Origin of the sequence: Bacillus sp. 007/AIA-02/001 (assembly GCF_004634455.1) — a bacterium.
Lineage (GTDB): Bacteria > Bacillota > Bacilli > Bacillales > Bacillaceae_G > Bacillus_A > Bacillus_A cereus.
The window spans coordinates 1-115343 of sequence record NZ_SEIY01000012.1; the positions used below are offsets into that span (position 1 = coordinate 1).

Genomic DNA, 115343 nt, shown 5'->3' on the forward strand with positions numbered 1-115343 from the left:
AAGAATTAAAACAAAACTAAAAGGATTGTCCCCTGTGCAATACAGAGTTCAATCCTTAGTAGCTGCTTAATATATTTGTCTAATTTTTTGGGTTCAGTTCAGTAATGGTGGTCTTTTTTAAATTGGTAAGATTGTACTAGGTTGAGCAAAAAAATGGAACCGAAAAAGTTATTTCTAATGAGGATAGCCTTCTTATGATGAAGTTTCATTCGGTGAATCTGCAAGCAAACATAAAAGAAGGAAAAAATTACGATTTTACTTTACGTGGATATAGAGTACCTATACTTTCATGGTTTCCAAATTTAGATGGTGCCGAACCACAAAATTAGCACTATTCTTTAATAAAAAATCCTACTCATTTTTTAATGAGTAGGATTTTTTATTAAAGAGCTATTTCGTATTAATTTGTGCCATCATTTAATATGCTATTTTTAAATGTTTTCCAAATTTGATAACTTATTATCTGAATTTCTAAATTCTACAAAGCACTATCAATTAAACAATTATTAAATATATCTTCTATCTAAAACATCGTATTATCATTAGCTGCTTCACTTGGAATCTCTTGAATTACATCCCAGTGTTCGACAATCTTTCCATCCTTGATACGAAATATATCCACTATAGCAACTCCCTTATCTTGAGAATTAGTACGAGAATGTACATGAAGAGCAACTGTATCCCCTTCAGCTACTACACGTTTAATCTCTGCAGAGGAATTAGGATTTTTAACAAAATCCTCCTTAAAGAAATCCATGAAGGCTTTTCGTCCATCAGCAACAAAAGGATTATGTTGCTTATAATCTTCGCTAACATATTTAGGGATAATATCGATATTATGTTTGTTAAAAACTTCATTATAGAAATCAACTATCATCTTTTTATTCTTTTCATTTTCTTTTACTTCTTTTGATACAGAAGCGACATTTTCGCTCTTTATTGAGTTCCCTTTGTTATTACCGGTGGAAGCTTGATATACCAAAGTCGAAACTACTCCTAAAATAAATACAGAAATAATTGTTATGATTAAATTTTTCTCTAATTTCATATATACCTACCTCTTCTACTTAAATAAGTTTTCTTCTATAAAAAGCTTGAAGAAGGAGAAACCTTCCCCAAAATGTAATGTCAGGGATAATGTTAGGAATTTCATTTATCCTAACCTCCCCCTATACAAGGCATATTAGAAACGATTAACTCTAACTTAATACCTCATTAACAGTTGCACTGTCCACAATTTGAATAAACTTCTTAACCTTATCGTTCTCATCAAACTTATAAAGATGACAAAAATCTGCTACAAATGACTTCCCTGTAGCTTTATATGTTCCACTATATTTTCCATAAACGATAACAGTATTGTTATTAAAAGCATAAATTTCATCTTTAGCGCTATAGTCATCCCATTCCGTGCCAAGACGTTCATGTACGTTTTTCACTACTTCATCTGGACCTATATAAGTACCTGCATATGGAAACCCAGCAGCTTCTGTCCAAGATACATTTTCACTTAAATACGTTTTGAACGCATCCAATTTCCCTTCGCCAGTTAACACATACGTTTCATGTAATAGTTTTTGATATTTATTCATATCATTAACCCCAAGGCATTTCTTTTGTTACAACTTTTGCACTTAATTCTAATACACCTTTATTTGCATAGCCTGGATATGCTGCTTCAAGTTTTGCCACAAAATCTTTTGAAGTTCCACTTTCCTCAGAAGCTTGAACCGCCGTTCTTAGATAATCTATTGTCGCAGTAAGTGCTTGATTATTTAGGGATTTTTCGATTGATCCATGGCTAGGCACAATTATGTCAGCATGTAATGCTTGTAATACTTTCAAGTTCTCAATCCATGCCTCCATATCCGCTTTTGAGCTAGTATCCGCTAAGAATACATGTATTTCGTTAAATACATCGATACCACCAATTAATACTTTTAGTTCTTTATTAAATAGGCTAGTCCTGTAATGATCTAAGCCTACTAGTTCAAATGTTAACCCCTGAAAATCAATCGCTTTTTCTTTAAATACTTGAGGTAATACCACGTTACTTGGTGCATTTTCTCCAAGGACGTCTTTCCAAACTTTTAATTTCCCTAAGACAGAATGAACGATATGTTCAACAGTAGACTCTGTTGCATACGCTATAGCTTCTGGGTAAACGGCTTTAATGCTCTCTAATCCAAAGTAGTAGTCTGGATCCCCATGAATAATAAAGATTTTATCTAAAGATAAGTTGTTTTTTTTCAAATACTCTACAATTTCTTTCGAATCAGACTGCGTAAATTTTGAGTTTATTAAAAATGCATGTCCTGCTTTCTCAACTAATGTTGCTGTGACCATAAAGCTTTTTTCGTCCGAACTAAACACCGTTAATTTCACATCTTTTTGATTTGTATCGATTGTTTTAAACATAGTATGTTATTCTCCTTTTGTTAAAGTTATTAACTAATTATCATATTTTTATCTTGTTCCGATAAAATCTCCCACTCCCATTTATCTGAAAGTGTAATAGTACTGGCGAATATTCCGGAGATGAATGTCAGGTGGCCTAAGATAACATGTTTGCTACTGTATCCTAAATTTTCTTAATATAAATTTTTAAAACGCGCTTCAATTTTATCCGGTGTCATTACGCCACCACCAATAGGAATAATTTGATTATCCTTTTGTAAAAGTAATGAAGGATAGCTATTAACACCAAGCTGTCGAACTTTATTGAAATCATTTTGGACATCTATTATTGTTTCTTGAGCGTTTAAACGTTCTAATACTTGTTCAGGGTCCAAACCATGCTCGATTGCAATCTTGCGATATGTTTCAGGATCACTCAGACTTTGTCCCTCATAATAAAACGCTTTTTGCATAGCCGAAGTGAATTCTAATAAACGGTCTGGCGCTAATGAGCGTAAAGCTGAAAAGCCAATTGCAGCATCGTTCGAATTCATTTTAAAAGTCCCTTCCTCCACCAATTTTTGATAGGAAGGACCAAATTCAGCACCTGTAAGTTGATTAATTCTTTTATTTCCTTCTTCTATATATGAGAAGTTTTTTATTGGTAAATTATCTAAAAATAACCCTCCACATAAAACCGTTAATGGTACTTCAGTGTGGTTTTTGTAAAATCCTTTAATACTTTCTGAAAAACCATAGCACCATCCACAATATGCATCCCATACGTAAATAAGATTATCTTGTTTCGTCTCCATTTAAATCTCCTACCTTTTTTTATTATCCAGCTCAACTAAATTTTTGGTTTATATAGGTACATCTTTTTATACCTTGTTCTTTTTTAGATACCTTACTATATTTCCCCAAAACTAATATTTCCAAAGAAAGATCCACCAAGGTTTTTAACAAAAGATAACATTGCACCTTATTGCCCCGTAACAGAAAATACTAAAGCTTGGAATATGCATTGATTTGAATGTGTTAGTAACTTTCTACACCGGGTGGCAACGTATGGACCACCATCCTTAATTAAATATATAAATCATATTTTTAGCAGATATTAGTTGTAACTAAATTAATTACATCTTTATGTAACTATTTTAGTTACAACTAATATAGAAGTCAATTCTTTTTTTCGAAAACATTAAATTTCTACATTATAACGAAATTCTGTGTTAACTTGTAAAAAAAAAAGAGGAGCCATCTCCTCTTCATAAATAAACACTATTTAATTTGTTCCTTATACTCATGGTTAACAACTACATACCACTTTCCTGTATCAAATTTTTCTTTATTAATCACGTAAACTTTACTTTCTCTCATTACCTCCCCTGGTTTTAATCCCTTAGTAATAGTAGAGGTCTCGGCTTTTTCAACCGCATAACTACTAGCTGCCAACACATCACTTTGGTAAGCATTATCATTTTCATCCACTAAATCCACTGATGGTAAAACGGCTAATTTCATCGGTTCGTTTGTGATATTTTTCCCTTCTGCTTCTACAACAATAAAGACATGTCCATCTTCAGGCTTTTGGAATCCTATACTTTCTTTACCAACCTTATCTCTTTCTACAACTCTTTTTACAGTTACATCAAATTTAGGTGTATGAAAATCCTTGTTTACAGCATACTCTTTTTCTTTTATTTTTGATTTCTCTTTTGTTTGTTCTGTATTTTTCTGCTTTGTATTCTCTTTCGTTTTCGCCTCATCAGTTGTTTCCACTTTCTTTTCTTCTTGTTTAGAATTGGTTTCTTTAGATTCTGAAGAAGTTTTGTCGGATGTATTACCGCAACCAGATAAATTGAATACTAAAGCGCCACCTAAAATACATGTAGTAAATTTTTTCAACATCTCTTTTATCCCCCAATAACACGATATGTAAATTCCTTACTTATCATAGCAAAAAACAAGATCTTAAATTGTTGCATCTTGTCTAATGATTAAGAATAATCAATTTCTTTTACGTAAAATAAGAAGACCACGAATAAGTAACCTCGTAAAATGAGTAAAAAAACTAGCAGCTTACAGAAAATCCCTCTAAAATGATTGTTATATATACTCGGAAATGTAGAATGGGATTAAAGACAAAAAACACATTTAGGAGGTTATCATGACATTTGATGAACTGAAAAAAAAACAAACCAACAACCCAATGGATTGAGAATGATGAAGGTGGGGAATTTTTCACTGAAGAAAATATAAGTGCAACAAATAAAGTTCTTGATACTTACATAAATAATTTAGAGCAATTGGGAAAAAATCCAACTGAAGTTGAAATAATGCATGTTGTTAAAGAGGTTGTTCTTAACATAAATGAATTAAATGACGAACATGACTATTTTATCGAAACAATGGAAAGAGAAGATCTCTATGAATTTATCGATACAGCAGCAAGAATAGCTGGTCTAGAATCCGAAGAAGATATAACAGAAGAATGGCGAGAATGGTAAAAAGTTGCCCCTCTAATAATTAGAGGGGCAACTTTTTTCATATACCAATTGAATGAATGATTTGATGTCCGCACAGAATTCATACATTGCAACATAATATTAAGAGGATTCAATTATAAATACTAGCACACCCATCCTGACAAAAAAGACCACCAAAAGGCAGTCCCTCAAAACTCAATCCTATTCCCAATCCCGCACTCCACCGCTTTCTCATACAAATACTTTGCAACAATAATATCTACTACTGCCAAACCAACTGATTTGAAAATAGTAATCTCTTCATTATTTTCGCGTCCAGCTTTTTCTCCACTTATAATTTGACCAAGTTCAGCGTGAATGGCGTTTGCTTTGAATAGACCTTCTTTTATCGGAACTTGAAGGTCTCCTGTTTCGTCTAGTGCTGCTTCTTTTGATTCGACTACTACTTTGTTTGCTCCCGCGATGGCATGGGATGGTAGTTCTTGCATGTTCGGTTTGAATGAGCCGACGGCGTTTATGTGGACGCCTTTTTGTAGTTTTTCTGAGAAGACTGGTGTGGATGCGTTCGTAGTTGTGACGATGATGTCTGCTTCGCTTATTGCTTCATTTGCATTTGTGTGAACATATGCAGGTTTGTTGAATCTCTCTTGTATATATTCCGCAAATGCATACGCCTTTTCTTCTGTGCGATTGTATAAGATGACTTTTTCGATATCTCTAACCGCAAATATTGCTTCAGCAATTCCTTTCGCTTGTTCACCCGTGCCGATAATGCATAAAGTTTTTGCGTTATGACGAGCTAAATATTTTGTCGCTACTCCTGATAAGGCGCCTGTTCGAATCATCGTTAAGTAGGATCCTTCTAAAAGTGCGAGCGGTTCTCCCGTTTGAAAGTCTGATAGCATCACAATCCCGTTTATCGTTTTCTTTCCTACCTTTTTGTTCTCGGGGACTACTGTTACTACTTTTAAGCCAAGTGCCTCAAGCCCTTCCGCTACTGAAGGCATAATTAATGCCGTATTTCGCTCGTTCGCAAATGGTAATGAGCCCCTTATTGGTGTAATCGTTCTTTCTGCGGAAAATTCTTTTAAAGCAAGCGCCGCGTATTCAATAACTTCATTCATATTTACTAAGTTTCTTTGTTCGTTCGCGCTTATGACTAACATATCTTTCCACCCCCTCCTTCTATCCTAACAAAAATCCACGGTTCAAATCATCTCTCGGGTCTACAACGAACTGATGAAATCCTGTAATAAAGGCATGCCCCGTTACTTTTGGAACGACAGCTTCATATGTATCTACTGCGGTTACCGACAATACTTCCCCCTCGAATTTCCCGTCAGTAATGCATTCATGGACGAAAATTTCTCCCTTTTGTAAAGCATCTTTTTCAAAAAGAGTTGCGATTCTTGCGGAAGTTCCTGTACCGCAAGGAGAACGATCTACTTGCCCATCAGCAAAGATTGTTACATTTCGTAAAGTTGCGTCTTCTCCTTTCGGTTCATCTGAGAAAATAACGCCGTATATCCCTTTTACTCCTTCTTCAAGTGGATGCTTCACTTCCATTTTGCTCTCAATGTAGTGCTTAATTTTACCGCCCCACTTTTGAATAGCAGATAAGTCTTTGAAATCGACTTTCAAGCCAAATTCTTTACAGTCTACTACTGCATAAAAAGCTCCGCCAAACGCGATATCTACTTGAAATTCATAGTCATCTATTTTAATAGGAACGTCTTTCTTATATACAAAAGAAGGAACATTTTCAAATGATACGGACTCTACTTCGCTCCCGTTATATGTTGCATACGCAATGACTTCCCCAGCAGGGCTATCAATAATGAACTGTTGTTTCTCACCTGTCACTTCAAACATGCCTGTTTCAATTCCGACTGTAATAACAGCAATAATGCCATGACCACACATCGTACTCCATCCTTCGTTGTGCATAAATAATACGCCAAAATCAGCGTGAGCACTCGCAGGCGGAGTAATGATACAACCGTACATGCCGTGATGTCCTCTCGGTTCATACATAAGAACTTCGCGAAGATGATCCAAATGTTCCATGCAGTACGCACGTCTTTCTAGCTGCGTGTCTCCTTTTATTTCCGGCACGCCACCTGTAATAATTCGAAGCGGTTCCCCAGCTACGTGAGCATCAATTGTTGTGTACACTTTACTAACCTTCATTTCTATCTCTCCCCTATATGTTGATACTCTTTTTATTGCAAATATCATGCCAACGCATAGGATATAAATTTGTATACATTGTTTAAAAAAGCATACATTACTGTCTATTTTTTTATACACTGTCCAGAGGCTATGTTATGGAGCCCCTTGATACAACCAGTCTTATTATTTTCACTGGAAAGTTACTTCCACCCCCAACATATACTGTTCAAAAGCAAAAAGGAAGTGATCCCATGTATTACGGAACAAAGGGCTGGTACGTAGCTGAACTAAAAAAATTAGGCGTACGCTATCATGAAGGACGAAAACTAGAAAGTTACCGCGGACACATATTACGCAATTTATTAATCGCACAACAAGAGAAATTAAAAGAACAGTAACATTCTAATGTAACGATATCGGCGATTCTCGGAATATATCAGCGATTCAACACAATATATCGGCTATTTTTTAAATTTATCGGCGATTCGACATGCAATATCGACTTACCGACAAATTTCGCTAATTCATCTACCTAAACCACCAACCAATTACACATCAATACAAACAAAAAAGGTCACCCAAACGGGTGACCTTTCTTTCTTATTCACAAACAAGAATCTGTCTAGTAAATGATCCTTTTCTTGTAATACAGCGATCTGTAATTTCGAATCCTGCTTCATGGATCATGTCGTCCATTGTTTCCATCGTGACAACGACTACTTTTTTCGCGATGCGGCGTGCACTTGAGAGAATTGATAGTTGATCTTCTGGTGTGGCATGCGTAAATAAGTCGTACGGCATATCGATAATGGCAACGTCGTAGTTCTCAGTAATTTCCTCGATCGGCCCTTTTGTTACTGTTCCTTCAAATCCGAAATGTGCGATGTTTTTTCTCGTTCCAAGAACTACAAGTGGATTTATATCTCTACCAACGATGTTAATCCCCATAGAAAGTGCTTCTACTACTACTGTTCCAATACCGCAGCACGGGTCAATTGCTCGTACTCCCTCTGGATTTGGTACAGCGATATTTGCAACTGATCTCGCAACACGTGTGCTAAGAGATGTCGAATAACTATGCGGTTTTTTTATGTGATGATACCAAACTGGTTCGCTTTCTACATAGTGCCCGAAGTACCAGCGTCCTCCAAGAGGAACAATCCCGAATACACGCTCTGGATTACGAACATCCGCTTCTCCTTCAATATGCATGCCGAGGTCTCTTTCAATAAGACGTCTTTCTCCATATTCAATTTTATTCTCTCCAACAAGGTCATTGATTTTAACGAAGATGACTTTGAACGTCGCTCCCGCCAAATCAATTTGTTCCACTTGTTTTAAAATGCTTTCTAAGTCGTCCCCTTCATACATAACTTCAATTCGCTCTTTAATAAACGCACTTCTACTCGGGTCAATTTTGACATCACTTTTTAAAATATTAACGTGGGACTCCATTCCAAAGAACGAGCGCATTTCCAAGTAACATAAAGCACGCTCCTCCTCACGAAATGCATACGTATATATACAGGCAGGTGTTTTACTATGATTATTCAATCTATTATCATCCTCTATCGTTTAAAATTGTTATGATTACAATTACTCAAATACTTTTCTTTTGTATATAAAATTAAATGATATCATATGCCGGAAATAAAGAGAAACGTTAATAAATAAAAGAGACTGCCAATGGCAATCTCTTATTATTTATTAACGGAAAGAAGACACGTTGTTACCCATTTCTTCATAGTAATCTAAAATACCTTGATAAATAGCTTCCGCTGCACTTTGTCTCTGCGCTGGTGTAGCTATTTTATCTGCATCACTTTTATTATCTACAAATGCTAATTCTGCTAATACAGCTGGCATTGTATTTTCTCTAATTACATATAAATCGCCTTTTTTCACACCACGATCTTTTGTTCCCAGTGCATCTACAAGACGCTCTTGAATTTTTTCTGCTAGTAAACGACTTTCTGATACGTTAGGATTTGTTCCTCTTGCTGTCGCTGATTCATAGTAGAACGTTTCTGTACCTTGTCCATTTTTCTCTTCCGTGCCATTACCATGAATACTTACAAAAATATCCCCATTATTTTTTTGAGCAAATTCTACACGTTTCTTTAAAGAATCAGAAGCACTTGTTCCTGGACGTGTATCATCTGTACGAGTGAATAACACAGTAAATGGTGTCTTTTTCTCAAATATTTTCTGTAATCGTAGTGATACATCTAATACAGTTTCACTTTCTTTCTCATAATAACCTGGATTACCTGAATCCGCTCCCCCATGACCTGGATCAATGATAATCGCTTTTCCTTCTAAGAAGTTACCTTGCTTCACTGGATTTAATTGATTTTTATTAACCCATTGGAAACCAGCGCCCATGCGGATACGAATCCAGCTGCCGTTCTCTTCAATAACAGTTACTTGTTGTGCGTTATGTGTTCCCATTATTTTTGAAGAAGAAGAAGCTTCTGCATAAGTAGTGAATCCTTCATTAATAACTTCTGTTTTCTCTACTAAAGGTGTCCATTTATCACCTTTACTTGTTGCAATTTTGATCCATCCATCTCGTTCTTCTTTAATTTCAACCATTTGTGGATTATGCTGATTTGCACTAATCCCAGAACTTAATGATGGTGCGTGATATGTAATGAATTTTCTATCTATGTACATTTTCTTTGTTTCTACTGGACGATCACTATTCTTGCTAAATTTATCTGTTTGCGCAGTAAGTTGAGCTGCTTGTTCACGCGTAATAGAATCATTCGGTTTCCAGCCATCCTCTGTACCTAAAGAAAGTTTTAATTCTACTAAAATATTAACTTCTTCTTTACCCCAATGATTCTCTAAATCAGCAAATTTTGTAGGAACTGGTCCTGTTACTTTGCTTTTCAGATTATATGCTCTTACAAGCATAGCTGCCATTTCAGCACGAGTTACTTTTCCTTCAGGATCAAATACTCCTGGTTCTCGCCCTTTAATAATATTCTCTTTTTCCATGGCTGCAATAAATGAAGCTGCCCAACTATTTTTTGCATCATTATAAGACGGCTTTGCATTTGGATCTATTTTAGCACCAATTGCTGTTGCGATAATCTTTGCTGCCTGAGCGCGTGTTAAATTTCCGTATGGCATAAAGTTACCATCTGGCATACCGTTAATTACATTTCTCTCTACTAAATAATAAATTGCGTCTTTTGACCACGCACTATCTGAAACATCAGGAAATTTCTTCGTTTCTGCTAAACTACTAATTGGATGTGCTAGTAAATTTGCTGCTAATAAACCTGCGGCTATTGCTTTGTACTTCATGAAAAATAAATCTCCTCTCAAAACTTCATATTCATTCATTTTTTTAATCAAGCTAACTAAAAAATATTAACTATTAATTAATTCCTTTCATAGTGTATAACATTATATATCTATAGTAAATACGTTTCCGGCCGTATAACAAAAATCGCATATATATAACTTATAATGAATGTATATAAAAAACTTTAATCAGCCCTCACTAATCGGGCTTTTACGGGCAGCCCGCCCCCATCTAACTTTTTTGCTTTCGCTGAATTTTGAGGTAGGGGTCTTACTGCCCGGCAAATAGCGGGATAAAAAAGCGATTAGGACATGTCTCCTAATCGCTTTGCCAAATAAAAAGCTGATTAAAAATAATATCTTTAATCAGCTCTCTATTATCTATGAAATTATTCTTCAATTAAATTAGACATTACATATGCATACACTAATGCTTCTGTATGCGCAATAGAACTTTCATGCGTACGTTCAAATGCGTGGGAAGAATCAATACCCGCTCCAATTAACGCATGTTTCACATCAAATCCCGCGCGAATCGCAGCTGATGCATCAGATCCGTAGTACGGATAAATATCTACTTTATATTCAATATGATTCGTTTTCGCAAGCTCTACTAAATGTTTGCGCAGTGCATAATGATACGGGCCGCTAGAGTCTTTTGCACAAATAGATACTGTATATTCATCAGATGCTTGTCCATCACCTAACGCTCCCATATCAACTGCTAAGTATTCAACAGTTTCTTCTGGAATGTTAGAGTTACCACCGTATCCAATCTCTTCATTATTAGAAATTAAGAAATGCGTCGTATATGGTAATGTTATGTTTTCATCTTGTAATCTTTTAATTAATTTTAATAAAATTGCAACACTTACTTTGTCATCTAAATGACGTGATTTTATGTATCCACTCTCTGTAATTTGAACGCGCGGATCAAATGAAACGAAGTCTCCTACTTCAATTCCTAATTCGCGTACTTCATCAGCTGAAAATACGCGCTCATCAATACGAACTTCAATATTTTTCTCATCGCGTTTTGCTTCACCTGCATCTTTATATACATGTACAGATGTTTGATGCATTAAAATTGTTCCTGTATACGTCTTGCCACTTGATGTTTCAATTTCGCAATATTCCCCTTCTACGGAGTTCCAGCGAAATCCACCAATCATAGAAAGACTCAGGCGACCGTCAGGCTTAATTTCTTTTACCATCGCACCTAACGTATCAACGTGTGCCGTTAATAAGCGGTGCTGTGCATCATTTTTCCCTTTTACCGTTAAAATAAGAGCTCCCTTATTATTACGTTTCGTTTCTACGTTCCACTCACTGACATAGTTTTCAATGAAATTAATAATTTTTGCTGTATTTCCAGATGGACTTGGAATAGAGACAAGCTCCTTAATCAGTTCCATCGTTTCTTTCGCATGATGTGCCATTGTCGTTTCCTCCTCTTTTTCTCTACTATTCAGTATACAAAATTCACCAGAAAACCTCTACTTATATAGCTTAATTTTCTAAATTGTAGTAAAATTCTTTTTAGTATATAAAAGGAGTTATAAAATATGAATATATCAAAAAAATATATACACATTGCACTCATTTGGTTTTTAGCATCATTATTTTGTTTACAAATCTCTTATGCCATTCACACTACTACTTCTATTACAATCGGCTGGATATTAACAGCTATCTTCTTCATTATTAGCTTCATTGCAACAAAAAAGCATAGCGTTACTCATTAACGCTATGCTTTTCCTATAAAACTATTCTTCTGAAATGTCTAATAAATAAATACCTCTTTCAAATCCACCGCGCTCTACTTCTTTTTTCTTACGAAGGCGTTCTACATCTTCAATCGATGCACCTTCTGCACGTGCTAATGAAATGATAACTTCTAGCGCATCCGCAAGAGAATCTAGCGCATGTTCGCGTTCTTTCATAGAAGCAAATTCACGAATTTCTTCCGTTCCAATTTTCGCTAAAGCCTGTATGTATGCTTGCCCTGTTAATTTTTGTGCTGTATACGTTTTTCCAGACATTAAAATCTTCTCTGGAACACGATCTCTTACTAACTTGTTATATGCTGACATCATTCATCCTCCTATATTTAATAACATCCGAGCTCTGCTTTATAGAAAAACCATTTTTTCTTCACGCACGCACTTAACATATCAATTCCTGATCCATGTGCTCTTACATGTGGAAAGAAATAGTGCTCTAAGTCTTCGTCCTTACCATATAGAGTTTGATACTCATCTGAAATCGCTTCTTTTTTCACATCTTTTTCTTTCGTCACCCCGTCAGAAAATGCAACACTTGGATGTCCCTCAAAAAACAACGCAGTCCGAACTGCCAAAGATGGTGTACTATGCAAAGCAGAATATGTAAGCAAAATAATAGTAATAACACCGATCATTTTCTTCATGTATTACTCCTTAAAAAAAGTGCTAACACAATTATACTAAAATGTGTTAGCACTTTCTCCCCTTTATCCCGAATTAACGAGCTAATAATCAGTGAGGAATGGACAAAATCCTCACTTCACTTTATTCCCCTTTAAATGCTGGTAAACGTTTCTCTAAAAACGCAGCAATTCCTTCTTTATGATCCGCTGTTTGTCTCATTGCATATTGACCACGCTTTTCTAATTGCAATGTTTGCTCTAAATTAGAGCGATTTACTTCACATAAAATTTGCTTCGTTTGAATCATTGCTTTAATCGGTTTTTGTGACCATTCATTAATTTTTTGTTTCACAGCCGTTTGGAAATCTTCGCCGATTACTTCATCAATTAAGCCGATATCAAGCGCTTCTGTCGCTGATAACTTCTTACCTTCCCAAATAATTTGCTTCGTCATATTTTCACCGACACGCTTTTGAAGGAAGAAATGACCGCCTCCATCTGGAATTAAAGCGATTCCAATAAAGTTCATTGCAATAACAGATGATATATCCGCCATTACATAATCAGCTGTTAACGCAATACTTAACCCAAGACCTGCAGTCGGTCCATGAATTGCACTAATAACAAGCTTTGGCATCGTATATAATGTCACGACAACTTCAGAAATGGTATTCATAATGCCATCAAACTTACTTTCATCATTACTTGAAAGCATCGATTTAATATCCCCACCCGCAGAAAAACCACGGCCGTTCCCGCATAACACAACGATATGCGCAGAACTTTCCGCTACTTCTTTCAACTTTTGTAATAACTCTTTTAAGGTCGGCTCATCCAACGCATTTAACACCTCTGGGCGATTGACCATAACCGTTGCAACGTGGCCTTCATATTTCACAACGACAGATTCTGTTTTACTTGTTATTTCCATTATATATACCCCTCTTTTCTCCATAAAGATTATACTTATATAATTATAGAAAACCACTAAAAAATCCTTCTTTTTTCTCAATTTTCTGTCTAATAATCTCGCAATTTGTACATTTACCGTATAAAACATACAATTCCGTTGAAAAATATAGAAATTAAAGTCGGTTTATCCATGCTTTTCATCTATTTACCATTACAATGAAATGGTGTATTCTTAAGTTTGATAAAAAACAAATATTGAAATTCATTCGCCTTACTATGTAAAAAAGGCTTTATACCCATCTTTTGGGTGTTGTAATAAAGGAATGAAGAACTGGAGGAACATATGGTTAATAAGTTGAAACAAACGGATAACTACTTCCCACATTTCCTATTGCTATTCATTGTGTTTCAACCAATTTTAGATTTATTAACATCTTTTTCAATCTATATACTACACATGAGCGCAACAGTTGGAGTTGTAGTCCGTTTCGCCTTTATGCTTCTTGCATTAGGGTACCTACTTCTTCATCACAAACAACAAGATGCGAAAAAGTACATCCTCTATTTGTGCTTACTCGGGATCGCACTCGCAATCGGTCTTGTAAATAATATGATGGTTAAATCTCCAGTTTCATTTGGAGAAGAAGTTAAATTCATCTTAAAGAGCGTATATCCAATTGTGCTACTGTTTGGATATATTATCGCCTTTAAAGAGCTAAAAAATAAAGAGTATGTATTCCATAAAATCATTACATATTTCTTATATGCAACTTTAATTTTAAGCATTACAATGATTGTCGCAATGCAAACTGGAACGGATTTCCCAAGCTATCCTCACTCAAAAATCGGTTCAAGAGGTTGGTTCTTCGCTGGAAATGATTTAAGTTCTCTTTTCGCCATTATGTTCCCAATCATTGTCTTATATTCGATTCATAAAACAACTTCTTTCTCGAAAATATATTACTGGATTCCAACAATACTTGCGATGTATGCAAGTATTATGGTCGGAACGAAAGTCGGATATGGCGCAATTGTTATTACATTAGGCGTAGCACTTTTCTTCTCATTCATTGAATATATGATAAATCGTAAAAAAGAAGGAAAAGGATTCACACATATTGTAAATACCGTTGTTGTCGCAGTTATACTAGGAGGTTTAATTGCTCTTACACCGCATACTCCTATCGCAAAAAATATGGGCATTCACATGCAAATATACGAATACAAAAAATCAGTACAAGAAGAGAAAGATCGAAAAGAAGGAAAAGTAATTAAAGCAGATCCAGAAGATGCAAAAAAACATGCAAAAGGTGAACTTACAGATTCTGAAGTAAAAAGTTTAATTTACAGTGATCGCGACAAATTCTTAAAAACATACAAACAATACTATAAAGACGCACCGCTTTCACAAAAACTATTCGGAATGGGTTACGCTGGTAACTACACAGATAAAATTAAATTAATTGAAATGGACTTCCATGACCTATTTTTCGCCTTTGGAATTGTCGGTTTCCTTATTTACTTAATACCTCTTCTATACTTTGGTATTAAATTATTTATCCGCATGATCACAAACTTTAAGAAAATCATGAAAGTAAAGTATATGCTATTAGCGAGCACACTCGTTCTATCACTTGGCATTGGCTTTATGTCTGGCCACGTATTAACAGCACCAGCCGTTAGTATTTTCTTCGTTGTTATACTCGCTTATATCATTGTTGATTTTGAAATTGAATAAAAAGAAGGTGCTACGAAATATTAGTAGCACCTTCTTTTTTATTTAATTAATGTTTTACGTATTCTAAGCTTTCTTTTGCAATATACGCTTCTGTTACAGTAGGATTATCTGAAATAACTTTAACCCACGCTTTTCCGTTTATTATCTCTTCACCAGTAACTGTGACAACTACATTTGTATTTAAACGATACAGTCGCTCATTTGATATACTAGGATTCTTTTTCACTTCCACGTTATTCATCACACGTGCAAGTTTGTACTTGTTGTATTCTTTTTTACCTAAATAAGAATCAAAACGGTTCATATGCCCCGCTACTTTTTTACCCCAGTTCGCATCAGATGCATATTTCGCATTTAAACCAGCAGCTTTATCACCTGTATATGTTGCTGTATAACGCCAATGTCCTGGATTTAAATATCCTTCATTCATGTATAATTTTGCTGCATGTTCAATACAATCTTCTTTTGAATTGAATGCTTCTCCGTTACCATACGGACTATCGTCTGTTGCTTTTAAACCAAATAAATTATTTTTGTCTTTTGCAAGAGCGCTTGTTCCATAATAACTTTCATGAATTGCTAATGAATATAAGAATAGTGCATTTACATTATACTTGCTTTCTACTTCTTTAAATTTCTTTCCTAAACCAATTAATGGAGAGTCTGGCTTAATCGATTTCACATAACTATCTAGTTGTTCAGCTGTATAATCTGTTTTCGAACGTAATGATAAATAATTGAAATATTGATAGAAAGTTTCGTCTCCAAATGTCTTTCCATCTACACTATACATTTGCTGTCCTTGCTTCATAAAAGAAGGTGCCACACCATATCTAAATTCTGTATATCCAGGTGAACTTGTATTATATGTATAATATTTATGGTATAAATATCCATCTGATTTCACATAATAAGACGACTGTTTCATTTCATTTGTAGGAATTAAAGTGATTTCATTCTTCTTCACATAACCTGTCAAACCAGAAAGTTGGACTTTCACACGATCTTCGCCAACTTCTAACACTTTCAATTCTGTTCCATACTGAATATACGTATATACTGTTGACAAATTCTCATCATAAATATTAATGATGTTTTGCCCAGTTATTCTTTTCGCACTTGCAAAACCATCTTTAATCCATAAAAATTCGTTCTCGTATTTTACCGCATTCATACCTTTATTTTGAGCAGCCGTAACCGCTTCTTTATACGTATTATAGCGCTCTACTTCTTGCTCTGTTCCGTTTTCTCTTACATTTGTCACAACATATTTCTTAGTTTCTACAGGATTGCTATTTCCGTTTTTTTCAATCGTCTGAAGCATGCGATCCAACATAGCTGAAGCCATCCCTCTTGTAGCTGATAAATGTGGTCTAAATGTATTATCTTCTGGATACCCTTTAATAATTTGAGTAGCCACCATAACTTGTACATGCTCTTTATAGTTAATACTATCTTTATCAGTAAAGGTAAGCGGACTTACAGCTACTTTAATATTTTTATAGTCTAACGCTCGCTTTACCATTATCGACATTTCTTCACGTGTAATCACATCATTTGGTGAGAATGTCTCGTTCGTACGACCATTAATAATTTTCGCTCCATATGCTCTACTTACACCATCATATAAACCGTAAGTCTTCGGCACATCCTCGAAATTCGAATCAGCTTTCGGTAAATTTAAAGCCCTTGCTATGAATGTAGCAAACTCTGCTCTTGTTACTAATTTATCAGGCGCATATACATTGTCTCCATACCCCATTAAAACTCCTTTAGTAATAAGTGAGCGCATATTCGTCTCAAACATATGTCCTGTAATATCATCATTTGCCGCATAACTTGAAATAGGAGTTAAAAGTAATGATCCCGTTAATGCCACTGCTGTTATACCTTTTGAAAAAGTCTTCAAGGTTATCCTCCTCGTAATCTACGAATTTATTATCACAAATTTGATTATATAATAATCACAATCATTTTAGCATAATAAATAGGAATTAAAATAAAACGTTTTTTAATTAGAATTTTCATTAAATTCAAAACAAAACAAAAGACACTTTACTTTTTTAATAAAGTGCCTTTTTCCATATGATCAATGAGTTTCTTTGTTGCCTGTTTGCCTTGCAACCGAAGCTCATCTATTGTCAATTGTAACTCTTGCTGCACAGTTCCTTGTTGCATTAATTGCTTTTTCGCAATTTCATATAAATACTCAGCACTCCATTCGCCATCCACACTTCCTATAACTGGCTGATTCACTTGACTTAAAAACGAATCAATTTTCGGATCGTATGAAATCCCGACCATTGGAGTTTTGGCTACAGCAGAAAAAACTAGTGCATGAAGACGCATACCAATTAGTAATGAACATTGTGATAAAATGAATATTTTCTCGTCGATATCCATTTTATATGGAAGCATATACGTCTCTTCTCCCATTAAGTCTACTACTTCACGTGAAGCTTTTTGATCAAATGGCTCATGCATTGGAACAAATAGAATTTGGTATCCTTCTTGCTTTAATTTTTTTAATGCCGCAGCTAATTTTTTTATATAATCTTCTTTTGCATTCCAATAACGCACACTAACCGCAATTACTTTTCCATGTATCGAATGCTTTTGCAACCAATCCGATTGTTTTGTCCGTTTCCATGTTAAAACAGGGTCTGGAACAATTTCAATATCGTTTTTTATGCCAAGTTCTTTTAAATATAAAAACGAATCCTCATCTCGAACTGATACATAGGAAGCTTTTGACAAGTTCCATTTTACTAATAGACGATTATATCCTTTTGTAATTGGACCTATTCCTTGTGAATAAATATAATACGGCTTTTTTAATAATCGAGCGAGTCCCATAATACCCGTATAATATAGAATACTCTTCGTACTTGTCTGATCTTGAAGAAGGCTCCCGCCACCGCTAATAACTCCATCACTGTTTTTTATCGCATGATAAACAGCTTTTATATCCCAGCGATCTACCGATTCTACACCATACATTTCCTTTGTATATTTAGAATCATTTGATAGTACTACTAGTTCTATATCCGGGTTCTCTTTACTTAACGATTCAATAATTGATTGTAGAATCGCCTCGTCTCCAACATTATAAAAACCATAATATCCTGATAAGACTAAACGCACCCTAAATCTCCTCCAAAACTAGGTAACCGTTTATTTCATCTAACATAAACTAGTACCCATTCCTTACCTAAACACTTGATACCCTACATAGTTTCCTCTTTATCAGTTCATATGAATTATAATAAAAAATTAAATTTCTATATTTATCTTTTCAAAAATGGTATTTTGTTTATTGATATCCATTTTAATTTCAAAGCACATACACCATACAAAATGGTTGTAATACTTAATGCTATACCACTGAATAATAACGTCATAATTCTTGAAGTTGTAACATCTATCACATTACATAATTCATACAATCCTAGTCCCAAAATACATGCTATTGCTAGCACACCGAAAAAGCTTTTTAAATGAATAGAATAGGCAATATAGCTTCGAATATACAAATGATTTACAATACAAATCAATACGTAAGTAATTAATGTACTATACGCCGCTCCATCTATGCCAAACTTCTGCACGAACATCATGTTTAGCATGACTTTCACACAACTCGCACCAATAACAATCCATGCAGCTTGTGCAGAACGGTTAATGCCCTGTAAAACACCTATTGATAATACCATAACCGCAGTAAAATACGAACTGCCAATCATAACTGTTAACATACTACTGCCTTTTACGTCTGTGAACAATCCGACATTTAACGGTACGGTTAATGCCATCAACCATATTGTTAACGGTGCTGTCAAAACATGCGCTAGTCGATTTGTATTTTGAATTGTTATTTTCGCCAAATTTATATCTCTTTTGGCCAATGCGGAAGTTAAGAGTGGTATTAACGGAAATACAATTGCACTTGCAAAAATAACAATTATTTGTGTGAATGCAAAACCGCGACTGTATATTCCAAATTGTTCTTGAATTTCTGTTGATGATCCTTGTAATACATGCGGTATTGTAAGCGAGTCTACTAAATTTAAAAGTGGCATTGATAAAGCTCCGATAGCGATTGGGATCGATACCCGCAATATCTTTTTGCCGTTTTCTCTTAAATCTCGGAGCGAATAGGAATTGCTTTTATTGTAGTATGGACTTCTATTATATTTTATACGCAAATATATAAGCGAACTAATGACTCCAAGAAAAGAGCCAACCATCGCCCCACTAGTAATAACAGTATTACTCTTATCCCATGATACTAGTATGTAAGCAATTATTAACATAAAAAACACACGTACAAATTGCTCAATGACCTGTGATACCCCTGTTGGTTTCATATCACCGAAACCTTGAAAATACCCTCTATACACCGCCATGTATGGCGCAATGAGTAATGCTAATGAAGTAATAAGCAACGGCATTCTAGTTTCTTGTCCACCGAGCATATTCGCAATTTCAATAGAAAATAATACAATGACTAAACAGCCGAAAACGCCAAATGCTATCCCAATAATTGACGCTGATTTAAATAATTTCGCAATTTCCTTTTGCTTATTTTTTTCGTTCAACTCTGCAATTAGTTTCGAAATTGCAAGTGGAACTCCGGCTACCGATAATGTAAGAGCAATCATATATACAGGAAAAACAAGGCGAAAAATACCGAGCACTTCATCTCCTGCAATATTTTGTAATGGAATTTGAAAAAAACTACCAAGCAATTTTGACAAAAAAGTTGTAATGGTTAAAATTGCTGCTCCTTTTACAAATGTTTTATTCATATTTTTTCTCTTTTCTTTTATACATATACTCTCAAACATATTGTTTTAAGCGATAGGGATTCATTTTATCCCATTGGTTATCATAACAAATTTATTATAGGTTGAATACTTGGTTTTTTTTTCAAAATAGAAAAGCGAACCCATTTAAGCCTGTCTCTTCACAATATTTTTCTAATTCCTTCCATTATATATGTACACACTATAAGCGTTTCTGTTACGCCAAAAGAGCCCTTCCTCTCTGTCACTGCGATACATATTACTAAAAACATTATAAAAACATCCCACAACTCTACATTATAATTTATGTAAAATTGTGAGATATTCTAATTACTATCTAAACACTTAAGATTTTCAATTGCTCTTTCTGTTCATCGCTTGCCATTACTGCGATTGTTTTTTCAATACTCGGATGTACTTGCTCAAGCTTTACACTTGCTCCTACTTTATTTGATTGCTCAACAAAATTTAATAATGCCATAGCTCCTGATACATCCATATAACGCACATCTTTCATACGTAAAACAACCGGTGACTTCACATCTTGTAAAGTAGAGAAAATACGATCTACTGATAGGAAAGAGAGCGGCCCTTGAATTGTGTACGTTTCTTCTTTTTCTTTTACGATAGAAGTTTTACGCTCTTTACATTTCACCATATATATGATGAACGAAAGAATAATACCGAAGGCAACAGCAATCATTAAATCGAACTTCACCGTTACAATCATCGTTACGAGCATAACAACGACATCACCTTTAGGAGCGACATGCATCTTTTTCATGCTTCCCCAATCGAACATTCCAATACCAGTTAAAATTAAAATACCTGATAATACAGCAAGTGGAATATATTGTACGACCGAACCAAGACCCATAATAAAAATAAATAAGATAACACTATGCATACATGCCGAAAGTGCCGTTTTACCGCCACTTCTTATATTCACGATAGACCTTACAGTCGCACCTGCACCTGCTAATCCGCCAAACAATCCGCTCATCATATTACCGATACCTTGTCCAACGAGCTCTTTATTACTTTTATGACGTGTACCTGTCACATTATCCATTACGACCGATGTTAACAACGAGTCAATCGATCCTAATAAAGCAATACTAAGCGCTGGTAAAATAAGTGCTGCTATTCCTGTTCCACTTAAAGATGGAATATGAAGCGTAGGTATCGCTTCTGGAATGGTTCCAATCTTTTCAATTACTTTATTTAGTGAAAGATTTCCGATAATCGGTAACTTTACTGTAAGTCCTTCGAGTAGAGAAGAAAATAAAGGAAGCAAAGCTGTCACACCGACTAGTGCTACTAAACTAGACGGAATCGCCTTAATCCATTTGCCAGAAACAATCATTACAATAATCGTTAACACAACAAGTAAAAAACTATTTTGTACGTGCTTTATTTCGCCTAAAATAATGATTAATGCAATACCATTCATAAATCCTGAAACGACAGGATACGGAATATATCGAACGTAAGAACCGAGCTTACATACACCGAATAAAATTTGAAATAACCCTGCCATCATAAAGGCAATAAAACTTGCCTCTAACCCGTGCGTCGCAATAACTCCTGTTGCAATAACGGTAATTGGTCCAGTTGGCCCTGTTACTTGCCCAGGTGTCCCGCCAAATAACGCTGCGAATAAACCTGCAAAAATCGCACCATACAATCCAACAAGCGCTCCCTCAGACGTTCCTGTCGCGGCAATACCAAATGCAATCGCAAGTGGTAACGCAACAATCGCAACAGTAAATCCTGCTAAACATTCCTTTGCTATTTTTTGAAACATAAAAAAACCACCTTTGTATAAAGTCCATGTTCCATTGTACACCTAAAAAGATACATTCGTTAGCTCACTTTTTACATTCTCGTGACGTAAACGTATTCAACGAAAAGTTTTCCCCTTATCTTTGGAAACAATTGCAACTATGCTATAATGAACAAATTAAATCTTTTACTATATACTTGGAGGCACTATGCTAACTTTTGAAGAAAAATTATCGATTATTGAATCTTTCCCAGAACTAGAAAGAAAGAACGTATCATTAAAACGTGTAAACTTCCACTTTGAAGAAAGTCGTTTAGATAAAAAGAACGTTGTATTTCATTTACACCCAAATGGAAATGGATTTGTATATGCAAGCGGTATTAAAGGTTATAAAACAGATGATAAAGGCATGGTTAACATCCGTGAGTTTTCAGCAGAGGAGTTACGTTCAGTAATTGAGAAATCAATTGACCTTCTATCACAAGAAGAGGTAGTAGCACCTGTAGAACCTGCGAAAGAAGAAGAATGGCAGAACGAAGATGGTCATATTCTTACTCTTATTTCAGAGGATGACATGTGGAACGTGTACGCTGGTGTAAACTTAGACGGTACATTCAACTCTTATCCAGAAGCTGCGGAATACCTTGATGAAGAAGGCTTTTCACGCAAATAAAAATAGAAACCTATTTCATTCAACGACTTTTATAGTAATCAAAGAAGACACTTAAGGTGTCTTTTTTTGTTATATAAACTCCTTTCTCACACTATCTCTACTAATTTTCATAAAATGATTCAGAGGAGGTTTATATGAATACGACTGCTAAATTAATAAATTGGAAAGAACATGGCGATATGATTATTCTAGAATGTGAATTAAATGGAAAACGCTTCGAGATATCAACATATAAACAAAGAATATATAATGCACACCTTTTATCAGATGACGTTTATATTCGTTTAGACTCATCTGATAATATAATTGGAATAAATATTTATAAAAAGTAAGAAAAGCCCCCTATTCCGTAGGCGGGCTTTATCTTTATTACACAACATCAGAGTATACTCTCTTTTTTTCATACAGTTTATGTAATTATACATATTCATCAAAAAATACACTAAATGAATATTACATGTAGTAAAATATAACTTGTGGGCACGTTCTATAAAGCAGATTCTTTTAAAAGGCGTAACATATCAATTATTATAGGGGATGTGGCGTCACTTCAATATTGATCTCAAATCTCTTGTCTTTTGTGAACTAACAATCTAGTGTATATAGACGATTCTGCTTTATAGTATGTGTTTACACTCATAACAAAGGGGTAATGGTAATACGGATAGATTCGTATGAAATGAAATGGTTCAAGTCGGAGAGAGGCACCTTAAGGTGTCTTTTCTTTTTGGACATTACATCCATTTTGTTTTTCCACCTTATTTCAAATGCGCTAATTAACCTTCAACAAGAAGAAATGAGAATTAACAAAGATATTGTTTCTTCTGTTTAATATAGAAAAATGAAGGGTACCCCATAGATATGGGGTATCCTTCATTTTTTATTTTTTCGCACCTTTCAATGACTCCCTCAGCACAAATTTCTGCAACTTTCCGCTCGCATTACGAGGGAGTTCATCTACAAATAAATAATGACGCGGACGTTTATAATCTGCTAGTTCATCACTTTCTTTGCAATACGTTTCTAAATCAGCTTCTGTTATTGTTTCATCTTTCTTCACAATAACTGCCACAACACGCTCTCCCCATAATTCGTCTGGCTCACCAAGTACCGCCACATCTAATATACCAGGATGACTATGAAGGAAATCTTCAATTTCACGAGGATAAATATTTACGCCACCGCTAATTACCATATCATCAACGCGATCAGCAACGAATAAATAACCGTCTTTATCAAAATAGCCTAGATCACCCGAATGATACCATCCTTTATACATCGATTTTTTATTCGCTTCTTCACGATTATGATAGCCAGCCATCATAGTTGGGCCGCGCAAAATAATTTCTCCCACTTCATAAGGAGGTAATACATCCTCTGGTTCTGCCGGTGCATCCTCGTTCGGTTTCACAATACGAACTTCATGGCTAAAGCATGGCGTGCCTGCTGAACCAGCTTTCGTAATTTGATCCTCCTCTACGAGAAACGCAACAACTGGCCCCATTTCTGTCATTCCGTATATTTGAACAAGATCAATATAAAGACGTTCTTTACATTCTTTTACTAACGCCGGTGCCATTGCTGCTCCGCCGTATATACCAATCTTCATCGAAGTTAAATCATACTGAGCTAAATCTTTTTGCAACAACATATTCCACATTGTCGGCGCTGCAAAGAACGTCGTAATCTTTTCTTCTTGAATCGTATGTAATACTGTTTCTGTATCAAAATGATGCAAAATAACATTCTTTCCGCCAACTTGAATGCGTGGTATGATTCCAGCGTTTAATTCACCACAGTGATATAAAGGCGCAACGACAAGCCCTACACTATCTCTATTATATTTAAGGAAATACGTACAAATCATACTATGCTCAGTCATTTCGCGATGACGATGTAATACGCCTTTCGGATGACCTGTCGTACCGCTCGTATAAAGCATTGAACAATAATCCATTTCATCAATTTCGATATTTACTTTCTCAGAAGATGCTGCATTCACTTTTTCATGGTAGGAACTTGCATAGGAAGGTTTATCGTTTTCTATAGACCAAAAAGATGTATTTGGAAAATCTCTTTCAATTATAGCAACAGTTGACTCAACTGCTTTTTCAAAGACAACGACTTTCGAGGATGCGTCCTGAAGAATATAAGATACTTCTTTCGCCTTTAAGCGGAAATTAATCGGGTTAAAGATCGCTCCGATTTTCGCACAGGCTAAGTAAACGTTTACAAATTCACGGCAATTATATAAGTAAACAGATACCGTATCTCCCTTTCTTACTCCGTCTTCTAATAGAGCGTGCGCTGTTTTATTTATTTGTTCATCCCACTGTTTATACGTCCAGCGAATATTCTTTTCAGGTTCCACTAACGCCTCTTTATTCGGATACTTACCAACTGATAAATCAAAAATTCTCCCTATCGTCATGTACATGCCAACAATTTCCCCCTTTTCTCTTTCATAAATCTATCATTTCGTCCATAAGTAGACATTGTCCTTTAATGATTTGACTAATTTTTCTGATTATTATCGACATAGTTTTACATACGGTACCACTAGACGGTAAATGAAATTATATCAGCGATTTTCCAGATATATCGACCGTAACTTGAAATATATCGGCGATTTTCAAAATATATCAGCGCAACTCGAATTATATCAGCGATTTTTCGAATATATCGACTTACCGACAAAAACTGACAAGATATAATCGGACCGCCCGTTACTGCAGGATAAAAAAGAGGTTGTTCCGACTCGGAACAACCTCTTTCTTCTTATGCAAATAGCTCTTCTAAAATTTTCAGTTTATCTTCTGTATATTTCACAAAGCCATCGTTATATGATTTTGGATCTTTCGGATTTGCGAAGTGCGTAATTGCTCCTGTCTTCGGATGAACAAATTTACTTGATGCACCACAACCAAGTCCGATAATTGATTGTACTTCTTCCATAATGACAATGTTGTAAATACTTTCTTGCGTCGGCATTGCATAACCAACGTTCTCTAAGTTACCTAAAATATTCTTTTGACGATATAGGTAATATGGTACGTAATTATGCTTTTGCGTCCACTCTTCTGCTTCGTGCATCATCGCTGTAATTTCTTCGCGACCTGCTACTTTATATTTACGTTTGTTTTGCGTCATTTCAGAAGCACGTTTGAATGATAACGTATGAACTGTTAATGATTCTGGCATTAACTTTTCTGTTTCATCTAACGTATGTTTGAAGATATCTAACCCTTCACCAGGAAGACCAATAATTAAGTCCATATTAATATTGTTCATTCCCATTTCACGAGCTAAATGGTATTTCTCAATTGTTTCTTCTACAGTATGATGACGTCCAATTGCTTTTAGTGTCTCTTGATGGTATGACTGCGGATTAATACTAATACGGTCAATATTCCATTTATTTAAAACTTCTAGCTTTGCTGGCGTGATCGTATCTGGGCGACCTGCCTCAACTGTTACTTCACGCACATTTTTCACATCTGGGAACGCTTCATACATTTCTTCATACAGCATATCCATCTCTTCTGCTGTAATACTTGTAGGTGTACCGCCGCCGTAATAAATCGTCGTAACTTTTACACCTTTTTCTTTTAAAAACTTACCAATTTCACGAACTTCATAATGTAAACCACCCAAGAACGAATCAACAGAGCCTTGGCGTCCATTAATCGCATAAGCCGGGAATGTACAATATGCACATTTCGTTGGGCAGAACGGAATACCGATATAAATACTTACTTCTTCTTTCAAACGGTATAAATCCGGAACAACTGCTAATTGGCAATCAACAATGCGCTGAAGAAGTTCAATTTTCTCTTCATGAATTAAATAACTTTCACGAAGCTCTTGATGCGCTTCTTCTTTTGACATACCATTTTGAAGCATTTTATGAAGAAGTTTCGTCGGACGTACTCCCGTTAAAATACCCCAGCTTTGTTCAATACCAGTTAACTGCTGAAGAACAGAAAGATATACATAAGAAACAACATGCTTCACTTGCTTCATACGCTCTTTTTCATCTGTGAAAGCAGATAAATCTTTCGAGAATGTTTCTTCATACACATTTCCTGTGCTAACATCCGTTAATCGAGCGGATGCTTTCACATTATCCTCAATGTGTATATCAACGATAAGATTTGCTTCCTCTTGTTCAAATCCAATCGTACTATCTTCAAAAAATAAGCCGCCAATATTTTGTAGCGGACGTAAAAAACGATCATCTTGTAACGTTTTAATTGAAATTAACAACATTATCACCTTTTCATTTGCAAACTCTCTTTAGTTTACTTGAAGGGCGTTTACAGGTCAATACAGAAGGTTTTACCTGTTTCTCTTACATTTTTTCAAATAATTCTTTTTATGAATATCGCTCCTGTATATAGACATCATCATTTTCTCTTGTTAAAATTTATTAGTACTAAAATCGATACATAGTGAAAATACAATATAAAAAGGAGGAATGTTAACACTAGATTCCATAATCTAATGTGTTAAAAAAAATATGAAAAAGAAATTTTATAGTATTTTAACTCTCTCTCTTGCATTACAAACTGTTCTTGCACCTACTTATTCATTTGCAGAGAGTGCTGAAAAATCCGCTGAAGTATATACGGAAGATCAAGTTTTTAAAAGTATTAAAGAGCATGTTAATGAGCATAGTACTCATGAAGAAGATATCGAGGTTACTAGCCAATTCCTACTATACACTTCAAAAAAACATTCATTATATACCGCGAATGATTTAAAAAACAAATCGAATATCGAGATTACAGAACAAGTCGTAACGGCGACAAAGAAAAAAGGAAATGCTTATTACATAACGACGCCAACTGGCGCTGGATGGATAGATAACAATGATAATAGCTTAGAAGTTCAAGAGATTCATAAACTATCTAATCAAAAATTAATCGTAAAAGAAGAAGCTTCCATACATGCCCTTCCGTTCCAATCATTTAAAGAAGAAGGGAAACTACAGCCACAAGTCATAACTCCTACTGAACAAGCTGGAAATTGGTTTAAAGTCCAAATAAATGAAACAGCAAAATGGATTTATGCACCTTCTGCTACATTTGAAGGTACAAAAGCTTCATTATTAAAAAACAGTCGTACTGCTAAAAATAGTTTATTGAGATCGCCAGAAGCTCTACAAACAAACAATATTTATGGCGTTACATTTAAAGAAATGATTGTCCCAAAAGGAAATGACGATATTCGCCCTGGCTACCCGATGGTACCTAAATATATTACGATTCACGAAACAGCTAATACAGCGAAGGGTGCCAATGCTCTAAATCATGCAAAATTCTTAGATAATCAAGCACGCGGAACAGCTGATCGCGCCGCATCTTGGCATTTCACAGTAGATGATAAAGAGATTTACCAACATCTTCCAGTAAATGAAGTTGGATGGCATGCTGGAAATAAAACTGGAAACTATGAATCTATCGGAATTGAAATTGCCGTTAATCAAGATGGAAACTATGAAAAAGCGGTAGAAAATGCCCGTAAATTGGCAGCTTATTTAATGAACGACTTAAATATTTCTCTAGATAAGGTCCAAAAACACCAATTTTGGTCAGGAAAAAACTGCCCTGCGTTTATGATTCAACGCGGACAATGGGATGCTTTCTTAAAAGGAACTGAAACATACTATAAGGAAAATCAAAAAAATCCCGTAACTGATGACATTACAGGTGGATGGTATGAACAAGACATTCGTCAATTAGCAGCTAGAGGCATTATGCAAGGAGAAGGGAACGGCAAGTACTTCCCAGAACGTCTTGTAACGCGTGCTGAATTTGCTACACTAATTACTCGTGCTTTACAATTACCAAGTGGAAATGCTAATTTCACAGACTTAGAACAAGTACACCCATCGTTAAGAGACGGTATTAATCGTGCAGCAAGCGCAGGTATAATCCGCGGACGTGGTGATAATACATTTGATCCAAATACTACAATTACACGCGAAGAAGCTGTTATTATGATCGATCGTTCTCTAAAACACGCTGGTATTTTTGCAAAACAAGTTGAACTACCATTCGTAGACCAAAACTTAATTTACGCTAAAGAAGAAGTACAAAGAGTGTATGGATACGGAATTGTAAAAGGTAATGAATTTAATCAATTCGTACCAAAAGGACCATCACAACGTGCACACGCAGCTGCATTTATAAACAGAATGCTTAGCGTAATTGAAGCTTAACATATTTATCATTCCATATAGATATTTTCATTTTATCTGTATTCACTTAAAAGGCATCAGAGATTATATATCTCTGATGCCTTTTATACATCTTTTAGCTATTTTTAGCCATGAATCTTAAACGTATTCCTAATAGCAGAAGCATAAAACCGATGAATGGAACGTAATTCGTATTGTGTCCTGTAGCTGGAAGTTGTTGATTATTAGAAGAACCTTGTCCTTTTTCTGGTAAATTAGGTTTTTCTACTCCCTCACCTGGTTTTTCTGTTCCTTCACCCGGCTTTTCTGTTCCTTCACCTGGCTTCTCTGTTCCTTCACCTGGCTTTTCTGTTCCTTCACCTGGTTTTTCTGTTCCTTCACCTGGTTTTTCTGTTCCTTCACCTGGCTTTTCTGTTCCTTCACCTGGCTTTTCTGTTCCTTCACCTGGCTTTTCTGTTCCTTCACCCGGCTTCTCTGTTCCTTCACCCGGCTTCTCTGTTCCTTCACCCGGCTTCTCTGTTCCTTCACCTGGTTTTTCCGGACCTTTTTCTGTATCTTTTTCATTTGTAATTTGAAGCTTTACAACTTCAATTTTTTCATTAGAAATCGTAAATTTCATTTCCTTATCGGATAAAGTATATCCTTCTGGCGCTTGGATTTCTTTTAAAGTGTAATCTCCTGGTTCTAACTTCTTAGAAGTCGCTTTACCGCTCTTGTTTGTTGTTAATGTGTCGATTTTTGTTCCGTCTTTCCAAATTTCAAACACTGCGCCTGCTAATATTTTATTTGTATTATTAGCGTCTACCTTTGTAATTTCTAATTGACCTGTAATTTCTTCTTTCACTTTTTCATTCATAACTTCTTGTTTTACTACTTCATTTGCTACAACGTTTACTTCTACTGTTACTTCTAACGCCTTATAACCTTCTGGCGCTTTTGTTTCCTCTAACGTGTACTTTCCTGGCACTAAGTTTTCGAATTTCACAACACCTTCTTTATTCGTTGTTTTCGCTTCTCCAACTACTTGACCAGCTTCGTTCTTTAATTTAAATTCTGCACCTGCTAGAACTGTTTCACTCTCTGCATCCTTTTTGATTACTTGTAAGCTTCCTAGTTCTTTCGCATTTTCTATTTGTACTTCTACTACTTTGTTTGCTTCCACAACGACTTCAATTTCTTCTTTTAACAATTTATATCCTTGTGGTGCTTTCGTTTCTTTTAATGTATACTTTCCTGGTTCTAATTTCTGTGAAACTACTTTACCAGTTTTATCTGTTCGTAACGTATCTACTTTTTTACCATCTTTATACACTTCGAATTCTGCATCTGATAATACTTTCGTTTTATCTTCCGCATCTACTTTCACGATTTCAAATTGACCTGTTACTTTTTCGGGGATCTTTTTATTCACCACATCTACAGTCACTACTTTATTAGCCTCTACATCAACAGAAACTGAACTAGATGATAATTCATATCCTTTCGGTGCTTCTACTTCTTTTAATGTATAGCTTCCAACTGGAAGTTGTTTCGATAAGGCTTCACCTTTATCATCTGTAACAATTGTTTCCACAACTTTCCCATCTTTATCGATAACATCAAATTTTGCACCTGGTAGAAGTTGACCAGATTCACTATCTTTTTTCAATAATTTAAATTGGCCATTCTCTACTTTTCTCGTATTCTTCATAACAAGTTCAATTACGTTTGTATTATCAATTGTTACTTTGACTGGTGTATCAACTTTTATATATCCTTCTGGTGCATTTATTTCTTTTACAAAATAGTCACCAAGTGGTAAATCTTTAACTTCCGCAATACCCTTTTCGTTTGTTGTAACAGTAGCCACAACGTTATTATCTTTGTCTATAACATCAAATTTTGCGTCTTTTAAAACAATGTTTTCATCGTTTTCATCAACTTTTTTAATTTGTAAATGTCCTTTTTCAGTTGCTGGCTTATTCCACTTTGGCCAGTTAAATTTAAAGTTATGAACCTCAAAACCATCTCTTTGGTGTAATCCTCCAACATAGGCTTGTCCATTAATAGAACCACCTTTTGTTTCTACAACTGCATTAGGTGCAAACACACTACCTACTACACCATAACCTTTAGTTGTTATCTTTGTAGCATTAGGGAACACCCAAATGACTTTACTAGCTAACTCAGTGAAGAAGGAATTAGGGTCATATGCTTGAGAGGTATTAACTAATGTGAACCCGCCCTTATCTGTCGTATCATACAGGATTGCACCGCCACCAAAATTAACTTCTTCTGCATCTGAGTGAATAACAATAAAATCTTTGTTACTTACATTTGGAAGATAAACATCCTTTACATTGAATGGTTCTTGCCCTTCTAATCCTGAAGAGACATAAATATTAGGATTCTTTACATCTTCACCGATTCCAAAGGTCATACCCGATTTTGGTTTATCAGTATGTAATTGGCCCGCATCCTCAATTACGCTATCAACGCCTTTTCTAAATTCTTTAAACTTAGCATCAATCTCCGCTTGCTCTTTATAAGAGATACGGTCATATGATGTTTTCATTGCGCCATCTGGGTCACCGTCTTTTGTCATCGCCACTGTTCCATCTTGAATAATTACTTGTCCTGCTCCCGCTTTCGTAAATTGACCGCCTAGTAATAATGATGGATATCCTTCATCTACCCAAGTTGCTCCAGCTAAGTTATTTGCTCCAGTTGCAGCCGCTACGACTGTATAACTTGATGCGTTCATATTTTTCTGAACAGCCATCGCACCTTCAATATCCGCACTCGTTGCACTATGATCTCCAAAAATGATGGCGTTGTAATAAGATACATCACCTAAACCTTTTAATTCTGTTGTAGCTGCCTCTGCTTTAAATGGTAAATGGATTAAAAAATTCATACATATTAGTAATACAACTATTAAACTACTACTTAACTTTTTAATTTTTTGATTAAATGATTTCCTCAAGAAATTCATTCCCCCTTTTAAACTTCCTAAAACCACAAAAAGAAGTACATATCATATGTACCAAACCTTACTCACATTAACTTAAAATAATCCATTTAAATAAAACAAAGAAACACTACAACTACTTAATAAGATTGCTACAATTCATTTTTGAAATAATACGTGAACTAAACTGTCATGCGGAAATACTTTTACGTATGGGAGCCCAATAAAATTAATCTGAAGAATATTTCATGTGGTGTAACTGTTTTGGCAACATCATCCACTTTACATTAGTTTTCTAAAGGATTCAAGTGAATTGTATAGATTTCATACACAATTCATATTTTAAAACGCTTTCACTGTTTTTAATAAGATAAACAAAAAAACGTAGCCAAAAAGCTACGTTTTTCTGTCATCGTTTCGGTGTATTTTTATGATTCTTCAAAAACGGAAGCGGGAATTGCTTACGGAAATGCTCTTTAATCATATACTCTACACCGTTTTCGCTATTTGAACGTGTAATCCAATCTGCTGCTTGCTTTAATTCTACAGGCGAGTTCCCCATCGCTACCCCAAGTCCCACGTTTTCAATAACCTCTAAATCTTCCATACTATCTCCAATCGCAACCATTTCATTTAGCGAAATATTTAAATGCTCTCCAAGCAATTGTAATCCACGTAATTTTGATACATTTTGCGGTAAAATTTCTATTCGTTTTGAATCACATTCAACATACTCTACATCTTGGAACGCTTTTCTTAATGTATTTAGCCCGCGTTCTTTTTCACCTTTAGTTTGGAAAAGAACATCAATTTTTGGCGCCGCTACCGGATGGTCACGAAGCGCGTCACCTAACGAATCTACAAATTGAACTGGATAAAATAACGGATCTGCGCTTGATAATACAGTGCGCGCAATTAAGTTTGGTGTATTTCTCTCACGATTTCCTATTGAAAACCGTTCATGAGAAATACGTACGTTACAATCAAAGTGCTCTAACACTTGCACAATGTTAAAAGTCTTCTCTTCAGATAATCTTCTTTGAACGTACGGCTTATCTAACGTTGCTGAAACGAAAGCACCACCATGTGTCACTAATATGGAATCTAATTTTAACGCCTTTGCTACTTTATGAGCGGATTGAAAATTACGACTCGTAAATAACGTAACGTATACATCTTTTCTTTTCACAAATTCAATTGTTTCTCTTAATCCTTTTGCAATTTTTCCATTGTTGTATAGTAGTGTCCCATCTATATTAAGAGCTAGTAAGCGATAAATCATGTCGCACTCCCCCTCTTCGCTGTTGTACTCTATCCATAATTTATGAAATACACCCGATAAATAGAACGAGTTAGAATTACTACTGAAAATTTGGTTTACTATATACATATACACTTAGTAAAGGAGATAGTACAATGCAGGCACCTCCTTCTTTTTATGAAGGCGATACGTTAGAAGTCGCAAAAAAATTACTCGGACAAAAACTTGTTCATATTGTAGACGGAATAAAGCGAAGCGGAATCATTGTAGAAGTAGAAGCATATAAAGGCCCCGATGATAAGGCCGCACATAGTTACGGAGGCAGACGAACGGACCGCACAGAAGTTATGTTTGGTGCACCAGGGCATGCTTACGTATATTTAATTTACGGTATGTATCATTGCTTTAACGTTATTACAGCACCAGCGGGCACCCCGCAAGGTGTTCTCATTCGAGCCCTTGAGCCGGTAGATGGAATAGAAGAAATAAAACTAGCGCGCTACAATAAGACCGAAATTACAAAAGCGCAGTACAAAAATTTAACGAACGGTCCTGGCAAACTATGCCGTGCCCTCGGAATTACTTTAGAAGAACGCGGTGTATCGTTACAAAGTGATACGTTACATATTGAATTAGTTCCAAAAGAAGAACACATATCATCACAATATAAAATAACAGCAGGACCTCGTATTAATATCGACTATGCAGAAGAAGCTGTACATTATCCGTGGCGTTTTTATTATGAGGGACATCCGTTTGTTTCAAAGAAGTAAGCATATGTTAAAGGGAGAGATTATGAGAGGCAAACCTGAACTAAAAATAGAATCAGAAAAAGTATATAAAACGAAGAAAAACCCAAATGGAATGTTTGTAGCAAGAATACTACAAATTCCGAAAGAAGAAGATAAACTAGACTTTGTCCTTATTTTACAAAATAAAAAAACGAAAAATATTATTTATAACAAAGTTTTAGTAACAACAGATAACGACTATTATTCTTTCCGACTCGCTCGTGGGAATATTAAATGGTCATCCTTATATACTGTTACAGTATGGGATGGGCTTGGACATCAATTAGTAGAAGTATCAGCCTTAACTGGTAAAGAGAACTATTCTATTTCTGATGAGCATTGTTCCGCATATCGGGAGTAACTCAAAATAAAAGAGAAGCCGAATCGGCTTCCCTTTTACTCTGCACCTTCCGCAGTTGCAATATTATCCTCTAAGTTTTCTCTTGATAATTCAGCCGCCATAAAATCTGCTGTTTCTGGAAGTGCTAAATGCATATGAGCTTTTTGACAAATTTGGATCGTGCAGTTTTCTACAACATAGTCGAAAACATGTCCGCCTCCGCTTCTTTCATCATCAATGTAATGTAAGTGGAATCCAGCTACCCCAATACCTTGTGCGTAATCTGGTGTCCAAAATCCAGCAAGCGTACCTTCTGTATTTTCAAACGAAAAGATTGGTTGCGATTTCGTCACTTCAACGAGTGGTGTATACGGTTTTTCTTGTCTTGGAACAGTTCTCGTTCTTACTTCACGGAACGTACCGTCCATTCGAATAGCGTAAAATAAGTTTTTACTTGGCATTAATTCATGTAATAACGCTTCAACTTCTTCACGATTCATCGGACGCTCTACCGTATAACTCATTTCTTTTTCAAAAAACGTTACAGTCGCAAACGGTGTTGTTTCTTCTGGCTCTACTTTTTCTGCTGAACCGTCTGAACGTAAATGATAAAATTCGTTATCAAATGCAATCATTTCACCATCTAATTGATCAAATGTGCCGATGCCGAAATCACCACGTTCTTTCAATTCCTCAAAGCTAATCACACCATCATATATACCATCTAATAGCGCAAGCATTGTAGATGTTTGATATACTTCATTACTCGTTTTCGTTCTTTTTGCATCAATATCGATTAATTGCGCAACAGTCATCTCAAATCTGCCTCCATTAGTTTAATTGGTTTGGTAATAATTTTTCGCTTAATTTAATGTTATCACGGTAGTCAATTGGAATATCAATAATGACAGGACCGTCTGCTGCTAATGCTTCTTTTAATACACCTTCTAATTCATCAGGCGTGTTAACACGAAGACCTAACGCCCCGAAACTTTCCGCATATTTAACAAGATCAACATCGCCAAACTCTGTAGCTGATGTTCTGCCGTATTTCATCATTTGTTGGAATGCAACCATATCATATGTGCCGTCTCTCCAAACAAGATGGACGATTGGAGAATTTAAACGTACCGCCGTTTCTAACTCCATCGCTGAGAATAAGAAACCACCGTCACCTGATACGGAAACTACTTTTTTACCTGGTTCTACTAAAGTCGCTGCGATTGCCCAAGGAAGTGCAACACCTAACGTTTGCATGCCGTTACTAAATAATAATCTACGTGGTTCATAAGAACGGAAACATCTCGCCATCCAAATAGAATGGGAACCGATGTCACATGTAACAGTTGTATCGTCACTAATTAAAGAACGAAGTGTACGAATCACTTGAAGTGGATGCGTAACACCTTCTGCAGGACGATTTGGAACTTCTGCTTGTTCTGATAATTTTGCGCGTAATCGTTCTAATACCGCTTCTGATTTCGTACTTAACACAAGTTTCGGTAACTTTTCTGCGATGCTATTTACCGTTAAGGCAATATCACCAATTAATTCACGCTCTGGTTGGTAATCATGATCGATATCTGCTTGATGGTCGTCAAGATGAATAATCGTTCTGTCGCCAAGTTTATTCCAGAACTTTGGATCATACTCGATTGGATCATAACCGATAGAAATAACAAGGTCTGCTTCTTCTAGTAAAATATCACCTGGTTGGTTACGGAATAATCCAACGCGGCCGAAGAAATGATCTTCTAACTCACGTGAAATCGCACCAGCTGCTTGATATGTTTCAACGACAGGAAGTTCTGTATCCGCAATTAATTTACGAACAGCTTTCGTCACTTCATTTGTGCTCGCTCTCATACCGAGTAAAATAACTGGTAATTTCGCTGATTTTATTTTTTCTACTACATATGTAATATCATTTGTGGGAGCGATTCCAAGCTGTGGCTTAGAAAGCGCACCGATAGACTCTACAGTTGTTTCCGCAGTCATAACGTCTTGCGGAAGACTTACTAAAGTAGCTCCCGGATTTGTGGAAGTCGCACTTCGAAATGCATTACTAAGTGCTTCTGGCACATTATCAGGATGCTCTACTTCTACGCTATATTTTGTGATTGGTTCGAATAGTGCAGCATTATCCATAGATTGATGCGTACGTTTTAATCGATCCGTACGCGGTACTGCACCAGCTAAAGCAACAACGGGATCACTCTCCGCATTCGCAGTAACAAGACCTGTCGCTAAATTTGATGTCCCTGGTCCTGAAGTTACAAGACATACGCCCGGTTTCCCTGTTAATCTACCAATAGCAGCTGCCATAAATGCTGCATTTTGTTCATGACGACAAACGATTAACTCTGGTCCTCTTTCTTGCAATACATCAAATACAGAGTCAATCTTTGCTCCTGGAATACCGAAAACATGTGTAACACCTTGTTTAATTAAACAATCAACAACAAGATCTGCTCCTTTTGTTTTTGTCTTCACGTCGTTTACTTTTACACCTGTACTCAAACTAATCATTCCTTTGTTTCATAATTTGTGTAATAAAGATTTTTAATTTCACCTAGTTAATTAATGTGGTGAAGTATCATTTATCATTATATTACAAATGCATTATTTTTCCAACAATATGAATTCGATATTATTTTGACAAGATTTAAAGAATGCGCTTACAACCTTTTGTTTATCTTAAAATAACATTTTTATATCTCTTCTAAAAATGTACAAAAATACTTCCACCTATTCACATTATTAACAAATTTATAGTACCTTGCAAAGAATAATAGCAAGTGATATATTTGTAAATAATGGAATAACCATTATTTGGAATGTTATTTACAATTAGTATATCGCCTTTCAAAAAGTAAATATAGATTGTGTGTGCTGTTTAGAAAAAAGATAGGATTTTCAGCCATAATTCATCATTTTATAAAGGAAAGTGATTGTTATGAACAAAAGTGAATTTTTAGAGCAACTTAGTTCTTCCCTACAGAATATGCCTAATTTAGAAAAGGAGGATATTATCTCGGAGTACGAAACTCATTTTATTAGTGGTAAACAAGATGGAATATCTGAAGAGGAAATTTCTAAAAAACTAGGAAACCCTAAAACTATCGCTAAAGAACTTAATATTTCATATGTAATCAGTAAAGCTGACAAGAAACGCAGCCTAAAAAACATTATGACAGCACTGTTTTCTGTTATGAGCTTAAGTCTTTTAAACTTTATATTTATCATTATCGCCTTTTTCGTATTACTCTTTCTATTACCGCTTCTTCTAGCACTTATAATTGCTACACCGTTATTAATTATTTCACCTATATTATTAATAGGGTTAGGATTCTTTAAAGGGTTTCATCAAATCAGTTATTCCGATGTTTACAATGTATTCATAGCCTTTTGCATCGGCTTACTAATATCCGTCATATGTTATCAAATGATAAAACATCTATACGTAGCTTTAGTTAGGTATTTGAAATGGAATGTAGCTATTTTGCAACGACACTAATGCAAAAGGAGATTAAGATGAAAAATTATATTTTATACCCATTCATGTTACTTACAATGTTATTTCTATCAGCTTGTTCAAACAGTGTACAGCCTAAGGAAAAAAATGATGTACAATCTATCAAAGATGTTGCTATTAAAGTTCCAGAAAATATATTTAGTTCCTCAAAGAAAAATGAAACTATTAGTGAAGACGAAATGAAACAAAATATAAAAAATTATATAGATTATAGTTGGGAGTTAGCTGAAAATATAATTCCTCTCGCTTCAACAAATTCTGATAAGAATTTCACTGAATCTGACCGAGAAAAATTACAAAAACTAATAGAGTTAGCGAAGCAAAATGATGCAAACTTCCATAATTTTATTAGTAACAATACAATCCCTGATGATTACAAAAAGCCTTCAAAAGAAATATATGAATTTATTTCATCGTCTACAGCACTTTCAGTAGAACTAGATCAAGAGTTAGACAAACTCGCCCAAGATGGTAACTTATTCAAGGCGAATTTTTCTTTTACGAAACGCCTTGAGAAAATAAATGGGAGGAAACAAAAAGAGATTGAAAAGTTTTTGAACGAAAAAAATATTAAAATTTCAATTAACAGCAATAAAAAAAATTAACCGATGTGTTACATATCCCTTTCAAAATAATCAATAAGAAATGGCTATTTTGAAAGAGAGTTTTTGTGATATAACTATTAAATTCCCTAAACAAAAAAGACGCTCCCCTAGGAGCGTCTTCCACTATTACGCTTGTTGTTGCGCGCTATATAATTCTTCAAGTGGCTTCATGATAATTTTGTTAACGTCACCGATTACAACGTTTAGGCGTTGCTCAGTTTCCATTAATTTTGTAATTTTAGCATCTTGTTGAATGCGAGCTACAACTTCTTGTGCTTGTTGGTTGTCTTCTTCAGTGATTTCTTGGCCTTGCATCATTTTTTGTTGTAGGCTAAGTTGCATTGTACGGAACTCATCGAATAAGTTCTTTGAAGCTGTGTCAGCTTGAACTGCTGCGTAGCTCTCTTTTAAAGTTTTGAAGTCATCGTTTTCAGCGATTGCTTTTTGTAATTCATATGCAACATCATGAATGTTCTTTGTCATTTTATTTTTCCTCCTTTAGAAGGCTAGCGCTTTTCATACGCACTGCCTTTTCAGTGCATTTACATACGCACCTCTTCTTACCATATCAAACTATGCAAGAGATGTGAAGAAATTTCACTTTTATTTCTATGTACTCACCTTATTATCTAAGAAACAATAGTAACAATCCTTGTACGAGCCCGATCATTCCGCCTAATAACGCTCCTAAATACGTAATCATTTTTAATTCGTTTTTCGTAATAGACAGAACTAAGTCTTCTAATCTTTCTGTTGAGAATGTAGACACTTCTTGCTGGACAATTTCCGCAAGGTGTAGATTGTTTAGTATACTCTCTACGTTTTCTGTTCCCCACTTTAAGCCTTTCGTTACTACACTTGGAACCACTTTTTCAATAATTGTTTCTCGAACTGGTTCACATACTTGCTGAACAGATTGATTTAAAAACTTACTCACTGTTTCCTCTACTTTAACTGCTGACAGCACGGAGCTTACAATCATTTCTTTCTCTACAAATGCTTCTAATTCTTTTACATCTCTTCCTTTTAACTTTTCCCACTCTTTTTGCAGTACGTCAGTTAAAAGCTGCTTTGTAGCATCTTGCCCTAAAAACTTAATAACTTCTGGCTGCACACGATCCACAACACTTACATTTCCTAAAAACATCCCAACTAAGTTAAGTAGCGTTCCACGAGAAGCAAAGAAATCATCAATCATTTTTGAAAGACGCGCTTTCCCTTCTTCACTTTCAAAAAAGCTAATTCCTCGCTCTAAAATAAACGCCGAGGCATTCGGAATCGCATTCTCTATCTTTTCATGTACAGAATGAGGTAAAGCCTGTTCCCATGTATATGTATAATACTCTGCTAAAAATGCATGAATTTTTTCTGTAATCACATGTTCGATTTTTCGAGTCGCTTCTTCTTCTACATGTGCTACATTCCATTTTTCTAACATATATCGCAGTGATTGTTCATTCGTAATTACTTTATCCACTTCCACTTGCGCCCAGTGAATTAAACCTTTTTGAAACTCTTCATTTGTTAGCTTTTTTCCGATTCCTTCTGGTGTTAACAAATGTTCTACAACCATTTTTCCTAATTGAACAGCAAGTTCATCACGCCGCTTCGGAATTAACCCTGGTGTAAATGGAACTTGAAACTTTCCGATATAAATAGGACGATGAGGACGAAATAACATTTTTATCGCTAAATGATTCGTATATCCTCCAATAATTGCTCCGAGTCCTGTCGTCGTTAACATATTTAACCATATATTCATTACAATCAACCTTTCACTTCTCCAAAACTATAGCATATCATCATACGGACAAAAGTATAATGGTATAAAAACGTATTTGCAATATATAGCTTCGCCTATTATGCAAATAGTAGTAAAGGAGTGATTTCGTTGGTTCTCGGCCTTTTAACTTCTAAACTTCATTATGAGCAAACGTATTACACCGAAATCGCTAAACGCGCTCGGCTTTATCATAATGTCGTTGCCCAGTTTACGCCATTTTGTATTGATCCTAAAACAGACCTTGTTTCTGGTCTTATTTACGATACAGATACAGGAAAATGGAAAAAGCAAACATTCCCTATTCCTTCTTATATATATGATCGTTATTCTTTTCAAGAGGAAACAGACTTTGAAAAAGTAAAATCAATTATTCACTCTTTGCACAATCGTCCTTCCACTACCTTTTTAAATAACACACTTATTAATTCAAGTGAACTACATGATTTATTTCTCACTAATAAAAAACTGTCTCCTTATATACCAAAATTTGAAATTGCGACGATACAAAACATTTTCAAACTGTTGTTAAAAACTAAAGATATTATTATACGCCCCACTAATATACATTCTAAAGATAACTTATATCGAGTCGCTTACAAAAATAAAACGTTTCAGATCGATACAGTAAATGAAAAATACCATACTTCTATTCCACTCAAACGCACAGACGAATTTATATCTTGGTGTAAATCTAACATACGTTCATCACGTTACATAGCGCACACTATGCTACAACCACCAAATCAATTAACATATCCACTGCACATTCGAACCATTTTGCAAAAAAACAAAGAACAAACTTGGAATGTTATCGGTCAATTTATACAAAAAAGCTCATTTCCTAATCAGCTTTTACCCTCAACAACGGACGATGATTCATTACATTCATTTTCAAAAATTAAATACGTACTATCTAGTACAGGTGTGCAACTATTACACGACGCTTTACACGACATTATAAATGAAGTATTCCAAACACTAGATCAGTCTTATTCTTCGTTATTTGAACTAGAACTTTCCACAATTATGGATCAAAAAGGTGCAATCTGGCTTATGTATGTCAACACGATCCCTCCTTACGAACAATACATTCGTCATAGTGATTCATTAGCTGAAAAGATATTTCACGGACCACTTAAATTCAGTCGCTTTACACCATAATGAAAGGAGGTAAACCTATTTTGAAAGAACATATATATACATTAAACATTTCAGATGAACATCCAAATAGTATTACTTTACCTTACGTTTTTTCTATTACGCCACCTATTACATCCCTCTCCTTCGGCATACGTCATATAGCAAGTGAAGAAGTAAAAATTCATTATTCCTTTACTCGCGAAATTATTATTGGAAAACATATTGCCGATAAACTTTTACTACCTCAATCAACTACTATTCATGCATTCACACAAAACCAAACAATTATTTTCGGACCATTAATCGGCATTTTCACAACTGGCTTTAACGATGATTCTTCTAATCCTTTAGGAAATCGTTCAATTGCTCTCAGTGAGTTGTTAACACCACCATTCTCATTACGACCGTTCGTATTCGTCTTTGGCGTTCAACATATAAACTGGGAAGAAGAAACGATTGAAGGATATTTCTTTCGAGAGAAACAATGGATAAAGAAAAAGGTCCCTTTACCAAACGTCATTTACGATCGATTACCGAATCGACAAGCGGAAAATTATAAACCAATTGTCAGAGCAAAAAGAAAGTTAGAACAAGACTACTCCATTCCATGGTTTAACCCAGGTTTTTTCAACAAATGGGAAGTTCATCAACTTCTTATGAAAGACGAATCAATTAGACCCTTATTACCAAACACAGAAGCATTTCAGCATTTTGAACAAGTAGAACGGTTTCTTGGCACGTATAAATCTGTGTACATGAAACCAATACACGGGAGCTTCGGTAGAAATATTCATCAAATATTTTATTCTCAAACAGAGAATTGCTACTACTGTCGTTATCGCGAAAATGAAGAAAATAAACTAAGAAAGTATCAATCATTAGAAACTCTTCTAAACCACGTATTAAAAGGACATGATTTAAAAAAGTTTATCGTACAGCAAGGTATTTCGTTACTTCGCTTTGATGGTCAACCTGTTGATTTCCGCATTCATACAAATAAAAATCATTTCGGTAATTGGATAGTTAGTGCAATCGTCGCCAAAATCGCCGGCAAAGGCAGTTTAACAACTCATGTAAATAGCGGCGGTGATACAAAGTTGCTACAAGAGCTTTTTCCAGATTCAACGAAGCAAGTTCAAATTGAAAATAAATTAAAACAAACAGCTCTGCAAATAAGTTATGCACTCGACGAGCAAGTAACTGGAAACATCGGTGAGATTGGTTTCGATATCGGTTTAGACACAAAGGAAAATCCGTGGTTATTTGAAGCCAACTCTAAACCTGGGCGAACTGTATTCCAAGATGCCAAATTAAAAGAACAAAGTGAACTGACACGCCAGTTATTTTACGAATATGCCATCTACTTAACTGAACATTCTTTACGTGATACAAAAGAAAAAATGTCCCAAATAAAATCCGGGACTTCATCAAACACCGAATGTATCCCTTCTCCTATGATTCACTCACAAATGCAAAAACAAAAACTTCCACCTAGATAATAAGGTGGAAGTTTTCTATTTACACAAGTTTTACTACAACCTCAGTTTCCACATTACATACTCCGCAATAAAAAATATGATTGCAATATTCATTTGAATTATTATGCGTTAAACCATCTACTGCACTTAATAATTCTTGATCCATATAGGCACTATAATCGTCTATATAATCTACAGACTTCCCATAATCTTGGAGTATACTTTGGCAATTTTGACAAGAATATGTTTGTGATTCTAATGCGTTGCAAAGCGGGCAAATCCCCATCATGATTCCTCCATACTTTATCGTTTAAAGCCTCTCTTTTTTAGAGTGAAGAGAGCAACCTATCCAGACATAGGAGTGCCCACTCCATCCCTACTTAAAAATAGAACTATAAAGTTGCTACCGATTTCATTTTTATTTCAATAAATCATAAATAAGAAGCTAATAATTAGCCTACAAGTAGCAGGCTACAATGAGAAAATTATATTTAATATCCTCCTTAGTTTGGCCTGTTTTCTTAAAAATACAACGATTACTCTTATTTCATAATTTACGAAATCAATAAGTTTTTTTGACAAAATTTACAAATTATTATTTTGTATATCTTTCTAGGTAACATCCATACTATGAGTACAAACTTAATTACCGATGGATTAGCGCCAATCGGGGCGATAATCTGGTTCAACTCCAGCTAGTCCAACCAAAAAAACTTTTATAACTCTAAGGAGGATATATTCCTATGGCAAACCAAAATTCTTCAAATCAATTAGTAGTACCAGGTGCAACAGCTGCAATCGATCAAATGAAGTACGAAATCGCTCAAGAATTTGGTGTACAATTAGGAGCAGATTCTACGGCTCGCGCTAACGGTTCAGTTGGTGGAGAAATCACAAAACGTCTAGTTGCAATGGCTGAGCAAAGCCTTGGCGGATTCCACAAATAAATATATATGGCAAAAAGGTCTCAAGGCATATGCCTTGAGACCTTCCTTAATTTATTGCAACATTTGTAAAAACTTCTTCGTACGTTCTTCTTTTGGATTTGTAAATACTTCTTCTGGTGTACCTTGTTCGACAACGACACCGCCATCCATGAAAATAACGCGGTTTGCAATTTGATGTGCAAAGCGCATTTCGTGCGTTACAATTACCATCGTCATGCCTTCTTTAGCAAGTTCTTTCATTACTTTCAGAACTTCTTGAACGAGTTCAGGATCAAGCGCTGATGTCGGCTCATCAAATAGTAACACTTCCGGCTCCATCGCAAGCGCACGCGCAATTCCAACGCGCTGTTGTTGTCCGCCTGATAATTGGAACGGATATAAATCCACTTTATCTGCTAAACCAACTTTTTCAAGGAAATAGTGTGCTTTTTTCTTTGCTTCTTCTTTCCCCATCTTTTTCACTGTAACGAGCCCTTCCATTACATTTTGAAGTGCTGTTAAATGCGGGAATAAATTATGGTGCTGGAATACCATACCTGTTTGCGTACGAAGATTAACAATATCTTTCTTCGTTACTTTTTGAGAGAAGTTAAGCTCTTTATTACCGATACGAATATTACCAGCGTTTGGCGTTTCTAATACATTGAGACAACGTAAGAATGTCGTTTTACCAGATCCAGACGGCCCAATAATAACAACAACCTCGCCCTTCTCAACTGTTAAATCTATATGCTTTAGTACGGTATTATCTCCGAAACTTTTTTGTAAGTGCTGAATTGAAATCATAAAAACAAAAACTCCTTTTGTAAAAGGATTATTTTAATGTGTAGCGTTCTGAACGCTTTTCTAACATCTGTTGTACGATTGATAATAAGAAACAAATAACCCAATAAATAAGACCTGCTTCAAAATAAACAATTAAAAACTCGTAGTTCATCGCCGCAATTTCCTGCGCTTTTCGGAACATTTCTGTTACTAAAATTAACGATGCTAACGAAGTATCTTTCACTAAGCTAATAAATGTATTCGAAAGCGGCGGGATTGATACGCGCGTTGCTTGTGGTAAAATAACACGTTTTAATGCTTGTGGATATGTCATCCCAATTGTATAAGCTGCTTCCCACTGCCCTTTCGGAATGGAAAGGATAGAAGCACGAATAATTTCAGATGCATATGCACCGACATTTAATGAAAATCCAACAACTGCTGCTGTATATGGCTCAACTTCAATATTAAGAGTTGGAAGTCCATAGAAAATAATAAATAATTGTACAAGAAGTGGCGTTCCGCGAATGATAGATACATAGATACGAGCAATCCATTGTAAAATACGACTACCAGAAATACGTGCGAGCGCTGTTAACGTTGCCAGTATAATCCCGATAATAAATGTAATAAGCGTTAATGGAATTGTTGTAAAAACAGCTTCCTTCAGCATAGGCATGAAGGAAGTCTGCATAATATCTATCCAAGTAGACAATCGATCTGAAACTAATGCACTACTTAGATACATTTTCACCGAACCATTTTTTCGTTATTTTGTCATACGTACCGTCTTTTTTCATATCTTCTAACGCTTTATCTACTTCTTGTACAAGCTTAGTGCTACCTTTACGGAATAAGAATCCACTTTCTGAAGCTTCTTTTTCAGTATCTACAATTTTAATTTTTGCATCTTTTTTCGTTTCTAAATAATTTAATACTGATAACTTATCATTAATTGTAAAATCAACGCGTCCTGAAGCTAATAATTCTGCCGCTTGGCTAAATCCTTCTACACCAATAATTTCCGCACCGTTTTTCTTAGCAATATCTGCATAGTTACTCGTTAAAGATTGTGCTCCTTTTAAACCTTTTACATCAGCAAATGTAGCAGGCTTATCTTTATCTTTTGCAATAACTAATGCCGCTGAAGATGAAACGTACGGTTTAGAGAAATCATATTTCTTTTGACGGTCTTCACGAATACCAACTTCGTTTGCAACCATATCGAAACGTTTTGCATCTAAACCAGCAAGTAAGCTATCCCATTGTGTTTCTTTAAATACAGGTTTTACACCTAAACGTTTTGCAACTTCTTCTGATAGTTCAACGTCAAATCCAGTTAATTTATTGCTTGAATCATGGAATGTGAACGGTGCGTATGTACCTTCTGTTCCAATTACAAGTTCACCGCTTTGTTTTATCTTTTGTAACGCGTCTTGACTAGCTGTATCTTTTTTCTCTTCTTTACCGCAGCCGGCTACAATCCCGATCGCTAATGTAGTTACTGCAAGCACTGAAAATAATTTCTTCATGATAGTAATCCTCCAAGTATTCTGATAGGAATTTAAAAACTATATTGATTGTATGCAATCTTGAACAATTTTTCAATGAAAATGTTCTTATTTAGTTTATCCTTTTTCTTCATAATCAAACAAAAGGGAAAAATAATGCTACATACAAAAAATAAGTAACATTTTTTAATATAGCATTTATTGTACGAAAGGTAAAATAATACTTCTTATTTAACTGCCCTGATTCACTAAAAAAAGAACTTGTGAAAATCACAAGTTCTCCACCTTACCTATTAAGCGCTCTGGTTCCCTTCCATTTGCGTTTTGTACATATCATAATAACGCCCGCGCTTTTTCATTAGCTCATCATGAGACCCTTTTTCTAAAATGGTTCCTCTATCAAGCACAATAATTTGATCTGCGCTTTTAATTGTTGAAAGTCGGTGAGCGATAATAAATGTCGTTCTTCCTTTTTTCACAACTTCTAGCGCTTGTTGAATCATCGCCTCTGTTTCTGTATCGATACTAGATGTCGCTTCATCTAAAATTAAAATGGCTGGGTCAAAAGCGAGCGCCCTAGCAAACGATATAAGCTGACGTTCTCCGGTTGAAAGAGTACTTCCTTTCTCCGTAATTTCTTCATTTATATTGTTCGCAAATCTTTCAGCACCAACATCACGCAATGCTTTTACGATGCGCTCTTTTGAAATTTTTTCATTTTCTAAACTTACATTAGATGCTACTGTTCCGCTAAATAAAAACGGATCTTGCAGTACAATTCCCATATGTTCACGAGTTGCTTGTTTCGGCATCTCTTTTACATCATGACCATCAATCGTAAGCTTTCCTTTTTCAAACTCGTAAAACTGAAAGAGTACGTTCATAATAGAACTTTTTCCTGATCCAGTATGACCGACAAGTGCCACGGTCTCCCCTTGTTTCGCTTCAAAAGAAATATTTTTTAACACTTCATCTTTCCCATTATAAGAAAACGATACATTATCAAACTTCACATTTCCTTGTAAGCGAGGCATACGCTCTTCTTCTACTGCTTCTCCTTTTTCCTCTAACAATTCAAAAACACGCTCTGAGGCAACACGCGATTGTTCTAAGTTAGCAAGCTGATTCACCATATTTGTAATCGGTGAGAACAATCGTGTTAAATAATCAACGAACGCATACAGTATCCCTAGAGAAATGACGCCTGTAGCACTTAATGAAGCGCCACCGAAATACCAAATCACACCTGTGAAAGCGATATTTCTTAATACGGATACTAAATTATGAGAAGTTGCTGCATTTAAATTCAAAATTTTATTTTGATACTTAAAATAATCGCCATTTAATTCTTCAAACTCTTTTTTCGTTTCACGCTCTTGACGGAACGCTTGAATAATTGGCATCCCTTGAATGGATTCATTTACTGTTCCGTTAATATCAGATAAACGAGAGCGCATTTTATGATTGTATACAGACGCGTATTTTCTATAAAGAATTGCCCAAACGATTAATATCGGGATAATGAGTAAACATATCGTTGCCAATTTTACATCGAGTAAAAATAATGCCGCAAATATCCCTATAATATAGATGATACTAGAGACGAATGTCGCAAGTACCGTTACATATAAATCACGAATGGCTTCCGTATCATTCGTGACACGCGATACAATTTTCCCTGCTGGTAAATGATCGAAATAACGAATCGGCAACGTTTGAATATGAGAAAACACATCTTCCCTCATAATTTGAATAATTTTGTTCGCTGCCTTTTGCAAGAAGAACTGCTTTCCGTATGCAAATAATGATACGACTACTAATAAAGCAAAATAGCCACCACCAAGTAATAATAGACGGTTTATTTCTGGCTTATAAAATGCAAATACTTCTTCCTTTGTTAATGCTTTCGCTTTATAAACTTGCACCGCCTTACCATTTTGAACGGTAATCATATCCCCTTTTACAGTACGTGATCCTTCTACATTTACTTTATTCGGTACAAAATAATATTGAAAACCGACTTGCATCACGCGTACTTCTTTTCCTTTTTTCTCGCCTTGTTCAAAGCGATCACTTCGCTTATAAAAAGCCCCATTATACGAAACAGCATCTTCACTCTGTTCTGTTTCATACCAAGGTTTCTCTATCCCGACGATATGATCGTCAATCATCGTTTTAGCGACGAAAGGACCAGCAAGCTCTGCGATGACGAAAATAAATAACATTAACATCGCAGCAAAAATCGTCCCTTTCACTTTCATCGCGTATTGAAACAATCGTTTTGAAACGCTCATATTTTCACCCCACTATCCGCACTTTCACTTTCACCTTGTTGTCTTTCAAACTGTTCGGCATACCAGCCTCCCTTTTGGATAAGCTGAGCATGCGTACCTTCTTCTATAACTGCGCCTTCATCCATAACGAGAATCCAATCCGCATGTTGCACTGCTGATAAACGATGCGTCGTAATAATCGTCGTCTTTCCGCTTCTTTCCGTTCTTATATTTTCAATGATCGCTGCTTCCGTACGAGCATCTACAGCTGATAAAGAATCGTCCAAAATTAAAATTTCTGGATTTTGAATAACAGCTCTTGCAATCGAGATCCTTTGTTTTTGCCCTCCTGATAAAGAAACACCTTTCTCTCCAACGAGCGTTTCTAACCCTTCTGGTAAAAACTCTAAATCCTTTTTAAACGCAGCAATTTCAATTGCTTTCTCTAGTTCTTCTTCAGTCGCTTCCCTATTTCCGAATAAAATATTTTCTCGCGCTGTTTTTGAGAACAAAATATGCTCCTGCGGTACATAACCAATCCAGCCGAGTACATTTTCATTCGTCATTTTATCTAATGTCACATCAGAAACTGCAATATCTCCATCTCCAAGTGGATATTGACGAAGAAGCTGACGTACAAGCGTCGTTTTCCCGCTTCCTGTTTTTCCGACAACCCCAAGCGTCTCCCCTTGTTTTAAGGTAAACGAAACCTTTTTTAAATTTGTTTCAGTTGATGAAGGATATGAAAAGGTAACGTCATCAAACTGAATATAATCCGGCTCTTGCACAAGCTTTGGATGTTTCGGATCCTTTACATCTGGTTCATACGCTAACGTTTCATTCACACGGTCAAGCGAAGCATTTCCTCTTTGCATAACATTAATTAATTCACCAATTGCAAACATCGGCCAAATCATCATCCCTAAATACACGTTAAATGAAACAAGTTCACCAAGTGTTACCTTTGATTGAAATACAAGATATGCCCCGTACACTAAACCGATTAAATAACTAAGGCCAACAAGCATTTTCACAGTTGGTTGGAATAATGCGTCAATTCTCGCTACTTTCATATTTTTTTCGTAGACGTCATCTCCTAAGTGATGAAATCTTTCCTCATCTGCATTCTCTTGTACGTATGCACGAATAACACGCACACCAGCGATTGATTCAAGCACTTTATCGTTCATATCACCAAACGCATCTTGCGCAACGGTAAATCTTTCATGCAATTTCTTTCCATATATATTCATCGCATACGCCATAATTGGAAGCGGAATAAGCGCTGCAAATGTAAGCTCCCAACTAATTGTAAATCCCATCATAAAAACGATCGTAAGCATGTATAAACTAGAATCCACAAGCGTTAATATACCAAAACCAGCTGTCATAGCGATTGCTTTTAAATCATTCGTTGCCCTCGCCATTAAGTCGCCAGTACGATTTTTTTGATAAAAAGTCGGCGTCATCTTAAGTAAATGCCCCATAAATTTAGAGCGCATCGTTTTCTCAAGTACAAATGCACCTCCAAACAATTGATGTTGCCATACGAAAGTAAGACCATACCCAACGATTGTAACCCCTATTAAAATAAGAATAGATTGCATAATTGCTTCGTTCGATAACGTTCCTGTTTTTATATTATCTATCGTAACCCCTAACACTTTCGGGGGAATAACTTCAACTATATTCACAATTAAAAGAGCTCCAATGGCAATACTATATCTCTTCCAGTGCTCCCTAAAAAACCATTTTAACTTTAGTAATACTGATAACAATGTAACCTCTCCCTTCTCGTTCTCGTTTACCTCTCATTTCTTTATCCACTATCCAGACCCATCACATTTACATTTCGTAACCCATACAATCTCATCACATTTTTCCACCTTCCAAAGTTTTTTATCGGAACTAAACAAGGGAAAATAAACAAAAAAAAGCATACCGCCGCTTGACGATATGCACAGGAATGCATAAAAAGCGTACGTTACGATATACGCAACGTACGCTTTTTATAAGACAAAGATGCCCTATATATCCGTACGGGTTGCGTAATGATATGAATGTTTTCTGCCATTTAACAGAGCTAAGCCCATTACATTTACGATTACAATCATTACGCACACCCCCTTCATTTATTTTCCATTTATAATCTTACAACTTTATTGAGTATTCTGTCAATTATTTTTTCACAAACCGCATGAAAATATACGCTACATCATTCTGAAATAAAGGAATGTTCTGTAAGAAAGGGTATACAAAATAAAAAAAGAATAAGAAATCGTTTTCACAAACATTTCATTTGAAAAATGTTATCAAACCCCCTACAATCACCTTATACTCACTCTTACAAGTTGCTATTTTAGGAGGACTAATCATGACAACTAGCAATACGTACAAATTTTATTTAAATGGAGAATGGAGAGAAAGCTCTTCAGGAGAAACAATCGAAATTCCATCTCCATACTTACACGAAGTAATTGGACAAGTACAAGCAATTACTCGCGGAGAAGTGGATGAAGCAATTGCATCTGCAAAAGAAGCTCAAAAATCATGGGCTGAAGCTTCCCTACAAGATCGCGCAAAATACTTATATAAATGGGCTGATGAGCTCGTAAATATGCAGGATGAAATTGCCGATATCATTATGAAAGAAGTCGGTAAAGGATATAAAGATGCGAAGAAAGAAGTTGTTCGTACAGCTGACTTCATTCGTTACACGATCGAAGAAGCTTTACATATGCACGGAGAAAGCATGATGGGCGATAGCTTCCCGGGCGGTACAAAATCTAAACTTGCGATTATCCAACGCGCACCACTTGGTGTTGTATTAGCAATCGCACCATTTAACTACCCAGTAAACTTATCTGCTGCAAAACTTGCACCAGCATTAATTATGGGTAACGCTGTTATTTTCAAACCAGCAACTCAAGGTGCAATTAGTGGTATTAAAATGGTTGAAGCACTTCACAAAGCTGGCCTTCCAAAAGGTCTTGTAAACGTAGCTACAGGACGCGGTTCTGTAATTGGTGACTACTTAGTAGAGCACGAAGGCATCAATATGGTATCGTTCACAGGTGGTACAAACACAGGTAAACATTTAGCGAAAAAAGCTTCAATGATTCCACTTGTATTAGAACTTGGTGGTAAAGATCCTGGTATCGTTCGTGAAGATGCTGACTTACAAGATGCTGCAAACCATATCGTAAGCGGTGCATTCTCTTACTCTGGTCAACGTTGTACAGCTATTAAACGTGTACTTGTACACGAAAACGTAGCGGACGAGCTTGTTAGCTTATTAAAAGCGCAAGTAGCTGAACTATCAGTTGGATCTCCAGAACAAGACAGCACAATCGTTCCATTAATTGACGACAAGTCTGCTGACTTCGTTCAAGGTTTAGTTGACGACGCTGTAGAAAAAGGTGCTACAATCGTTATCGGTAACAAACGTGAGCGTAACTTAATTTACCCAACATTAATCGATCACGTAACAGAAGAGATGAAAGTTGCTTGGGAAGAGCCATTCGGCCCAATCCTTCCAATCATCCGTGTTTCTTCAGATGAACAAGCAATTGAAATTGCTAACAAATCAGAGTTCGGTCTGCAAGCAAGTGTCTTCACTAAAGACATTAACAAAGCATTTGCAATTGCTAACAAAATCGAAACTGGTTCTGTACAAATTAACGGACGCACAGAGCGCGGCCCTGACCACTTCCCATTCATCGGTGTAAAAGGTTCAGGTATGGGCGCACAAGGTATTCGTAAGAGCCTTGAGTCTATGACACGTGAAAAAGTAACTGTATTAAACTTAGTTTAATCTTATAAAAAGAAGCTGATCTATTTTTAGATCAGCTTCTTTTCTATATAAATACTTCCGAAAAACGGAGTATTTCGTTCTACTTCCGATTTGGTTTTCCAAATCGAACTAAAACATGCCATAATAATTTTAATTCCTGAAGCACTTCTTCATAAGTTCCACGATCACTCCAAGATAATGGATTGCGTTTCAAATCCACTACAGCAGAGCCAATTATATTTGCATCGATGCAATGATTCCGTGCAATGCGTCTTGCTAAAGATGGCATTTTTGAACCTCTAAAATCCATCGGAACTTCGTCTACCGCAAGTACAAAACCGATGTGCCAATACAAATCAATCGCATACTTCAGGCAAATTTCTTCTAAAACTCTTCCTACATCCGTACCCTTAAATGAAGGATCTGCAACAAGCACCTCTACGTCTTCTTTAAGAGAAATCTCTCCATGAATTTGCGCTTCGATATAATGATTAAGATTACGGGCTGGCTCTTTGCTTACTAAATCTATAAACGGCCTTTTCAGGTTAGCCAGTAAATGATTAATTAATATTGTTGGAGTCAAATTCCCTTCACCAATTGCAAAATCTCTTACAAATGTCTCTTCCAAAAGAGCAGCTAAAATCATATCAAACTCCTCATAAGTCCCCTTTTCTTTCGGATCTTGATGCGAATCTAAATACGTATATGTAGAGCGCGAAGAAACTTTTGGAGATAAGAGAAAATAACATGAACCAAAACGCGGAGCCGGCCCATCTGGATGTAACATTAAATTTAGCGCTCCATATTTTGGCCGTTGATCATTCGTTACGCCTTCTAATTGATATGCTCCTCCAAATATTCTCTTTTCCCAAAGGTCACGTTCACCACCAGGGTAAGCAGATACGCTTCCATTAGATAGCAATGTTTCAAACTGACTTTTATATACTCCTTGCTCAAACAGTGCTTCAGCAACACTTTTCATATTCGAATCTAGTCTGTCTGGATGAAAGTGTAAAGCAATCCTTGCATGAGATTTTAAATTAGCGACAGCTTCTTCAAATATTTCATCTGTAATATTAGACATTTTAAGTATATGATTAATCGTTGCTTTAGCCCCACGTTTTTCGTTCTCTGCATATTTTGAAATATACTCTAAAGCAAATAATTGAGATCTTAATAATTCCATAATCCAATCTCCCCTTTAATTGAACTGCCCTTAAACACTTCAATTAAAAGCTTATTCTTTCCTTCTTATGAAACGAACCTCATTTATTTAAAAAAGTAATTCACTAAATCTTAATTATGTATACACGCATTTTTCATAGGCAAATGTACACATTCTACAGAAATTTGATACCCTAGCCATCGCTCAGCAATATGTTCAAATGATAAAACAGATCCCGTTGTAAAAAAGCGATGCTTCAGATTCAGATTGTCAGACAAAATTCCTTTATGCTGTAAAATGGTACTTAACTCTATCGCTGTTTCTTCTGCAGAACTAATAATCGTTATGTCTTCTCCTAGTTCCTTTTTTATATAGGACTCTAAAAGTGGATAATGCGTACATCCAAGAATTAACGTATCTATATCTTCTTTCGTTAATGGAAGTAAAGCTTGTTTCACTTGCTGCGTGACATATGCTGTATCTTCTAATTGATTTTCTACAACTGTGGCTAAAGTCGGGCAAGCATAGCTATGCACTTCCAAATATGTATCCAGCTCGTGTAATGCTTTTTCATACATATTAGATTTTATCGTACCTACAGTTCCAATTACCCCGATTTCCCCTTTCTTTGTAACTTTAATTGCCGCTCTTGCTCCTGGATGTATAACGCCAATAACTGGAATGGAAAGTGCTTCTTGTAGCGCATTCAATGCAGCAGCTGCAGCAGTATTACATGCTACGACTAGCGCTTTTAATGGAAACTGTTTGAGGAACTCAACCATTTCAAATACGAAAGATTGCACCTCCTCTACACTTCTTGGCCCATACGGACAACGCTTATTATCACCAATATAATAAATGCTTTCTTTAGGCAATTGTCTTATAATTTCGCTCGCAACTGTTAATCCCCCAACACCCGAATCTAGCACACCTATTACTGAATGTTTATGACATACAGACATATACTTCATCCCCTTTTCAATCATCTAGCGCTAATAACATGTATTATATTACGAAAATTCAAATATCACATAACAATCCCTCTTACTTTTAATCACAAACTGTTCTCTATAATCTGATTATTACTATATCCATTGACGTATAAAAATTCATTTGTTACTCTTAAATACGTTAATTTAATATTTAAATCCTCATTCGTATCTCGGTGAGGTAGAGGTTGCAGTCATTAAGAGTATCATTTCAGGAGATGTAGTGGCATTGATGAAGGAATGAGAAAGGAATGGTTGCCGAAGTAAGTCGTGTCCACCATGCACGCTTGCTGGGTCTGCATTTAATAAGTGCAGAACTGTCACAAACGTTTCGTTTGTGGAGAGCTATCGAGAGGTATGTCGTGGGTTTCTTATAAGATAGAAAGCATGTAGCGGCAGATTACGTGCTTTTTTTGTTTTGTTTGGGACTTCTCTTCCTGACTCAGGAAGACATACATATCTCCTCGCTTGACTTGGTTATACTAACTTTGGAGGTATTTTTCTATGCAACAAAAAAAATGGGGCTTTTGGGTACTAACAGCTTTCGTTGTCGGTAACATGGTTGGCGCTGGTATTTTCATGGTACCAAGTACGTTGGCACAAACAGCAAGCCCACTCGGTGTCACTTTAGCTTGGTTAACTACAGGGTTTGGTGTTTTAATGCTAGCTCTTGTTTTCGGTAATTTAGCAATTCGTCGTCCTGATTTAACGACAGGGCCACAAAGTCATGCATATGCTTTATTCTCAACACCAAAAAAGAAAAAAATGGCTGGCTTCAGTATGGTATGGGGATATTGGGTTGCAAACTGGGCAAGTAACGTTGCCATCATTACATCATTTGCGGGATATTTATCACTCTTCTTCCCAATTATGAAAGATACGCGACTACTATTTTCAATCGGCTCGTTTAACGTAGAAGTCGGAAAACTAATTACATTTACGATTTGTTCCATCTTACTTTGGGGAACTCATATTATATTAACAAACGGTGTAAGCGGAGCTGGAAAACTAAACTTCTTAGCAACAACAACGAAAGTAACTGGATTCCTTTTATTCATCGTCGTTACGTTATTTGCATTCGAAGCTTCTAAGTTTGGACAATGGTACACACCGATGATTGATAAATCAGGTGCATCACATGGTCTTCTTTCACAAGTAAATTTAGCTGCTCTTACAACGCTTTGGGCGTTTATCGGAATTGAATCAGCCGTTCTTTTATCAAACCGTGCTGTTTCTCCAAAAACGGTAAAACGTGCAACAGTTGCGGGATTACTTATTACAGTTGCGATTTACTTAGGAATTACAATTTTAACAATGGGTGTACTTCACGTTGATAAATTACAAGCTTCTGAACGTCCATTAGCAGATGCACTAAACGCTGCAATGGGTCACGGCGGCGGGAAACTGATGGCATTACTTGCTCTTACTTCCCTGTTCGGTTCTATCTTAGGCTGGATTTTATTAAGCTCAGAAGTACCATATCAAGCAGCAAAAGAAGGTTTCTTCCCTTCCTTCTTCACGAAAACAAATAAAAAAGGAAGTCCAATTTACTCATTACGATTAACAAACATTATGTCGCAAGTATTCCTATTCTCAACATTATCAGGAACCATTGCGGAAGCTTATACATTCGTTATTACCGTATCAACACTGGCCTACCTCATTCCATATCTCGTTTCACCAATCTTCCAGTTAAAACTAGTCGCAACTGGTGAAACATATAAAAATGAAATGCGGGCAAGAATTACAGATGGCATAGTCGCAGTTATCGCACTTTGCTACGCACTATGGGTTATTAAAACTGGCGCATCCGATATAAAAACGTTCCTTCTCGGAATTGGTTTATTCGTAATTGGATTTGCTTTCTATCCATTAATGAATCGTGATCAGAAAAAAAATAACAAAAAGAAAAACGGGCAAGTTGCATAACGCAATTTGCTCGTTTTTTCTTTTGTAAAACATATATAATAGAACAAAGAGGTGAAAAACATGTCAATCGAATCGCTATGGAGCAGTCGCTTCCAACAACATATTCAAAATATCATTACATACTTTGCACGTATGATTAACGGTTTACTATATAGCTTTATCTTTATTTCATGCGTTGGTGCATATTATTATGCTCAGTTTCTAAAAGCATCTCCTTCTAAAGGAATATCTTTAATAATTATAACGATTGTACTTACATTCATTATAACGAGATGCCCTATCCGTACATTTATTCAAAAACCTGATGCTGTCTATTTACTAGCACTAGAAGAGAAACTAACATCTTATTTCAAAAAATCTCTTCTATACAATTACATCATTCAGCTTTTCCCATTGTTATTTACGTTCCTTATTCTCGTTCCACTTGCTATGCAATCATTACAATTAACTGTACCTTTTTTATGTACAATCTTTATCGTGTTAATGATTACGAAAGCCTGGAACATGTACATACATTGGATATGGCGTGATAGTCACGAAAAAAATATATGGCTGATCATTCGTATTACTTGTAACGCCCTAATCATTTACATGCTGTTTTATTCCGCAAATGTTCTCATATTGGGCGGACTACTCTTACTACTTGCTTTCCTACTTCTATATACGAAAAAACAGCCTACAAAACGAATACCGTGGGATTACATAATTGAGCAAGAAGAAAAAATGAACGTTCGTTTTTATCAATTTGCTAGCATTTTCACCGATGTTCCGCAACTGAATAAACAAGTAAATAAAAGAAAATGGCTTACAAATTGGATTGAACCTTTATTACATAAAAAACGAGCAACTTTCTTCTACTTACATACACTAGCATTTTTACGTGGAAATGATTATTTCGGTATATATATTCGCTTAGGATTGATCGGTGCTTTCGCCTTATATTTCATACCAAATATATACGTAAAAGGTGCTATCACTTACATCGTTCTATATATGATCTCTATGCAGCTTCGTTCACTATGGAAATATTTTTCGGGAAATATTATTGCAGCATTATATCCAATCCATACTGAAGAAAGAATGAAACAATTTCTTAGCTTAATCTTTATATTGCTAAGTATTCAACTCATTGTATTTTCGAGTGTTATACTCATTGCTACAGGTCAATTTTTACATAGCCTTATCATTATGATTGTCGGGTTACTCTGGATCAAATTTATTATTGTACCAAAAACGAAGCAACGCGTTTCTTCGTTTTAACGAAAAGAAATATCTTAAACGCCAAGGAGAAAATAAATTATCCTTGGCTTTTTTATTTTGCTTCCTCAAACAAGAATCACTGAAACAACCGATATTTATGATTTTTACATACAAAAACGATAATACATGTTTACGACCTAATAAAAAGGGTATCTATTAATTAACAGAGTAAAGGAGGGGCCTATATTGTGAATAAAAAAACGGAACAATTGAAGCATCACGTTACTGACAATCAATGCAAACATGCTTTAACAACAAATCAAGGGGTAAAAATAGCTGAAGATGAATTTTCTTTAAAGATGGGCTTAAGAGGCCCAACCTTAATGGAGGATTTTCACTTTCGTGAGAAAATGACCCATTTTGATCACGAACGAATTCCCGAAAGGATTGTTCATGCACGCGGGGTTGGCGCTCATGGTTATTTTCAGCTTTATGAATCTTTAGAAACATATACGAAAGCAGATTTTCTTACTAATCCTTCAAAGAAAACACCTGTATTTGTACGGTTCTCAACCGTTCAAGGTTCTAAAGGATCCAACGACACAGTAAGAGATGTACGCGGATTCGCCACAAAATTTTATACAGATGAAGGAAACTATGATTTAGTGGGTAATAATATGCCGGTATTCTTTATCCAAGATGCTATTAAATTTCCTGATTTTGTCCATGCAGTTAAACCAGAACCACATAATGATATTCCTCAAGGAGCTAGCGCTCATGATACCTTTTGGGACTTTGTTGCGCATAATCCTGAGTCCACTCATATGGTCATGTGGCAAATGAGCGATCGAGCTATTCCGCGTAGTTTACGAATGATGGAAGGTTTTGGAGTTCACACATTTCGACTCATTAACGCAGAAGGAAAAGCCCATTTCGTAAAGTTTCACTGGAAACCTACCCTCGGGGTTCATTCATTAGTATGGGATGAAGCTCAAAAGATTGCCGGGAAAAATCCTGATTTTCATCGTCAAGATTTATACGAAGCAATTGAAAAAGGGGATTATCCTGAATGGGAGCTTGGATTACAGCTAATTCCAGAAGAAGATGAACATAAATTTGATTTTGATATTTTAGATCCAACGAAATTATGGCCAGAAGAAGAAGTTCCCGTAAAATTAGTTGGTAAAATGACACTGAACAAAAATGTTGATAACTTCTTTGCTGAAACAGAGCAGGTAGCTTTTCACCCTGGTCATGTCGTACCAGGTATTGATTTTTCAAATGACCCTCTTCTGCAAGGAAGATTATTCTCCTATACAGATACACAATTATCTCGTTTAGGGGGCCCTAATTTCCATCAAATTCCTATTAATCAGCCTGTATGTCCTTTTCATAATAATCAACGTGATGGTATGCATCAAATGCAGATTCATCGCGGTCAAACAAGCTATCATCCTAATGGATTAAATAACAATCAACCTGCAACCGTCCAAGCCGAACAAGGAGGATATGAACATTATCAAGAAAAGATTGATGGGCATAAAATTAGAGGTCGCAGTAAAAGCTTTCTTAACTTTTATTCTCAGGCTAAACTTTTCTACAATAGTATGAGCCCTATTGAAAAGCAGCACATAAAAGCAGCTTTTTGCTTTGAAGTTGGGAAGTGTAAATCAGACATGGTGAAGGCAAATGTAATTGCTCTCTTAAACCACGTCGATCGTCAATTAGCACAAGAAGTCGCTAACATTATTGGAGCTCCTTTACCTAAGGAAAATCACGAAGTAAATTCAGATGCAAAATCACCTGCACTAAGTATGTCCAATACTATTTTTAAATCTGATTCCAAAAATGTTGCAATTCTATTAAATGGTGACCCAAGCGTCTCACTTCTGTCCGAATGGATTCAAGCTTTTGTACAACACCGAATTAACTATAGTATCATAGATAATAAAATTTATCAGTTCAATGATTCCATTAAAGTAACTGACACTTATACAACAACAGACTCCTCCCTTTTTGATGCAGTATTAGTGTTTAGTAGTGAGTCTGTCATTCAACCCCCTGTTTTAGAATTTGCAGAAACTACTTTTAAACATTTTAAACCGATAGCTCATGTCCTTAGTAATCCTCATGCTTTGGACCATAGTAAGATTAAACTGGATGGAGCAGGAGTTTACAACTTAACAAATACTTCAATTGAATCATTTATAGAAGGCATTGCCCAAGGAAGATTCTGGAGCCGATAATATAATATAAGGAGCGGATTAGAATGAGTAAAAAAATTGCTATTTTAATAACGGATTATTTCGAGGATACAGAATACACAGAGCCAGTAGAAGCTTTTAAACAAAAGGGATATGAATTCACAACTATTGAAATGGAAAAAGGGAAAACGGTACACGGTAAGCAAGGAAAAAGTGAAGTCGTGATTGATAAAAGTATTGATGATGTTTCTCCAGAGAACTTTGATGCCCTCTTCATACCGGGTGGATTTTCTCCAGATATACTTCGTGCCGATGAACGTTTTGTTCGCTTTAGTAAAGCATTTATGGATGCGGAAAAACCTGTTTTTGCTATTTGTCACGGACCTCAGCTACTCATCACTGCACAAACACTTGAAGGACGCGATGTAACTGGATATAAATCTATTGAAGTCGATTTGAAAAATGCCGGCGGGAACTTTCATGACAAAGAGGTTGTCGTATGTCAAAATCAGCTAGTAACAAGTAGACAGCCAGAGGACATCCCAGCGTTTATTGAAGAATCGTTGCGTATATTAGGATAACTAATTTGGTTAACTAACCTTGTATTTACATGAAAATAATGAATCAGTGGGGTTTTATTCATCCCCCACTGATTCATTAGCCCTCATCAACTGGTCGTTTACAGGAAATCCGACCACCACAAATAGCAAGATAAATAAAAAGAGGGGAATCCAAAAGTTCAGTTTTAATAATCTTTTGGATTCCCCCCTTTTCTCGCCCAAAAATTCCTTATCACTTTTCATAGGCATTTCTCATATAGTGAAAATGACTATATAATTCCTATCCATAAGTTAAATAATGATTTCGCACATATATAAATACAAAAGATGGGAGCCCTATTTATGAATAACAATCCACCTTCAACGCCCCCAAATCCAACGGAAACGAATAATAATGAAGTGAGCTTACAAACGTTACGCATCATTGGGCTTATTGTACTGATTAGTGGCTACATATTAGTAGCGCTTTCTGAAGTAGGCACATTAAAAAATCTTTTACTACAGCCTAGTACTACTCCAAATTTAGCTGAAGTTGATCCGTTCTAAAAATTATATAAAAAGCGAGTCCCAGTATAACTGGTTCGCTTTTATATAGTTTCATCCAATTTGAGAAACATTTCTCTCATCCTCATACTGCTCTTTCCCTATCGCCTTCATAAATAGTAAAATACTGCTCATACCAACGATAAAGTACAGAGCACTCATGCCCCAAGATGCAATAAATGAACCTAGCATAACACCTAATGCCCCGTTCATTTTTGCAACTTGAAAGACCATTCCGTTAATCGCCATATATGAACCTCTCGCCTCATTTGGCACCATATCTGCCATAATAGATTGACGCACTGGCACATACATCATCTCGCCTACCGTTTGGAAAAGCCCTGCAATTAATAAAATCCATAAGCTATTGCTCGTTCCGAGTATTGCAAATCCAATCGTGTAAATAAATAAGCCTACATATAAGATTTTCAAATCGTTGAAGCTTTTCAGCATTTTAATAAGAAGTGCTGAACATAACACAACTAAAATTGTATTCTCTGCAGAAATCCAGCTCAACATGCGAATCCCTGTTAAATCAAACGTAAAACCATTCCCGAATAAAAAGTGCACCGTTTCAAATTCCTTCTGCAAGCGAACACCTAAATAATTATTAATTTGAAACTCTAAAGACAATGTACATATACTTGCTGCACAAAAAATTAAAAAAGCTCTATCTTTCATTACAACTTTATAACTATCCGCCATATCTTTTAATACATTTTTCTTCTCTACTGTTTTTCTAGCCACATACACCTCTTCCATATATACTGCCATTACATATAGAGTAATAATCGCAACAAGAGTTAATACGATAAACAATTGTAATCTATAGTTTTCAAATAGTAATCCACCAAATATCGCTCCAATTGCAATGGATAAGTTAATAGCCCAGTAATTAATGCTGTACATCACTTTTCGATTTTCAGATGTACTCACATCAATTAACATCGCCTCTGTCGCAGGATTCATAAGTCCAGACCCTAAACTATTCACTAACATAAACACAAATGTTAGCCATGGTGAGTCAACGTAATCCGAATTCGCAACTCCCATACAAGCAATGGAAATGACTTGTATACTTTGACCGATAATCATAACCTTTTTACGCCCAAGCCGGTCTCCAACATATCCACCGTATAAACCAATTACTAATGAAGCTATGACATTAATAAGTAGTAACGCACCAGCAATCGCACTACCTAACTTTATGGAAAAATAAATCGCCATAAATGGAAAAATCATCGTAGACACAGTACGTGTTAAAAACGATGTTATAATTCTAATTTTTATATTTCGATGCATACTCCAAAATCCCATTGTTTCCCCTCCTTATGCTTACTTATTTTACTTTGAAAAAAAGGAAGAAAAAGGTTAGAATATTCTAAAGAGTTTCCCCTTTTATGATAGAAGGAAGTGTATATATGAAAATTATGGACTATTACATTAGACTAAGACTACATGCACAAGATCAACAACATATGCGAAATAGCTTACAAGAATTAGCGGATGTTTTATATTGCAGTACGAAAAACGTAAAGATTTTATTAAAGAAAATGAGCGAGGAGCAATTAATTAGCTGGACTCCAGGGCGAGGCCGCGGAAATAAAACGGAAATTCTATTTATACATAATTTCGTAGAAGCGATTGAGTCCTATACAGATGAACTGTTAGCGCAAGAAAAATTAAAAGATATCTTTCTTCTTTTAAAAGAACCCCTCCCCCTCGCACTTCAAAAAAAGATAGAAAATAAACTACATCATCATTTTGGATACGAACCTTCAAATGATATGTACGACGTATTAAAGATTCCTATATCGAGAAAGATATTCCCATTAGATCCGGCTTTTGTGGCTGTAACTACAGAGAGTCATCTTACGAGTCAAATTTTTGATACATTAGTTGTCTATAACGATGTTACTGAAAAAATGGAGCCTCACATTGCGCATACGTGGGAATTAAGTGAAGATGGACTTACGTGGACTTTTTATTTACGAAAGGATGTATATTTTCATAACGAAACAGTTTTAACTTCTAAAGATGTACAATTTTCATTTGAAAGACTAAAGCAAGTTCAATCCCCTTTCGAATGGTTAACAGAAGAAATTGTTGAAATTGAAACACCATCACCACTGCAAATTCGATTCCATTTAGCAAAACCAAATTTATTTTTCTTACACTATGTAAGTTCAATGCAGCTCGCAATTTTACCGCGTGATACGAGTATTCAAAATCATCATTATATAGGTACTGGACCTTTCAAACTTGCTCATTACTCTGAAGATAATATCGTACTCGAAGCGTTCACCCATTATTTTAAAGAGCGCGCGTTATTAGACCGTATTGAATTTTGGGGTATTCCTGACCATGTGCAAATAGATGCTGATTATGAACTACCAAACGAAGAGGAAAATGAAAGGCATGATATACAAATAGAAGAAATAGGTTGTATTTATGCTAGCTTCAACTTTACAAAACCTGGTCCTCATCACGACATTTACTTTCGAAAAGCTTGGAGAGAACTATATGATGTTGAAATGATACTTCGTAACATAGAGGGTAGACGGACAATTGCTGCATCAAGCTTTTTCCCTGATAGAAGCCGCCTTGCAACAAGAAGATCCTACTCTTTAGAAAAGGCAAAAGAGTATTTGAAAAAGAGTACATATAATGGAGAAACGATACATATTTACTTCTTCGCATTTAAAGATAGTGCAAATGATGCATATTTCTTAAAAGAACGATGTGAAAGTTTAGGTATACAAGTAGAGCTTCACCCATTTCCCGTTTCAGATTATATGAATCGCTCTATTGATAAACATGCTGATATTATTTTCATGGGAGAAGTATTTGCTGCCAATCATGAAATTGCATTCTTAAATGTATTTAAAAATAAAAGTTGCTTCGTAAATCGGTTCATGGACCCGCACTACGAAAAACAAATTAACTGTTTACTAGATACATTTTTACTAGAAGAAAATAAAGAAAAGCGCTATGAACTCATGTATGAGATTGAAGAGTTTTTACAAGCAGAACACATCATTTTATTTAACTATCACGTTCTAAAAAGAAAAACATACCCTTCTTCTTTAAAAAACGTAACAATTGATTCATTCGGTTGGGCAAATTTTGCGAAGTTATGGATACAGCCATCCATGTCTTAAAATATGAGTCATTATAAAAGGAGAAGGTACTACATCCTTAGTAGTACCTTCTTCACATACTATTATTTAATTACTCCATCTAAGTGATCTTTCAATTTCCCTAAATACTTCTCTATATCCGGATTCTTCACCACATCATAACAAGCAAAACTCTTTAACGGACTCATACCGAGAAACTTCTGCACGCGGTGTAAATGACTAAGCGCTGATTCTAAACTTTCTCCTTCAAAGAACTTCGTCTTATCTCCAAATGCTTTTTTAGGTGCATTCCAAGTTGTAGAGAACATATACTCTTTCTCTTTTAATAAACCACCTGTTCCATATTCATCTGCACCTTTAAAGAACAAACCGTATTCATATACTTCATCCATATACGTTTTAAATAAGCCTGGTACACTAAACCAGTAAATTGGCGTTTGATAAATCACAACATCGGCCCATAAAAACTTATCTTGTTCTTCTTTAATATTGTAACCATCTTGAATCGTTGTTGTTTTCACATGATGATTCTCGCCTAATACAGTAACCATATAATCTACTAACGTTTTATTTAATCGTCCTTCCTTTGTACCGTATTTTTCATGTCCATTTATAATAAATATATTTTTCATCGCTTTCCTCTCCCCTATATGATCTACTCTTCAGCTATTAAGCCGAGTTGCTGCTGTAGTGTAAGATTATCTTCTAAATGCCAATCTTCTGTTATCTTTCCGTCTTTCACATGTAAAATATCAATTGCAAAAAAATTAATTTTCTTACCATTATGCGTTCCTGTAAAAGAAAGACGGGCTGTTACTTTATCACCAACAACTAATAAGTCTTCAATCTCACAATGTATATCAGGCACAACTTTACGAAAATTTTGCGCTGCAAACTTTAATCCTTCAATGCCTTGTGGTCGCCCTTTCGGCAATGTATTATCGAAGAAATCTTTAGTAACAGTCTGCGGAATAAGTTCCTCCTTACCTGTATCCCAAAATGCATAAAAACGCTGCGCCGCATGAACCATTTCTGTCGCTTCTTTTTTACTTAGTGAGGGATCAATTGTCATTGCTTTTGGCTTTGGCATTTCTTTTAATAACTGAACTTCAGTTTTTTGTTCCACACCACATGCTACAAGCACAATACAAATAACAAACAAACTAAGAAATCCAAATAACTTTTTTATCCCCATGGAAATCACCACCTCCTTATATAAATCCTTTTTGTTTCGTATTGCTATTGTATACGCACTAACTTCCTTTATGGAAGTAGTGATATTTTTTTCATATAGTTACCAAAAGTATAGTTTTGTGATACTATAAAGCAAATTCATCCAAAAAAAATTTTATGGAGGCTAGTTCCATGAACGATATAAATCCAGTTGAATTAACGAAAGGTTTACCGGGCATACCTTGTCCTATCGCTAAAACGCTTGATGTAATTAGTACAAAATGGACGTTTTTAATCATTCGTGATCTTCTTATCGAAGGAACATTACGCTTTAGTGATTTACAAAAATCAATGGATGGTATTAGTCCAAAAACATTATCGCTTCGACTAAAAGAATTAGAGTCTCAAGGCATTATAACGAGAAAAGTATATCCAGAAGTTCCGCCTCGTGTAGAGTACACATTAACGGATAAAGGAAAGCAATTAGAGGGGATTTTTATTGAATTAAAACGGTTTGGGTTAAGTTTATAAAATGAAACTTTAATCAGGATAAAACAAAAACCCCTTACCGTCGTAAGGGGTTTTATTACTTCGCAAAACTTTCAGCCAACTGTTTCTCTCTCCACATAAATGTAATGCCGAGACCAACTATTAAAACAACGCCTGAAAATGCATATGGATAATGAATATTCATATCAAATAATATTCCGCCCATCGCTGGTCCTGCGATATTTCCTAAACTCGTATAAGTCGAGTTCATACCAGCGACGAATCCTTGCTCTTTTCCGGCTGCTTTTGATAAAAATGTCGTTAAAGCTGGACGAAGTAAATCAAATGCTAAGAAAATGAAGCAAGTAACGAGAAGTACAATCCAATAATTAAAGACTACAGTTGAGACGAATGCTAATACTGCACCTACAATTAAACATATTTGAATTAACACTTTCTCACCGAACATGTCTACCAATTTGCCAAACATAAATACTTGCACAACTACCCCAAAGATTGAACTAATTGTAATAATTGCTGCGATATCTTTCGGCGAGAAGCCAAATTTATGATCAGAGAATAAGCTAAACACTGTTTCATACGCTGATAATCCGAATGCGAGTACAAATACGATAATAAATGCAATTGCATACATTGGATGTAATGATTTCTTTAAATCACCAATAAAACTTGATTCCTTCGTATTAGAAGAAATCTCTGCAAGTTCTTCTTTCGTTAACGGTTCTTTTAAAATAAAGATCGAAATCACACATGCTATAAAAGCAATTACTGCTGCAACGAAAAACGGCACACGTATACCGTATTCTGCAATAAATCCGCCGATTCCAGGACCTATAATGAATCCAGTACTAATAGCCGCAGATAAGTATCCCATCGCCTTTGGACGTTCCTGAATAGATGTAATATCCGCAACATACGCCGTAACACCAGGCATAATAAAAGCAGCACTAATTCCGCCTAATACCCTTGCTACATAAAGCATCCATACATCTTTTCCTAATCCAAAAAGAAGCTCTGAAACACCAAAAATAAATAATCCAATGATTATCATTTTCTTTCTACCGTAAAGATCAACCCACCGGCCTGTAATAGGTGAAGTAATGAGCTGTGCCATTGCAAACACTGCAACGAGATATCCCATCGTCTTCCCTGTTAAATGCATATCATTCATAAAGGACGGCATAACCGGAATGATTAATCCAATCCCTAAAAAAGCGATAAATATATTACTCAAAAGAATGACCAATACCATCTTTTGTTCTTTTATCGGTTTCTTCACTTTTTAACACCTCTTCCCGTAAGTTCCTCTCAAAAAATAATGCCCAAGAAGCTTTTTCTTTATCCTTCTATTTGTGGGCTAGTCATGAGTAGAGATGCCCCCCTACTCGTTAGAATTTCACACTATCCTTCCACACATACATACGCATTAGATGAATGACTATCATTCAGTTTTCCTCAAAAATGAACCTACCTTTTCAGACAGGTTCATCTCACTATTTCTTTATATGTAGTGCATGTGTTAAAAAATCTAGTACTTCTGCCTTTTGCAAATCGACTTGCTCATCATCTTTATGATCATATAAATACACTTGTTCCGCTGCTGATTCAACTAGAGCGATAAATAACTTCGCTGTTCGCTCTGCGTGAACCGAATCACGAATTTCACCAGCTTCTTTTGCCTCATTTAAAAATTCACTTAGCCACATATAAAGGGGCTCATACACAGCTTCCCATTCTTTTATATGTTCTGTAGATGCAAGACCAGCATACATTAAAGCCTGTATTTCACGATATTCAGCTATAAAGTGAAACACCGCATCTATTACTTGCGTCACTTTACTTGAGAAAGGCGCATCGTTTTGCACTTTTTCTTTCACTGCAAGTATCATCTTTTCAACCATCACTTCTGCTATTGCAGGCATAACAGATAACTTAGAAGGAAAATATAAATAGAAAGTTCCTTGCGCAATGCCAGCTAATTTCACGATATCAGAAATCTTCGTTTTTTCGACGCCCTTTTCCTGAAACACTTCAATAGCTGCATAGACAATTTTCTCTTTTTTATTCATCATCTAAACCCTTTCACACGCATATTGAATGACTGTCACTCATTTTATAAGATAATCGATTGTACTGTCAATGATAGTGAACTCTAAGAGGAAATCATTTTTTTATAATAAAATCTCCTAATAAACAATTAGGAGATAAAAATACAATATATCTTTAAGAAAGTGCCTTTAATCCTGTCACTCCACATACAATAAGAAACACACTAATGATACGCGCTTTACTTTTCGACTCACCAAACAAGAACATGTTTAACAAAACTGCACCTGCTGTTCCGATACCAATCCAAACCGCATAGGCGACACTTACTTGTAAAAATAAGAAGGAAGTATACAAAAATGCGAAGGATGTAGCAAACCCACCTATATAAATCGCACCATTGGCTAATGTCTTATCTTTACTATACATTTTAAGTCCTATCACACCGACTATTTCACTAATTGCAGCACAACATACGAAAAACCAACCCATTTTTTAAGCAGCTCCTTCCACAGTTTCTTCTTTATTGTCAGCTAACTTTAAACCGATAACGCCGGCTACTACCATAAGAATGAAGAATAGTTTGCCTGCGCTGAAACTTCCACCGAAAAGAAATACATCCATTAAGAAAGTACCTACCGTACCAGCTCCAGCGAAAATAGCATATACAGTTCCTGTTGCAAGATGTTCACACGCTTTAGAAAGGAAGTGAAAATCAACAGCGATAACTCCTAAAATAATAATCCAATGCCACCAAGTATTAGCCGTATTAAAACCAAACACCCAAAAAATTTCAAAGATACATGTTAATATGACATATAACCAAGCTCTATTTTTCATACCTCTCACCTCTTATGACTGACTATCAGTCATTTTTGTTTTAAAAAAATATACTCTTTCATCAATACTATATAAAAACAACTATCATCCTCATTTACCATTGTATTTGTTCCATTTCTAAGCTAAATGCATCCTGTCACATAAAAAATGACTGAATGTCATTCATATGTATTGTACATGAACATTTTAAAAATTGTCAATGCCGAAAGTTTATTTAAAATTTCTTTCATCCGATTTGTATATTTCTCAATAATCTGTCAATACTGCTAGTAACATAATATTTTCTCCACTCCCCCTTGGAGAGATCCCTTGAATGGAGCAGTTAGCTTTTGCTAGCTGCTCTTTTTTATTTGCCAACACACTATGAGATCAAATCCATGTTTATCCTATAACTAAGGAGCGGATTTTGTTTTCTATTTATTTTCCAAAGAGGCCTTGTATGCAATAATTTTATTCTCAAGCATCTCCTCTGTAACCTCTAAGTTTTCTCTTTGAATCTGAATAGATTTCCTATGATCTTCTAGGAGCTGTAAACGAGCTTCTGTTGTATGCGCCCCTTCTGTATATAATCTAGCGTATTCTCTTATTTTCGCTATTGGCATTTGCGTTTGTTTTAATTTCATTACAAACTGCAACCACTTTATATGTGACTCTTCGTAAAGTCGATTTCCATTTGTATCACGATTTGCAATCAATATATTTTCCTTTTCATAATAACGTAGTGTATGTGTGCTCAATCCTAATAATTTTGCTACCTCACTAATTGTATACATACTAAACTCCCTCCACATGCTTATCCTTATATATTTTATGAACGTATCAAATTTATAAAAAACATTTGACTTAGAGTATACTCTAACAAATACAATCTAACCATAAATAAATTTGAATTTAGGGGGATTTTATATGAAATACACTGTTATTACTGGTGCAAGTTCCGGAATTGGTTATGAAGCAGCTTTAGCATTTGCATCTCGCGGGAAAAATTTAGTACTTGTAGCTCGAAGACAAGAAGAATTAGATGGATTAAAATTGAAAATTAACGAAATGCATCCAGAGTTAGATGTTGTCATTCGACGAACTGATTTATCTGTTATTGAAGATGTTTATAAACTTTATGAAAGCCTACAAGCTTTTCAAATTGAAACGTGGATTAATAACGCAGGTTTTGGTAATTTCGCCTCAATTGCCGAACAAAATTTAAATAAAATCGAGACGATGTTGCATGTCAATATAGAAGCACTAACAATACTCTCTTCTCTTTTCGTTCGAGATTATTCAATGGTTGACGGAACACAGCTTATTAACGTTTCATCGGGCGGCGGATACACGATTGTTGCTGATGCTGTTACGTATTGCGCTACAAAATTTTATGTAAGTGCCTTTACAGAAGGGCTGTCTCACGAACTGAAAGAACAAGGCGCAAAACTGCAAGCAAAGGTTTTAGCACCTGGGGCAACTGAAACAGAATTTGCAAAACGTTCATTTGGTATTGATGAGTTCGAATACGATAATGTTGTACCGAAATTCCACACTGCAAAACAAATGGCACAATTTATGCTCGACCTTTATGATAATGATAAAGTTGTAGGAATTGTCGACGGTTTAACGTATAACTATGAACTTAAAGATCCACTTTATAATTTTGCCGTAAGACAAACGAATTCAAATTCTTAATAACCTGTCCATTTCTTATGTAAATATATGTTCCCACTATATCTGTAAATAATAGTGGGAACTTTTTCTCTATAAATTTTTTATCCAACATACCGAACCATCGCCACTTCATCACAATAATCCATCTTTGGACAATGTCTACAATCAATCCATACTTTCTCTGGCAACGCTTCTTTATTTATAAAATCAAATCCACACTTTTGAAAAAATACTGTTTCATATGTTAAGGAAATTACTCTTCTTACATTTATTTTCGTAGCTTCCTCCATTACATGATTTACGAGCATACGTCCTATCCCTTTCCCTGCATATGTATGCGAAACTACTAACGATCGTATTTCTGCAAGATCTTCTCCTAACACATGCAATCCAGCAACTCCAACAATTCTCTCGTCTTCTTTCATAACATATAAACATTGCAAATATTGATAAAGAGACAAAAGAGAACGTGGTAAAACAACTCCCTCTTTTGCATAAACCTCAATAAGACTATAAATTTCTTTCACATCACTGGTCACCGCATTACAGATTTTCATATTACATCCCCTTGCCCCTCAATATTAATATTTATAACTTTAAATGAATTTTAATTCATAATTTCATATAATAATACAGCTCTCTTTTCTCCTCGTCAATCACTTTATACAAACAAAAAACCAAGCAATCTAATCGATGCTCGGTTCCTCATCTCGTATCGGCAATACCGTCGAATATTTAATTTCACGAAGTGCTAAACTTGTCTGTATCCTTGTAATACCAAGCTTATTCAGTTTTCTAATAAACTGCTCTAGTTCTTTACGATCACGATTTGCAACCTTTAATAAATAATCGTACTCTCCTGTTAAACAGTGACATTCTAACACTTCCGGCATCGATTCTAATTCTTTCTCCAACACTTCTAACTTGTCAAATTGATGAATATTCGTACTCATAAAAATAAAGCATAATAAATCAAACCCAAGCTTTTCTTGATTTAAAATCGCAACTTGCTTATCGATGAAACCTTCCCCATCTAACCTTTTTATTCTGGCATGCATCGCAGCCGGTGATAAATTAACGCGACGTGCCAGCTCTGCATTACTTACTTGTGAATCCTTCTGCAATATATCTAAAATTTGTACATCCAAATCATCCAACACTTTAATAACAGACGACTCCATTACAATTCCTCCTTTTTTCTTACCGATGATTATTCGAAAAAACAACTTATAATTTATATAAAACTGAATATCTTTCTGTAAATATCATTTTAAACTAAAGATTTTATCGAGTTTTCACCATTATACAAAATAATATATTACACAATAAAGAAAAATGCTAAAATTATTTACAATTCGTATTGATTACAAAAAAGGGGATTTTATCATGCCTTATTTTTACGTCTTTTTACTATTACTAACGAGCTTATTATGGGGAGGAAATTTCGTCGTTGGAAAATCACTCGTCGATCATGCATCACCGATGACACTGACAAGTTTAAGGTGGCTGATTGCGATTGTTTGTTTATTACCAATGGTATGGCTTAAAGAAAAGAAAATCCTTCCACCACGTACCGCAATAATTCCGTTAATATTAATGGGAATTTCAGGAGTCGCTCTTTTTAACATCTTTCAATTTTTAGCATTAGAAAAAACATCCGCTACGAATGTAGGGCTTATTTCTACATTGAATGCAATTTCAATCGCATTATTTTCAGTATTATTTCTAAAAGAAAAAGTAAATACACTTCAAATCCTATCCATGATTCTTTCATTCTTCGGGGTCATCCTCGTCCTATTAAAAGGTGATTTCTCGCTTTTATTTTCACTACATTTTAATAGCGGTGATTTATGGATGATTGCAGCAGTTTGTATTTGGGGAATCTATTCTGTTTGTAGTAAATGGGCAACAAAAACAACTACACCACTTATGGCAACGTTGTACTCTGGTATTTTCGGCGTTATTTTATTACTACCGTTTAACATAGGTAGCTTCACTGTTTCAAATATAAATACTTCTTTCATCACATCACTTTTATATACTGGGCTTATTTCGACAGTTCTTTGTATGGTATTTTGGAATATTGGCGTACAAAAATTAGGCGCAACTACATCAGGTATTTTTCTAAACTTCAATCCAATTTTCACAGCCATTTTAGCATTCATATTTCTCGGAGAAGAATTAACGTGGATACAAATTTTAGGGACAGTTGTCGTTGTAACAGGATGTTATTTATTTTCTCATTTCAAAACTGTTGCCGTTCAGCCAACTAGACCTTTAATACGAAAACATTCTTAATGAAAAAACATCGTCATCTGGGTTGGCGATGTTTTTATTTACTCTTCATTTCTCTTATATACTGCTTTTCCTCTTCTGGCGATAAACGTTCCGTCGCCTTGCCAGTATCTCCACCTTGAAGGCTCCATAAAAAGTTATGCTCCTCAACAGTTTGAGAAAAATCTCCTTTTTCCCACCTATTTATAATAGAAAATAACTTCATTTTATATTGAAAACCTGTACTATTTTCAATATCTCTTTTTACATTAGAAATTTCCTTTTTTGCCATCTCTACAAATCCCCATTTTTCAGAGGATTTTACCTTTTGGTGCACCATTTTATGCATAGTAGAAATAATTTCACCTTCACTAATTTGCGGAGCTTCTTCTGCAGCTTTTTTCTCTTTTTCGTTTGCCGCTCGCTCGGTTTGAATATTTTTATTTTCTTTTTCCACATATGCAAGCAATTTCTTTCCGCCAACTATAGACGAGAAAATTACTATAATTGTAATGCATATACCTACGATCCATTTAAAAAGCATTATCTCTTCATCGCTTCCCTAACAATATGACTATCTACATATTGCTTAAACTTCACGATTTTTCCGTTCTCAAGTTGCCATACATGAACAAATTCTGCTTCAAATGATTTTCCTGTTTCTTTATAAACTCCAGAATACATACCTTCAGCAATAATTACATCTTTTCCGTTTACTTCATGATATGTATTTACACTTGCTTTATAATCATCCCATTCTGATCCTAAACGGCTAAATACATTTTCCATTATAGCTTCTATGCCTTTATATGTTCCGCCGTACGGAAAACCTTCTGCCTCTGTCCATTCCACTTTTTCAGAGAGGGCTTCTGCTAAATGCTTTGCATTCGAAGAAGCTGATCCTTCATACGTGCTTTTAATAATTTCTAAATTTGATTTAGGCATATTACTTCCTCCCGTTTATTTATTTTTACACAAAACGTAACCATTACAGTTACATCTTGTGTAAAAAAACACTTAAATTGTTTTACTCTTAATCTATTAGATGTAATCATTATAGTTACAATGATTCTTCAAGTCAACATTTATAAATAAAATTTACTTCGTTTTCATTACTTTCTCTTTTAAGAAACGATCTACATATCCTTCTGCTTTTACTACGAATAAATACACACCCATTGATAATAATGCAAGATCTAATTCATATCCTGGATTCTTTCCATCTCCTAATAAACCTGCTGCTCCATTTACCTTTACGATAGCTCCAGCTAAAATAAGAGCGAATAACAATCCTACATATCGTACACCTAAACCGATAATTAATAATATACCACCAACTAATTCAACTGTTGCTACGCCGTATGCAAGGCCACCTGGTAAACCGATGCTTGTAAACCACCCTGCTACATTATCGATACCTGATTGAAACTTTGCTAAACCATGTGCAAAGAACGTAACTCCTAACACGATACGAATAATTAAATTCCCAATATATTGATTCATTTTGAACTCTCCTTTTTGTTTTGTTATGGTGAACTTTTATTTACAAGTCAAAACAATACGGTATTTTATTTCATTCGTCAAATACTTTTTTAAATAAAACAAAAAACATTATCCGTTTTACGGATAATGTTTTCTTACAAAATAGCGCTAATTCAAGCTTTTATTCTATCGCATAGAAAAAGTTGAAACATTTTTCCAGCGCCAATATAAGGCAGCAAAGAAACGTCCTCTTCCACAACCATTCCAACAACATTCACTTTCTCATCTACAGGTAAATCATATGTGGCAACTTGTATCTCCCCTGCATATCTACCGTACAATTCATTATCAATTGTAATGCTCCCTTTCTTTCTTACAATTGTATGCATCGGCTTTATCACCACTCTATTTCCTTCCCTTGATTCTACAGATCGAATAACATCACGAGACGGATCTAGTCTATTTGTATGCACTTGCTCTACCACTTTTAATACTTCTTTATCAGTTATAAATGATTTGTAACGCAATGGAATAATCCCTCTACTTGCACTAGCTACTTCTTGCATACTTTCTAAACTTGCGCTTATATCTCCAATCAATACTTTATCAACACCACAATCTTGTACAAGTTCTAAGTACGCTTCAAGCGGGCGCATATTGCGATGTTTTTCTAACGTTGGTAACCCTTCATATAACGGACCACGTTTTTCCGCATCTCCTGGAATAAATGCCATTGTCTTTATTCCGCACTTCTGTAAATATTGATTTTGTTTTTGTAAGAAGGACTTTGCTAGTCCTGTCTCTGGACGTGGGTAAAAATTATGCCATGCTTCTACATTCTCTACTCTTATATGTTCTGCAAGTAATTCTTTCCAAAATGAATTTGTAATCGTACTCGCATTTAAAGCTACTTTCATCTTATGAGATACGCTTGCAATTTCTTTTGGCGTAATGCCGTAATCCATTCTTAAACCGGTAATGCCCCAGTCCAATAGCTCTTCCACATTTTCATATGTTAGCCCTAAATGTTGTAAAGATTTTGGAGAAACATCAACCATTAGCTCCATTTCATGTGCAAAAGCTTGTTTCCCTAATATTTGAATTAACTCTTTATACGTATTTGGATCATCTTCTGGAATGTGCAGTGATGTAAAAATAGATGTAAACCCATGTTCCTTCGCTACTTTTAGCCACTCTTCTTGTTTCTCTACTCGTTCTTTTGAAAGATAAATGGAAACTCCGATCATATAAATCTCCCTCTCTATTAATAGAAAAAGAGAAAGGAATCCCTTTCTCTATATGTTTTCTGCCATTTCTTCTTTAAATCCGAAGAAGTACGTAAAGATAAATCCGAAAGCATATGCAATTACTAAACCTAAGAAATATAGTAAATATTTATTGTCAGCAATTAACGGAATTAAAGATAGCCCTGATACGCCAATTCCAAGAGAAGCTGTTTGCATAACTGCTTGGAATGCACCACCGACAGCCGCTCCTAAACAAGCAGTAATAAACGGTTTCCCAAGTGGTAATGTAACCCCGTATAATAGCGGCTCACCAATTCCTAAAAAGCCAACTGGCAATCCACCTTTAATTACATTTCGAAGTCGTTTGTTTTTTGTTTTCACATAAATCGCAATTGCTGCGCCCACTTGGCCAGCACCAGCCATTGCTAGTACTGGTAATAAAGGTGTTACGTGTGTTTGATTAATAAATTCCATATGAATTGGTGTTAAACCGTGATGCAATCCGACCATAACGAGAGGTAAAAATGTTCCCGCAAGTACTGCGCCAGCAAATGCTCCGCCAATATTTAAAATCGCATTAATTCCGCTCGTAATACCATCTGATAAGAAACCTGCTAATGGCTGAATGGCTAACATTGTTACAATACTTACAACTAATACAGTAATGAGTGGTGTCACGATAATATCAACTGCATTCGGCACTGCTTTTCGAACTTGTCTTTCCACTACAACCATAAGCCATGCTGCAAAAATAACTGCGAATAATCCGCCCCGTCCGGGCACCAATGCTTCACCAAACAATTTTACGTTTGCCATCGCCGGGTTGAAAATTAAAATGCCAGCAATTGCCCCAAGAACCGGTGTCCCGCCGAACTCTTTCGCTGTATTCCAACCAACTAAAATTCCTAAGAATGTAAAGATACCGCCGCCAATGAGTAGTAACATTTGTAACCACGTTGCATTTGGATCAGCACCAGCGTTTTTCGCAAAGTTAGCAACCCCGTTTATAATTCCTGACGCAACAAGTCCTGGAATTAACGGAATGAAAATACTTCCTATTTTTCGTAAAAAGTTTTTCACCGGTGTATTATTTTTCTTCTTAATCTCTGATTTCATCTCTTGCCCAATATCTTCAAGGTGATGATCTGCTATCTCACCAATTCGTAGTCCTGTTAAGCCTTCCATTTCAGCTGCTACTTTATTTACTGTTCCTGGACCAACGACAACTTGAAGCGTCTCATCTTCTATAACACCCATAACGCCTTCAACTTTTTTCAAAAGTTCCATATTTACTTTACTTTCATCATGAAGCGTTAATCGTAGTCTCGTCATACAATGAGCAATACTACGAATATTTTTTATTCCTCCAAGTTGCTCCGAAATTTCCTTGGCCATTCTCTCTTCTTTCTTCATAATAGAATCCCCTCCCTATTATTTTATAGTGCTTTCTTCACAAACCCTTTAGCGTATTTTAGTTTCTCCAGTGCTTCCCCATATTCACACTGCAACAACACCATAACAATGGCAGCTTTTACGTTACGTTCTGCCTTTTCATAATACTCTGCCGCTACTTCATAACTAGCGCCTGTTGCTTCCACAATAATTCGTTTTGACCGTTCTACTAACTTTTCATTTGTGGATTGAACATCTACCATTAAGTTTTTATATACTTTTCCTACACCAATCATCGAAGCTGTTGAAATCATATTCAACACTAATTTTTGTGCTGTACCAGCTTTTAAACGCGTTGATCCTGTTAATATTTCTGCACCTGTCTCTACTTCCACATTTAACTTTGCATATTTACTTATTTCAGCATTTTTATTACAAGAAATACTCGCTGTACTCGCTCCTACACTCTGTGCGTATTTCAAGCCGCCAATTACGTAAGGAGTTCTGCCACTTGCAGCAATTCCAATCACTGTATCTTTCTCATTTAATCCAATACTTTTTAAATCTTCTTCTGCTAACTCTTCGCGATCTTCGGCACCTTCCACCGCTTTAGTAAACGCTTTCAATCCACCTGCTATAAATCCTTGCACCATTTTATCATCCGTGCCAAATGTCGGCGGACATTCCACTGCATCTAGAATACCTAAACGACCACTCGTACCAGCACCAATGTAAATTAAACGTCCCTCTTCTTCAAAAGATTTAATAACAGTCTGTACAACCTTTTCAATTTGTTCTATCTCTTTTTCAACTGCTAACGCAACAGTTCGATCTTCTTCATTCATACTTTGCAACACTTCTTTTATGCTCATCTCATCCAAATTCATTGTTTTCTCATTACGATGTTCTGTCGATAAATTTTCTAACATATTGCCACCCTCTTTGAAATTATATTTCACACTTTTATTATAACTTTAAGAAACTAAAAATCAATTACTCTTTCTTATTTTATGAAATAAAATTTCACGACATGACATATTTTTGTCAAAGATCATAAAGTGAAACTTTAATCATTGTGGGTTTTGTTCATCCCCACTGATTATTAGCCCGCACCAATCGGGCATTTACGGGCAGTTGATCCCCACCTAACTTTCTTTGCTTCCGCTGAATTTTGAAGTGAGGGTCTTACTGCACGGCAAATAGGGGGATAAAAAAAGATGAGTCTCCTCATCTTTTCTTCTACTTTAACTTCCGTAACCGCAACGCTTCTTCTCGCGTCTCCATAAATTGATTCAATACTTTATTACCAATTCGATTGAAAGTAATCACATATAAAGCATCGATCATATTCAATTGCGTCATTCTCGAAGCAATACTCGCAATACGATGATCTTGTTCTACATCTGGCATACAAAGGCGAATATCCGCTTCTTTATATAACGGTGATGATTGATCTAGTTTCGTAATTCCAATAACAGTTGCACCTTGTCTCTTTGCATACTGCGCCATTTCAAGCACATCTTTCGTTCGACCAGATGTTGAAATCGCAACAAATATATCGCCTTCTTTTAAATTCGTCACAAGCGGCAACATCATATGAAAATCAGATAGCATCATCGCTGTAAATCCGAGCCTTGTAAATTTATAAGCTCCGTCCATCGCCGGAGTAGCTGATCCGCCTACTCCATAAAAGATAATTTTATCGGCATTTACAATACGATCTGCAGCTTTTTCAAGTTCTTTTTTATCTATCGCCGTCACGCTCGCCTCAATTGCAGCTTTATTCACATAAGTAACTTTATTAAATAAATCATACGGTCCATCTTCTGTATTCATCACTGAAAAATCGTTAATATTATAATCAGCAATCGTTAATTCACGAACGAGTGCTATCTTAAATGCTTTAAAACTTCCGATTCCAATCGATTTACAAAAGCGAACGACACTCGCTTCACTTGCGCCTGCATTCGTTGACACTTCTTTCGTCGTTAAATTCGGTACAATCTCTGCATTCTCCATTATGTACATGGCAACCTTCTTCTCAGCTGGTGAAAATTGATCCATATTACTTTCAATTTTAAATAGTAATGTTGAAGCTTTCACTATTTAACCTCCACTTCTTACGGTTGCGTTCACTTATTTTCTCTTGCTTCAATAAGGTAAAAACCATCATCGCCAGGAGGATGAAACACATTTACAATGCGATTCCCTTTTTGATAAACAGTTCTTTCCCCTTCTGTCCACTTCTTTTCCCAACCGTTCATCCAAATCGCAACATCAGGTAAAAAAGCAGTATATTTCAGCTTCTGACCGTACTCACCATCTGCTTCTTCCGAAAAAATAGAAACCGGAAAATCTTTCACTTTTGATTCTTTCCATGCAGTAAATGGTATACATACTGCAATAAGTACGATTACACCAATAACCTTCTCCTTCGTAATCTTCACACTTCCCTCTCCTTGTCATATCACATACATAGATTTTACCATAATTACAAACCCTTCATGCTATATGATCATTGCTTTTGGGAATAAAAAAAGAGCTTACCTACATCAGATAAGCCCTTCCTCTCTATACAAAATATTTCTTCAAAAGTGGCGGTGTAATAATCGTCGTCAATATAACAACAATAACAATCGCTGTGAAATTTTCTTTCGCTAATAAATTCGCCGTAAGTCCATTTGCAGCGATGATAAGCGCTACTTCACCACGTGATACCATCCCCGCGCCAATACTAATAGAAGATTGGAGATTAAATCCTGTCAGTCTCGCTCCTAAACCTGATCCGATTAACTTTGTGAAAATTGCAATGAGAGTCATAATAATAATGAACCAAAGCTGGCTTCCAATGCCTTGAAATGTAATTTCCATTCCGATACTTACGAAGAATACTGGAACAAATATTGCATAAGCAATCGGTTCAATTTTATGTTCCACCTCATGCTTATACTCTGTTTGAGAAATAGCAATTCCTGCTGCAAATGCTCCAATAATGCCTGCAATTCCCATCATTTCACTGTAATAAGAAAAAGAGAAGCAAATAATAAGAGCCGCGCTAATTAACGCTTCTGTTACACGAAGCGGTACAAGCATTTTCATAATCCAAGGAACGACTTTCCAAGCAATAAAAACAATACTTACAAAGAAAATAATTTTCTTTACAATGACAAGTGTTATATTCACATCTTGTGTTCCTAAAAAACTCATTACAAATGCCAATAAAATAACGACAATGACATCATCAAATACGGCAGCACCTAAAATTGTTGTACTTTCTCTCGTATTCATTTTTCCTAGATCACGTAGCGTCTGGACCGTAATACTAACCGATGTTGCGCAAAGTAATAACCCTAAAAAAATGGCATGGGACTGTATTAATCCAAACAGCAATCCTGTTACATAACCACCGATGAAAGGAAAAATAATTCCACCAGCCGCTACTGCAAATGACGATTTCAAATTCCGATTTAACTCTTCTAAATCCGTTTCAAGTCCCGCCATAAACATAAGCAACAAAACACCAATCTCACTCAGTTCATCAATCAGTTCAGAACTATTAATAATACCGAGTACAGCCGGACCGATAATAATACCGACAATTAACTTACCAAGTACAGAAGGCTGACCAAGTCTTACACTAATGTCACCAGCTAATTTCGTACAAAGTAAAATGACGACAAGTTCAAAATAAAATAACATAGCATCTGCTCCTACTTTAACTTTAATCAGTGGGTCGTTAACCCCCGTCCATTTCTGCAAGTAGTTTCCCCTATTGATCCGCATTTTATTTGTCATATTTTTATTTGACAAAATATTCTGAATTATATTAAGATTAATCCAGCAATTTTAAAAACTATATACCATAACTGCACCTCCACTTCCTTACTTACTCTTTTTTAATGGGCTCATACTATAGTCGCAGTTATGGAAATGAAAAAACGGGGGGAGAGTCCAAAGTGAAGTCATTATTACGAAAAAAAGCGCTTAGTACTGAATCACCAAAGCAGCTAGCTAGAACATTAACTGCACTCGATTTAACGTTTTTAGGAATCGGCGCCGTAATTGGGACAGGGATCTTTGTATTAACAGGTATTGTTGCAGCAAAACATTCTGGTCCTGGTATTATGCTATCATTCCTTATTGCTGCATTTACTTGTGCTTGTGTAGCCTTTTGTTACGCTGAATTTGCTTCTTCTATTCCTGTCTCAGGAAGTGTGTATACTTACGCATATATGACAGTCGGAGAAGTCGTCGCCTTCATCGTCGGATGGTGTTTAATGCTCGAATATTTACTTGCCGTTGCAGCAGTAGCTGTCGGTTGGTCTGGTTATTTACAATCATTACTACAAGGTTTCAATATACACCTGCCCGCCATAATCGCCTCGGCCCCTGGCGTAGGAAAAGGTGGCCTCATCGATTTACCCGCTGTCTGTATTTTACTTCTTATTACTGGTCTTTTAAGTTTCGGTATACGCGAAAGCGCTCGCATTAATAATATTATGGTTCTTATCAAGCTAGCAGTTATTATCGCTTTTATCGTAGCAGGCGCAAAATATGTAAAACCTGAAAACTGGACACCGTTCATTCCATTCGGATACGACGGTATTATTACTGGCGCTGCCACTGTGTTTTTCGCCTTTTTAGGTTTTGATGCAATCGCAACCGCTGCAGAAGAAACGAAAAAACCGCAGCGTGATTTACCAATTGGTATTATCGGTTCTCTTCTTATTTGTACTGTTTTATATATGATTGTATCTTTCGTTTTAACAGGTATGGTTCCTTATACGCAATTAGACGTTTCTGATCCAGTTGCATTTGCATTGCATTTCGTTGGTGAGGATACAATTGCAGGACTACTCGCTGTTGGAGCGATGACTGGAATGACAACCGTCCTCTTAGTCGTTATGTATGGACAAGTTCGCGTTTCGTATGCAATGAGCCGTGACGGTCTACTTCCAAAAGCGTTAGCACGTGTAAATAAAAGAGTAAAAATCCCTTTATTAAATACGTGGATTACTGGCGTTGTTGCTGCTTTATTAGCAGGCCTTTTAGACTTACATTTGCTAGCGAATTTAGTAAACATCGGCACGTTAACAGCCTTTACATTCGTTTGCTGCGCAGTACTTATTTTACGAAAAACACACCCTGACTTAAAACGCGGATTCCGCACACCTTTCGTACCTGTACTACCAGTTGTCGCGATTCTTTGCTGCTTATATTTAATGATCAATTTGTCTAAAACAACATGGATTAGCTTTGCAGTTTGGCTTATAGTCGGCTTATGCTTCTATTTCTTCTACTCTAGAAAGCATAGTCATTTAGCTATTGAAAAAACAAATGATGAACAGAAAAAAGCATAACAAAATAGCTCGCCGATAAAACGGCGAGCTATCTTTCTGTACTATTATATTTTTTCGTTAACGATTGTAAAATGAAAAATATGCCGATGCAAGCTGTAAACCATGCCCAATTTCCTATTGTTGTCGAGTATTTGATCATTCCAATACCCACAAGCACTAAGAAAATAATCACCTGATATATGAGCTTCCACTTTTGCATATATTCCCTCCTTTACTTCGTCCCCTTCTTTTTCTTCTTCCAGGCATTCAAACTATCAAAGAAGAAGTTAATAAATAACGTTCCTAATCCTGCTAATAAAAACGTCATTAAGAATAAAACCCAAATACTTTTATCTTTTAATAAATAATATCCTACAAGGAGCACAACCGCGATCCATACATATTCAAGAATTCTTTTTAGCTTTTTCTGTTCCAAATTATTCGCTCCTTCTTTCTATGCTACTTTTAGTATAACAAAAAAGAAGCCTATCATGATCAGCTTCTTTTCTTCTCTCTTATTTGTTCATACTTTTTTCAACAAGTGAAATCGCATACTCTAATGTACGATTCATCGTTTCTACCTGTTCATCTTTTACTTGCACATCTTGTAATACAGCTTCTGCAACTGTAATTTTTTGTTGTAATGATTTCACTGAACCATCTGTTACATTTACAGCTTGCGCTTTCTTCACTACTGCTTTTGCAGATTCAATATTGATTTGTAATTTTTCTTTCGTTGTTTTTGGTTGTTCTTCTGCCACTTTTGATTGTACGAATGTTACATTAGCTGATTTTAATTCGTTATATGTTTGAATAATTTGTTCCCCAGTACTTCCTACATTTTCAAATGCTTGCTTTGCAATGTTATAGCTTTTTTCTAGTTCTTGAAATGCTTCCTTTGAATATTGACCTGGCTTATTACCAAATTCATACGTACCCGCTAACACTTCTTTTACTTTTCCAAGCTCTTCAAATAACGCAGTTACTTGCTCTAACTTCGTACGGTTAAAAAACTCATTGTACGCTGCTAATACTTCTGAAGAACTTAACGCTTTACTATATAATTTCGCAAGCGCGATTTGTCCATTTAACGGAATACCACCATTTCCGTTACTATCAGGATCCGCTCCAAATGCAAATGGTACGTTCGGATGATACACTTTCCCAGTAGCTGGCTGACTATTTACTTTTTTACCATCTACGTAAATTGCCACTTCGCTTCCGTTATACGTTCCTGTTAAATGATACGTTTTGTTCGCTTCTAATTGAACTCCAACACGTTTATAGCTACCTCCAATGTGAGCCCATAATTCAACATATCCACTTCCTGTAGACTCAAATCCAATTCCGCCGCTCTCTGTATTTTGCAAGATGCCTTGTCCGCGAATTTCATTCATTGAAAATACAGTTTCTAACGTAAACGTATTTGCTACTTTTTCTTTTTGTGCTGCTGAAAATGGAAGATATCCAAATGTATTTGCTTTTCCGTTTAACTTCATAACATTCTTCTTCAATGCTTTATCATATTCAATAGTCACATTGCCCTTCACATCACCTTTTGTACCAAATGGTGAATTGTCTTTAAATGTACCATCTGCAAAGTTTACATCGAAAACATCAGCTTTTGGTACTTTCACATTCGGGTCAATATTATCTTTTTTCGTAGTAATTTCCGCAGTTAACGGCTGCGCGGTTTCATTGCCAAATGAATCAATCGCAACTACTTCAAGTGTATATGCTTTCCCGCCATCTAATCCCGCAAGTGTAAATGTAAGATCTTTTGGCACTGGATCACGATAAAACTCTGAGAATGCTAACAATTTATTCTTTATTTCTCCAGTCTGCTTATCTTTAGCTTGTACACGATAAGAATGAACAAGAAGATTGTCCAATGCTTGCGGGAATGTTACTGTTGCCGCATTTTCTGTTACATTTGATATAGCAAGCTTTGCATCTTTAGCAAAGTAAGGCTTTTCTTTATCACGATCTTCTACATGTGTAAATGTTTCTTTCTTTGCTGGTAATTTAATTTTCCAAGGCTCGCCTGTCCAAGAATTCGTATGGAAATCACGGCGATTAATCGTCACTTCTTCTTCATCTACTTCTACTAATAAACCTTGGCTTAACGTACTAGCTCCTGGCGGGATATTCCCTTGTACTTTACCACCTTCAACTTCCATATAACTTACTGAAGATGTACCAACTGATGTAAAGTCTTTTTGATGTATCGATCTCGGATCATCTAACGGATAATGTGAATGACCTGAAAACGTAATAACTTGTGGGTATTCTTTTAATACTGCATTAATTTTCGTGCTATCTTGTGTTCCCCATTCCTGACTACCGTACACTGTATCTTTAATATGTTGATGTAAAAATACAAAAATCGGTTTTTCTGGATCATCTTTTTGTGCTTTTGCCATTTCTTCTTTTAACCAATTAATTTGCTTGTCCGAATAATAACCATGTGTTGTTCCATTCTCTGGAGACATAACAAGGAAGTGATAACCTTTGACCACTTTATGATAATAAATTGATTCCATACCTGTTTTTTCTAAAAATCTCTTTTGCGCTCCAGCTTCTGATAAGCCATTCCAATAATCATGATTCCCTAGAGAATTCATTCGTACCGCATCTTTATTTGCATTTTCATTATATACTTGCATGAAACGATCATACTGTTGTACCGATCCTGAATCAGTAAAGTCTCCCACAATTACGAACGCATCTTGCTTCGGTGCTAATGCATTAAACTGTTCAATCGCTCTTTTCCAGCGAAACGTATCATCCGTTCCACTATTTTTAATATGTACATCACTTACAACTGGAAAAACTATCTTCTTCTCACTTGATGCCTTTTCTTGCTTTTTCTCTTCTGCTTTAACTGATGTGCTCCATGGAAATGATACGAATGCTAATACAAAAACCATTAATAATCCAATAAGGCCTTTTACTTTTCGTAAATCAGTTCTGTCCACGTAAATCCTCCTCATATAATGAATTAATTACAATGGTTATTGTATCGAACACATATTAACTTCGTTTAAAGTGAAAATGAAATTTATTTAACTTTTGTAAATATACAGTCATTTTTCTGTAACATCCAACATTACTTGTATTATCTTATACAAGTACCTTGTGTCTAACAGACTCTTATTCATTATTATGATTTGGAAGCCTATTAAACAAACTTTCCTGAAATTTTTCGCCCCTTTATTAACACAACTATCGTTTTCCAACATTTAATAGTAATAAAAAGAAAGTATGAAGGGAGGAGCTACTAATGGCTTGTAAAAAAAATATCGGCTGTTATGCCCCTTTATCTATCATCTGCCCTCCCTATGATCCACCTAATCCACCAGAACCACCAGGCTGTGAATTAATTACAAATGAATTTGCCGGTAATTTTCTTATAACAAAAGAAATTCCACCACCTTCTGAAAATCCTACATTAATCTTATGGGAAGGAGATGGTGTAGTTAAAATATCTGGTACCATTTCTGTGTATAATAGTACTAGTAGTACTGCAGGAATTACCGTTCAAATTATCGGAAAGGTGACAAATACTTTTACAGTCTATCCTGGCAACACAATGTCATATACAGGTCAATCCTTACAATCTGTGGCTATCATTGATATTCCAAATAACCCAACCCGATATATGGAAGGAAAATATTGTTGTCAATTCTCATTTTGCTTATAAATTTCTTCACCCCCTTAACTTACAAACTATATAAAAAAGCATACCACTTGGTATGCTTTTGCTTATGAAATTGGATAACGTACTGTCAGACATAATTGTCCTTGGCTTACTCCCGTTCCTGTTGTTACAATTTGAATTGTAGTAAAGTATCTTACTGTAAATGATCCACTGCTTTGTGGTTGTACAGTAATTGTATTCACCACTGTCGCTCCTACTAAAAAATTCACCGTAATTGGAGCTGTACCTACATCATATTTCACATAACCTGATGCATATAAATCTTGCGTAATATTATTCGTATACACTGTTTCAGTTACCGCACCAGTAGCAGCCCAATCTATACATACCTGATCTTGAACAAGTGTTTTACTGGAACAGCATGATAAGTTAGAATTGTACATCTTAGCCCTCTCCTTTTCTATTATGAAAGTGGATAACGTGTAGTTATACAAAACTCCCCTTGATATGTTCCAGCTGTTGCAGCAGGTAAAGTTACTTCAATTGTTACGAAACGACGGTACGTAAAAGCTATACTTGTTCCTGGGTTTAATGTTTGTGTATCAATTGTAGCGCCTGCTGCATCTAAAACTGTCAGTGTGATCGGAGCCGGTCCGACGTCATATCGAACAAACCCTGTTCCAATCATATTTTGATTAATATTATTGTTGTACAGTACATTCGTAATAGCAGTCGCCACTACAGTTCCTGACCACGGACTACACACTTTATCTTGCACATAATTTTTATCTGGACAACAAGTTAACGCTGACCCTGAGCACTCACAAGACATAGTTGTTTCCCCTCTCTCTTTTATATTCCCTATATGTGTATGTCCCCCAGAGTCTTTTGCCTGTACTATTCATCTATTTTCAAAAAATATTCAAATGACTAGATAGATTCCGTTTTGTTTCTTTTTTTCATATATTTATAGACAAAGATACTAGCAACAATAAGAATAACGCCTCCTAATATCGGTAGCATATATTGTCCAACAACATCCGCTGCTTTTTCCCAATGTGGACCTAATTTCATTCCAAAATAAACATACAAAGTCGTTAACGGGAACATTGCTACAAATGTATAAATACTAAATTTCCATATGTTCATTTTTGCCATACCACATGGAACAGAAATAAGCGTTCGAACCCCTGGTACAAAGCGTCCAACAAATGCTACAACTGGTCCATATTTCTCAAAGAAATCATCTGCTTTTTGAATTTGTTCTTCTTTAATAAAGAAGTATTTTCCGTATTTTATTAATAGCGGACGACCACCGTAATAACCGAGTGCATATAACGTTAAAGGTCCTGTCGTTCCACCAAGTGTCCCTGCTAATACAGCCAACCAAAAATTCATATCTCCCTCGTATACCCAATACCCAACCATAGGCAACACTACTTCTGCCGGAATAAATTCAAACGTTAATGCTAACACAACTCCAAAATAAGAAAACTGCTTTAAAAACTCGATTATATCTAAAATAATTTGCTCCATATTTTTAACTCCTATCCTACGTTTACGTTATGCTTTTCTTGTAATTGAACTGGCGCCATTTTTACAATTCGGTTCAAAATAAATAACACAACTCCAATATCATCTAAAATACCGATAAACGGTAGGAAGTCTGGAATTAAATCGAGCGGCATCGCTACATACCCAACTAAAAAAGCAACAGATAAAATTTTCTTCTTTATTGAAACCTCTTTTGAAGTAAAAAAGTCAAATAGGAATGGAACGAAACGACGGACATGAAATACAACTCTTAATCTACTAATAAGTTTTTTCATTTTTATTTCTCCTCTCTTTGTATACGAAAAGGACCCTACCAAATATGGTAAGGGTCCTCAAAAAGACAGAAAGGGGCCTTTACCATTGCTGGTAAAGGTCTCACTAACAACGAAACGTTGCCAATAAAGCCGAGGGTTTCTCCCTGTAATGACGACTTTATTGTAATAAGTTACTCCCCTTTATACACAATTTTATACACTCACATTAAAATATTTCAGAGGGCTTGTCAATATATTTTATATCCCAATCCCTTCCGTAAAAAACAAAAACGTATAGGAAATTTCTTACTATCTCATAATATACATAACCATTTTTGAACGAAAGGAGATGTTTCATTTGCATACCGTCTGGAAAGGTGCACTTTCACTTGGACTATTAAATATAGGAATTAAACTATACAGTGCCGTAGAAGAAAACGATATAAAATTTTTAAGCCTCCATAAAGAATGTTTAACACCTATTAAATATAAAAAATTTGCTCCTGATTGTACGGATGAAGAAATTGATGATACAGATATTGTAAAAGCCTATGAATATGCACCTCATAAATATATTATTATGGATGAAAAAGAATTAGCTGAATTACAACAAGCTCATGAACCACGATCCATTCGTATTATATCTTTTGTCCAAAATAACGAAATCGATTCTGTTCTTTATGATCGCTCTTATTTTATAGGACCTACCCCAGGACATGAAAAATCGTATTTATTATTAAAAGAAGCTCTTGAACGTACAAATAAACTTGGGCTTATTCATATTTCTATTAGAAAAAAACAACATTTAGCTATTATCCGTAACTTTGAAGATGGACTAATGTTACAAACCATCCACTACCCTAATGAAATTCGCGCTATAACAAATACACCTAACTTACCAAGTAACGAAAATTATCCTATACAAAAACAAGAACTCACCGCAGCAATTAATTTAATCCACCACCTTACAAATCCTTTTGAACAAGAAATGTATACAGATGAATATAAAGAAGCCCTTACCGAATTAATCGAGAATAAAATTGAACAACAGGAAAAAACTGAAACAATCTCTCCAACTCCGAACATCATTAATATTATGGAGACATTACAGGCAAGCATTGAACAAGCAAAAATAAAAAGAGACAATAAAACAGAAAAAGAGGCCAAATAAAATTGACCTCTTTTTCTTTAAAGCGGATTACATTTCGGCATTTCAAGTCCAGACGATTGAGCTAGTTTTAATAAGTAGTAACATTCCTCTCTTGCCATATGATCTGCCATTCTAGCCGATAATACACTTAATACTTCATTCGATAACTCGAGCTCTTCCACTTCATGTAAAAAATGCGAAAATAATTTCAATTCAAGTGAAACATCTTTCGTAAACTTCTTTAATGCTGGAAAATGATGAAGCTCCGTTCGTAAATACCCTGTCATTTCAACTGCCTTTAAGTAAAATTGTTCAAAATGCTTCGTAAATTCTTCGCTTTTCTCTTTTAATCTTTTTTCAACAAGATCTAATCCACCAGAAATAGAGCCTGCGTGACCAGCCGCATCCGTTAACCAAACGAGATGATAATGTAATTCATGAAAAACAGGCGGAACTTCCCCTTTCTTCAAAAACTCTAAAACTGCTATATACTCTTCCACTTCGTTTACCATATGATTAATAAAAGTTGGCGTAAAATGAATCGTAATTTTCCCTTCCAACTGCTTCTGTATAATATTTAATTTAAACGCCCGAATCTCCTTAGCGGCTTGTTCTGCCTCTTTTGAAAATGCCATCAGATTCACATTCCGAACTTTATTTAACAAATTCGTAAATGTTTCAACAAAGTAAGTAGCTTTTTTTATATCCTCTTTTTCCTTCGGAGCTAATGCATCCAGTAAAAATTGTGCATGATCAGTAAGTACTTTTAACCAAAATTGATGCTCAAACAACGCACTTTCTTCATAATTTCTCTCCACTAAATCCCCTCCGTCTATTCATCCTTCTCTATCACTTGAAGTTTATATCCATCCGGGTCTTGTACCACAATACTCTTCTCACTTTTGTTTTCTGTGTATGCGATTTTATAAAATACTAACCTCTTCTTTACATTCTCTATGTTAGAAATTGAAAACGTTAGAACATCAACTGAGTCCGTAACACTCTTCTCACGCCCGCCCAAACTGCGCTTCATAATAAAACTAATTCTCGTTGAGTCAGCATCATACCAAACCCCTGTTACATCTAATTGAGGTCTTTCTAAACTAGGTTTAATTCCTAAAATCCCTTCGTAAAAATACAAAGTTTCCTTTAAGTTTTTCACTTCCAATACAATGAATTGTTTCACATTCTCCACATTCATTCCCCCCGTACCTATTACTTTTTTATATGTGTCATAAATGCCTATTATGTCTGAATACAATACGTAGTAATGAACACTTAAGGAGGTTTATTCGTGAATAAATATATGAGATCATTCGTGCCCTATCATAGTCCTCTCGATCCCTGTCCTCCTATTGGAAAAAAATATTATTCTACTCCTCCTAATTTATTTTTAGGCTTTCAACCGCCAAACTTACCACAATTCACACCAAAAGAAGCACTACAAAAAGGGACTTTATGGCCTGTTTTTTATGACTATTATGAAAATCCTTATAAAAAAGGGCGGTGACTACTGTCGTGAATCAATCGCTACCAGAAGAATACTATAAACTTTTACTGGAGCTTCAAGAACTGGACTTTGTACTAGTTGAACTCACTCTTTATTTAGATACACATCCAGATGACACCGCTGCGATTAATCAATTTAATGACTTTTCCTATAAACGGAGAGTATTAAAACAAAAGATGGAAGAAAAATACGGACCACTCCAACAGTTTGGAAACAGCTATTCTAATGCCCCTTGGGAATGGAGCAAAGGTCCTTGGCCATGGCAAATATAAAGGAGAGAAACTATGTGGATTTATGAAAAGAAATTACAATACCCAGTTAAAGTGGGAACTTGCAATCCCGCACTTGCAAAATTATTAATCGAGCAATACGGTGGTGCAGATGGAGAATTAGCTGCTGCGCTACGTTACTTAAATCAACGTTATACAATTCCTGATAAAGTCATTGGCCTACTTACTGATATTGGTACAGAAGAATTTGCTCACCTTGAAATGATTGCTACGATGGTTTATAAGCTGACGAAAGATGCGACCCCTGAACAAATGAAAGCTGCTGGTCTTGACCCTCATTACGCTGATCATGACAGTGCTCTTCATTACCATAACGCTGCTGGTGTTCCATTTACTGCAACCTATATACAGGCTAAAGGTGATCCAATTGCCGATCTATACGAGGATATTGCAGCTGAAGAAAAAGCACGAGCAACATATCAATGGCTCATTAACTTATCCGATGATCCAGATATAAATGATAGTCTACGCTTCTTACGTGAACGTGAAATCGTTCATTCACAACGTTTCCGAGAAGCGGTTGAAATTTTAAAAGAAGAACGCGATAGAAAAATATATTTTTAATACACGTATCCTAGCGATATGTGTTTTTTTACGTTAAAAGTTAAATCCTTCCTATTAAACATATAAATAGTATATTTATTCGATTTAATGCATTATTTTTTAATATTTTCAAAATTCCCTATTGCTTTCTAGTCATCAGACCTTTAAAATAATAACAGTTACTCGACAAATTGTTTGAATTTTCGACAAAAACACTCATTAGGAGGATTTTCTTTATATGCATACAACTTTAAAACCAGCGCAAATACTTTCGATTAGTTTATTACTATTCGCAGTTTTCTTCGGTGCTGGTAATATGATTTTCCCGCCCCTTCTCGGTCTTTCTTCCGGAGAAAATATGTGGGTTTCCATTACAGGTTTTATTATTACAGACGTCGGTTTATCTTTACTTGCTATCGTTGCTGTTGCCCTTGCTGGTGGTAGTTTTAACACTTTAGCGAGCCGTGTTCATCCAAAATTCGCAGCAGTATTCGCTATCATTATTTATCTTTCAATCGGCCCACTATTTGTTATTCCACGAACTGGATCTGTATCTTATGAAATCGGGATTGCACCACTTTTCCCAGATCAATGGTATTCTATGTTAGTTTTTAGTGCGATTTTCTTTACATTCGTTTACTTCTTATCATTAAATCCATCCAAGCTAGTAGATCATATCGGTAAAATATTAACGCCAATTTTACTTGTAATTATTGCAATTATGGCAACAAAAGCGATTCTTTCACCAGGGACGTTTGCAGAACCTATCGGTGACTATAAAGACATCCCGTTTTTCAAAGGATTTCTTGAAGGATTTTTAACGTTAGATGCAATTGGGGCTCTCGTACTATCAACAATTGTTGTAAATGCAATTCGTCAAAACGGTATACAAGAGAAGAAATCTATCGCGAAATATACAATCATTTGCGGAAGTATCGCTGCTCTATTCTTAACAATTGTTTACTTCTTACTCGGTTATATCGGAGCTTCAAACGGAAACTTAGGACAATTCGAAAATGGTGGGCAGCTATTAGCTACTGTTATGTATCAATTTTTTGGGACAAGCGGTAATATTTTATTAAGTATCGCCATTATCTTCGCTTGTTTAACAACGGCAATTGGTGTTGTAAGTGCATTTGCAAATTACTTCACAACAGTGCTAACAAATGTTTCATACAAAAAGCTTGTACTATACGTTTGTATCTTTAGTTTCGTTATTTCAAACTTAGGATTAAGCTTATTAATTAAAATTACTTTACCTGTATTAATTATTTTGTACCCAATTACGATCATTTTAGTTTTCGTATCATTTATCGATAAATATACGAAACGTAAACCTTCTGTCTACATTGGAGCGATGATCGCAGCGTTTATTATTAGCTGTATTCATGCACTTGATAATGTGGAAATGATACCAGATTTTATCGCTAATATCGTACACACCATTCCTTTTTATAACTTAGGAATTGGCTGGATCATTCCAGCAATAATCGGTGGTATAATTGGATACTTTATTCCGCAAACAGAAGCTGCAGGTGAAGTTTCTACAAAATAAAGAAAAGAAGCAAGCATGAAATCCATGCTTGCTTCTTCTTTCTCTTCACATCGTATGTTTAAAAGTAAATAACTCTTCTTTCGACTGCACAACAGATTGTTCCTCTTCTACATCTTTCCTCTTTCTCTCCCCTCCTAATCTTACTTTCAACATTGCCTCTTCTATACTTTTCACAATCATATTTCCTGAAAAAATAGTTAGCCCGAAAAATGTAATTGGGACGAGAGGAATCCATGGATGCACTGTTAATGATCTAAAGTATACTCCAATTAAACCTGACCATTCATTCGTATAAGATTCCACCTCTTTTATAGGTCCACCAAACGTAACAGTCCCACCAAAGAACACTTCAAGTAATCCTAAGTGCAGTAAAATAGTAAGAGTCTGCGTAAACTGCTGAAGAAATACGAGTATAAAAGTCATATAGAGATGCGGAAAAATATGTTTTATAACAATACGTCTTCTCGATCCGCCTAATATGCGCGCGGCATCAACAAATTCTTCCGTTCGCAATTTACTAACTTCCTTCGCAACATACAGTGCAATAACTGGCATTACAAGCAGTACAAGTAATACCACTTGAAACGAAGCCCTTTCAAAAAAGGTTGTTGTCTCCTCTCCGCTTCCAAATGCATTTGCAGATTGAAGAAAAAAATACGCAATCATAACTGTCGGAATAACTGTAAAACTATCAAAGAAAGCCTCAATTTTTGAAAATCCTCTTTTTATATACGTTCCGAGTACGACACCGAAAAACACACCTATTACCATTCTAAGTGCCGCAATTAAAATAGATATACCAATCGTCCACTTCGCGCCCTCAATGACTAAATGTAACAGGTCATACCCTTTCCGGTCTGTCCCGAGTAAAAATTGGAATGAAGGTGGAAACGGTGGCACTTGTGGATTTTCATCCACATCATATTGCAATGTAATTTGTCTAATATGTCCATCATTCCATAACGTATTTCCGATGCTCAAAAGAACTAATAGGAGAAGAAACCCAATGCTTATCCAAAATCTTTTATCACGTTTTATATACGTCCACATATTATAATCTCTCCTTCATCGCAGCCGGAATGAGATAATGAAACAATTTAAATAAAATAAAAATCGGAATATATATAAGAAGCACACTAACGATGAAAACCTCAACTCTAATACCGAAATACGATTTCAAAAACATAAAAATACCACCCGTATTAAAAATCCATTCTATAATATATAAATTAGATAACATAAAAAAGATATTCGTTTTCGCAAAGAATAATGTACTAAGCAACACATTTCGTAAAATATGACGATTTAAAATATGAAAGCGCCCCAGCCCTTTCGCCTTAGCAAATAGTACATAATCTTTTTCTAGTTCATTTTCAAAACGAAGCACGACCATTTTTACAAACATAATCGTAGTCGGGATGCTCAAACACAATATTGGTAACCCTCTAATCGACTCGCCTCCAATTGACGCAATTTGAAAAGGTAAAAAACCTGTTTGTTTAAAAAACCATACAACTAAAATTTGTGATACTAAAATAAGAAGGATATCTGGAATGGATTCTAGGAAGATAAGAAATGATTTAATTCGATGTTGTATACGCGTTGAACTACTCATAATGACATAAACAATGCAAAATGCTATAAATAATGAAATGAAAAAAGCAGCTAAAAAAATAATAATCGTTTCTTTATAATGGACGAACAGCTGTGGAAATAAAAATTTACCTTTCACATATTGCAAATTGGAAATATCCATTAAGTTCACAAACACTTCTTTTAAACTCTGTATGTACTCTGATGCATGCAGCTCAAATCCATAAAATAATTTCGGCAGTGCTCCTAAACAAATAATCCCCAAAATCGAAATAAGAAATTGAATCGTCACTTCCATCCCATTCAAAAATACCTTTTTGACCATTTTCGCCCTTCTCTCTCTATAATTTACCTCTTGATTTTATTCTTAATTTTGTGAATTGTAAATATTTTAAAACCAAAAAATCACTAGGCTATGATCCTAGTGATTCTTTATGCGCATGCCTTTCTCTTTTCGCAAACGGCATATACAAAATGAAACATCCAATAAGCGCAGCTATTTCTAATGAAATAATATAGTAAGGATGCGGCCCTAACATATCGAGTAATGAAGCTGTTTCTGGCTTATGAGCTAAAAACATATAATTACCACCTGTTTTGTAATTCACAAACGAAACAAGCGGAATCAATATGTTTAAAAGTATCATCGTACGCTTAATAGATTGCAAGGTCGGTCTATAGCCTTCCACCCAAGTCATAAAGAGTGGTGCCCAAATGAGCAATACATGCGCGCTAAAATATTCAATGAAACGAAAATGCGGAAAAGCATATTGCAAATTTGGTGTTAAAATGGCTTGTGATGCACCAATAATTCCCGTAAAAAATACAATCTCATATATTCGATAACTTTTCGTTACAATCATAATCGACGCTAACAATAAACTAATTGTACATAACTCAAACGGTAATGAAGTAGCTAGCTCAAAAATCCCCGCTTTCCACTCCCACATATGAAGCCCAATTTCACTACCTATAAATAAAAATGCAATCGCATATCGAACCGTTATATTCCACTCATTTTGACGTAATAAATCTTGGTATTGATACAGAAAAAATATCCCCACCAACATAATAAATAATATAATGGCATGTTGCCTTGAGTATGGAATAAACGGTTTTAATGGGTGCGCACTAAAATAAGCTTCCATCTTCCTTCCTCCTCTCCTTCATACAATATTATTGTAAGAAAGAAACAACGAGTCAATTCATTTGCTTACAATAGGACAACCTCTACCTTACATTTACATATTCATACCTTACAAAACTGTAAGGTTATTGTAAGCTAAAACGATTTGTCAGATTCTTCACCTCTTCTATACTTAATGTAGATACTAAAACGAACGAAAAGGTGATAAATAGATGAAAAAGAAAAATAAGGTGTTAATTACTAGTGTAGTAGCAATCGGAATTGCAGCTGGATCATACTTTGCATTTGCTGGGGGCGGTTCAGAAGTAGCAATGGCATATAGCGGATATAAAGTAACTGAAAAACAAATCCAAAACGCGCAAAAATTTGGTGGCGAAGTTATTCCAAATGGAATTGAAACTATTTCATTCGATCCAACAAAAGGAACATATGAATTAGCTGTTAAAAAAGGCGATGAAGTGAAAAAAGGTCAGCTTCTATTTAAATACAATGATCCGACTGCGAAACAAGGTATAACAGAAGCAGAAATGCAAAAGAAAATCGCACAAAAAGAAGTAACGTTGTTCCAAAAACAAATTGATGCGGCGAAACAAAAATTACAAAAAGATAAAAATGCAGGCCTTCCTGCTGAAGCATTAAAAGCATCAGAAGTTGAAGTTGGGCAATTAGAATCACAACTTGAAATGAAAAAGTTTGAAGTTGAAAAAGCTGATGAAATGATTAAAGCAGCAAAAGAGAAAGTAAACACTCTTTCTGTAACAAGTCCTGCTGATGGCGTAATTGATGATATCGTAAAAACTGCTGACGAAAAAACAGGTATGAGCGGAATTACTCTTCGTCACGCTGGTCAATTTAAAGTAAAAGGTCAACTTTCTGAATATGAGCTTGCTAGTATGAAAGTTGGGCAAGAAGTAACTGTTTCATCAAAAACTGTCGCTGGTAAGACTTGGACAGGAAAAGTAACAGAAATCGGTTCTACACCATTAAAGAGCATGGATGAAAATAAAACTGTTTCTAACTATCAATTCACTGTCACATTAGATAATAGTGACGAATTACAAAACGGCTTCCACGTTTACGTAACAAGTAAATCTGGCGAAGCAACTGGTACAATTGTTCCGAAAAGCAGTATCGTGAAAAAAGGTGACAAAAATGTTGTCTTCGTTGTAAAAGACGGTAAGGCGAAAGAACAAGCAGTTACTGTTGAATTCGAGACTGATAGCGAAGCAAAAGTTTCTGGAGTGAAAAAAGGAGAGGAAATTATCTCTAAACCTGAAAAAGACTTAAAAGATGGTATGGAGGTTGTCGCCCAGTGATTAACTTAAAAGGCATCACAAAATCCTTCCAAAATGGTGCAGAATCCGTTCAAATATTACACGGAATTGACGTAACACTGAACCAAGGAGAATTCACTTCTATTATGGGACCTTCTGGTTCTGGTAAATCAACATTAATGAACATTATCGGTTGCTTAGATAAACCGACGACAGGTACGTACGAACTAGCCGGTCAAAATATTTCAAACATGACTGAAACAGAACTTGCACACGTACGTAATAAAGAGATCGGATTCGTATTCCAAAACTTCATGTTATTACCGAGACTTACAGCGCTTCAAAATGTAGAACTACCTCTTATTTACGCTGGAGTCGATAAAAAAGAAAGACGCGAGCGCTCATTAGCTGCTTTAACAAAAGTCGGTTTAGCTGATCGCGCTACTCACTTACCGAACGAATTATCAGGTGGACAAAAGCAGCGTGTCGCTGTTGCACGTGCAATCGTAAATAACCCAAAATTCATTTTAGCCGATGAACCGACGGGAGCACTTGATACAAAAACAAGCACACAAATTATGGACCTCTTTTACGAATTAAATAAACAAGGCTCAACAATCATTATGATTACCCATGACCGTGAAATCGGGGAAGCTGCAGCACGTCAAATTGTAATTCGTGACGGAAATATCGTCCAAGATTGGAGAGGTTAATTTTGAATACGAGTGAAAATATACGCATGGCCCTTTCCTCTATCTTTGCTCATAAAATGCGTTCTATTTTAACGATGTTAGGTATTATTATCGGTATTAGTGCCATTATTACTATCATTTCAATGGGTGATGGTACAAACGCAAAGTTTAAAAAAGAATTAGGCCAAGGAAAAGATAACGAAGTAACGATTTACTACAACAATCCTGATTACGGAACAGATAGTGCCAAAATCACACCTGATATGCTAAACCGTCTGCAAACTGTACCAGGCGTTAAAGATGTGTATCCAGACGTAAGTATGAAAGTAAAAGCATCTGCTGGTTCAAAAGATGTAAATCTTGATTTAAAAGGTGGAACAGGCGCCTTTATGACAGATTCGAAAATAAAATTAGTTCACGGTCGTGAATTAAATGACAGTGAACTAAACCAAGCAATCCCTGCTGTTATATTAAATGAAGAAGCTTTCAACAAATTATTTAGTAGTGGTTGGGAATCAAATCAATACACAGATATAAAAGGAAAGCCGTATAAAATAGTTGGTGTATACGAAACGAAAAACGACTTTGGAATGCCTATGCCTGAAGGTTATACATCACTTGAAAATGCGCCTGTCATTTCAGGAGTAAATGAGTATGACTCTGTAAGATTAACAATGACCTCTCCGACAGAACGTAAAAGTGTAGAAAAACAAGCCGTTTCTGTCTTAAACGAAATGAAAGCTCCTAAATTTGAGCACAAATTCGAAGCACAAGACTTAGGTGAATTTACGAAACAACTAGACGAATCAATTGGTATGATGAAAATGGTATTTGGTGGTATTGCTGCTATCTCCTTACTTGTTGGTGGTATCGGTGTAATGAACATCATGCTCGTATCTGTAACAGAACGTACACGGGAGATTGGTATTCGTAAAGCACTTGGTGCAACACGTGGTAAAGTATTAACACAATTCTTAATCGAATCTTGTATTTTAACAGGACTTGGTGGTTTCATCGGATTCATGCTGGGTATTTTCTTCGCTTGGATTGTCTCAATCTTTGCTGGATGGCCACTCGTTGTCTCAAAAGAACTTGGACTTCTTGCAGTAGGTATCTCAATGTTAATCGGTATTATATTCGGTTTACTACCAGCTAACAAAGCTGCCAAACTGGATCCAATTGAATGTTTACGATATGAATAAACAAAAACGTAGGAGTTTACACTCCTACGTTTTTTATTTATCTACTAAATTGAGTTTCTTCTATTATATATGTTTCACGTTACAACTATCATTCTAATACTCTTCATTATTTATAGGTACTAAGGCTATTATCTAATTCTATTATTGCAAAAATACTATGTAATAGACGAAAATCAAGGCGTAATTTTTTCCATACTTCGACTGATTTTGTAACAATTATATCGATATTTTATTAAATTTCACCTCATTTATATATTTTCACGCCTAAAAATATTATCGTTTTATAACTAAATTTCCATTCAAACAGTAAAATACGCTACTTTCGTAACGCTATAGATATCACTCAGAAATATTACTGTAACATTATTAACGTTAAAGTAATTGAAATACTACTCATTTTGTGTTTCATATGCCCTGATACGCCAAAAAACAACAAGGAAGCGCTATCAGGATATTTATGGAATTGTTACAGAATATTAATGCCCCGTTACGAAAGCTTTGTAATTTTATGTTTTTCGCAAATAAGAAAATAATGGTTGCTATAATGAGGTCAACGAAAACAAATGCAATGGAGGCTATTATGAAAAAATTTATGGGTATAGCAACAGCAGCGGTTTTTGGTCTTGGGATTTTCACAACATCTGCTAAAGCAGAAACAATCGTAACGACTGACGTACTAAACGTACGAGAAAACCCAACTACTGAATCAAAAGTTGTAGGAAAATTATTAGATGGATATAAAGTAAATGTTTTACATACAGAAAATGGTTGGTCAAAAGTTCAATTGAATAGCGGTAAAGAAGCTTTCATAAGCGCTGACTATACAAAAGACACTTACTACGTAACAGCAAACGTATTAAACGTACGTGCTGGAGCAAACACAGACTCAGAGATTCTTGGTAAGTTGAAAAAAGATGATGTAATTGAAACCACACACCAAGTACAAAATGATTGGATTCAATTTGAATATAACGGAAAAACAGCTTATGTTCATGTTCCTTACTTAACAGGTAAAGCACCAGTTAAAGTTCAACCAGTAGCTAAAGTTGAAAAAACGACTACAGTTCAAGATACAGCTAAAGCTCAGGAAGTAGCTAAAACTCAAGCTAAAGCTCAAGAAGCAACTAAAGCTCGCGAAGCAGCTGAAGCTCAAGCAGAAGTTAAAGCTCAAGAAGCAGCTAAAGCTCGTGAAGCAGCTAAGGCTCAAGAAGAAGCTTCAGCTCAGGCAGACGCTGAAGCTCAAGCAGAAACTAAAGCTCAAGAAGCGGCTAAAGCTCGTGAAGCAGCTAAAGCTCAGGAAGCAGCTGAAGCTCAAGCAGCGGCTAAAGCTCAAGAAGCAGCTAAGGCTCAAGCAGAAGCTAAAGCTCAGGCAGATGCTGAAGCTCGTGAAGCAGCTAAAGCTCAAGAGGCAGCAGTTGAAGCTCGTAAAGCAGCTAAGGCTCAAGAGGCAGCTGATCGTGAAGCAGCTAATAAAGTTCAAAAACCAGCTACACAACAACCTGTTGCAAAAGAAACTGAGAAAAACACACAATCTTCTTCTCGTGAATTCCAAGTTGTAGCAACAGCTTACACAGCAGATCCACTTGAAAATGGTTATAAAGCAGGCGACCAAGTAAAATCAGCTTTAGGTCATAACTTAACAGCTAATCCAAACATGAAACTTATTGCAGTTGATCCAAGTGTAATTCCATTAGGTTCAAAAGTATGGGTTGAAGGTTACGGAGTAGCAATCGCTGGTGATACTGGTGGAGCTATTAAAGGTAATAAAATCGACGTTTTAATGCCAGATAAAGGTACATCAAGTAGCTGGGGACGTAAAACAGTTACAGTTAAAGTATTAAACTAGTTAGTAAAAAAGAGTCAGTCTCATCCTTGAGGCTGGCTCTTTTTTATGATTCTTACATTCTTTCTTTCTCTTGAAAGTAAGTAATGTTATCTCGAAGCCACTTCCTCTCCGACATAAACAAGTTTCCACGTTTTTTGTACACTTTATCAAATATCTTTAAAACTTCTTCATGATTAGCAAACTTATGTAAGAAACGAAGAGCAATGATAATCTCTGCTTCATCCGTAGGCTCTACTTCATTTTTACGTCTTCTAGCAACAATTTTATTCACACGTTCGCAAATTGGTCTCATTGCCATTTCGTCGCCATACGTATAAATAGCTCGAACAGCTTCATATTTCACCATCACATTTCTATCCTGTAAAGCTTCAATATAAACTATTTGCAAGTCCGATCCCCCTATTTTTGCTAACACCTCAATAACAGTTGAACGAACATAGGCACTATTACTATATAAAAGCTTTGTTAACGGCAGAATCGATTGATTTGTTCCAATCTCAAGCAAGGTATAACAAATATTTGTAATCTCATCTTTATTTTCTTGAGTATCCAGCAACTTTAGTAAAGCACTCTCCGCTTCTAATGATTTACATAACTTTAAGGAAGAAACTGCCCAAAAACGAACACTATCGTTTTTATGGTAAATATACGGAATAATTTTATTTGTATCACTTACTTCTGGCAATGTATAAATATTACTAAGCAGTTCACTTAACAAAGTCGGGTTTTGTTCACATTCCAAACAATCTATAAGATAATCAGCAATACTGATCTCTTTCGTATTAATAGCAAGTTTCGTCATTACATAATACATATCTTTCTTCATTGCTATTTTTTTTGCTTTGGTTACCTTCTGCTGTAAATAAGGAAACGTTAATAGGTCATCTAGCTCTTTTGCTTCATCATAAGCACGATGCCTAACCTCTGTATCTTCATCAGCCATCCGCCTTAATAAACTATCTATATACCCTTCCATCTCATTCTCTCCCGTCCAAATTAAGCCTATCTCTTTGCATTCTATATACGATAGACTACTATATCAACAGAAAAAAGAGAATGCCCCAGCATCCTCTCCTTCTCTTCTCTATTCCACACAAGTAAACTGCGTCCAAGCTCCTACATAATCTAGTAAGAATAACTCCTCTTCCGCAATTGTACCGACGATATTTTTCCGTTCATCTATCGGCATTTCTTTCAAGATGATTTGCAGTTCACCTTTATACTTTCCGAATGAGTTATTACCAATTACAACTTGCCCTCTTTCCTGTAGCACACTTTCGCGCACTGGGAAGTCATAGTCTTTGTACTTTTTACGCACTTCTGTAGAACGTACCATATATTCTGTTATGTCACCGCGCCTTACATGTAATTCTTGCAGCGTGGCTCTCTTTTCTACTTCAGTCGCTTCGTCTACAAAGTGTACCTTTAGCTGTAACATGTAGCGATTTAAGTTTCCTAGTTTCTCTAACTCTTCCTCACTCGCATAAGCATTTCCGATAATGACATCATCGATTAGCCCTGTTGCCCATAAATGCTTCGCTTGTACTTCAATTGGTAAATTACGATGCTCTTCTAACGTACATAATCCGTCGTTAATATCCCATGGACCGATGTTTGCGGCATGTGATGTAATAAAAGCTGCACTGCGAATACCATGCTTTTTAAAGCGTTCACTACAGCGAATGAAATAATCGTACGGAAGACCAGTGAATTTTTGCGGATAAAAATTATGGCAACCAATTAAAGCTGATTTATTCGCTTGATGCGAAAGAATATTTTCTAAGTACGCAATATCGTTACTTACATTTAACTCAATTTTTAAACCGTACGGATTATTCGTCATTTTCGCTTCCGTTAATCCGTCAAAACCTACATCTAAACGAATACCGTCTGCGCCTAACTCTGCGAAAAATGATAGATCGCTATAACTAATACCAAGCTGATCAAACACAGCCGGAGCTACATCTAAAATAACTTCCATATCGTTATCTTTCGCATGATTAATAATTTCTTTAAATTCAGCTACAATTTCTTCTTTCGGACGATTCACAGATAACAAACAAGTAAATATTCTTGAAAAACCGTGTCGTGCCGCTGCGGAAATATAAGCCATATCTTTTTCTTTCGTTGAATGTTCTGGATAAAGTGAAATTCCTAATTTACGCTCCATGCTTTTGCATCTCCTTCACACGTTGTATTAATGCCATGCTCGTAAATCTATATTTTGCAGATAAACACGTTGCACATAAAATTGTCGGTACAATAATTACGTACGGTGATTGCAATCCTAACATTACATATGCACCCATTGAACAACCGATAAATAAAACTGATACTAATAGTAACACTAATAAAGATTTACTTTGTACCCATTTCGAATAATGAGCAATACACTGTCCGACCACGAATGTAATTAAGATGATAATTGCTCCGAGCATTCTGTTTTCTCCTCTCCTGCTAATTGTTGTTTCTCATACATTTTGAAGAATGGATAGTAAATAACGAACGAGATAACAAAGTTAACAAGTACAAGTACACCAGCCATAATTGTCCAGTCCGTACTAATCACCGCTGCAATTGGTGCTAACATCGTAAATGGCAGTTTCGCCATCATAAGTGGAATCATACCTGAAACAACTGCGAAATATGATACCGTCGTTGTCACTAACGGTGTAATAACGAACGGAATAATTAAGATTGGGTTCATTACAATTGGTGCACCGAAAATAATTGGTTCGTTAATATTGAATAAGCCTGGCACGAATGATAATCTACCTAACTCTTTTAAGAACTTAGATTTAGAGAACATAAACATAATAACTAAAGCTAACGTTGATCCTGATCCACCAATCCATACGAACCATTGAATGAACTGCTCTGTAAATAAGTTTGGTAACTGATGTGCATTTCCTGTAGCCGTGAATACTTCCATATTTTCAAGAATTGCTGAATCCCACATCGGACGAATAATTGGTCCTAAAATCGCTGGTCCATGTATACCGAATGACCAGAAAAACACGATTAAGAATACTGTTAATAAACCACCGAATAAATTATTTCCTACTAATACTGATTTTAATGGTGCGATTAAATATGTGATTGTTGTATTCACATCAAATTTCAAACCGTAGCGAATGCCCCAGAATAAAAGAATAACTGCTAATGTTGGAATTAATGCTGCAAACGAATTTGAAACTGCTGGTGGTACACTATCTGGTAATTTAATCGAGATATTATGCTTAATCATAAAATGATAAATTTCTACTGCAATTAATGCTGTAACAATTGCGCCGAATAAAGACGTTGCACTTAATGTTCCTACTGAAATATATCTCCCTGCATCAATAACACCTGGTACAGCTTTCGTAATTTGAATTGGTTCAACTGATGCTAGTAAAAAGGCGAGTACAGATAATAACCCTGCACTTAACTGATTGAGCTGATAAAAGTTCGCGAGCGAAGCCCCTACTCCAAATGCTGCGTATAATGCCATTAGTCCTACTGTAAATCGAAATGGAATATCTAAAATATGGCGAAACGGTGCAATCCATTCCATATATGCATCAATTGGTAAATTTAAAAAGATAACGAAAAATGATCCGACGATCGTTAACGGTAATGTAGAAATAACTCCGTTTCGAATTGCTAATAAATGTCGTTGTCCTGCAATTTTTTGCGTTGTTGGCATAATCTTTTGTTCCATAAAACTCATAAACCCATTCATCAATAGCCCTCCTCTTTCTCTCTACTATAAAAGAACGAAATAAACTTTATAACATTATAATGTTTATATTTAAAAAGATATAATTATGCTAAAACTAATTGTTCTGCTTGCTTAAGCACTTTCAAACCATCACACATACCATAATCTCGTTGGTCTATAATCGCAACTGGTATGTTGTATGAATTTGCAAGAAACTCTACAGCTGGAAATAAATATTTCACCTGTGGGCCAATTAAAACGACATCGGCTTCCTTAATTTCAAGCTTCACTAGTTCTGAATCAACCGCCTTAATTTTATAATTCTTCCCCTGTTTCTTTGCCTCTTCTTGCATTTTTCTTACGACCATACTCGTTGACATACCTGCTGCACAACATAATAAAATGTACATCTTATACGGTCACTTTCTCTTCTACTCGTTTATGAAGAGCAATAAACTCTTCAGCCAGTTCTTTCACTGTAATTGCATTCATTAAATGATCTTGTGCGTGCACTAACAGTAAACTAATTTCTGCATGATTTCCTCTTGCCTCTTCTTGAATTAAATCCGTTTGAATACGGTGCGCTGCTGAAATTTCCTCACTAGCAAGTTTCATCTTTTCACCGGCATTCCCGAAATCTCCTTGTCTTGCAAAAGCAATTGCTTCAAGCGCCGCGCTTCTCGCATTGCCACCATGTAAAATTAACGCAAATGGAGTTTGCATATCAGCCATTTTAAATTCCCCCAAGCTATATGTTTTCTATATTTTTATCTTATTATGAAAACGCATACAATTAAACATAAAAAACTTCCGTTATGTAACGGAAGTTTTTATATACTTTTTCAAAATGATAATAAAATTTCTTGAAAATCTTCAATTACCTCAGTCTGAGTAAGTTTCTCTATCGTAGTTTGACTAGACATAATATCATATAAAAAATCATAAAGCCTTTGCAAATCTTCATTATTATTGCGCTTTACACTAAATAAAATAATTACTTGTACTTTTTTATCTCCCCAATCAACAGCCTTTTCAAGTGTGCAAAACATCAAAAAAGTTTCCTCACTTAATAACTGCATCGGATGCGGAATCGCAACTGAATTCCCAACCGCTGTCGGAGACGTATTTTCTCTCTCCATAACAGAAGCATAAAAGTTTTTTGGTACATAGCGTTTCTCAGCAGCTTTTTCACATAAAAACTGAATAACATCCTCTTTCGTAGAAGCATTATGATTTAAAAAGATTAAATCTTCCTTAATATAAGGCTGCACACTAGTATTGACATGCGTAAACAACCGCTGACCAATCGATTTAATCTCTTTATCATCAAATATTGAATTCACTTTTATAACTGGAACAGGCAAGCCACTCGGTATATGAATCGTACTAATAATACAATCTATTTTTTCTTTATAAAGATCTTCTACTTTCAATTGATAATAGCCTGTAATACCTACAATCTCTAATTTATCTCGGAACTGTGATAAAATTTTATATTTTAATAGTTGTGCACTTCCTTGACCAGTCGCACAAACTAATAAGCATCTTTTCTTTTGATTCTGCTCCTGCAAACGGCTCATCGCTCCGCCGAAGTGAATTGCAATATAACCAATTTCACTTTCAGGTATCGATTCACCCGTATATTCACCAATGATATCTCCAACGAGAACCGCAATTTCAAAAGCATACGGATAATTCTTTTTCACTTCTGCCAAAAGAGGATTTCTCGTATTTAGCTTATACTTCAAACGATTTAATAACGTTTTTAAATGAATACCAAATCCAAATAATAATTCTTCATCATAATAAAAAATAAGATTCCGTTCTTCCGCTACTTTAAAAAGAATATGTTGCATAAATGCATATATATCTTTCCCTAATAGCTCTTCTACATTTTCATAGCGATCTCTCGTTGTAACAGCAGTACTTAATAAATGCATCGTCACATATAATACTTCTTCTTCTGGAAATGAAAATTTCAACTCTTTCTCTAAATCTCCTAAAATCTGCTTCGCAATTGTATATTCTTTCTTTAGTATAAGTTCTGATTGCTCCGCATGCAGTCCTTTCATATAATGTTGACTTTGACAACGCTTTAATGCGATTGCAATATGAATGACTAAATTATCAATTTCTATATCAGATAAATATATTGTTCCGCCTTCAATATACTTTAATATAATTGAACGAATGAGTGATATATGAGGTAGCGATAAATATGTCTCCGTCTGCTCAAATTGCTCATGAAACGGAGTATGATCATAACGCGGTAAACCATATTGTGATAAACAAGAACGAATATTAAATTCCTCTCCAACAATACGTATACCATAATACGGTCTCTTCTCAATTTGTAATTCATAGCAACCACATATATCTGTAACATCTTTCATAATTAAATTGACCGTTGATTTGCTCACATACATCTCTTCCGCTAATTCTGAAAGCTTCACATATCCCTCTATCATTAAAACACGCTGCAGAATGTACGCTATTCTTTCTTCATAAGAAGTTGGGATCTTTTCCATCTGTTTTTGAAATAGACTCACACAAAAGTCTTCAAATTTCTTCTTTTGTATAATTTCTAATTCGTACCCATTCCCTCTTTGCGATTCGATTTTCGCTCCGTTTTCTTCCAATATATCATTTAATAATTTTATATCCTTTTGAATCGTCTTCGTTGATACATGTAAACGGCCCGCTAAAAAAGCTCGATTTAACATCGATTTCTCTTCTAAAAATTCCTCTAAAATAGAAATTAATCGCTGATGCACCTTTGTCATAGCTCTTCCTCTCGCTCTTTATATATAAAGGGGGAAAAGCTGCTGAAATCAGTAGTTTTTCCCCTTTATATTCTCTCTATTTCTTTAATGTAAATCCGAATTTATCCCATGCTTGTAAATAGTCTAGTAAGAAAATCTCTTCTTCTACAATTCGACCAACTACATTTGTTTTTCCTGTATTCACCATATCTTTTAATGCAATTTGTAATTCGCCTTTATACTGGCCATATTGTTCATTATCAATTAATAAATCTCCACGCTTAATTTCACGCGTATTATGAGGTTTAAACTCTTCTTTTTTATATTTCACACGACTTTGTGTAGAACGAATCATATATTCAGATACATCTCCGCGATAAAAATGTGGTTCGTTTAATACGATAATTCTTTCTAGTTCTGTCGTTGTATCATATATTTCTATATCAAATGTTTGTTTCTCTTTATTTAATGCACCTAGTGCTTGTAATTCTTCTTCTGACGCATATGCGTTTGCAATAATAACATCATCAATTAATTCCGTCGCGAATAAATGTTTCGCCTGTGTTGTCATCGGTAATTCACGATGCTGCTCTAATGTACATAACCCTTCTGTTACTGGCCAAGGTCCGTATGTTGCATCAAATGATGAAATAAAAGCTGCCGTTCTCATACCGTAATCTTTAAATTGTTTCGAGCATTTAATGAAATGATCGTATGATAATCCTGAATAACGATGCGGATAAAAATTATGACAACCAATTAAATTTTCACGATTTGGTCTATGACTCATAATGTTATCTACATACTTCGTACCATTGCTCATATTAATCTCAATTTTCAAACCATACGGATTATAAGTCATAATTGATTCTTCTAATCCTGAGAAACCGACATCTAAACGAATACCGTACGCACCTAATTCATGGAAGAATGATAAATCATTATACGAAATACCTAATTGTTCAAAAACAGATGGACTAATATCAACTAATACTTGGAACCCTAATGCATTCGCATGAGAGATCGTTTCTTTAAATTCTTCTATAATTTTCTCTTTTTCTCCATCCACAGATAATAAACATGTGAACACACGTGTAAATCCATATTTACTTGCTAATGTTAAATACTCCTTATCTTTCTCTACTGTTGAATGTTCTGGATAAATAGAAATACCTAATCGTCTCATATGTACACGCCTCTTTCTTCATCATATTGTAAACCTTTTCAAATATATGTAGTGAAAAAGTATATATCCCCTTCTTGTTCACTACTCTTTTGAATCCGCTTTCTTTAAAGAAAAAACAATTTCTATCATTCTTAACACCTACAAGTCTATACATCTATACTTTACATCTTTTTTTCATAGTTGTGTAGCTTTTACACAAATTTGTCAGTTTTTCATCTTAAAAATTGTTATCCGTTTTCAAGACACCTTCCTTGACTGTTGCATTGGCCAATACATATACTCGAAAGAAAAGAGAAAATTTTATATAGGGGATGAATATATGGGAGAAGCAATACTCGTAAAACGAGAACCGTTATGGACGAAAGAGTTTGTTGCTTTAATTTTTGCAAACTTATGTATGTTTTTAGGGTTTCAAATGTTAATTCCAACCTTACCTGTTTATGTGAAAGAAATTGGTGGCACAAGTTCCAATATCGGATTTGTTGTCGGCATGTTTACCGTTGCGGCACTTTTTGTTAGACCGCTAACTGGGAACGCCTTGCAAAAATTCAATAAAAAAATCATTTTAATGATCGGCACTGCTATCTGTTTACTCGCTATGGGCAGTTACCTTTTCGCCTCAACTATCTTTCTCTTGCTTGCTGTTCGTATTTTACACGGAGCTGGTTTCGGTATTACAACGACTACATATGGAACTGTCGTTTCTGATTTAATTCCCTCAGCTCGCCGCGGAGAAGGCATGGGATATTTTGGCCTTTCTGGAACAATTGCAATGGCCCTCGGTCCACTTATCGGACTATGGCTTATGCAAACATATAACTTCACAATTCTTTTTTTATGTGCATTATCGTGCACAGTTGTTTCATTAATATTAACGAAACTACTTCAAATCCAAAAATCGAAACAGCCTCCACAACAATCATCTAGTACTTTTCTCGATGGATTTATTGAGCGTAAAGCTTTACTTCCTTCATTATTAATATTATGTATTACATTAATGTACGGAGGAATCGGAAGTTTTATCACTCTATTTGCTACAGAAGTCGGCATAGCTGATATTAGTCTCTTCTTTTTATGTAACGCACTAGCAATCGCTGTAACTCGTCCATTCTCTGGAAAGCTATATGATGCGAAAGGCCATACATTCGTCATCATTCCGGGAGTTATTATAACTTTTACAGGCATTATTTTATTGTCGTATACGACGACAATTCCGAGCTTAATTATTGCTGCAGCATGTTACGGAAGTGGTTTTGGAGCGATCCAACCTGCACTACAAGCATGGATGATTGACCGCGTAGCACCGCATCGACGCGGCGTAGCAACGGCTACATTCTTCTCCGCATTTGACCTTGGAATCGGCGCTGGAGCGATTATATTTGGATTTATTGCTCATTTTACAAACTATGCAACTGTATATCGTTACTCCTCTCTATTACTTATTGCTTTTCTCTTCATTTACATTACAAGCATAAGAAAACAAAAGCATGGCGATAAAAACACGGAAAAAGCTGCTGGATAATTCAGTGGCTTTTTTATCGTGTTAAAAGAATTATTTCCCCTCGTTTTGCTGTTATAAAACTACATGCATTTTCCTACATATTTTTTTAACTTTCATCAAAAAATATACGATGAACTCGCAGACGCTTTCCTTAATATTCGACTGAACAATATTATTCTAAAAAGTGTGATTTCTTTACAAAATTAAGATTTATACAAGATGAAAACCAATAGAACACAGCTGTTTCTTTAAGGGATTGTAAACTTTTCTTCTCTTTGTAAATTTAGTGTAAATTTTACTAGCAAACCGTTTACAGTGCCTCAAGGTTCAGTTAATAATTACATCGTACATGAAATTTAAGGAGTGGAATGCGTGGAATATAATGTTCAAGATATGATCTTCCAGTTCATTGGTGGATTAGGTATTTTCTTATTCGGGATTAAATACATGGGCGATGGACTGCAACAAGCAGCTGGAGATCGTCTTCGCGATATTCTAGATCGTTTTACAACAAACCCACTTATGGGTGTACTAGCAGGTATGTTAGTTACGGTATTAATCCAATCCAGTTCAGGAACAACTGCTTTAACAGTCGGACTTGTAAGTGCCGGATTTATGACATTAAGACAAGCAATCGGTGTTATTATGGGTGCAAACATCGGTACGACAGTTACTGCATTTATTATCGGAATTAAAATCGGAGAATATGCTCTCCCAGTTATGGCAATTGGAGCAATCTTACTATTCTTCTTTAAAAATAAAAAAGTACATTCTGTAGGTCAAGTTGTATTCGGTTTTGGTATGTTATTCTTCGGTTTAGAATTAATGAGTGCAGGTATGAAACCTCTTCGTTCTTTAGAATCATTCCAAGAATTAACAGTTAGCATGAGTGATAATCCAATTTTAGGAATTGTTGTCGGTACAGTCTTTACTTTAATTGTACAAAGCTCAAGTGCAACTATCGGTATTTTACAAGAACTATTTGGTCAAGGTGCAATCGATTTACAAGCAGCTCTTCCTGTATTATTCGGTGATAACATCGGTACAACAATTACAGCTGTATTAGCAGCAATCGGTACTTCTATTGCCGCAAGACGTGCAGCATTAGTTCATGTTATCTTTAATATTATCGGTACAATTATCTTTACAATTTTATTAGTACCATTTACAAGTTTAATTCAATATTTCCAAACATCATTAAACTTGAATCCAGAAATGACTATTGCATTTGCACACGGAACATTTAACGTAACAAATACAATCATTCAATTCCCGTTCATTGCAGTGTTAGCATGGATCGTAACAAAAATTATTCGTGGTGAAGATGCAGCGATTGACTTCAAACCACAACATTTAAATCCAATCTTTATTGAACAATCTCCAGCCATCGCTTTAACTGAAGCTCAAAAAGAGATTATCCGTATGGCTGAGTTCTCATTACATGGATTAAAAGAAGCAAATCAATTTTTAAATACACAAGACAAAAAACACGCAAACATGGCTACTCAATTAGAAGGAGCTATTAACAATTTAGATAAAAAAATTACCGAGTATTTAGTTTTACTATCAGAAAAGCCACTTTCACCTACGGATTCTGAAAAACATTCTGTTTTAGCAGGTGTTGTTGGAGATATTGAACGTGTCGGTGATCATGTAGAAAACCTTGTAGAACTTGTAGATTTCCAAATTTCAAACCGTGTTTCACTATCAGACGAAGCATTAGCTGAATTAAACGAAATGCTTGAGTTAACAATTTCAACACTGCAAGACTCAGTTGAAGCTTTAACAAACTTCGATACTGAACTAGCTCAAACTGTTATTGCCAAAGAACGCAAAATCGACCAAATGGAACGTGTTCTTCGTAAACGTCACGTATTACGTCTAAACGAACGCAGCTGTTCAGGTGATGCAAGTATCATCTTCGTCGATATGGTAAGTAACTTAGAGCGCATTGGCGATCACGCTGTAAATATCGCTGACGGTGTTTTAGGTGAACAAGGAAAAATCAATTTAAAACAATCATTATAATAAGAAAGAGACGCTAACGTAAGCGTCTCTTTCTTATTATATTTTAACAACTGTTCTTCCTTTTAACTTTCCTTGCAATATAAGTGTAAACTTCTCCTCTAATTCTTCTAATGTACATTCTCCTGTATAAGATCTTAACTCTTTATTACTCCATTCATTTGCTAAGAGCGTCCACACATCACTTCTCACATCTGCTGGACATTGCACAGAATCTATCCCTAAAAGGCTTATGCCTCGTAAAATAAACGGATATACCGTTGTTTGTAATTCCTGGCCTGCCACATTACCGCATGTCGTTACACAACCACCATACTTTACTGTTTTTAAAGCTGTTTCTAACATACGTCCACCTACAGTATCAATAACTCCGGCGTATATCCCTTTTAACATCGGTCTTCCTGATTCATCATTCAATTCCGCGCGATGAATCACTTTTTTCGCTCCTAGACGTAGTAGCATATCTTTCTCTTCCATTTTTCCTGTCGCTCCTACTACGTTAAACCCTAACTTACTTAATATACTAACAGCTACACTGCCTACGCCGCCTGTAGCACCCGTTACTAAAACATCTCCCATATTAGGCTTGATTCCTGCCCCAATAAGCTTATATACCGACAACGCCGCAGTAAAACCTGCTGTCCCGTACATCATACTTTCCTTTAATGACATTCCTTCTGGTAAAGGCACGACCCAAGATGATGGCACGCGAATATATTCTCCGAAACCACCAGAGGTATTCATACCTAAGTCATATCCCGTTACAATAACTTGATCTCCTGCTTTAATGGTAGCATCTTCACTACTCACAACTACTCCTGCAGCATCAATTCCTGGCGTATGAGGATATGTTCTCGTAACACCTTTATTACCAGTAGCTGAAAGAGCATCTTTATAATTTAATGAAGAATAATGAACTTGTATGAATACGTCTCCCTCAGGTAAACTACTTACTTCTCTCTCAACAACTTTTCTTACAAACTGATGATTTTCCTTTTCGTTCACAACGATTGCTCGGAATGATGTATGATTCATTATGCTCTCTCCTTTATCCGTCAAATTCTTCTTTATTATATAGAAGAAATAAGTAAGCTTACTCATTTCTTCTTGGCTATATTTCAACAAATCTTACTTCCCTATCACTTTCTCATAATATATATTTTCATTTCTACTAAAAGCCCTTATACTTATTCTACATCTGACAAATAATATATAGAAAATCTGACTTTTTATAAATATATTGAATTTTTACGAAATGTAAATGTTTTGTAATGTTTTTTTTCGCTAAATTTCATTATAATAAGTGGATATGAGTGTCGTATTTCAATCCAAATGAAGGAGTACAGGAAATGGAGCAAAACCCATCTTTGCAAGAAAATACACGCAATAAACCGAAAAAAAATAAGAAAAAAATAAAAATTATTATAAGCGCTATACTATTCGTTTTATTAATAGGCGGCGGTTATACTTGGTTTTTAGTAAATAAAGCATCTTCTGCTGTTCGAAATGCCGCACACGATTTAGCACGCGGTGATAAATCTGATTTACGTGATAAGGCTGTAAAACCTATTACAAACAATGTCTCTGTTTTAATAATGGGTGTCGATGAAAGCGATGTCCGTGGAAAAGAATATGGTGAAGCTATAAGAACAGACGCGCTTTTACTTGCAACATTTAATAAAGATAGCAAAACTGTTAAACTATTAAGTATCCCACGTGACACATATACTTATATTCCAATAGAAAAGAAAAAAGATAAAATTACACACGCTCATGCATTCGGTTCTGCTAAAAACGGAAAAAATGGTGGACCACAAGCAAGCATTGATGCAGTTGAAAAATTAATGAATGTTCCTGTCGATTATTTTGTAAAATTCAACTTTAAATCATTTATAAAAATCGTCGATGACTTGGGCGGTGTTGAAGTTGATGTACCAGTTGAATTTACTGAGCAAGATAGCAATGATAATGCTGAGGCTATTCATCTAGAAAAAGGTGTTCAAAAGCTAAATGGCGAAGAAGCTCTTGCTCTTGCTAGAACAAGGCACATCGATAGTGATGCAATGCGTGGACAACGTCAACAACTCGTTATCGAGGCTATTTTAAAGAAACTAACAAGTGTTGGTTCTGTAACAAAAGTTGGCAACATCATTGATGATATTAACGGACAATTCGTTACAAACTTAACATTTGATGATATGCTTTCATTCTATAAATATGGATCGGATTCGGAAATTGAGAAATTACAAATCCAAGGTGATGATTGCTACATGGCAAAAGGTGACGATACTTGTAGCAAATCTGCTGGTGGTGGTCGAACTTACTACTACAATCCAGATAAAAAAGAATTAGCTAATGTTACAAATGAACTTCGTACTCATCTTGGGCTACCTGCATATACAAAGTCTGACTCAAACTCTGATTCGAAAAAGACAAAAGAATCTAAGTCTGAAAATTCAAGTGAACGCGAATCAAATAACAATGAAGTGAAAAATAAGAACAAAAATAGCAGTGAAGATACAGAAACATCGTCTAATGACAATGAATAATATAGAAGCGGTTCTCTATGGAGGTAGAGAACCGCTTCTTTTTATTCTTCCAAATATAAAAATCAGAACTTTCTAACTATCTTTTTTAATATTTTTAAATTATAATAAATAGTAGCAATCTATTCCAATTATCAGGGGGCTCATACATATGAAAGCTGCAGTAAAACATAACATCTCAGATTTTAAAGACTACTTAAAATCTAACGATATATACATGGAAGAAAATATAGATGAAAATGATGGCTCTGTTCATTTTTCAGTAGGATTAGAGACTGAAGCTGGCGCAAAGATTCAACTTATCGCTGCTTTCCAAAACGAACATCCTACGGTGGATATATACTGCTTCAATGTTGCTCACGTGCCTGATGCAACATCAACAAATGATATTTTACATGTCATCAATGAATTAAATACATCTTATCGCTTTGCAAAATTCACATTAAATAAGCAAAATGCAATTGATATTTCAACATCTCTTGCATTCTCAGAACCAAACTTTAATCCAGCACTTGTCTTTGAACATACGAGAATGCTATATAAATTAGCAAATGACGAATATAAAAACTTAATGAAAGTTATTTGGGCATAAAGTAAAACTATAATCCGTTAGGTTTACGGGCAATAAATAAAAGGATGGGCTGTAAGCAGCACCATCCTTTTATTTTGATATCATATCGATCCACATTTTAACAGCAGTGCCTACAATTAAAGTGGACAATACATATTGCAGTACTTTTTGATTTAGCCTCTTCCCGACTCGTGCTCCAAGTGGCGCAGCAAATATACTGGCAACCGCAATAATTAGAGCTGGAATGATAACTACTTGCCCAGTAACCATTTTTCCTGTAGTAATCCCTATTGAGGAAATAAACGTAATAGCGATAGATGTTGCGATCGTCATGCGCAGTGGTAATTTTAAAATAACTAGCATAATGGGAACTAAAAGGAACGAACCTCCAGCTCCTATAATGCCTGAAGCTCCCCCTACAACGAACGCTAACAAGCTTGCTAACCATTTATTATACTTCACATCTCCACTATTATTTTGTTTCGGTACAAACATCATAATAGCTGCAATTGTAGCTAATGCTGCATAAACAACATTGACTGTATGTTCCTCTAATATGTTAGCACCGAAACTCCCTATGAAGCTTCCTATTAATATACTAGCTCCCATATACATAACTAACGTTTTATTCATGTCATTACTTTTCCGGTATGCCCAAGCGCCTGCAAAAGTTGCAAAGAATACTTGTACCGCTGTAATACCGCTCACTTCATGTGATGTATAGCCAGAAAATCCCAGCAATACCGGAATGTATAAGATCATCGGATAATTAATAATCGCACCGCCAATTCCAACCATTCCTGATATAAACGATCCTATAAATCCAATTATAAAAAGTAATACGACTAAGCTCATCTTACATCCCCTCCCTTCTAGAAAGAAGATGAATTAAATGAATAAGTTTACATTCCCATCCGAAGCATCTGCTAAATAAGCTCCTACTCCTGCAAACTCTACCCCTTCCATAATCTCTTCCTCTTTTAACCCTAATAAATCTACTGTCATTTGACAAGCGACAAGT

The 115343-nt window shown here is 35.5% G+C and carries 115 protein-coding genes, 1 pseudogene and 1 riboswitch (1 of these 117 running past the window's edge); of the genes and pseudogenes, 40 read left to right on the plus strand and 76 right to left on the minus strand.

Annotation, left to right across the window (positions count from 1 at the left end; translation table 11 throughout):
• The first annotated feature begins 194 nt into the window (after positions 1–194).
• Positions 195–329 (plus strand): hypothetical protein, encoded by a 135-nt coding sequence (locus tag ES895_RS30000; RefSeq protein ID WP_000975275.1) that lies wholly within the window; start codon positions 195–197, stop codon positions 327–329.
• 194 nt (positions 330–523) lie between these two features.
• Here the strand turns inward: ES895_RS30000 and ES895_RS20415 are convergent, their stop codons facing one another.
• The 5 genes from ES895_RS20415 to ES895_RS20435 form a co-directional block, all read right to left on the minus strand.
• Positions 524–1048: a nuclear transport factor 2 family protein gene (locus tag ES895_RS20415; RefSeq protein WP_135238602.1), complete on the minus strand. Its 525-nt coding sequence runs from the start codon at positions 1046–1048 to the stop codon at positions 524–526.
• A 151-nt stretch (positions 1049–1199) separates the two neighbouring features.
• Positions 1200–1592, minus strand: a complete 393-nt coding sequence (locus tag ES895_RS20420) for a nuclear transport factor 2 family protein (protein ID WP_001046361.1) — start codon at positions 1590–1592, stop codon at positions 1200–1202.
• A 4-nt stretch (positions 1593–1596) separates the two neighbouring features.
• Complete coding sequence (locus ES895_RS20425) at positions 1597–2418, minus strand: MBL fold metallo-hydrolase (protein ID WP_135238603.1); 822 nt, start codon at positions 2416–2418, stop codon at positions 1597–1599.
• A 173-nt stretch (positions 2419–2591) separates the two neighbouring features.
• Complete coding sequence (locus ES895_RS20430) at positions 2592–3212, minus strand: DsbA family protein (protein WP_135238604.1); 621 nt, start codon at positions 3210–3212, stop codon at positions 2592–2594.
• Positions 3213–3678: 466 nt separating this feature from the next.
• Complete coding sequence (locus ES895_RS20435) at positions 3679–4308, minus strand: hypothetical protein (protein WP_074593257.1); 630 nt, start codon at positions 4306–4308, stop codon at positions 3679–3681.
• Between the two features lie 259 nt (positions 4309–4567).
• On the opposite strand from ES895_RS20435, the pseudogene ES895_RS29820 reads away from it, so the two are divergent.
• Positions 4568–4907: pseudogene (locus ES895_RS29820) on the plus strand (hypothetical protein).
• 167 nt (positions 4908–5074) lie between these two features.
• Here ES895_RS29820 and ES895_RS20440 read toward each other — a convergent pair.
• Both ES895_RS20440 and ES895_RS20445 read right to left on the minus strand, forming a co-directional pair.
• Positions 5075–6052 (minus strand): ornithine cyclodeaminase family protein, encoded by a 978-nt coding sequence (locus ES895_RS20440; RefSeq protein WP_098582197.1) that lies wholly within the window; start codon positions 6050–6052, stop codon positions 5075–5077.
• 19 nt (positions 6053–6071) lie between these two features.
• Positions 6072–7076 (minus strand): proline racemase family protein, encoded by a 1005-nt coding sequence (locus tag ES895_RS20445; protein ID WP_135238605.1) that lies wholly within the window; start codon positions 7074–7076, stop codon positions 6072–6074.
• Positions 7077–7213: 137 nt separating this feature from the next.
• Here ES895_RS20445 and ES895_RS20450 point away from each other — a divergent pair, with 137 nt between their 5' ends.
• On the plus strand, positions 7214–7456 hold the full coding sequence (locus ES895_RS20450; protein WP_016109314.1) for a YflJ family protein: 243 nt from the start codon (positions 7214–7216) through the stop codon (positions 7454–7456).
• A 202-nt stretch (positions 7457–7658) separates the two neighbouring features.
• On the opposite strand, the gene ES895_RS20455 is transcribed toward ES895_RS20450, so the two are convergent.
• The 3 genes from ES895_RS20455 to ES895_RS20465 form a co-directional block, all read right to left on the minus strand.
• Positions 7659–8612 carry a TRM11 family SAM-dependent methyltransferase gene (locus tag ES895_RS20455; protein WP_001059308.1) on the minus strand — a complete coding sequence of 318 codons (954 nt, stop codon included), beginning with the start codon at positions 8610–8612 and terminating at the stop codon, positions 7659–7661.
• A 153-nt stretch (positions 8613–8765) separates the two neighbouring features.
• The gene (locus ES895_RS20460) at positions 8766–10373 is read right to left on the minus strand and encodes an N-acetylmuramoyl-L-alanine amidase (protein ID WP_065704777.1); all 1608 of its coding nucleotides are present in this window, start codon (positions 10371–10373) and stop codon (positions 8766–8768) included.
• Between the two features lie 389 nt (positions 10374–10762).
• Positions 10763–11812 carry a M42 family metallopeptidase gene (locus ES895_RS20465; RefSeq protein ID WP_000930027.1) on the minus strand — a complete coding sequence of 350 codons (1050 nt, stop codon included), beginning with the start codon at positions 11810–11812 and terminating at the stop codon, positions 10763–10765.
• Positions 11813–11938: 126 nt separating this feature from the next.
• On the opposite strand from ES895_RS20465, the gene ES895_RS20470 reads away from it, so the two are divergent.
• Positions 11939–12118 carry a hypothetical protein gene (locus ES895_RS20470; RefSeq protein ID WP_001027083.1) on the plus strand — a complete coding sequence of 60 codons (180 nt, stop codon included), beginning with the start codon at positions 11939–11941 and terminating at the stop codon, positions 12116–12118.
• A 21-nt stretch (positions 12119–12139) separates the two neighbouring features.
• On the opposite strand, the gene ES895_RS20475 is transcribed toward ES895_RS20470, so the two are convergent.
• From ES895_RS20475 to ES895_RS20485, 3 genes are all read right to left on the minus strand, one after another.
• On the minus strand, positions 12140–12466 hold the full coding sequence (locus tag ES895_RS20475) for a nucleoside triphosphate pyrophosphohydrolase (RefSeq protein WP_135238606.1): 327 nt from the start codon (positions 12464–12466) through the stop codon (positions 12140–12142).
• A 17-nt stretch (positions 12467–12483) separates the two neighbouring features.
• Positions 12484–12801, minus strand: a complete 318-nt coding sequence (locus ES895_RS20480) for a hypothetical protein (protein WP_135238607.1) — start codon at positions 12799–12801, stop codon at positions 12484–12486.
• A 121-nt stretch (positions 12802–12922) separates the two neighbouring features.
• Complete coding sequence (locus ES895_RS20485) at positions 12923–13735, minus strand: enoyl-CoA hydratase (protein WP_001999174.1); 813 nt, start codon at positions 13733–13735, stop codon at positions 12923–12925.
• 300 nt (positions 13736–14035) lie between these two features.
• Here ES895_RS20485 and ES895_RS20490 point away from each other — a divergent pair, with 300 nt between their 5' ends.
• Positions 14036–15430 carry an O-antigen ligase family protein gene (locus ES895_RS20490; RefSeq protein ID WP_000247535.1) on the plus strand — a complete coding sequence of 465 codons (1395 nt, stop codon included), beginning with the start codon at positions 14036–14038 and terminating at the stop codon, positions 15428–15430.
• Positions 15431–15476: 46 nt separating this feature from the next.
• Here the strand turns inward: ES895_RS20490 and ES895_RS20495 are convergent, their stop codons facing one another.
• The 4 genes from ES895_RS20495 to ES895_RS20510 form a co-directional block, all read right to left on the minus strand.
• Positions 15477–17339 carry an S-layer homology domain-containing protein gene (locus ES895_RS20495; protein WP_000847506.1) on the minus strand — a complete coding sequence of 621 codons (1863 nt, stop codon included), beginning with the start codon at positions 17337–17339 and terminating at the stop codon, positions 15477–15479.
• A gap of 146 nt (positions 17340–17485) precedes the next feature.
• A complete protein-coding gene (csaB, locus tag ES895_RS20500; protein ID WP_001241591.1) occupies positions 17486–18574 on the minus strand; it encodes a polysaccharide pyruvyl transferase CsaB in 1089 nt (362 codons plus the stop codon).
• Positions 18575–18717: 143 nt separating this feature from the next.
• Positions 18718–20238, minus strand: coding sequence for a putative polysaccharide biosynthesis protein (locus ES895_RS20505; RefSeq protein WP_001043998.1), 1521 nt, complete (start codon positions 20236–20238; stop codon positions 18718–18720).
• Between the two features lie 334 nt (positions 20239–20572).
• On the minus strand, positions 20573–22042 hold the full coding sequence (locus ES895_RS20510; RefSeq protein WP_000486650.1) for a SulP family inorganic anion transporter: 1470 nt from the start codon (positions 22040–22042) through the stop codon (positions 20573–20575).
• A gap of 187 nt (positions 22043–22229) precedes the next feature.
• Between ES895_RS20510 and ES895_RS20515 the strand changes: the two genes are divergently transcribed.
• Together ES895_RS20515 and ES895_RS20520 are read left to right on the plus strand one after the other, a co-directional pair.
• Positions 22230–22694 carry a hypothetical protein gene (locus tag ES895_RS20515; RefSeq protein WP_000954998.1) on the plus strand — a complete coding sequence of 155 codons (465 nt, stop codon included), beginning with the start codon at positions 22230–22232 and terminating at the stop codon, positions 22692–22694.
• A 134-nt stretch (positions 22695–22828) separates the two neighbouring features.
• Complete coding sequence (locus ES895_RS20520) at positions 22829–23026, plus strand: hypothetical protein (protein WP_001098260.1); 198 nt, start codon at positions 22829–22831, stop codon at positions 23024–23026.
• Between the two features lie 548 nt (positions 23027–23574).
• Here ES895_RS20520 and ES895_RS20525 read toward each other — a convergent pair.
• Positions 23575–25131, minus strand: coding sequence for a fatty acid--CoA ligase (locus ES895_RS20525; RefSeq protein WP_000281980.1), 1557 nt, complete (start codon positions 25129–25131; stop codon positions 23575–23577).
• Positions 25132–25472: 341 nt separating this feature from the next.
• Entirely contained in the window at positions 25473–26963 is a 1491-nt protein-coding gene (locus tag ES895_RS20530; protein WP_001999181.1) for a coproporphyrinogen III oxidase, read from the minus strand.
• A 250-nt stretch (positions 26964–27213) separates the two neighbouring features.
• Between ES895_RS20530 and ES895_RS20535 the strand changes: the two genes are divergently transcribed.
• Positions 27214–28917, plus strand: a complete 1704-nt coding sequence (locus ES895_RS20535; RefSeq protein WP_000726522.1) for an S-layer homology domain-containing protein — start codon at positions 27214–27216, stop codon at positions 28915–28917.
• Positions 28918–29011: 94 nt separating this feature from the next.
• Here the strand turns inward: ES895_RS20535 and ES895_RS20540 are convergent, their stop codons facing one another.
• Positions 29012–31861 carry a SpaA isopeptide-forming pilin-related protein gene (locus ES895_RS20540; RefSeq protein WP_135238608.1) on the minus strand — a complete coding sequence of 950 codons (2850 nt, stop codon included), beginning with the start codon at positions 31859–31861 and terminating at the stop codon, positions 29012–29014.
• 394 nt (positions 31862–32255) lie between these two features.
• Complete coding sequence (locus ES895_RS20545) at positions 32256–33128, minus strand: Cof-type HAD-IIB family hydrolase (RefSeq protein ID WP_000640431.1); 873 nt, start codon at positions 33126–33128, stop codon at positions 32256–32258.
• 134 nt (positions 33129–33262) lie between these two features.
• Here ES895_RS20545 and ES895_RS20550 point away from each other — a divergent pair, with 134 nt between their 5' ends.
• Together ES895_RS20550 and ES895_RS20555 are read left to right on the plus strand one after the other, a co-directional pair.
• A complete protein-coding gene (locus tag ES895_RS20550; protein WP_001148778.1) occupies positions 33263–33880 on the plus strand; it encodes a DNA-3-methyladenine glycosylase in 618 nt (205 codons plus the stop codon).
• A gap of 22 nt (positions 33881–33902) precedes the next feature.
• On the plus strand, positions 33903–34259 hold the full coding sequence (locus tag ES895_RS20555) for a hypothetical protein (protein WP_003311779.1): 357 nt from the start codon (positions 33903–33905) through the stop codon (positions 34257–34259).
• A gap of 35 nt (positions 34260–34294) precedes the next feature.
• Here ES895_RS20555 and alsD read toward each other — a convergent pair whose 3' ends face one another.
• Together alsD and alsS are read right to left on the minus strand one after the other, a co-directional pair.
• Positions 34295–35053: an alpha-acetolactate decarboxylase gene (alsD, locus tag ES895_RS20560; protein ID WP_000215044.1), complete on the minus strand. Its 759-nt coding sequence runs from the start codon at positions 35051–35053 to the stop codon at positions 34295–34297.
• A gap of 16 nt (positions 35054–35069) precedes the next feature.
• Positions 35070–36758, minus strand: coding sequence for an acetolactate synthase AlsS (gene alsS / locus ES895_RS20565; protein ID WP_000103546.1), 1689 nt, complete (start codon positions 36756–36758; stop codon positions 35070–35072).
• Positions 36759–37194: 436 nt separating this feature from the next.
• Here alsS and ES895_RS20570 point away from each other — a divergent pair, with 436 nt between their 5' ends.
• Complete coding sequence (locus tag ES895_RS20570) at positions 37195–37755, plus strand: HAAS signaling domain-containing protein (protein WP_135238609.1); 561 nt, start codon at positions 37195–37197, stop codon at positions 37753–37755.
• A gap of 17 nt (positions 37756–37772) precedes the next feature.
• Complete coding sequence (locus ES895_RS20575) at positions 37773–38378, plus strand: NDxxF motif lipoprotein (protein WP_000800756.1); 606 nt, start codon at positions 37773–37775, stop codon at positions 38376–38378.
• A gap of 126 nt (positions 38379–38504) precedes the next feature.
• Here the strand turns inward: ES895_RS20575 and ES895_RS20580 are convergent, their stop codons facing one another.
• Both ES895_RS20580 and ES895_RS20585 read right to left on the minus strand, forming a co-directional pair.
• Positions 38505–38861, minus strand: a complete 357-nt coding sequence (locus tag ES895_RS20580; RefSeq protein WP_000164610.1) for a YlbF/YmcA family competence regulator — start codon at positions 38859–38861, stop codon at positions 38505–38507.
• Between the two features lie 142 nt (positions 38862–39003).
• Positions 39004–40140: a DUF445 domain-containing protein gene (locus ES895_RS20585; protein ID WP_135238610.1), complete on the minus strand. Its 1137-nt coding sequence runs from the start codon at positions 40138–40140 to the stop codon at positions 39004–39006.
• Positions 40141–40269: 129 nt separating this feature from the next.
• Between ES895_RS20585 and ES895_RS20590 the strand changes: the two genes are divergently transcribed.
• Together ES895_RS20590 and ES895_RS20595 are read left to right on the plus strand one after the other, a co-directional pair.
• Complete coding sequence (locus ES895_RS20590) at positions 40270–41322, plus strand: YheC/YheD family endospore coat-associated protein (RefSeq protein ID WP_000242814.1); 1053 nt, start codon at positions 40270–40272, stop codon at positions 41320–41322.
• Positions 41323–41342: 20 nt separating this feature from the next.
• On the plus strand, positions 41343–42800 hold the full coding sequence (locus tag ES895_RS20595; protein ID WP_048567846.1) for a YheC/YheD family endospore coat-associated protein: 1458 nt from the start codon (positions 41343–41345) through the stop codon (positions 42798–42800).
• Between the two features lie 19 nt (positions 42801–42819).
• Here the strand turns inward: ES895_RS20595 and ES895_RS20600 are convergent, their stop codons facing one another.
• On the minus strand, positions 42820–43065 hold the full coding sequence (locus ES895_RS20600) for a hypothetical protein (protein WP_000510474.1): 246 nt from the start codon (positions 43063–43065) through the stop codon (positions 42820–42822).
• Between the two features lie 457 nt (positions 43066–43522).
• Here ES895_RS20600 and sasP point away from each other — a divergent pair, with 457 nt between their 5' ends.
• Positions 43523–43726, plus strand: coding sequence for a small acid-soluble spore protein, SasP family (sasP, locus tag ES895_RS20605; RefSeq protein WP_000013338.1), 204 nt, complete (start codon positions 43523–43525; stop codon positions 43724–43726).
• Between the two features lie 51 nt (positions 43727–43777).
• Here the strand turns inward: sasP and ES895_RS20610 are convergent, their stop codons facing one another.
• From ES895_RS20610 to ES895_RS20635, 5 genes are all read right to left on the minus strand, one after another.
• On the minus strand, positions 43778–44512 hold the full coding sequence (locus tag ES895_RS20610; protein WP_000623608.1) for an amino acid ABC transporter ATP-binding protein: 735 nt from the start codon (positions 44510–44512) through the stop codon (positions 43778–43780).
• A 28-nt stretch (positions 44513–44540) separates the two neighbouring features.
• Positions 44541–45239 carry an amino acid ABC transporter permease gene (locus ES895_RS20615; RefSeq protein ID WP_000281499.1) on the minus strand — a complete coding sequence of 233 codons (699 nt, stop codon included), beginning with the start codon at positions 45237–45239 and terminating at the stop codon, positions 44541–44543.
• Positions 45226–46023, minus strand: a complete 798-nt coding sequence (locus ES895_RS20620) for an amino acid ABC transporter substrate-binding protein (RefSeq protein ID WP_000732836.1) — start codon at positions 46021–46023, stop codon at positions 45226–45228. The genes ES895_RS20615 and ES895_RS20620 overlap by 14 nt, the downstream gene beginning before the upstream one ends.
• A 272-nt stretch (positions 46024–46295) precedes the next feature.
• On the minus strand, positions 46296–48296 hold the full coding sequence (locus tag ES895_RS20630; RefSeq protein WP_070757334.1) for an ABC transporter ATP-binding protein: 2001 nt from the start codon (positions 48294–48296) through the stop codon (positions 46296–46298).
• Positions 48293–50053 (minus strand): ABC transporter ATP-binding protein, encoded by a 1761-nt coding sequence (locus ES895_RS20635; RefSeq protein WP_000953785.1) that lies wholly within the window; start codon positions 50051–50053, stop codon positions 48293–48295. Before ES895_RS20635 ends, ES895_RS20630 begins: the two co-directional genes overlap by 4 nt.
• A gap of 596 nt (positions 50054–50649) precedes the next feature.
• On the opposite strand from ES895_RS20635, the gene gapN reads away from it, so the two are divergent.
• Positions 50650–52089, plus strand: coding sequence for an NADP-dependent glyceraldehyde-3-phosphate dehydrogenase (gene gapN, locus ES895_RS20645; protein WP_000213634.1), 1440 nt, complete (start codon positions 50650–50652; stop codon positions 52087–52089).
• Positions 52090–52168: 79 nt separating this feature from the next.
• Here the strand turns inward: gapN and ES895_RS20650 are convergent, their stop codons facing one another.
• Positions 52169–53254, minus strand: coding sequence for a DUF3626 domain-containing protein (locus ES895_RS20650; RefSeq protein ID WP_074595660.1), 1086 nt, complete (start codon positions 53252–53254; stop codon positions 52169–52171).
• Positions 53255–53364: 110 nt separating this feature from the next.
• The gene (racE, locus tag ES895_RS20655; protein WP_000109668.1) at positions 53365–54195 is read right to left on the minus strand and encodes a glutamate racemase; all 831 of its coding nucleotides are present in this window, start codon (positions 54193–54195) and stop codon (positions 53365–53367) included.
• Positions 54196–54396: 201 nt separating this feature from the next.
• Positions 54397–54578: riboswitch (Lysine riboswitch) on the plus strand.
• A gap of 148 nt (positions 54579–54726) precedes the next feature.
• Between racE and ES895_RS20660 the strand changes: the two genes are divergently transcribed.
• The 4 genes from ES895_RS20660 to ES895_RS20675 all read left to right on the plus strand — a co-directional run bounded on the left by ES895_RS20660 (position 54727) and on the right by ES895_RS20675 (position 60136).
• Complete coding sequence (locus ES895_RS20660) at positions 54727–56151, plus strand: amino acid permease (protein WP_001186303.1); 1425 nt, start codon at positions 54727–54729, stop codon at positions 56149–56151.
• A 60-nt stretch (positions 56152–56211) separates the two neighbouring features.
• Positions 56212–57411 carry an ABC transporter permease gene (locus ES895_RS20665; protein ID WP_098219912.1) on the plus strand — a complete coding sequence of 400 codons (1200 nt, stop codon included), beginning with the start codon at positions 56212–56214 and terminating at the stop codon, positions 57409–57411.
• Positions 57412–57599: 188 nt separating this feature from the next.
• Positions 57600–59597 (plus strand): catalase, encoded by a 1998-nt coding sequence (locus ES895_RS20670; protein WP_053512550.1) that lies wholly within the window; start codon positions 57600–57602, stop codon positions 59595–59597.
• Positions 59598–59620: 23 nt separating this feature from the next.
• Positions 59621–60136, plus strand: a complete 516-nt coding sequence (locus ES895_RS20675; RefSeq protein ID WP_000037532.1) for a type 1 glutamine amidotransferase domain-containing protein — start codon at positions 59621–59623, stop codon at positions 60134–60136.
• 54 nt (positions 60137–60190) lie between these two features.
• On the opposite strand, the gene ES895_RS29385 is transcribed toward ES895_RS20675, so the two are convergent.
• Positions 60191–60358 carry a hypothetical protein gene (locus tag ES895_RS29385; protein WP_015382203.1) on the minus strand — a complete coding sequence of 56 codons (168 nt, stop codon included), beginning with the start codon at positions 60356–60358 and terminating at the stop codon, positions 60191–60193.
• Between the two features lie 99 nt (positions 60359–60457).
• Between ES895_RS29385 and ES895_RS20680 the strand changes: the two genes are divergently transcribed.
• The gene (locus ES895_RS20680; protein WP_001063862.1) at positions 60458–60661 is read left to right on the plus strand and encodes a hypothetical protein; all 204 of its coding nucleotides are present in this window, start codon (positions 60458–60460) and stop codon (positions 60659–60661) included.
• Positions 60662–60712: 51 nt separating this feature from the next.
• Here the strand turns inward: ES895_RS20680 and ES895_RS20685 are convergent, their stop codons facing one another.
• A complete protein-coding gene (locus tag ES895_RS20685; RefSeq protein ID WP_135238611.1) occupies positions 60713–61975 on the minus strand; it encodes an MDR family MFS transporter in 1263 nt (420 codons plus the stop codon).
• 83 nt (positions 61976–62058) lie between these two features.
• On the opposite strand from ES895_RS20685, the gene ES895_RS20690 reads away from it, so the two are divergent.
• Complete coding sequence (locus ES895_RS20690; RefSeq protein ID WP_135238612.1) at positions 62059–63819, plus strand: SgrR family transcriptional regulator; 1761 nt, start codon at positions 62059–62061, stop codon at positions 63817–63819.
• Between the two features lie 62 nt (positions 63820–63881).
• Here the strand turns inward: ES895_RS20690 and ES895_RS20695 are convergent, their stop codons facing one another.
• Together ES895_RS20695 and ES895_RS20700 are read right to left on the minus strand one after the other, a co-directional pair.
• Positions 63882–64430 (minus strand): NAD(P)H-dependent oxidoreductase, encoded by a 549-nt coding sequence (locus ES895_RS20695; protein WP_000789184.1) that lies wholly within the window; start codon positions 64428–64430, stop codon positions 63882–63884.
• A 23-nt stretch (positions 64431–64453) separates the two neighbouring features.
• Entirely contained in the window at positions 64454–64993 is a 540-nt protein-coding gene (locus ES895_RS20700) for an ester cyclase (RefSeq protein WP_000511560.1), read from the minus strand.
• 170 nt (positions 64994–65163) lie between these two features.
• On the opposite strand from ES895_RS20700, the gene ES895_RS20705 reads away from it, so the two are divergent.
• Positions 65164–65502, plus strand: coding sequence for a winged helix-turn-helix transcriptional regulator (locus tag ES895_RS20705; RefSeq protein ID WP_000997917.1), 339 nt, complete (start codon positions 65164–65166; stop codon positions 65500–65502).
• Between the two features lie 55 nt (positions 65503–65557).
• Here ES895_RS20705 and ES895_RS20710 read toward each other — a convergent pair whose 3' ends face one another.
• The 5 genes from ES895_RS20710 to ES895_RS20730 all read right to left on the minus strand — a co-directional run bounded on the left by ES895_RS20710 (position 65558) and on the right by ES895_RS20730 (position 69140).
• On the minus strand, positions 65558–66760 hold the full coding sequence (locus ES895_RS20710; RefSeq protein WP_000742956.1) for an MFS transporter: 1203 nt from the start codon (positions 66758–66760) through the stop codon (positions 65558–65560).
• A 214-nt stretch (positions 66761–66974) separates the two neighbouring features.
• The gene (locus ES895_RS20715; protein ID WP_001999151.1) at positions 66975–67553 is read right to left on the minus strand and encodes a TetR/AcrR family transcriptional regulator; all 579 of its coding nucleotides are present in this window, start codon (positions 67551–67553) and stop codon (positions 66975–66977) included.
• Positions 67554–67704: 151 nt separating this feature from the next.
• On the minus strand, positions 67705–68019 hold the full coding sequence (locus ES895_RS20720; RefSeq protein WP_000539667.1) for a DMT family transporter: 315 nt from the start codon (positions 68017–68019) through the stop codon (positions 67705–67707).
• 3 nt (positions 68020–68022) lie between these two features.
• Entirely contained in the window at positions 68023–68367 is a 345-nt protein-coding gene (locus ES895_RS20725) for a DMT family transporter (RefSeq protein ID WP_000796018.1), read from the minus strand.
• Positions 68368–68780: 413 nt separating this feature from the next.
• The gene (locus tag ES895_RS20730) at positions 68781–69140 is read right to left on the minus strand and encodes a MerR family transcriptional regulator (RefSeq protein WP_135238613.1); all 360 of its coding nucleotides are present in this window, start codon (positions 69138–69140) and stop codon (positions 68781–68783) included.
• A gap of 133 nt (positions 69141–69273) precedes the next feature.
• Between ES895_RS20730 and ES895_RS20735 the strand changes: the two genes are divergently transcribed.
• Positions 69274–70044, plus strand: a complete 771-nt coding sequence (locus ES895_RS20735; RefSeq protein WP_000878070.1) for an SDR family NAD(P)-dependent oxidoreductase — start codon at positions 69274–69276, stop codon at positions 70042–70044.
• 80 nt (positions 70045–70124) lie between these two features.
• Here the strand turns inward: ES895_RS20735 and ES895_RS20740 are convergent, their stop codons facing one another.
• The gene (locus tag ES895_RS20740; RefSeq protein ID WP_000686662.1) at positions 70125–70580 is read right to left on the minus strand and encodes an N-acetyltransferase; all 456 of its coding nucleotides are present in this window, start codon (positions 70578–70580) and stop codon (positions 70125–70127) included.
• A 129-nt stretch (positions 70581–70709) separates the two neighbouring features.
• Positions 70710–71204, minus strand: coding sequence for an Lrp/AsnC family transcriptional regulator (locus tag ES895_RS20745; protein ID WP_000446088.1), 495 nt, complete (start codon positions 71202–71204; stop codon positions 70710–70712).
• Positions 71205–71409: 205 nt separating this feature from the next.
• Here ES895_RS20745 and ES895_RS20750 point away from each other — a divergent pair, with 205 nt between their 5' ends.
• A complete protein-coding gene (locus tag ES895_RS20750) occupies positions 71410–72321 on the plus strand; it encodes a DMT family transporter (protein WP_001146267.1) in 912 nt (303 codons plus the stop codon).
• 34 nt (positions 72322–72355) lie between these two features.
• Here ES895_RS20750 and ES895_RS20755 read toward each other — a convergent pair whose 3' ends face one another.
• The 9 genes from ES895_RS20755 to ES895_RS20795 form a co-directional block, all read right to left on the minus strand.
• Entirely contained in the window at positions 72356–72841 is a 486-nt protein-coding gene (locus tag ES895_RS20755; protein ID WP_135238614.1) for a PRK06770 family protein, read from the minus strand.
• Entirely contained in the window at positions 72841–73242 is a 402-nt protein-coding gene (locus tag ES895_RS20760) for a nuclear transport factor 2 family protein (protein WP_001126688.1), read from the minus strand. Before ES895_RS20760 ends, ES895_RS20755 begins: the two co-directional genes overlap by 1 nt.
• Before the next feature lie 153 nt (positions 73243–73395).
• Positions 73396–73800 carry a DoxX family protein gene (locus tag ES895_RS20765; protein ID WP_074047473.1) on the minus strand — a complete coding sequence of 135 codons (405 nt, stop codon included), beginning with the start codon at positions 73798–73800 and terminating at the stop codon, positions 73396–73398.
• A gap of 152 nt (positions 73801–73952) precedes the next feature.
• On the minus strand, positions 73953–75026 hold the full coding sequence (locus tag ES895_RS20770; protein WP_135238615.1) for a DUF871 domain-containing protein: 1074 nt from the start codon (positions 75024–75026) through the stop codon (positions 73953–73955).
• Positions 75027–75074: 48 nt separating this feature from the next.
• Positions 75075–76439 (minus strand): PTS transporter subunit EIIC, encoded by a 1365-nt coding sequence (locus ES895_RS20775; protein WP_000711300.1) that lies wholly within the window; start codon positions 76437–76439, stop codon positions 75075–75077.
• A gap of 23 nt (positions 76440–76462) precedes the next feature.
• Positions 76463–77347: an N-acetylmuramic acid 6-phosphate etherase gene (murQ, locus tag ES895_RS20780; protein ID WP_000892345.1), complete on the minus strand. Its 885-nt coding sequence runs from the start codon at positions 77345–77347 to the stop codon at positions 76463–76465.
• A gap of 310 nt (positions 77348–77657) precedes the next feature.
• Positions 77658–78521 (minus strand): MurR/RpiR family transcriptional regulator, encoded by an 864-nt coding sequence (locus tag ES895_RS20785; RefSeq protein WP_000648164.1) that lies wholly within the window; start codon positions 78519–78521, stop codon positions 77658–77660.
• Positions 78522–78550: 29 nt separating this feature from the next.
• Positions 78551–78865, minus strand: coding sequence for a hypothetical protein (locus ES895_RS20790; protein ID WP_000704957.1), 315 nt, complete (start codon positions 78863–78865; stop codon positions 78551–78553).
• A 124-nt stretch (positions 78866–78989) separates the two neighbouring features.
• The gene (locus ES895_RS20795; RefSeq protein WP_061113410.1) at positions 78990–80213 is read right to left on the minus strand and encodes a cation:proton antiporter; all 1224 of its coding nucleotides are present in this window, start codon (positions 80211–80213) and stop codon (positions 78990–78992) included.
• Positions 80214–80374: 161 nt separating this feature from the next.
• Between ES895_RS20795 and bcaP the strand changes: the two genes are divergently transcribed.
• Positions 80375–81778, plus strand: coding sequence for a branched-chain amino acid transporter BcaP (bcaP, locus tag ES895_RS20800; RefSeq protein WP_084065439.1), 1404 nt, complete (start codon positions 80375–80377; stop codon positions 81776–81778).
• Between the two features lie 28 nt (positions 81779–81806).
• Here the strand turns inward: bcaP and ES895_RS29390 are convergent, their stop codons facing one another.
• The 3 genes from ES895_RS29390 to ES895_RS20810 form a co-directional block, all read right to left on the minus strand.
• A complete protein-coding gene (locus ES895_RS29390) occupies positions 81807–81977 on the minus strand; it encodes a hypothetical protein (RefSeq protein ID WP_001174851.1) in 171 nt (56 codons plus the stop codon).
• Between the two features lie 12 nt (positions 81978–81989).
• On the minus strand, positions 81990–82193 hold the full coding sequence (locus ES895_RS20805) for a hypothetical protein (protein ID WP_000435800.1): 204 nt from the start codon (positions 82191–82193) through the stop codon (positions 81990–81992).
• A 79-nt stretch (positions 82194–82272) separates the two neighbouring features.
• The gene (locus ES895_RS20810) at positions 82273–84735 is read right to left on the minus strand and encodes a LamG-like jellyroll fold domain-containing protein (protein WP_000376219.1); all 2463 of its coding nucleotides are present in this window, start codon (positions 84733–84735) and stop codon (positions 82273–82275) included.
• 305 nt (positions 84736–85040) lie between these two features.
• On the opposite strand from ES895_RS20810, the gene ES895_RS20815 reads away from it, so the two are divergent.
• Positions 85041–85460, plus strand: coding sequence for an S-Ena type endospore appendage (locus ES895_RS20815; protein ID WP_000752308.1), 420 nt, complete (start codon positions 85041–85043; stop codon positions 85458–85460).
• A 62-nt stretch (positions 85461–85522) separates the two neighbouring features.
• On the opposite strand, the gene ES895_RS20820 is transcribed toward ES895_RS20815, so the two are convergent.
• The 4 genes from ES895_RS20820 to ES895_RS20835 form a co-directional block, all read right to left on the minus strand.
• On the minus strand, positions 85523–85861 hold the full coding sequence (locus ES895_RS20820) for a DUF3992 domain-containing protein (RefSeq protein ID WP_000282809.1): 339 nt from the start codon (positions 85859–85861) through the stop codon (positions 85523–85525).
• 20 nt (positions 85862–85881) lie between these two features.
• On the minus strand, positions 85882–86250 hold the full coding sequence (locus ES895_RS20825; RefSeq protein WP_001277547.1) for a DUF3992 domain-containing protein: 369 nt from the start codon (positions 86248–86250) through the stop codon (positions 85882–85884).
• 98 nt (positions 86251–86348) lie between these two features.
• Positions 86349–86954 (minus strand): DedA family protein, encoded by a 606-nt coding sequence (locus ES895_RS20830; protein ID WP_000435017.1) that lies wholly within the window; start codon positions 86952–86954, stop codon positions 86349–86351.
• 11 nt (positions 86955–86965) lie between these two features.
• The gene (locus ES895_RS20835) at positions 86966–87247 is read right to left on the minus strand and encodes a YkvA family protein (RefSeq protein ID WP_000733854.1); all 282 of its coding nucleotides are present in this window, start codon (positions 87245–87247) and stop codon (positions 86966–86968) included.
• Positions 87248–87584: 337 nt separating this feature from the next.
• On the opposite strand from ES895_RS20835, the gene ku reads away from it, so the two are divergent.
• The gene (gene ku / locus ES895_RS20840; protein WP_016109281.1) at positions 87585–88397 is read left to right on the plus strand and encodes a non-homologous end joining protein Ku; all 813 of its coding nucleotides are present in this window, start codon (positions 87585–87587) and stop codon (positions 88395–88397) included.
• 17 nt (positions 88398–88414) lie between these two features.
• Here the strand turns inward: ku and ES895_RS20845 are convergent, their stop codons facing one another.
• Both ES895_RS20845 and ES895_RS20850 read right to left on the minus strand, forming a co-directional pair.
• Positions 88415–89194 carry a DUF2935 domain-containing protein gene (locus tag ES895_RS20845; protein WP_000440974.1) on the minus strand — a complete coding sequence of 260 codons (780 nt, stop codon included), beginning with the start codon at positions 89192–89194 and terminating at the stop codon, positions 88415–88417.
• Positions 89195–89208: 14 nt separating this feature from the next.
• The gene (locus tag ES895_RS20850; RefSeq protein ID WP_044129442.1) at positions 89209–89577 is read right to left on the minus strand and encodes a VOC family protein; all 369 of its coding nucleotides are present in this window, start codon (positions 89575–89577) and stop codon (positions 89209–89211) included.
• A gap of 93 nt (positions 89578–89670) precedes the next feature.
• Between ES895_RS20850 and ES895_RS20855 the strand changes: the two genes are divergently transcribed.
• The 4 genes from ES895_RS20855 to brnQ2 all read left to right on the plus strand — a co-directional run bounded on the left by ES895_RS20855 (position 89671) and on the right by brnQ2 (position 92274).
• The gene (locus ES895_RS20855) at positions 89671–89886 is read left to right on the plus strand and encodes a spore coat associated protein CotJA (protein ID WP_001046257.1); all 216 of its coding nucleotides are present in this window, start codon (positions 89671–89673) and stop codon (positions 89884–89886) included.
• An 8-nt stretch (positions 89887–89894) separates the two neighbouring features.
• On the plus strand, positions 89895–90158 hold the full coding sequence (locus ES895_RS20860) for a spore coat protein CotJB (protein WP_001076509.1): 264 nt from the start codon (positions 89895–89897) through the stop codon (positions 90156–90158).
• A gap of 12 nt (positions 90159–90170) precedes the next feature.
• Complete coding sequence (gene cotJC, locus ES895_RS20865; protein WP_000265274.1) at positions 90171–90740, plus strand: spore coat protein CotJC; 570 nt, start codon at positions 90171–90173, stop codon at positions 90738–90740.
• A 217-nt stretch (positions 90741–90957) separates the two neighbouring features.
• Complete coding sequence (brnQ2, locus tag ES895_RS20870; RefSeq protein WP_000557551.1) at positions 90958–92274, plus strand: branched-chain amino acid transport system II carrier protein BrnQ2; 1317 nt, start codon at positions 90958–90960, stop codon at positions 92272–92274.
• 45 nt (positions 92275–92319) lie between these two features.
• On the opposite strand, the gene ES895_RS20875 is transcribed toward brnQ2, so the two are convergent.
• From ES895_RS20875 to ES895_RS20885, 3 genes are all read right to left on the minus strand, one after another.
• Positions 92320–93324 carry an ABC transporter permease gene (locus ES895_RS20875; protein WP_135238616.1) on the minus strand — a complete coding sequence of 335 codons (1005 nt, stop codon included), beginning with the start codon at positions 93322–93324 and terminating at the stop codon, positions 92320–92322.
• Position 93325: 1 nt separating this feature from the next.
• Positions 93326–94192, minus strand: a complete 867-nt coding sequence (locus ES895_RS20880; protein WP_000239674.1) for an ABC transporter permease subunit — start codon at positions 94190–94192, stop codon at positions 93326–93328.
• A gap of 88 nt (positions 94193–94280) precedes the next feature.
• Positions 94281–95015 carry a YwaF family protein gene (locus ES895_RS20885; RefSeq protein ID WP_135238617.1) on the minus strand — a complete coding sequence of 245 codons (735 nt, stop codon included), beginning with the start codon at positions 95013–95015 and terminating at the stop codon, positions 94281–94283.
• Between the two features lie 211 nt (positions 95016–95226).
• On the opposite strand from ES895_RS20885, the gene ES895_RS20890 reads away from it, so the two are divergent.
• From ES895_RS20890 to entC, 4 genes are all read left to right on the plus strand, one after another.
• On the plus strand, positions 95227–96330 hold the full coding sequence (locus ES895_RS20890; protein ID WP_000728827.1) for an efflux RND transporter periplasmic adaptor subunit: 1104 nt from the start codon (positions 95227–95229) through the stop codon (positions 96328–96330).
• A complete protein-coding gene (locus ES895_RS20895) occupies positions 96327–97001 on the plus strand; it encodes an ABC transporter ATP-binding protein (protein WP_000609104.1) in 675 nt (224 codons plus the stop codon). Before ES895_RS20890 ends, ES895_RS20895 begins: the two co-directional genes overlap by 4 nt.
• Before the next feature lie 26 nt (positions 97002–97027).
• Positions 97028–98182, plus strand: a complete 1155-nt coding sequence (locus ES895_RS20900) for an ABC transporter permease (protein ID WP_001986269.1) — start codon at positions 97028–97030, stop codon at positions 98180–98182.
• Between the two features lie 457 nt (positions 98183–98639).
• A complete protein-coding gene (gene entC / locus ES895_RS20905) occupies positions 98640–100028 on the plus strand; it encodes a cell wall-binding protein EntC (RefSeq protein ID WP_114159633.1) in 1389 nt (462 codons plus the stop codon).
• Positions 100029–100080: 52 nt separating this feature from the next.
• Here the strand turns inward: entC and ES895_RS20910 are convergent, their stop codons facing one another.
• From ES895_RS20910 to ES895_RS20945, 8 genes are all read right to left on the minus strand, one after another.
• Positions 100081–101004 (minus strand): HEAT repeat domain-containing protein, encoded by a 924-nt coding sequence (locus ES895_RS20910; RefSeq protein WP_061654739.1) that lies wholly within the window; start codon positions 101002–101004, stop codon positions 100081–100083.
• Positions 101005–101112: 108 nt separating this feature from the next.
• Positions 101113–102198, minus strand: a complete 1086-nt coding sequence (locus ES895_RS20915) for a DUF871 domain-containing protein (RefSeq protein ID WP_061654740.1) — start codon at positions 102196–102198, stop codon at positions 101113–101115.
• Positions 102188–102466 carry a hypothetical protein gene (locus ES895_RS20920; RefSeq protein ID WP_000900048.1) on the minus strand — a complete coding sequence of 93 codons (279 nt, stop codon included), beginning with the start codon at positions 102464–102466 and terminating at the stop codon, positions 102188–102190. Before ES895_RS20920 ends, ES895_RS20915 begins: the two co-directional genes overlap by 11 nt.
• Positions 102442–103752, minus strand: coding sequence for a PTS sugar transporter subunit IIC (locus ES895_RS20925; protein ID WP_001013053.1), 1311 nt, complete (start codon positions 103750–103752; stop codon positions 102442–102444). The genes ES895_RS20920 and ES895_RS20925 overlap by 25 nt, the downstream gene beginning before the upstream one ends.
• Before the next feature lie 83 nt (positions 103753–103835).
• Positions 103836–104141, minus strand: coding sequence for a PTS sugar transporter subunit IIB (locus ES895_RS20930; RefSeq protein ID WP_000275642.1), 306 nt, complete (start codon positions 104139–104141; stop codon positions 103836–103838).
• Position 104142: 1 nt separating this feature from the next.
• A complete protein-coding gene (locus tag ES895_RS20935; protein WP_000774631.1) occupies positions 104143–104463 on the minus strand; it encodes a PTS lactose/cellobiose transporter subunit IIA in 321 nt (106 codons plus the stop codon).
• A 110-nt stretch (positions 104464–104573) separates the two neighbouring features.
• Entirely contained in the window at positions 104574–106514 is a 1941-nt protein-coding gene (locus tag ES895_RS20940) for a BglG family transcription antiterminator (protein WP_061654741.1), read from the minus strand.
• 76 nt (positions 106515–106590) lie between these two features.
• The gene (locus ES895_RS20945; RefSeq protein ID WP_001253349.1) at positions 106591–107679 is read right to left on the minus strand and encodes a DUF871 domain-containing protein; all 1089 of its coding nucleotides are present in this window, start codon (positions 107677–107679) and stop codon (positions 106591–106593) included.
• 319 nt (positions 107680–107998) lie between these two features.
• Between ES895_RS20945 and ES895_RS20955 the strand changes: the two genes are divergently transcribed.
• Both ES895_RS20955 and ES895_RS20960 read left to right on the plus strand, forming a co-directional pair.
• Positions 107999–109201, plus strand: a complete 1203-nt coding sequence (locus ES895_RS20955; RefSeq protein WP_000503243.1) for an MFS transporter — start codon at positions 107999–108001, stop codon at positions 109199–109201.
• 351 nt (positions 109202–109552) lie between these two features.
• Positions 109553–111208: a Na/Pi cotransporter family protein gene (locus tag ES895_RS20960; RefSeq protein WP_000456270.1), complete on the plus strand. Its 1656-nt coding sequence runs from the start codon at positions 109553–109555 to the stop codon at positions 111206–111208.
• A gap of 36 nt (positions 111209–111244) precedes the next feature.
• Here the strand turns inward: ES895_RS20960 and ES895_RS20965 are convergent, their stop codons facing one another.
• Complete coding sequence (locus tag ES895_RS20965; protein ID WP_001016957.1) at positions 111245–112240, minus strand: YhdH/YhfP family quinone oxidoreductase; 996 nt, start codon at positions 112238–112240, stop codon at positions 111245–111247.
• Positions 112241–112554: 314 nt separating this feature from the next.
• On the opposite strand from ES895_RS20965, the gene ES895_RS20970 reads away from it, so the two are divergent.
• Together ES895_RS20970 and ES895_RS20975 are read left to right on the plus strand one after the other, a co-directional pair.
• Complete coding sequence (locus ES895_RS20970) at positions 112555–113754, plus strand: LCP family protein (protein ID WP_000437392.1); 1200 nt, start codon at positions 112555–112557, stop codon at positions 113752–113754.
• Between the two features lie 148 nt (positions 113755–113902).
• The gene (locus tag ES895_RS20975; RefSeq protein WP_000642362.1) at positions 113903–114343 is read left to right on the plus strand and encodes a hypothetical protein; all 441 of its coding nucleotides are present in this window, start codon (positions 113903–113905) and stop codon (positions 114341–114343) included.
• A 69-nt stretch (positions 114344–114412) separates the two neighbouring features.
• On the opposite strand, the gene ES895_RS20980 is transcribed toward ES895_RS20975, so the two are convergent.
• Together ES895_RS20980 and ES895_RS20985 are read right to left on the minus strand one after the other, a co-directional pair.
• Positions 114413–115177 (minus strand): sulfite exporter TauE/SafE family protein, encoded by a 765-nt coding sequence (locus tag ES895_RS20980; protein WP_000060715.1) that lies wholly within the window; start codon positions 115175–115177, stop codon positions 114413–114415.
• Between the two features lie 33 nt (positions 115178–115210).
• Positions 115211–115343, minus strand: partial view of a DsrE/DsrF/DrsH-like family protein gene (locus ES895_RS20985; RefSeq protein ID WP_000437728.1) — the 3' end only. The gene runs 347 nt beyond the window's last position; only the last 133 of its 480 coding nucleotides appear in the window; its start codon lies off the right edge, out of view; its stop codon occupies positions 115211–115213.

What these genes read in the sequence shown, in the direction of transcription:
- ES895_RS20425 (WP_135238603.1), bottom strand. Translation starts at nt 2,418, where the DNA reads ATGTTTAAAACAATCGATACAAATCAAAAAGATGTGAAATTAACGGTG.
- ES895_RS20665 (WP_098219912.1), top strand. Translation starts at nt 56,212, where the DNA reads ATGTCAATCGAATCGCTATGGAGCAGTCGCTTCCAACAACATATTCAA.
- ES895_RS20945 (WP_001253349.1), bottom strand. Translation starts at nt 107,679, where the DNA reads ATGAGACGATTAGGTATTTCTATTTATCCAGAACATTCAACAGTAGAG.
- ES895_RS20570 (WP_135238609.1), top strand. Translation starts at nt 37,195, where the DNA reads ATGAACAAAAGTGAATTTTTAGAGCAACTTAGTTCTTCCCTACAGAAT.
- ES895_RS20910 (WP_061654739.1), bottom strand. Translation starts at nt 101,004, where the DNA reads ATGGAAGGGTATATAGATAGTTTATTAAGGCGGATGGCTGATGAAGAT.
- ES895_RS20610 (WP_000623608.1), bottom strand. Translation starts at nt 44,512, where the DNA reads ATGATTTCAATTCAGCACTTACAAAAAAGTTTCGGAGATAATACCGTA.
- ES895_RS20750 (WP_001146267.1), top strand. Translation starts at nt 71,410, where the DNA reads ATGCCTTATTTTTACGTCTTTTTACTATTACTAACGAGCTTATTATGG.
- ES895_RS20925 (WP_001013053.1), bottom strand. Translation starts at nt 103,752, where the DNA reads ATGAATGGGTTTATGAGTTTTATGGAACAAAAGATTATGCCAACAACG.
- ES895_RS20930 (WP_000275642.1), bottom strand. Translation starts at nt 104,141, where the DNA reads ATGTACATTTTATTATGTTGTGCAGCAGGTATGTCAACGAGTATGGTC.
- ES895_RS20435 (WP_074593257.1), bottom strand. Translation starts at nt 4,308, where the DNA reads ATGTTGAAAAAATTTACTACATGTATTTTAGGTGGCGCTTTAGTATTC.
- ES895_RS20615 (WP_000281499.1), bottom strand. Translation starts at nt 45,239, where the DNA reads ATGTATCTAAGTAGTGCATTAGTTTCAGATCGATTGTCTACTTGGATA.
- ES895_RS20515 (WP_000954998.1), top strand. Translation starts at nt 22,230, where the DNA reads ATGCTAACTTTTGAAGAAAAATTATCGATTATTGAATCTTTCCCAGAA.
- ES895_RS20470 (WP_001027083.1), top strand. Translation starts at nt 11,939, where the DNA reads ATGAATATATCAAAAAAATATATACACATTGCACTCATTTGGTTTTTA.
- racE (WP_000109668.1), bottom strand. Translation starts at nt 54,195, where the DNA reads ATGTCTGTATGTCATAAACATTCAGTAATAGGTGTGCTAGATTCGGGT.
- ES895_RS20680 (WP_001063862.1), top strand. Translation starts at nt 60,458, where the DNA reads ATGAATAACAATCCACCTTCAACGCCCCCAAATCCAACGGAAACGAAT.
- ES895_RS20965 (WP_001016957.1), bottom strand. Translation starts at nt 112,240, where the DNA reads ATGAATCATACATCATTCCGAGCAATCGTTGTGAACGAAAAGGAAAAT.
- ES895_RS20505 (WP_001043998.1), bottom strand. Translation starts at nt 20,238, where the DNA reads ATGAATAAAACATTTGTAAAAGGAGCAGCAATTTTAACCATTACAACT.
- ES895_RS20715 (WP_001999151.1), bottom strand. Translation starts at nt 67,553, where the DNA reads ATGATGAATAAAAAAGAGAAAATTGTCTATGCAGCTATTGAAGTGTTT.
- ES895_RS20885 (WP_135238617.1), bottom strand. Translation starts at nt 95,015, where the DNA reads ATGGAAGCTTATTTTAGTGCGCACCCATTAAAACCGTTTATTCCATAC.
- ES895_RS20755 (WP_135238614.1), bottom strand. Translation starts at nt 72,841, where the DNA reads ATGCTTTTTAAATGGATCGTAGGTATATGCATTACAATTATAGTAATT.
- ES895_RS20530 (WP_001999181.1), bottom strand. Translation starts at nt 26,963, where the DNA reads ATGTTGTTAATTTCAATTAAAACGTTACAAGATGATCGTTTTTTACGT.
- ES895_RS20690 (WP_135238612.1), top strand. Translation starts at nt 62,059, where the DNA reads ATGATAGAAGGAAGTGTATATATGAAAATTATGGACTATTACATTAGA.
- ES895_RS20620 (WP_000732836.1), bottom strand. Translation starts at nt 46,023, where the DNA reads ATGAAGAAATTATTTTCAGTGCTTGCAGTAACTACATTAGCGATCGGG.
- ES895_RS20775 (WP_000711300.1), bottom strand. Translation starts at nt 76,439, where the DNA reads ATGAAGAAAGAAGAGAGAATGGCCAAGGAAATTTCGGAGCAACTTGGA.
- ES895_RS20475 (WP_135238606.1), bottom strand. Translation starts at nt 12,466, where the DNA reads ATGTCAGCATATAACAAGTTAGTAAGAGATCGTGTTCCAGAGAAGATT.
- ES895_RS20940 (WP_061654741.1), bottom strand. Translation starts at nt 106,514, where the DNA reads ATGACAAAGGTGCATCAGCGATTAATTTCTATTTTAGAGGAATTTTTA.
- ES895_RS20510 (WP_000486650.1), bottom strand. Translation starts at nt 22,042, where the DNA reads ATGTTTCAAAAAATAGCAAAGGAATGTTTAGCAGGATTTACTGTTGCG.
- ES895_RS20465 (WP_000930027.1), bottom strand. Translation starts at nt 11,812, where the DNA reads ATGGCACATCATGCGAAAGAAACGATGGAACTGATTAAGGAGCTTGTC.
- ES895_RS20795 (WP_061113410.1), bottom strand. Translation starts at nt 80,213, where the DNA reads ATGACAAATAAAATGCGGATCAATAGGGGAAACTACTTGCAGAAATGG.
- alsD (WP_000215044.1), bottom strand. Translation starts at nt 35,053, where the DNA reads ATGACTGTTGCGCAATTAATCGATATTGATGCAAAAAGAACGAAAACG.
- ES895_RS20440 (WP_098582197.1), bottom strand. Translation starts at nt 6,052, where the DNA reads ATGTTAGTCATAAGCGCGAACGAACAAAGAAACTTAGTAAATATGAAT.
- ES895_RS20675 (WP_000037532.1), top strand. Translation starts at nt 59,621, where the DNA reads ATGAGTAAAAAAATTGCTATTTTAATAACGGATTATTTCGAGGATACA.
- ES895_RS20660 (WP_001186303.1), top strand. Translation starts at nt 54,727, where the DNA reads ATGCAACAAAAAAAATGGGGCTTTTGGGTACTAACAGCTTTCGTTGTC.
- ES895_RS20445 (WP_135238605.1), bottom strand. Translation starts at nt 7,076, where the DNA reads ATGAAGGTTAGTAAAGTGTACACAACAATTGATGCTCACGTAGCTGGG.
- ES895_RS20430 (WP_135238604.1), bottom strand. Translation starts at nt 3,212, where the DNA reads ATGGAGACGAAACAAGATAATCTTATTTACGTATGGGATGCATATTGT.
- ES895_RS20760 (WP_001126688.1), bottom strand. Translation starts at nt 73,242, where the DNA reads ATGCCTAAATCAAATTTAGAAATTATTAAAAGCACGTATGAAGGATCA.
- ES895_RS20735 (WP_000878070.1), top strand. Translation starts at nt 69,274, where the DNA reads ATGAAATACACTGTTATTACTGGTGCAAGTTCCGGAATTGGTTATGAA.
- ES895_RS20650 (WP_074595660.1), bottom strand. Translation starts at nt 53,254, where the DNA reads ATGGAATTATTAAGATCTCAATTATTTGCTTTAGAGTATATTTCAAAA.
- ES895_RS20935 (WP_000774631.1), bottom strand. Translation starts at nt 104,463, where the DNA reads ATGGCTGATATGCAAACTCCATTTGCGTTAATTTTACATGGTGGCAAT.
- ES895_RS20545 (WP_000640431.1), bottom strand. Translation starts at nt 33,128, where the DNA reads ATGATTTATCGCTTACTAGCTCTTAATATAGATGGGACACTACTATAC.
- ES895_RS20850 (WP_044129442.1), bottom strand. Translation starts at nt 89,577, where the DNA reads ATGAATGTGGAGAATGTGAAACAATTCATTGTATTGGAAGTGAAAAAC.
- ES895_RS20520 (WP_001098260.1), top strand. Translation starts at nt 22,829, where the DNA reads ATGAATACGACTGCTAAATTAATAAATTGGAAAGAACATGGCGATATG.
- ES895_RS20880 (WP_000239674.1), bottom strand. Translation starts at nt 94,192, where the DNA reads ATGGTCAAAAAGGTATTTTTGAATGGGATGGAAGTGACGATTCAATTT.
- ES895_RS20485 (WP_001999174.1), bottom strand. Translation starts at nt 13,735, where the DNA reads ATGGAGAAAAGAGGGGTATATATAATGGAAATAACAAGTAAAACAGAA.
- ES895_RS20820 (WP_000282809.1), bottom strand. Translation starts at nt 85,861, where the DNA reads ATGTACAATTCTAACTTATCATGCTGTTCCAGTAAAACACTTGTTCAA.
- ES895_RS20920 (WP_000900048.1), bottom strand. Translation starts at nt 102,466, where the DNA reads ATGCTCGGAGCAATTATCATCTTAATTACATTCGTGGTCGGACAGTGT.
- ES895_RS20830 (WP_000435017.1), bottom strand. Translation starts at nt 86,954, where the DNA reads ATGGAGCAAATTATTTTAGATATAATCGAGTTTTTAAAGCAGTTTTCT.
- ES895_RS20550 (WP_001148778.1), top strand. Translation starts at nt 33,263, where the DNA reads ATGCAGGCACCTCCTTCTTTTTATGAAGGCGATACGTTAGAAGTCGCA.
- ES895_RS20725 (WP_000796018.1), bottom strand. Translation starts at nt 68,367, where the DNA reads ATGAAAAATAGAGCTTGGTTATATGTCATATTAACATGTATCTTTGAA.
- ES895_RS20685 (WP_135238611.1), bottom strand. Translation starts at nt 61,975, where the DNA reads ATGGGATTTTGGAGTATGCATCGAAATATAAAAATTAGAATTATAACA.
- ES895_RS20720 (WP_000539667.1), bottom strand. Translation starts at nt 68,019, where the DNA reads ATGGGTTGGTTTTTCGTATGTTGTGCTGCAATTAGTGAAATAGTCGGT.
- ES895_RS29385 (WP_015382203.1), bottom strand. Translation starts at nt 60,358, where the DNA reads ATGAAAAGTGATAAGGAATTTTTGGGCGAGAAAAGGGGGGAATCCAAA.
- entC (WP_114159633.1), top strand. Translation starts at nt 98,640, where the DNA reads ATGGAATTGTTACAGAATATTAATGCCCCGTTACGAAAGCTTTGTAAT.
- ES895_RS20585 (WP_135238610.1), bottom strand. Translation starts at nt 40,140, where the DNA reads ATGAATATATGGTTAAATATGTTAACGACGACAGGACTCGGAGCAATT.
- ES895_RS20420 (WP_001046361.1), bottom strand. Translation starts at nt 1,592, where the DNA reads ATGAATAAATATCAAAAACTATTACATGAAACGTATGTGTTAACTGGC.
- ES895_RS30000 (WP_000975275.1), top strand. Translation starts at nt 195, where the DNA reads ATGATGAAGTTTCATTCGGTGAATCTGCAAGCAAACATAAAAGAAGGA.
- ES895_RS20480 (WP_135238607.1), bottom strand. Translation starts at nt 12,801, where the DNA reads ATGAAGAAAATGATCGGTGTTATTACTATTATTTTGCTTACATATTCT.
- ES895_RS20705 (WP_000997917.1), top strand. Translation starts at nt 65,164, where the DNA reads ATGAACGATATAAATCCAGTTGAATTAACGAAAGGTTTACCGGGCATA.
- ES895_RS20900 (WP_001986269.1), top strand. Translation starts at nt 97,028, where the DNA reads ATGGCCCTTTCCTCTATCTTTGCTCATAAAATGCGTTCTATTTTAACG.
- ES895_RS20745 (WP_000446088.1), bottom strand. Translation starts at nt 71,204, where the DNA reads ATGGAGTCGTCTGTTATTAAAGTGTTGGATGATTTGGATGTACAAATT.
- ES895_RS20980 (WP_000060715.1), bottom strand. Translation starts at nt 115,177, where the DNA reads ATGAGCTTAGTCGTATTACTTTTTATAATTGGATTTATAGGATCGTTT.
- murQ (WP_000892345.1), bottom strand. Translation starts at nt 77,347, where the DNA reads ATGTTAGAAAATTTATCGACAGAACATCGTAATGAGAAAACAATGAAT.
- ES895_RS20890 (WP_000728827.1), top strand. Translation starts at nt 95,227, where the DNA reads ATGAAAAAGAAAAATAAGGTGTTAATTACTAGTGTAGTAGCAATCGGA.
- ES895_RS20835 (WP_000733854.1), bottom strand. Translation starts at nt 87,247, where the DNA reads ATGAAAAAACTTATTAGTAGATTAAGAGTTGTATTTCATGTCCGTCGT.
- ES895_RS20600 (WP_000510474.1), bottom strand. Translation starts at nt 43,065, where the DNA reads ATGGGGATTTGCCCGCTTTGCAACGCATTAGAATCACAAACATATTCT.
- brnQ2 (WP_000557551.1), top strand. Translation starts at nt 90,958, where the DNA reads ATGCATACAACTTTAAAACCAGCGCAAATACTTTCGATTAGTTTATTA.
- ES895_RS20575 (WP_000800756.1), top strand. Translation starts at nt 37,773, where the DNA reads ATGAAAAATTATATTTTATACCCATTCATGTTACTTACAATGTTATTT.
- ES895_RS29390 (WP_001174851.1), bottom strand. Translation starts at nt 81,977, where the DNA reads ATGCAAAAGTGGAAGCTCATATATCAGGTGATTATTTTCTTAGTGCTT.
- ES895_RS20490 (WP_000247535.1), top strand. Translation starts at nt 14,036, where the DNA reads ATGGTTAATAAGTTGAAACAAACGGATAACTACTTCCCACATTTCCTA.
- ES895_RS20915 (WP_061654740.1), bottom strand. Translation starts at nt 102,198, where the DNA reads ATGGAGCGTAAATTAGGAATTTCACTTTATCCAGAACATTCAACGAAA.
- ES895_RS20730 (WP_135238613.1), bottom strand. Translation starts at nt 69,140, where the DNA reads ATGTATACAATTAGTGAGGTAGCAAAATTATTAGGATTGAGCACACAT.
- ES895_RS20825 (WP_001277547.1), bottom strand. Translation starts at nt 86,250, where the DNA reads ATGTCTTGTGAGTGCTCAGGGTCAGCGTTAACTTGTTGTCCAGATAAA.
- cotJC (WP_000265274.1), top strand. Translation starts at nt 90,171, where the DNA reads ATGTGGATTTATGAAAAGAAATTACAATACCCAGTTAAAGTGGGAACT.
- ES895_RS20415 (WP_135238602.1), bottom strand. Translation starts at nt 1,048, where the DNA reads ATGAAATTAGAGAAAAATTTAATCATAACAATTATTTCTGTATTTATT.
- ES895_RS20580 (WP_000164610.1), bottom strand. Translation starts at nt 38,861, where the DNA reads ATGACAAAGAACATTCATGATGTTGCATATGAATTACAAAAAGCAATC.
- ES895_RS20525 (WP_000281980.1), bottom strand. Translation starts at nt 25,131, where the DNA reads ATGTACATGACGATAGGGAGAATTTTTGATTTATCAGTTGGTAAGTAT.
- ES895_RS20695 (WP_000789184.1), bottom strand. Translation starts at nt 64,430, where the DNA reads ATGAAAAATATATTTATTATAAATGGACATGAAAAATACGGTACAAAG.
- ES895_RS20535 (WP_000726522.1), top strand. Translation starts at nt 27,214, where the DNA reads ATGAAAAAGAAATTTTATAGTATTTTAACTCTCTCTCTTGCATTACAA.
- ES895_RS20740 (WP_000686662.1), bottom strand. Translation starts at nt 70,580, where the DNA reads ATGAAAATCTGTAATGCGGTGACCAGTGATGTGAAAGAAATTTATAGT.
- ES895_RS20700 (WP_000511560.1), bottom strand. Translation starts at nt 64,993, where the DNA reads ATGGGGATAAAAAAGTTATTTGGATTTCTTAGTTTGTTTGTTATTTGT.
- ES895_RS20770 (WP_135238615.1), bottom strand. Translation starts at nt 75,026, where the DNA reads ATGATCGGAGTTTCCATTTATCTTTCAAAAGAACGAGTAGAGAAACAA.
- ES895_RS20555 (WP_003311779.1), top strand. Translation starts at nt 33,903, where the DNA reads ATGAGAGGCAAACCTGAACTAAAAATAGAATCAGAAAAAGTATATAAA.
- gapN (WP_000213634.1), top strand. Translation starts at nt 50,650, where the DNA reads ATGACAACTAGCAATACGTACAAATTTTATTTAAATGGAGAATGGAGA.
- ES895_RS20875 (WP_135238616.1), bottom strand. Translation starts at nt 93,324, where the DNA reads ATGTGGACGTATATAAAACGTGATAAAAGATTTTGGATAAGCATTGGG.
- ES895_RS20630 (WP_070757334.1), bottom strand. Translation starts at nt 48,296, where the DNA reads ATGAGCGTTTCAAAACGATTGTTTCAATACGCGATGAAAGTGAAAGGG.
- ES895_RS20955 (WP_000503243.1), top strand. Translation starts at nt 107,999, where the DNA reads ATGGGAGAAGCAATACTCGTAAAACGAGAACCGTTATGGACGAAAGAG.
- ES895_RS20765 (WP_074047473.1), bottom strand. Translation starts at nt 73,800, where the DNA reads ATGAATCAATATATTGGGAATTTAATTATTCGTATCGTGTTAGGAGTT.
- sasP (WP_000013338.1), top strand. Translation starts at nt 43,523, where the DNA reads ATGGCAAACCAAAATTCTTCAAATCAATTAGTAGTACCAGGTGCAACA.
- ES895_RS20450 (WP_016109314.1), top strand. Translation starts at nt 7,214, where the DNA reads ATGGAGCCCCTTGATACAACCAGTCTTATTATTTTCACTGGAAAGTTA.
- ES895_RS20815 (WP_000752308.1), top strand. Translation starts at nt 85,041, where the DNA reads ATGGCTTGTAAAAAAAATATCGGCTGTTATGCCCCTTTATCTATCATC.
- ES895_RS20975 (WP_000642362.1), top strand. Translation starts at nt 113,903, where the DNA reads ATGAAAGCTGCAGTAAAACATAACATCTCAGATTTTAAAGACTACTTA.
- ES895_RS20970 (WP_000437392.1), top strand. Translation starts at nt 112,555, where the DNA reads ATGGAGCAAAACCCATCTTTGCAAGAAAATACACGCAATAAACCGAAA.
- ES895_RS20460 (WP_065704777.1), bottom strand. Translation starts at nt 10,373, where the DNA reads ATGAAGTACAAAGCAATAGCCGCAGGTTTATTAGCAGCAAATTTACTA.